The organism is Oribacterium sp. P9 (genome assembly GCF_046365365.1).
GTDB lineage: Bacteria > Bacillota > Clostridia > Lachnospirales > Lachnospiraceae > Oribacterium.
The window spans coordinates 1-115,343 of the sequence record NZ_JBKEIS010000003.1; the positions used below are offsets into that span (position 1 = coordinate 1).

At 55.1% G+C, this 115,343-nt stretch carries 95 protein-coding genes, 1 tRNA gene, 4 pseudogenes, 1 riboswitch and 1 other annotated feature (1 of these 102 running past the window's edge); of the genes and pseudogenes, 69 read left to right on the forward strand and 31 right to left on the reverse strand.

Features of this window, described 5'->3' with window-relative positions; genetic code table 11:
* Both ACK8P7_RS03395 and ACK8P7_RS03400 read right to left on the reverse strand, forming a co-directional pair.
* A partial coding sequence (locus ACK8P7_RS03395) for an IS4 family transposase (RefSeq protein ID WP_410042825.1) occupies nucleotides 1-919 on the reverse strand: 919 nt, incomplete at its 3' end.
* A 306-nt stretch (nucleotides 920-1,225) separates the two neighbouring features.
* Complete coding sequence (locus tag ACK8P7_RS03400; RefSeq protein WP_410042826.1) at nucleotides 1,226-2,557, reverse strand: MATE family efflux transporter; 1,332 nt, start codon at nucleotides 2,555-2,557, stop codon at nucleotides 1,226-1,228.
* Nucleotides 2,558-2,869: 312 nt separating this feature from the next.
* Between ACK8P7_RS03400 and ACK8P7_RS03405 the strand changes: the two genes are divergently transcribed.
* The 6 genes and pseudogenes from ACK8P7_RS03405 to ACK8P7_RS03430 all read left to right on the forward strand — a co-directional run bounded on the left by ACK8P7_RS03405 (nucleotide 2,870) and on the right by ACK8P7_RS03430 (nucleotide 6,383).
* Nucleotides 2,870-3,895 carry an alpha-hydroxy-acid oxidizing protein gene (locus ACK8P7_RS03405; protein WP_410042827.1) on the forward strand — a complete coding sequence of 342 codons (1,026 nt, stop codon included), beginning with the start codon at nucleotides 2,870-2,872 and terminating at the stop codon, nucleotides 3,893-3,895.
* Nucleotides 3,896-3,975: 80 nt separating this feature from the next.
* Nucleotides 3,976-4,437 (forward strand): NUDIX hydrolase, encoded by a 462-nt coding sequence (locus tag ACK8P7_RS03410; protein ID WP_410042828.1) that lies wholly within the window; start codon nucleotides 3,976-3,978, stop codon nucleotides 4,435-4,437.
* A 117-nt stretch (nucleotides 4,438-4,554) separates the two neighbouring features.
* Nucleotides 4,555-4,941 carry a Fur family transcriptional regulator gene (locus tag ACK8P7_RS03415; RefSeq protein ID WP_410042829.1) on the forward strand — a complete coding sequence of 129 codons (387 nt, stop codon included), beginning with the start codon at nucleotides 4,555-4,557 and terminating at the stop codon, nucleotides 4,939-4,941.
* 23 nt (nucleotides 4,942-4,964) lie between these two features.
* Nucleotides 4,965-5,123 (forward strand): rubredoxin, encoded by a 159-nt coding sequence (locus ACK8P7_RS03420; protein WP_410042830.1) that lies wholly within the window; start codon nucleotides 4,965-4,967, stop codon nucleotides 5,121-5,123.
* Between the two features lie 509 nt (nucleotides 5,124-5,632).
* Nucleotides 5,633-5,935, forward strand: a pseudogene (locus ACK8P7_RS03425) (heavy metal translocating P-type ATPase); the annotation flags it as partial.
* A gap of 70 nt (nucleotides 5,936-6,005) precedes the next feature.
* On the forward strand, nucleotides 6,006-6,383 hold the full coding sequence (locus ACK8P7_RS03430; protein ID WP_410042831.1) for a heavy-metal-associated domain-containing protein: 378 nt from the start codon (nucleotides 6,006-6,008) through the stop codon (nucleotides 6,381-6,383).
* Nucleotides 6,384-6,486: 103 nt separating this feature from the next.
* Here the strand turns inward: ACK8P7_RS03430 and ACK8P7_RS03435 are convergent, their stop codons facing one another.
* The 5 genes from ACK8P7_RS03435 to ACK8P7_RS03455 all read right to left on the reverse strand — a co-directional run bounded on the left by ACK8P7_RS03435 (nucleotide 6,487) and on the right by ACK8P7_RS03455 (nucleotide 12,717).
* Entirely contained in the window at nucleotides 6,487-7,782 is a 1,296-nt protein-coding gene (locus ACK8P7_RS03435) for an ATP-binding protein (protein ID WP_410042832.1), read from the reverse strand.
* A 277-nt stretch (nucleotides 7,783-8,059) separates the two neighbouring features.
* A complete protein-coding gene (bsh, locus tag ACK8P7_RS03440; protein WP_410042833.1) occupies nucleotides 8,060-9,046 on the reverse strand; it encodes a choloylglycine hydrolase in 987 nt (328 codons plus the stop codon).
* A 236-nt stretch (nucleotides 9,047-9,282) separates the two neighbouring features.
* Complete coding sequence (locus ACK8P7_RS03445; protein ID WP_410042834.1) at nucleotides 9,283-10,626, reverse strand: GntP family permease; 1,344 nt, start codon at nucleotides 10,624-10,626, stop codon at nucleotides 9,283-9,285.
* A gap of 21 nt (nucleotides 10,627-10,647) precedes the next feature.
* The gene (locus ACK8P7_RS03450; protein WP_410042835.1) at nucleotides 10,648-11,898 is read right to left on the reverse strand and encodes a CdaR family transcriptional regulator; all 1,251 of its coding nucleotides are present in this window, start codon (nucleotides 11,896-11,898) and stop codon (nucleotides 10,648-10,650) included.
* A 15-nt stretch (nucleotides 11,899-11,913) separates the two neighbouring features.
* The gene (locus ACK8P7_RS03455) at nucleotides 11,914-12,717 is read right to left on the reverse strand and encodes an MBL fold metallo-hydrolase (protein ID WP_410042964.1); all 804 of its coding nucleotides are present in this window, start codon (nucleotides 12,715-12,717) and stop codon (nucleotides 11,914-11,916) included.
* Nucleotides 12,718-13,036: 319 nt separating this feature from the next.
* Here ACK8P7_RS03455 and ACK8P7_RS03460 point away from each other — a divergent pair, with 319 nt between their 5' ends.
* Genes ACK8P7_RS03460 through ACK8P7_RS03470 form a run of 3 tightly spaced genes read left to right on the forward strand, consistent with a single transcriptional unit; the run spans nucleotide 13,037 to nucleotide 14,767 of the window.
* The gene (locus tag ACK8P7_RS03460) at nucleotides 13,037-13,459 is read left to right on the forward strand and encodes a MarR family winged helix-turn-helix transcriptional regulator (protein WP_410042836.1); all 423 of its coding nucleotides are present in this window, start codon (nucleotides 13,037-13,039) and stop codon (nucleotides 13,457-13,459) included.
* A 3-nt stretch (nucleotides 13,460-13,462) separates the two neighbouring features.
* Nucleotides 13,463-14,239, forward strand: coding sequence for a sulfite exporter TauE/SafE family protein (locus tag ACK8P7_RS03465; RefSeq protein ID WP_410042837.1), 777 nt, complete (start codon nucleotides 13,463-13,465; stop codon nucleotides 14,237-14,239).
* A gap of 9 nt (nucleotides 14,240-14,248) precedes the next feature.
* Nucleotides 14,249-14,767 carry a CYTH domain-containing protein gene (locus tag ACK8P7_RS03470; protein ID WP_410042838.1) on the forward strand — a complete coding sequence of 173 codons (519 nt, stop codon included), beginning with the start codon at nucleotides 14,249-14,251 and terminating at the stop codon, nucleotides 14,765-14,767.
* A 212-nt stretch (nucleotides 14,768-14,979) separates the two neighbouring features.
* Here the strand turns inward: ACK8P7_RS03470 and ACK8P7_RS03475 are convergent, their stop codons facing one another.
* Nucleotides 14,980-15,657: a DUF1275 family protein gene (locus ACK8P7_RS03475; protein WP_410042839.1), complete on the reverse strand. Its 678-nt coding sequence runs from the start codon at nucleotides 15,655-15,657 to the stop codon at nucleotides 14,980-14,982.
* A 208-nt stretch (nucleotides 15,658-15,865) separates the two neighbouring features.
* On the opposite strand from ACK8P7_RS03475, the gene ACK8P7_RS03480 reads away from it, so the two are divergent.
* Nucleotides 15,866-17,014: a DUF2232 domain-containing protein gene (locus ACK8P7_RS03480; protein WP_410042840.1), complete on the forward strand. Its 1,149-nt coding sequence runs from the start codon at nucleotides 15,866-15,868 to the stop codon at nucleotides 17,012-17,014.
* A 117-nt stretch (nucleotides 17,015-17,131) separates the two neighbouring features.
* Here the strand turns inward: ACK8P7_RS03480 and argC are convergent, their stop codons facing one another.
* The gene (gene argC, locus ACK8P7_RS03485; protein ID WP_410042841.1) at nucleotides 17,132-18,067 is read right to left on the reverse strand and encodes an N-acetyl-gamma-glutamyl-phosphate reductase; all 936 of its coding nucleotides are present in this window, start codon (nucleotides 18,065-18,067) and stop codon (nucleotides 17,132-17,134) included.
* 301 nt (nucleotides 18,068-18,368) lie between these two features.
* Nucleotides 18,369-18,610: a binding site (T-box leader), on the forward strand.
* 199 nt (nucleotides 18,611-18,809) lie between these two features.
* Between argC and ACK8P7_RS03490 the strand changes: the two genes are divergently transcribed.
* The 5 genes from ACK8P7_RS03490 (at nucleotide 18,810) to ACK8P7_RS03510 (ending at nucleotide 24,883) form a co-directional block, all read left to right on the forward strand.
* A complete protein-coding gene (locus ACK8P7_RS03490; protein ID WP_410042842.1) occupies nucleotides 18,810-19,964 on the forward strand; it encodes a TRAP transporter substrate-binding protein in 1,155 nt (384 codons plus the stop codon).
* A 184-nt stretch (nucleotides 19,965-20,148) separates the two neighbouring features.
* Nucleotides 20,149-20,652 carry a TRAP transporter small permease gene (locus tag ACK8P7_RS03495; protein WP_410042843.1) on the forward strand — a complete coding sequence of 168 codons (504 nt, stop codon included), beginning with the start codon at nucleotides 20,149-20,151 and terminating at the stop codon, nucleotides 20,650-20,652.
* On the forward strand, nucleotides 20,652-21,917 hold the full coding sequence (locus ACK8P7_RS03500; RefSeq protein WP_410042844.1) for a TRAP transporter large permease: 1,266 nt from the start codon (nucleotides 20,652-20,654) through the stop codon (nucleotides 21,915-21,917). The genes ACK8P7_RS03495 and ACK8P7_RS03500 overlap by 1 nt, the downstream gene beginning before the upstream one ends.
* Before the next feature lie 151 nt (nucleotides 21,918-22,068).
* Nucleotides 22,069-23,715: a dihydroxy-acid dehydratase gene (ilvD, locus tag ACK8P7_RS03505; protein WP_410042845.1), complete on the forward strand. Its 1,647-nt coding sequence runs from the start codon at nucleotides 22,069-22,071 to the stop codon at nucleotides 23,713-23,715.
* A 280-nt stretch (nucleotides 23,716-23,995) separates the two neighbouring features.
* Nucleotides 23,996-24,883, forward strand: coding sequence for an MATE family efflux transporter (locus tag ACK8P7_RS03510; protein WP_410042846.1), 888 nt, complete (start codon nucleotides 23,996-23,998; stop codon nucleotides 24,881-24,883).
* Here ACK8P7_RS03510 and ACK8P7_RS03515 read toward each other — a convergent pair.
* On the reverse strand, nucleotides 24,875-27,310 hold the full coding sequence (locus ACK8P7_RS03515) for a GH36-type glycosyl hydrolase domain-containing protein (protein ID WP_410042847.1): 2,436 nt from the start codon (nucleotides 27,308-27,310) through the stop codon (nucleotides 24,875-24,877). The genes ACK8P7_RS03510 and ACK8P7_RS03515 overlap by 9 nt on opposite strands.
* 316 nt (nucleotides 27,311-27,626) lie before the next feature.
* Between ACK8P7_RS03515 and ACK8P7_RS03520 the strand changes: the two genes are divergently transcribed.
* The 4 genes and pseudogenes from ACK8P7_RS03520 to ACK8P7_RS03535 all read left to right on the forward strand — a co-directional run bounded on the left by ACK8P7_RS03520 (nucleotide 27,627) and on the right by ACK8P7_RS03535 (nucleotide 32,064).
* Nucleotides 27,627-28,646, forward strand: a complete 1,020-nt coding sequence (locus tag ACK8P7_RS03520; RefSeq protein ID WP_410042848.1) for a LacI family DNA-binding transcriptional regulator — start codon at nucleotides 27,627-27,629, stop codon at nucleotides 28,644-28,646.
* A 177-nt stretch (nucleotides 28,647-28,823) separates the two neighbouring features.
* Nucleotides 28,824-30,221: a carbohydrate ABC transporter substrate-binding protein gene (locus tag ACK8P7_RS03525; protein ID WP_410042849.1), complete on the forward strand. Its 1,398-nt coding sequence runs from the start codon at nucleotides 28,824-28,826 to the stop codon at nucleotides 30,219-30,221.
* 74 nt (nucleotides 30,222-30,295) lie between these two features.
* Nucleotides 30,296-31,194, forward strand: a pseudogene (locus ACK8P7_RS03530) (carbohydrate ABC transporter permease).
* Nucleotides 31,195-31,206: 12 nt separating this feature from the next.
* Nucleotides 31,207-32,064 (forward strand): carbohydrate ABC transporter permease, encoded by an 858-nt coding sequence (locus ACK8P7_RS03535; RefSeq protein WP_410042850.1) that lies wholly within the window; start codon nucleotides 31,207-31,209, stop codon nucleotides 32,062-32,064.
* A gap of 83 nt (nucleotides 32,065-32,147) precedes the next feature.
* Here ACK8P7_RS03535 and ACK8P7_RS03540 read toward each other — a convergent pair whose 3' ends face one another.
* The 4 genes from ACK8P7_RS03540 to ACK8P7_RS03555 all read right to left on the reverse strand — a co-directional run bounded on the left by ACK8P7_RS03540 (nucleotide 32,148) and on the right by ACK8P7_RS03555 (nucleotide 37,362).
* Nucleotides 32,148-33,035, reverse strand: a complete 888-nt coding sequence (locus ACK8P7_RS03540) for a GDSL-type esterase/lipase family protein (protein ID WP_410042851.1) — start codon at nucleotides 33,033-33,035, stop codon at nucleotides 32,148-32,150.
* 166 nt (nucleotides 33,036-33,201) lie between these two features.
* Nucleotides 33,202-34,542 carry a DHHW family protein gene (locus tag ACK8P7_RS03545; RefSeq protein WP_410042852.1) on the reverse strand — a complete coding sequence of 447 codons (1,341 nt, stop codon included), beginning with the start codon at nucleotides 34,540-34,542 and terminating at the stop codon, nucleotides 33,202-33,204.
* A gap of 108 nt (nucleotides 34,543-34,650) precedes the next feature.
* Nucleotides 34,651-36,324, reverse strand: coding sequence for an MBOAT family O-acyltransferase (locus ACK8P7_RS03550; RefSeq protein WP_410042853.1), 1,674 nt, complete (start codon nucleotides 36,322-36,324; stop codon nucleotides 34,651-34,653).
* Between the two features lie 288 nt (nucleotides 36,325-36,612).
* Nucleotides 36,613-37,362, reverse strand: a complete 750-nt coding sequence (locus tag ACK8P7_RS03555) for a DUF4358 domain-containing protein (RefSeq protein ID WP_410042854.1) — start codon at nucleotides 37,360-37,362, stop codon at nucleotides 36,613-36,615.
* Nucleotides 37,363-37,637: 275 nt separating this feature from the next.
* Here ACK8P7_RS03555 and ACK8P7_RS03560 point away from each other — a divergent pair, with 275 nt between their 5' ends.
* Nucleotides 37,638-38,237, forward strand: coding sequence for a flavin reductase family protein (locus tag ACK8P7_RS03560; RefSeq protein WP_410042855.1), 600 nt, complete (start codon nucleotides 37,638-37,640; stop codon nucleotides 38,235-38,237).
* A gap of 167 nt (nucleotides 38,238-38,404) precedes the next feature.
* A tRNA-Gly gene (locus ACK8P7_RS03565) sits at nucleotides 38,405-38,475 on the forward strand.
* A 212-nt stretch (nucleotides 38,476-38,687) separates the two neighbouring features.
* Here ACK8P7_RS03565 and ACK8P7_RS03570 read toward each other — a convergent pair.
* Both ACK8P7_RS03570 and ACK8P7_RS03575 read right to left on the reverse strand, forming a co-directional pair.
* Entirely contained in the window at nucleotides 38,688-40,130 is a 1,443-nt protein-coding gene (locus tag ACK8P7_RS03570) for a polysaccharide deacetylase family protein (RefSeq protein WP_410042856.1), read from the reverse strand.
* A gap of 265 nt (nucleotides 40,131-40,395) precedes the next feature.
* On the reverse strand, nucleotides 40,396-40,578 hold the full coding sequence (locus ACK8P7_RS03575; protein ID WP_410042857.1) for a hypothetical protein: 183 nt from the start codon (nucleotides 40,576-40,578) through the stop codon (nucleotides 40,396-40,398).
* Between the two features lie 143 nt (nucleotides 40,579-40,721).
* Here ACK8P7_RS03575 and ACK8P7_RS03580 point away from each other — a divergent pair, with 143 nt between their 5' ends.
* The 14 genes from ACK8P7_RS03580 to ACK8P7_RS03645 all read left to right on the forward strand — a co-directional run bounded on the left by ACK8P7_RS03580 (nucleotide 40,722) and on the right by ACK8P7_RS03645 (nucleotide 57,802).
* Nucleotides 40,722-41,687 (forward strand): pseudouridine synthase, encoded by a 966-nt coding sequence (locus tag ACK8P7_RS03580; RefSeq protein WP_410042858.1) that lies wholly within the window; start codon nucleotides 40,722-40,724, stop codon nucleotides 41,685-41,687.
* A 191-nt stretch (nucleotides 41,688-41,878) separates the two neighbouring features.
* A complete protein-coding gene (locus tag ACK8P7_RS03585; protein ID WP_410042859.1) occupies nucleotides 41,879-43,048 on the forward strand; it encodes a DUF4317 domain-containing protein in 1,170 nt (389 codons plus the stop codon).
* A gap of 127 nt (nucleotides 43,049-43,175) precedes the next feature.
* Nucleotides 43,176-44,369, forward strand: coding sequence for an Mbeg1-like protein (locus ACK8P7_RS03590; protein ID WP_410042860.1), 1,194 nt, complete (start codon nucleotides 43,176-43,178; stop codon nucleotides 44,367-44,369).
* 4 nt (nucleotides 44,370-44,373) lie between these two features.
* Complete coding sequence (mnmA, locus tag ACK8P7_RS03595) at nucleotides 44,374-45,489, forward strand: tRNA 2-thiouridine(34) synthase MnmA (RefSeq protein ID WP_410042861.1); 1,116 nt, start codon at nucleotides 44,374-44,376, stop codon at nucleotides 45,487-45,489.
* A gap of 190 nt (nucleotides 45,490-45,679) precedes the next feature.
* Nucleotides 45,680-46,588, forward strand: a complete 909-nt coding sequence (rfbA, locus tag ACK8P7_RS03600) for a glucose-1-phosphate thymidylyltransferase RfbA (RefSeq protein ID WP_410042862.1) — start codon at nucleotides 45,680-45,682, stop codon at nucleotides 46,586-46,588.
* Between the two features lie 97 nt (nucleotides 46,589-46,685).
* Nucleotides 46,686-47,717, forward strand: coding sequence for a dTDP-glucose 4,6-dehydratase (gene rfbB / locus ACK8P7_RS03605; protein WP_410042863.1), 1,032 nt, complete (start codon nucleotides 46,686-46,688; stop codon nucleotides 47,715-47,717).
* Nucleotides 47,718-47,870: 153 nt separating this feature from the next.
* On the forward strand, nucleotides 47,871-48,794 hold the full coding sequence (gene rfbD / locus ACK8P7_RS03610; protein WP_410042864.1) for a dTDP-4-dehydrorhamnose reductase: 924 nt from the start codon (nucleotides 47,871-47,873) through the stop codon (nucleotides 48,792-48,794).
* Nucleotides 48,795-48,804: 10 nt separating this feature from the next.
* A complete protein-coding gene (gene glmM, locus ACK8P7_RS03615; RefSeq protein WP_410042865.1) occupies nucleotides 48,805-50,169 on the forward strand; it encodes a phosphoglucosamine mutase in 1,365 nt (454 codons plus the stop codon).
* A gap of 105 nt (nucleotides 50,170-50,274) precedes the next feature.
* The gene (gene leuA / locus ACK8P7_RS03620; protein ID WP_410042866.1) at nucleotides 50,275-52,026 is read left to right on the forward strand and encodes a 2-isopropylmalate synthase; all 1,752 of its coding nucleotides are present in this window, start codon (nucleotides 50,275-50,277) and stop codon (nucleotides 52,024-52,026) included.
* Nucleotides 52,027-52,144: 118 nt separating this feature from the next.
* A complete protein-coding gene (locus ACK8P7_RS03625) occupies nucleotides 52,145-53,119 on the forward strand; it encodes a glycosyltransferase family 8 protein (RefSeq protein WP_410042867.1) in 975 nt (324 codons plus the stop codon).
* A complete protein-coding gene (locus tag ACK8P7_RS03630; RefSeq protein ID WP_410042868.1) occupies nucleotides 53,100-54,083 on the forward strand; it encodes a hypothetical protein in 984 nt (327 codons plus the stop codon). The genes ACK8P7_RS03625 and ACK8P7_RS03630 overlap by 20 nt, the downstream gene beginning before the upstream one ends.
* A 116-nt stretch (nucleotides 54,084-54,199) precedes the next feature.
* Nucleotides 54,200-55,291, forward strand: a complete 1,092-nt coding sequence (locus ACK8P7_RS03635) for a glycosyltransferase family 2 protein (RefSeq protein WP_410042869.1) — start codon at nucleotides 54,200-54,202, stop codon at nucleotides 55,289-55,291.
* Nucleotides 55,273-56,286 (forward strand): glycosyltransferase, encoded by a 1,014-nt coding sequence (locus ACK8P7_RS03640; RefSeq protein WP_410042870.1) that lies wholly within the window; start codon nucleotides 55,273-55,275, stop codon nucleotides 56,284-56,286. Before ACK8P7_RS03635 ends, ACK8P7_RS03640 begins: the two co-directional genes overlap by 19 nt.
* A gap of 61 nt (nucleotides 56,287-56,347) precedes the next feature.
* Complete coding sequence (locus tag ACK8P7_RS03645; protein ID WP_410042871.1) at nucleotides 56,348-57,802, forward strand: lipopolysaccharide biosynthesis protein; 1,455 nt, start codon at nucleotides 56,348-56,350, stop codon at nucleotides 57,800-57,802.
* Here ACK8P7_RS03645 and ACK8P7_RS03650 read toward each other — a convergent pair.
* From ACK8P7_RS03650 to ACK8P7_RS03685, 8 genes are all read right to left on the reverse strand, one after another.
* The gene (locus ACK8P7_RS03650) at nucleotides 57,735-58,784 is read right to left on the reverse strand and encodes a glycosyltransferase family 2 protein (protein ID WP_410042872.1); all 1,050 of its coding nucleotides are present in this window, start codon (nucleotides 58,782-58,784) and stop codon (nucleotides 57,735-57,737) included. The two genes, ACK8P7_RS03645 and ACK8P7_RS03650, sit on opposite strands and share 68 nt — an antisense overlap.
* A 918-nt stretch (nucleotides 58,785-59,702) precedes the next feature.
* The gene (locus tag ACK8P7_RS03655) at nucleotides 59,703-60,767 is read right to left on the reverse strand and encodes an acyltransferase family protein (RefSeq protein WP_410042873.1); all 1,065 of its coding nucleotides are present in this window, start codon (nucleotides 60,765-60,767) and stop codon (nucleotides 59,703-59,705) included.
* The gene (locus tag ACK8P7_RS03660; RefSeq protein WP_410042874.1) at nucleotides 60,764-61,237 is read right to left on the reverse strand and encodes a DUF2304 domain-containing protein; all 474 of its coding nucleotides are present in this window, start codon (nucleotides 61,235-61,237) and stop codon (nucleotides 60,764-60,766) included. The genes ACK8P7_RS03655 and ACK8P7_RS03660 overlap by 4 nt, the downstream gene beginning before the upstream one ends.
* A 50-nt stretch (nucleotides 61,238-61,287) precedes the next feature.
* Nucleotides 61,288-62,376, reverse strand: coding sequence for a glycosyltransferase family 2 protein (locus ACK8P7_RS03665; RefSeq protein WP_410042875.1), 1,089 nt, complete (start codon nucleotides 62,374-62,376; stop codon nucleotides 61,288-61,290).
* A 17-nt stretch (nucleotides 62,377-62,393) separates the two neighbouring features.
* On the reverse strand, nucleotides 62,394-63,668 hold the full coding sequence (locus ACK8P7_RS03670) for a lipopolysaccharide biosynthesis protein (RefSeq protein WP_410042876.1): 1,275 nt from the start codon (nucleotides 63,666-63,668) through the stop codon (nucleotides 62,394-62,396).
* The gene (locus tag ACK8P7_RS03675; protein ID WP_410042877.1) at nucleotides 63,661-64,362 is read right to left on the reverse strand and encodes a glycosyltransferase family 2 protein; all 702 of its coding nucleotides are present in this window, start codon (nucleotides 64,360-64,362) and stop codon (nucleotides 63,661-63,663) included. Before ACK8P7_RS03675 ends, ACK8P7_RS03670 begins: the two co-directional genes overlap by 8 nt.
* A gap of 57 nt (nucleotides 64,363-64,419) precedes the next feature.
* Nucleotides 64,420-65,442, reverse strand: coding sequence for an ATP-grasp domain-containing protein (locus ACK8P7_RS03680; RefSeq protein WP_410042878.1), 1,023 nt, complete (start codon nucleotides 65,440-65,442; stop codon nucleotides 64,420-64,422).
* Between the two features lie 132 nt (nucleotides 65,443-65,574).
* Nucleotides 65,575-66,681 (reverse strand): DegT/DnrJ/EryC1/StrS family aminotransferase, encoded by a 1,107-nt coding sequence (locus ACK8P7_RS03685; protein ID WP_410042879.1) that lies wholly within the window; start codon nucleotides 66,679-66,681, stop codon nucleotides 65,575-65,577.
* A 199-nt stretch (nucleotides 66,682-66,880) separates the two neighbouring features.
* Between ACK8P7_RS03685 and ACK8P7_RS03690 the strand changes: the two genes are divergently transcribed.
* Nucleotides 66,881-68,521 carry a L,D-transpeptidase family protein gene (locus ACK8P7_RS03690; RefSeq protein WP_410042880.1) on the forward strand — a complete coding sequence of 547 codons (1,641 nt, stop codon included), beginning with the start codon at nucleotides 66,881-66,883 and terminating at the stop codon, nucleotides 68,519-68,521.
* Nucleotides 68,522-68,601: 80 nt separating this feature from the next.
* Here the strand turns inward: ACK8P7_RS03690 and ACK8P7_RS03695 are convergent, their stop codons facing one another.
* The gene (locus ACK8P7_RS03695) at nucleotides 68,602-69,534 is read right to left on the reverse strand and encodes an AEC family transporter (RefSeq protein ID WP_410042881.1); all 933 of its coding nucleotides are present in this window, start codon (nucleotides 69,532-69,534) and stop codon (nucleotides 68,602-68,604) included.
* Between the two features lie 129 nt (nucleotides 69,535-69,663).
* Complete coding sequence (locus ACK8P7_RS03700) at nucleotides 69,664-70,830, reverse strand: acyltransferase family protein (protein WP_410042882.1); 1,167 nt, start codon at nucleotides 70,828-70,830, stop codon at nucleotides 69,664-69,666.
* A gap of 383 nt (nucleotides 70,831-71,213) precedes the next feature.
* Between ACK8P7_RS03700 and ACK8P7_RS03705 the strand changes: the two genes are divergently transcribed.
* The 25 genes from ACK8P7_RS03705 to tpiA all read left to right on the forward strand — a co-directional run bounded on the left by ACK8P7_RS03705 (nucleotide 71,214) and on the right by tpiA (nucleotide 102,112).
* Entirely contained in the window at nucleotides 71,214-72,782 is a 1,569-nt protein-coding gene (locus ACK8P7_RS03705) for a DUF2142 domain-containing protein (protein ID WP_410042883.1), read from the forward strand.
* 58 nt (nucleotides 72,783-72,840) lie between these two features.
* Nucleotides 72,841-73,656, forward strand: coding sequence for an ABC transporter permease (locus ACK8P7_RS03710; protein WP_410042884.1), 816 nt, complete (start codon nucleotides 72,841-72,843; stop codon nucleotides 73,654-73,656).
* A gap of 134 nt (nucleotides 73,657-73,790) precedes the next feature.
* Nucleotides 73,791-74,543 carry a lysophospholipid acyltransferase family protein gene (locus ACK8P7_RS03715; RefSeq protein ID WP_410042885.1) on the forward strand — a complete coding sequence of 251 codons (753 nt, stop codon included), beginning with the start codon at nucleotides 73,791-73,793 and terminating at the stop codon, nucleotides 74,541-74,543.
* Between the two features lie 11 nt (nucleotides 74,544-74,554).
* The gene (gene pheA, locus ACK8P7_RS03720) at nucleotides 74,555-75,706 is read left to right on the forward strand and encodes a prephenate dehydratase (RefSeq protein ID WP_410042886.1); all 1,152 of its coding nucleotides are present in this window, start codon (nucleotides 74,555-74,557) and stop codon (nucleotides 75,704-75,706) included.
* Nucleotides 75,707-75,708: 2 nt separating this feature from the next.
* Nucleotides 75,709-76,410, forward strand: a complete 702-nt coding sequence (locus tag ACK8P7_RS03725; RefSeq protein ID WP_410042887.1) for a response regulator transcription factor — start codon at nucleotides 75,709-75,711, stop codon at nucleotides 76,408-76,410.
* Nucleotides 76,411-76,421: 11 nt separating this feature from the next.
* Nucleotides 76,422-77,573 carry a sensor histidine kinase gene (locus ACK8P7_RS03730; RefSeq protein WP_410042888.1) on the forward strand — a complete coding sequence of 384 codons (1,152 nt, stop codon included), beginning with the start codon at nucleotides 76,422-76,424 and terminating at the stop codon, nucleotides 77,571-77,573.
* Nucleotides 77,574-77,599: 26 nt separating this feature from the next.
* Nucleotides 77,600-80,113, forward strand: a complete 2,514-nt coding sequence (locus tag ACK8P7_RS03735; RefSeq protein ID WP_410042889.1) for a hypothetical protein — start codon at nucleotides 77,600-77,602, stop codon at nucleotides 80,111-80,113.
* Nucleotides 80,114-80,167: 54 nt separating this feature from the next.
* On the forward strand, nucleotides 80,168-81,139 hold the full coding sequence (locus tag ACK8P7_RS03740; protein ID WP_410042890.1) for an ABC transporter ATP-binding protein: 972 nt from the start codon (nucleotides 80,168-80,170) through the stop codon (nucleotides 81,137-81,139).
* Nucleotides 81,108-81,824 (forward strand): hypothetical protein, encoded by a 717-nt coding sequence (locus ACK8P7_RS03745; RefSeq protein ID WP_410042891.1) that lies wholly within the window; start codon nucleotides 81,108-81,110, stop codon nucleotides 81,822-81,824. Before ACK8P7_RS03740 ends, ACK8P7_RS03745 begins: the two co-directional genes overlap by 32 nt.
* A gap of 105 nt (nucleotides 81,825-81,929) precedes the next feature.
* Nucleotides 81,930-82,475, forward strand: coding sequence for a VanZ family protein (locus ACK8P7_RS03750; protein WP_410042892.1), 546 nt, complete (start codon nucleotides 81,930-81,932; stop codon nucleotides 82,473-82,475).
* A gap of 36 nt (nucleotides 82,476-82,511) precedes the next feature.
* On the forward strand, nucleotides 82,512-83,141 hold the full coding sequence (udk, locus tag ACK8P7_RS03755; RefSeq protein WP_410042893.1) for a uridine kinase: 630 nt from the start codon (nucleotides 82,512-82,514) through the stop codon (nucleotides 83,139-83,141).
* Nucleotides 83,142-83,226: 85 nt separating this feature from the next.
* Complete coding sequence (thrC, locus tag ACK8P7_RS03760) at nucleotides 83,227-84,708, forward strand: threonine synthase (RefSeq protein ID WP_410042894.1); 1,482 nt, start codon at nucleotides 83,227-83,229, stop codon at nucleotides 84,706-84,708.
* Nucleotides 84,709-84,887: 179 nt separating this feature from the next.
* On the forward strand, nucleotides 84,888-85,751 hold the full coding sequence (gene fba / locus ACK8P7_RS03765) for a class II fructose-1,6-bisphosphate aldolase (protein WP_410042895.1): 864 nt from the start codon (nucleotides 84,888-84,890) through the stop codon (nucleotides 85,749-85,751).
* A gap of 97 nt (nucleotides 85,752-85,848) precedes the next feature.
* Nucleotides 85,849-87,984 carry a glutamine synthetase III gene (locus ACK8P7_RS03770; protein WP_410042896.1) on the forward strand — a complete coding sequence of 712 codons (2,136 nt, stop codon included), beginning with the start codon at nucleotides 85,849-85,851 and terminating at the stop codon, nucleotides 87,982-87,984.
* A 163-nt stretch (nucleotides 87,985-88,147) separates the two neighbouring features.
* On the forward strand, nucleotides 88,148-90,073 hold the full coding sequence (locus tag ACK8P7_RS03775; protein ID WP_410042965.1) for a sugar phosphate nucleotidyltransferase: 1,926 nt from the start codon (nucleotides 88,148-88,150) through the stop codon (nucleotides 90,071-90,073).
* A 69-nt stretch (nucleotides 90,074-90,142) separates the two neighbouring features.
* Entirely contained in the window at nucleotides 90,143-91,327 is a 1,185-nt protein-coding gene (locus tag ACK8P7_RS03780; RefSeq protein ID WP_410042897.1) for an N-acetylmuramoyl-L-alanine amidase family protein, read from the forward strand.
* Between the two features lie 218 nt (nucleotides 91,328-91,545).
* Nucleotides 91,546-93,462, forward strand: a complete 1,917-nt coding sequence (locus tag ACK8P7_RS03785; RefSeq protein WP_410042898.1) for a BMP family ABC transporter substrate-binding protein — start codon at nucleotides 91,546-91,548, stop codon at nucleotides 93,460-93,462.
* Nucleotides 93,459-94,154: a metallophosphoesterase gene (locus tag ACK8P7_RS03790; protein WP_410042899.1), complete on the forward strand. Its 696-nt coding sequence runs from the start codon at nucleotides 93,459-93,461 to the stop codon at nucleotides 94,152-94,154. The genes ACK8P7_RS03785 and ACK8P7_RS03790 overlap by 4 nt, the downstream gene beginning before the upstream one ends.
* 92 nt (nucleotides 94,155-94,246) lie before the next feature.
* A complete protein-coding gene (locus tag ACK8P7_RS03795) occupies nucleotides 94,247-94,924 on the forward strand; it encodes a uracil-DNA glycosylase (protein WP_410042900.1) in 678 nt (225 codons plus the stop codon).
* Nucleotides 94,925-94,945: 21 nt separating this feature from the next.
* Nucleotides 94,946-95,788 (forward strand): undecaprenyl-diphosphate phosphatase, encoded by an 843-nt coding sequence (locus ACK8P7_RS03800; RefSeq protein ID WP_410042901.1) that lies wholly within the window; start codon nucleotides 94,946-94,948, stop codon nucleotides 95,786-95,788.
* A 252-nt stretch (nucleotides 95,789-96,040) separates the two neighbouring features.
* Nucleotides 96,041-96,877 (forward strand): N-acetylmuramoyl-L-alanine amidase, encoded by an 837-nt coding sequence (locus ACK8P7_RS03805; protein ID WP_410042902.1) that lies wholly within the window; start codon nucleotides 96,041-96,043, stop codon nucleotides 96,875-96,877.
* Between the two features lie 164 nt (nucleotides 96,878-97,041).
* Nucleotides 97,042-98,736, forward strand: coding sequence for a Na/Pi cotransporter family protein (locus tag ACK8P7_RS03810; RefSeq protein WP_410042903.1), 1,695 nt, complete (start codon nucleotides 97,042-97,044; stop codon nucleotides 98,734-98,736).
* Between the two features lie 234 nt (nucleotides 98,737-98,970).
* A complete protein-coding gene (gene gap, locus ACK8P7_RS03815; RefSeq protein ID WP_410042904.1) occupies nucleotides 98,971-99,984 on the forward strand; it encodes a type I glyceraldehyde-3-phosphate dehydrogenase in 1,014 nt (337 codons plus the stop codon).
* Between the two features lie 84 nt (nucleotides 99,985-100,068).
* A complete protein-coding gene (locus ACK8P7_RS03820; protein WP_410042905.1) occupies nucleotides 100,069-101,289 on the forward strand; it encodes a phosphoglycerate kinase in 1,221 nt (406 codons plus the stop codon).
* Nucleotides 101,290-101,362: 73 nt separating this feature from the next.
* Entirely contained in the window at nucleotides 101,363-102,112 is a 750-nt protein-coding gene (gene tpiA / locus ACK8P7_RS03825; RefSeq protein ID WP_410042906.1) for a triose-phosphate isomerase, read from the forward strand.
* Nucleotides 102,113-102,199: 87 nt separating this feature from the next.
* On the opposite strand, the gene ACK8P7_RS03830 is transcribed toward tpiA, so the two are convergent.
* Complete coding sequence (locus ACK8P7_RS03830) at nucleotides 102,200-102,895, reverse strand: hypothetical protein (protein ID WP_410042907.1); 696 nt, start codon at nucleotides 102,893-102,895, stop codon at nucleotides 102,200-102,202.
* Between the two features lie 10 nt (nucleotides 102,896-102,905).
* The gene (gene metK, locus ACK8P7_RS03835) at nucleotides 102,906-103,964 is read right to left on the reverse strand and encodes a methionine adenosyltransferase (protein ID WP_410042908.1); all 1,059 of its coding nucleotides are present in this window, start codon (nucleotides 103,962-103,964) and stop codon (nucleotides 102,906-102,908) included.
* A gap of 160 nt (nucleotides 103,965-104,124) precedes the next feature.
* Nucleotides 104,125-104,229, reverse strand: a riboswitch (SAM riboswitch).
* Nucleotides 104,230-104,415: 186 nt separating this feature from the next.
* On the opposite strand from metK, the gene metA reads away from it, so the two are divergent.
* The 4 genes from metA (at nucleotide 104,416) to ACK8P7_RS03855 (ending at nucleotide 109,696) form a co-directional block, all read left to right on the forward strand.
* Entirely contained in the window at nucleotides 104,416-105,420 is a 1,005-nt protein-coding gene (gene metA, locus ACK8P7_RS03840) for a homoserine O-succinyltransferase (protein ID WP_410042909.1), read from the forward strand.
* A gap of 669 nt (nucleotides 105,421-106,089) precedes the next feature.
* The gene (locus ACK8P7_RS03845; protein ID WP_410042910.1) at nucleotides 106,090-108,147 is read left to right on the forward strand and encodes an ATP-binding protein; all 2,058 of its coding nucleotides are present in this window, start codon (nucleotides 106,090-106,092) and stop codon (nucleotides 108,145-108,147) included.
* Nucleotides 108,148-108,256: 109 nt separating this feature from the next.
* A complete protein-coding gene (locus tag ACK8P7_RS03850; RefSeq protein WP_410042911.1) occupies nucleotides 108,257-108,925 on the forward strand; it encodes a 5-formyltetrahydrofolate cyclo-ligase in 669 nt (222 codons plus the stop codon).
* A gap of 12 nt (nucleotides 108,926-108,937) precedes the next feature.
* Nucleotides 108,938-109,696, forward strand: coding sequence for an NAD-dependent protein deacylase (locus ACK8P7_RS03855; protein WP_410042912.1), 759 nt, complete (start codon nucleotides 108,938-108,940; stop codon nucleotides 109,694-109,696).
* On the opposite strand, the pseudogene ACK8P7_RS03860 reads toward ACK8P7_RS03855, so the two are convergent.
* The 3 genes and pseudogenes from ACK8P7_RS03860 to rfbC form a co-directional block, all read right to left on the reverse strand.
* Nucleotides 109,691-110,038: pseudogene (locus ACK8P7_RS03860) on the reverse strand (pseudouridine synthase); the annotation flags it as partial. The gene ACK8P7_RS03855 and the pseudogene ACK8P7_RS03860 sit on opposite strands and share 6 nt — an antisense overlap.
* Before the next feature lie 294 nt (nucleotides 110,039-110,332).
* Nucleotides 110,333-111,058: pseudogene (locus ACK8P7_RS03865) on the reverse strand (pseudouridine synthase); the annotation flags it as partial.
* Nucleotides 111,059-111,175: 117 nt separating this feature from the next.
* On the reverse strand, nucleotides 111,176-111,790 hold the full coding sequence (gene rfbC / locus ACK8P7_RS03870; protein ID WP_410042913.1) for a dTDP-4-dehydrorhamnose 3,5-epimerase: 615 nt from the start codon (nucleotides 111,788-111,790) through the stop codon (nucleotides 111,176-111,178).
* A 305-nt stretch (nucleotides 111,791-112,095) separates the two neighbouring features.
* Between rfbC and ACK8P7_RS03875 the strand changes: the two genes are divergently transcribed.
* From ACK8P7_RS03875 to ACK8P7_RS03890, 4 genes are all read left to right on the forward strand, one after another.
* On the forward strand, nucleotides 112,096-112,509 hold the full coding sequence (locus ACK8P7_RS03875; RefSeq protein ID WP_410042914.1) for a transcriptional repressor: 414 nt from the start codon (nucleotides 112,096-112,098) through the stop codon (nucleotides 112,507-112,509).
* Nucleotides 112,510-112,637: 128 nt separating this feature from the next.
* Nucleotides 112,638-113,186, forward strand: coding sequence for an NADH peroxidase (locus tag ACK8P7_RS03880; RefSeq protein ID WP_410042915.1), 549 nt, complete (start codon nucleotides 112,638-112,640; stop codon nucleotides 113,184-113,186).
* Between the two features lie 179 nt (nucleotides 113,187-113,365).
* The gene (gene gpmI / locus ACK8P7_RS03885) at nucleotides 113,366-114,913 is read left to right on the forward strand and encodes a 2,3-bisphosphoglycerate-independent phosphoglycerate mutase (protein ID WP_410042916.1); all 1,548 of its coding nucleotides are present in this window, start codon (nucleotides 113,366-113,368) and stop codon (nucleotides 114,911-114,913) included.
* 71 nt (nucleotides 114,914-114,984) lie between these two features.
* Nucleotides 114,985-115,343, forward strand: partial view of a DegV family protein gene (locus ACK8P7_RS03890; protein WP_410042917.1) — the 5' portion only. Its footprint extends 532 nt past the window's final position; 359 of the gene's 891 nt are visible here — the first part of the coding sequence; its start codon is at nucleotides 114,985-114,987; its stop codon lies off the right edge, out of view.

The following is a 115,343-nucleotide window of genomic DNA, read 5'->3' on the forward strand; positions in this document are numbered from 1 at the left end:
TTTTGAGCTCTCTGTACTTCACTTCGATCGGCCAGCGATAGAAATAAAGTTCACGGAACATCGACGGCGTAATGCCTGGATCAAAAATGTTTGTAGCGAGATATTCCTGGGTTCCATTCGGAAGGTCGACCTCGACGACTCGTATCTTTACATCTTCTGTTCCAGATTTTGGGTTGCCCGGTAGGATGGACATGGTATCGCCTTTGCAGTTTTTAACTATCTTTGTGTTGGCTTTCAAGCGCATAAGGCAAAGATGATTTCGTTCAGAAAAGAAGCGAAACATACCTTCAGAGTAATAGCCTCGATCAAATATGACGATGCTGTTATCGGCGAAGATATCAAGTGCTTCAAGATTTGCGATGTGTTCCTTCGCTGCCGTACGCTCAGAGGCCAAATACGGGCTGAGAGAAGCGTGAACGATGTAATCGTCCAGAACATCATAGATGATCGATGCCAGCCCCGAAGTGAAACGTCGCTCTGGATTTGGATAGGTCGACATTTCGCCAAAGAATTCGAAATTGGATTTCGAATTAGGTAGTTCGATCTTGGAACCATCAACAGCTAAAAGATGGTAACCGTTCCATGTCCGTCTTTGAGGCTGCTGCTTATAAAACAAATCAACGGAGATGTTAAAGAGTGAAAGGAATAAATCCGGGTGAATGGACTGGCGGGCTTTGGAGAGCGCCTGCTTGGAAACATCAGGAAATTCAAGGTTTTTCAGCTCCGTTCGGATTTTGAAAAGGTTCTGATACATGGACGCTTTCGAGGTGAAGAGCAGGTACATGATTACATGAAAAATCGATAGTTTCCGCTTACGGACGAAGCGATTTTTTTCACGATAAGCATCGAGGTTATCCGGATTTGTGATATAATCACGGATGGATTGAATAATGTTTTTGCAGATGTTGATTCGATTCATAAGACTGACCTCCTTGAAGTGCGGTTAAGGGTTCGCGCCGCTGCGAACATCCCCTTGACTGACAAGGTCGCGAAGCGACCTCACTTTCGGGAGGTTTTGTCAAGTCTTTTGATAAATTTATTTGTAAAAAAATAAGACCCACGCTTTCGCGTGGATCTAAATGTTAAGTTGACGACATTGGGGTCAGACCCCATTAAGATTTTCTTAAGAGTGAAAAAACGCTGATCTGCGTAGTGCAGGTCAGCGTTTTTGGTATGTCGATGCAGAGAAGTGTCTGGCGCGATTTGCACCGTTTATCATGAAGACTTAAGCTGGCCAGTTCTTCCGAAGTGCAGCGTAGGAGATCAGGAAGTTTGCGAGCCAGCCGGCCGGGACGGCGAGCCAGACGAAGGCGATGCCGAAGCGTGGGGCGAAGATGAGCGCGACGGACATACGGATGGCGAGGTTCACCATGTTTGCGATGAGGAACGGCTTCATGATGCCGAGGCCACGGAGCACACCGTCGGTAGCCATCTTGATGCCCATGAAGATGAAGAAGTAGCCGAGCCACTTCATGTAGCCTGCGGAGACTTCATAGGCGAGGGCGGTACCGTCCTTACCGAGGAAGAGGGCGGAAATCTGCGTATGCAGTGTTTCGATGACGACGAAGGCGAGCACGGCGAAGCAGACGTCCAGCAGAAGTGCAGCGCGGTAGCCTTTTCGTATACGATCGGTTTTCTTCGCACCCAGGTTCTGTGAAACGTACGGGGAGACAGCATTGCCGATCGACACAAACATCAGCGAGAACACATTCTCGACGCGCATGGTCGCGGAGTAGCCGGCGAGCGCCTGGGTGCCAAATGGGTTCACGACGGCCTGGACGATCATCATACCGATCGAGACCGTGGACTGCTGGAGGACCGAAGGCACGGCGATTTCCAGCATTGCCCGAAGCGCCTGAAGGTCGAACCAGGCGAAGCGGCCCGGATAGCGGCGCATCCGGCGCAAGAAGATCAGTAGTGAGAAGATGGCAGAGATGCCCTGTGAAATGAGTGTTGCGAGGGCGGCACCGAAGACACCCATGCCGAGGCTCGCCACCATCCAGAGATCCATGAAGATGTTCAGCACGGACGAGAAGATGAGGAGTGCAAGCGGGATGCGTGACTCTCCGATCGAGGTGAACATGTTCGACAGGATGTTGTACATGAAGAGGAACGGGAAACCGAGGAAGTAGACGCGGAGGTAGAGTGTCGCCGTGTCGAGGATGTCAGCGGGGGTCTGGAGCAGGCGCATCATCGGGCGGGAGAGCACGAAGCCGAGGCCGCCGAGGAGGATGCTGAGGACCAGAAAGCTGATGAGTGAGGTTGACACGATCGTTTTCATACGCTCATAGTTGCGTGCGCCGAATGCGCGGCTCACGAGCACGCCGGCGCCGACACCGCCGCCGAGTGCGATACAGATGAAGACGTTCGTCAGTGCGGCACAGGCACCGACCGCCGCCAGCGCGGCGGAGCCGACGTACTGGCCGACGATAATCGAGTCGGCCATGTTGTAGACCTGCTGGAAAAAGCTGCCGAGAATCATCGGCAGCGCGAAGATCGTGAGCGCGCGAAGAGGCGCGTCTGTGATGAGGTATTCGTCTTTTGTAGTCATAGCCATGATAGATCCTTCTGAATGATAAGATAAGACTGCTGCGGAGCGCGGAGATCTCGATGCTCGTAATCCGCGCGTTCAGGCATATAGCGTAGATAGGATAGCACCGGAGCGCGGACCGACGCAAGCCTGCTTTCATCGACCGTCATCTTAAGAATTTCGTAATGGGGTCTGACCCCATTAAATTTTTCTAAACAGAATCTAAACAGAAGTTTATGGGGTCAGACCCCATAAACTTTCGGTATGTAAAAAATGCTTTACTTTTGGCGCGACGGTGTATAATAAGAAACACATGGTGTATAGAAAGTGAGGCATGATATGAATTTTTCAGAGTGTATAGAGCAGGCGAGAACGCGCATCGGGAAGTACTGTAAGGCGTGCCTGGAGTGCAACGGGCGTGCATGCCGGAACCAGATTCCGGGTCCGGGCGCGAAGGGCGTCGGTGACACGGCGATCCGCAACTATGATAAGTGGAAGGAGATTCGTCTCCAGATGGATACGCTGGTAGAGAAGCGTCCGGTCGACACCTCCCTCGAGCTGTTCGGAAAGACCTTCCAGTATCCGTTTTTCGCGGGTCCGGTCGGTGCGGTGAATCTGCACTACGGTGATGCGCTGAACGATATCTCCTACAACGACATCCTGGTGTCTGCGTGTGCGGAGCATGGCATCGCAGCGTTCACCGGTGACGGCACGAATCCGGAGGTGATGGTGGCCGCGACCACAGCCGTAAAGAAGGCCGGTGGTCTCGGCATCCCGACGGTGAAGCCGTGGAACATCGAGACGGTGCGCGAGAAGATGGCGCTTGTAAAGGAGGCCAATGCTTTCGCCGTAGCGATGGATGTCGATGCGGCCGGTCTTCCTTTCCTGAAGAACCTGACCCCGCCGGCCGGCAGTAAGTCGGTGGAGGAGCTTCATGAAATCGTAGAGGCAGCGGGTGTGCCGTTCATCGTGAAGGGCATCATGACCGTGAAGGGTGCGCTGAAGGCACAGGAGGCCGGTGCGGCGGCTATCGTGGTTTCGAACCACGGCGGACGTGTGCTCGACCAGTGTCCGGCGACGGCAGAAGTGCTCGAGGAGATCGTGAAGGCCGTGCGTGCGACCGGCAGCGATATGAAGATCTTCGTCGACGGCGGTATCCGTTCAGGTGCCGACGTATTTAAGGCCCTGGCACTCGGCGCTGACGCCGTCATCATTGCCCGTCCGTTCGTGACGGCGGTGTACGGTGGCGCGGAGGAAGGCGTCGAGGCGTACATCCAGAAGATCGGCAGCGAGCTGAAGGACACCATGGAGATGTGCGGTGTGAGCACGCTTGCGGAGATCACGAGAGACTGCGTGCGGGTGTAAAACTTCATAGATTATGTGGATAGCGAGGGGAGCCGGGTGACTGGCTCCCTGATTTTGAAATAAAAAAGGAGAAGAGCGTGATGAAGATGACGACGCTGTGTTATATCGAAAAAGAGGGGAAGTACCTGATGCTTCACCGGGTGAAGAAGCACCATGACATCAATGCCGGAAAGTGGATCGGTGTCGGGGGACATGTGGAAAACGGTGAGACGCCGGAGGAGTGCCTGCTTCGCGAGGTGAAGGAGGAGACGGGGCTCGTGCTGACGGCGTATCGCCTCCGCGGTCTCGTGACCTTTCTCAGTGACGTCTGCGAGCCGGAGCTTATGTGTGTCTTCACCGCGGATGCCTTTGACGGCGAGATGATCGAGTGCGATGAAGGCGAGCTCGCATGGGTGGAGAAGTCGGACGTTCTTGCGCTCCCGACCTGGGAAGGTGATCGCGTCTTCCTCGAGCGCCTCCTCTCCGGGGATGAGCGCTTCTTCTCCATTAAACTCCGTTATGAAGGTGATAAGCTCGTGGAAAAGAAGATTACGGATTACTGAATTCTATTCGCAGATCCGGTGATTTCCGGAAAAAAGCATTACGGATGTTGACATAATGTAGGTCATGATGTATATTCTTAATAGGAATTAATCCTATTAAGAAATGGCGGAGGCGACATGGAGAGAAGAAACACCGTGCAGAAAGATCTCGTTCGAAATGCGGTTCTGACGATGAAACGTCATGTGACGGCAGAGGAGGTTTACGAATACGTCCGGCAGGAACACCCTGGCATCGGGAAGGGTACGGTGTACAGAAATCTCGGCATCCTCTCAGAGGAGGGAAGTATCCGTCGCATCGAGGTTCCAAATGGGCCGGATCGTTTCGATTTCACATTGCGAAATCACTACCATGGGCGCTGCGTGCGCTGCGGAGAGGTGTTCGATGTAGACATCGACGAAATGCCGGGTCTCATAGAGCGGATCCGCGATCCGCATGGGATGCAGTTCCTGAGTTACGATATCATGTTTAAGGCGATCTGCCCTGCATGTCAGATGCAGGAATGACGAAAAAATCAGGAGGAAAAAAGATGAAGTACGTATGTGATGTATGTGGATGGGAGTATGACGAGGAGCAGGGATACCCGGATGGTGGTATCGCACCTGGCACGAAGTGGGAAGATGTTCCGGAGGATTTCGAGTGCCCGCTGTGCTCGGTTGGTAAGGACCAGTTCTCTGCAGAGGCTTAAAACCCGGCTGTGCTGGAGAAACGGATGCATATCCCGGACTATGTAGAGGGTGAGAGCCTGAAACCAGGCTGTGCTGGAGAAACGCACAAAGAGTTCTCACCGAAATGAATGTGGTATAAAACGAGAGGGACGCCGATTGGCGTCCTTTTTGTAACTCGGTGCATCGGATCGGCCCACTTCTCGATCGTGCTTATGTAATTCGTGGATATGTTTTCGTCCCTGGGTGCTCGTCTGAAACTATGTCAGTCATTCGAAAAAGTGAGTTTTCCGGCGCGTGATTTTTCTTGACATCCGGGTTAGACGGTACTAACATTTGGAGGTTAGCAGAAACTAACATTTATTGATCAATCAGTAGGATAGAATCATGTTAAAGGTAAAGGATCTGAAGAATCTGAAGAAGCTTGGTGTTTTTGCAGGTGGTGTGCTGTTCGGTACCGCTTGCGGTGCTGTCGGCGATCAAGGAAGCGCGGAATTACGGTATCTCCATCAAGGGCGGCAAGTTCATGGAAGCCGTGTCGGAGGCGGATGTCGGTGTCGCCATCGGCTCCGGCGCAGCGATCACGCGTGAAATCGCGGACATCACCATCTCCGCGGACGACCTCATGGAGCTCGTCGTACTTCGGCGTCTGAGCCGCGCACTGATGAACCGTGTACACGGTGACTACCGCTTCATCGTCGGCTTTAATTCCCTGCTGATCGCCCTCGGCATCGGTGGGCTCATCACCCCGTCGACCTCGGCGCTGCTTCATAACAGCTCCACCATGATGGTCGGCATCGACAGCATGACGAACCTGCTGGAAGAGACGAAGTAAAAGCAACTGCAGGCATGGAAGACCCTGAAACTGGACATCATGCCTGCAGTGCACTGAAATAGGAGAGAATATGTCGAATCTGATTGTAATCGTCGTGCTGCTGCTCATCGTGGCCTGGGCCGTGGAGGAATCGGCGAAGCATCTGCATGGCGAGGGCGGCTGCTGTGGCGGTGGCTCCTGCGAGCGCATCGCGAAGCCAGAAAAGAAAAAACTGGACGGCCCTGTGCTGCACAGCTACGACTTCCAGGTCGAAGGTATGCACTGTGAGAACTGTGCTGCGAAGGTGGCCCGTGCCATCAACGCCATCGACGGTGCCGCGGCTGATGTCAGCCTCCGAAAGAAGCACGCCCACGTCGACTGTGACCGTGACATCGCCCCGGCGACCATCATCGCCGCCGTCGCCCGCGAAGGCTATGCGGTGAAGGAAATCAGCGGCGAGATGAAATAAATAAGCGTTCGGGTCCCTTGCCTGAACGGCTACCGAAATAAATCCGAAACAACAGAAACCCACGCACACCAGCATAACGGTGCGCGTGGCTTTTTGTTGAGCATCAGATGCACCAGGCGGCATAGAGTGGGATCGAGTAGAGCTGGTCCTGCCATCCGAAATTGAGCTCGGAGAAGCGGATCGCGTAGTCCGGCTGGTACTTCTCGCGATAATTTCGGAGGCTGGTGGAGCGCTTGTTGCGACCGGATTTGATTTCGATCGGGATGATCTGCTCATTCAGGTCACTTACCAGATCGATTTCCATGCTTTCAGATGGCTTGAAATAGTAGAGCGCACGGTTCTTACTCGCGAACTGCTGCATCACGTAGTTTTCGGTCACGGCTCCCTTATAAATATTGTGCACATCCGGCAGCAGGTCGCGATAGTGCAGGCCGCACATATGCGTCAGCAGGCCGGTGTCGGAGAGATAGACCTTGAAGCTGTCGCTGTTTTCGTAACCACTGAGCGGTGAGAGTGGTACTTCCAGACGATGGACTTTATAAATCATGCCGGAGGCATCCAGCCAGTCGATCGGCGCGAAGTAATCCCGCTTATTTGCTTTCGGTTTCACTTCACTGTATCTGAACTTCGGATTTTCCTTTGCAAGCTGTCGCGGAATCGAGCGATAAACTTCCGTGATTTTTACGCTTTCCGCAGGACTCGTCACGTATTTCGTCATGTCGGCGAGATAAGCGAGGCGCAGGTTTTCGTAAATCAGCGGATCGACCTCAACCGCCAGTTTTTCGCTTTCCAGATAGGATAAAACGGCCTGTGGCATACCGCCGATATAGAGATAGTCCTGGTACAGACGCAGTGCCTTCTCGTGCACGCCTTCCGCCAGAGGCATTCGCCCGAGGTACGCTTCCCGGATACCATCGCGGAGGAGGTCTTCGCCACAGGCGAGCAGGAACTCTTCGAAATCCATCGGGTACATCTTCAGTATGCGGACCTTTCCCACCGGGAAGGAGCCCTCGAAACGTTTTAGCTTCACGCCGAGGAGACTGCCGGCACAGAGGATGCGATAGGGCTTGTCGGATTCACAGAAGTATTTGAGGGATGTAATCGCTCTTTCGCAGGACTGAATTTCATCGAAAAAGATCGGTGTGGTGTCGTCCACGCGCTGTCCGAGAATCTGACTGATCTGCAGAAGAATCGTCTCCGGATCGAGATTTCCTTTAAACACCGATGCGATATCGGCCCGTTCCTCGAGATTGATATAGATATAGTTCGGATACGTTTCTTCGCAGAATTTCCGGATGATCCAGGTCTTTCCGATCTGCCGAGCACCGATCACCAGCAGCGGTGACGGGATGCGCTTCTGCTCCCACTCCATCAGCTGCTCATAAAATTTTCTATACATGCATCGCACCTCGCTTTCCGTAGTGTACATCATTTCGGGATAATTAACGCTCGTTCCAGGATAGCATGGCTATAGGATGATTGTAGCATCGTAAAGGTAGGAAATCCATGGATCAGACAGCATTTCTGTGAAAAAGATGAAACATTTCAACAAAAAAACGCGAAAAAGATGAAATGCTGCAGGAAATTTATACGAAGAAGATGAAATGCTTCAAGAAAAGCGCATCACTCGGGTTGAAACGAGTGATGCGCTGACACGGTTTTCTGATCTGCGAAGTTTAGTTCACCCACTTTACCTCGCCTTCGAGTTCGACCGGGTAGCGGCGAAGTTCGCTTCCGTCGAGGTCTTCGTGGTGCATGTCGACGGCGTGGATCTGGTGATTGTCGTAGGTCGTGTAGTAGTAGATGCCCTTCGTTGCGTTGCAGCAGGAGGTGTAAATCGTGATCTCATACTTGTCTTCAGCGACCTCACAGCAGCCGCGCTGCTGGTCAACGGAGCCGAGGATATGGAAGAACTGGCTCACACTGGAGCGCTCGTCATCGCCAGAAAGGGAGCTCAGCTTCGTGAAGGCAACCTTCACGAAACGAGACTGACTCGACAGATCGCCCGGGATACCCAGGCCGCCCATGCCACGGCTGTAGGCCTGAAGCGGGAGTACACCGGCGAAGCTGGCATCCGGTTGCTTCCGGGAAACACCCGGGTAGTTGTTGAGGGCGAACATCTGGTTCGGGAACGGTGGATTATTCGTCATGACACCGACCGGGTTATCGTATACATGAAGACCATCCGCCATCGACTCGACGACGATGCACTCATCCCGGTCTGCGATGATCCAGTGGAGCTGTGCTGCCGGCAGCTGCTCGCTGAACGGGGTCTTCAGAAGTCGCAGTGTCGCGAGCTTCGTCCGCGCATCGTCGACCGTTGCACACTGCGCGAGGATCCACGGGATAAATTCGAACTGCGCGACCTGATCGGTCTCTGCTGGCACATCCGGGAGAGCATCCTGATAGACCGCATTGCCCACGAAATTAAGGCCCGCCATGCCGAGACCCTTTTCGTTCACGCCATCATAGTAAAGCGGATAGCCGCCAGCCACGAAGGCCATGCCGATGATCGCGTAGTGCGACTTCAGCTCGCCGGCGTGACGGAACCGGAACGGATAGTTTCGCGGCGTGACCGTCACCTCTTCGCCATAGGAAAGCTCATAATCGAGCGTTCTGCCGATGTAAAAATCCTTCGTCTTATAGGTTGCTGCTGTACACATTGTCTCTTTAAACTCCTTTCGTCAATGTTTATAAATATACGTTCGATGAAACGTCGCCTGAGGTCTGCACGTGCTGCACGCGTGCGTCCAGGGTGGATAAACCACTTACGTTCAGGCAGCGGATAATGATAAAGTGATTGTAGACCGCAGCGGCAGGAGAATCCATAGCTTCACAGAAATTTCACAGGGCGCTGGAAATCCAGCGCCCTGCGTGTATATCTATATGATTCTGTGTATCAATGCACGAAGATCAGTGACAGGATGAATACGACGATGATCGTCGTGACACCCATGACTGCCGTCATACCGGTCTGGCACTTATATGCGTCCTTCGTATCCATGTCGGAGAACTGCGATACAACCCAGAAGTAAGAGTCATTGGCATGAGAAACCGTCATAGAGCCGGCACCGATCGCCATGATGACCAGTACCTTTGCGAGAGGAGATGTGAAGCCGAGGGACGGCATCATTGGCGCAATCATCGCTGAGGTCGTGATCATCGCAACGGTGGATGCACCCATCGCAGTCTTCAGAAGTGCCGCGATGATGAACGGAAGGAAAACGCCGACGCCGAGTCCGAGCAGGGATGCACTGAGTGCGTCCGCGATCGGAAGCTTCTGAAGGATGGCACCGAAGGATCCGCCGGCGCCGGTGATGGCCAGAATACCTGCAGAGTTGGTAACGCCCTCGGTGATCCACTTCAGCGCGTTCTCCTTTTCACTCTTCGGAATCAGCGTCATGGAAAGGAACACACCGATGATCAGCGCGATAACCGGATTACCGATGAAGGAGAAGAAGGACTTCACGGCACCGGAGCCGAATGGTGCGCTTGGGAAATCGCTGACGGACTTCAGTGCGATCAGGATGATCGGAAGAAGAATCGGGGAGAAACTGTGCAGTGCACCTGGCAGCTGGCCGTACTTCTCCATCAGCTCATCGACGGTATACTCCGGATTCGCCGGGATGTCGATCTTGCTGGAAACCTTGTTGGCATATACCAGTGCCGAAGCCACGGCCGGAATGGAAACCAGAAGGCCGACGAGAATCGTGAGTCCGAGGTCTGCTTCCAGCGTGCCCGCCATCGCAATCGGTCCCGGTGTCGGCGGTACCAGACAGTGGGTCGCATAAAGACCACCGGACAGGGCCGTCGCCATCACTGCGAGGGAAATGTTACTGCGGTTTGCCAGTGCCTTCGAAATCGGGCTCAGAATAACGAAACCGGAATCACAGAATACCGGGATACCGGTGATGTAACCGGTGATACCCATCGTCAGCACGCTTCGATCCTTGCCGACGATCTTCAGAATCGAATTTGCCATCGTCAGCGCGGCACCGGTTTTCTCCAGGATGGTGCCGATGATGGTACCACAAAGGATGACGATACCGATGCTTGCGAGGATATTACCGAAGCCGCTCTTCACGGTATCGATGACCTCGCCCGCTGGAATACCACATACCAGACCGACTAAAATCGCAATCACCGTCAGCACCAGGAACGGGTGCATGTTGAACTTTGAAATCGCGATGACCATACAAACAACGGCTAAAAATATAACGCCAAAAATGAATAAACCAGACATTTTCATACCTCCTTTTATTTTTTAAAAAATCTGGTTCCAGTACTCCAGCAGCAGACGAACATAGAATTCCCGCACAAACGCCGTATCCTTTTCGATTCCCAGAAGCTGGTATAGCCGCTTCATCCGATACAGCAAGGAATTCTTATGCAGGTGCAGCCGTTCCGAAGCGCTGGTTGCACTTCCATTTTCCTCGTAGTAGCACTCCGCCGTGTGTAGAAGCAGTTCGGCCTGCTTCTCCCCCTCCTGCAGCAGCCGCTCCGCCATCTCCCGGACGGCCCGATCGCCGCCATAACTGATGAAGCGTCCCAGCAGATACCGCATCCTGCACGAATGCTCTTCGAGATTTTGAATCTCCCCTCCTTTCATCTCTTTCATTATCATCACTTCACGCATACCTTCCGGTATTTCGTTCATCGTTTTACATATACCGCTTATGACGGTCCGCCAGCCAGGGTGCGAGCGGATTTCCGCGATCGGCTTCCCGATACGATTCTGACCATTCCGTTCATCCAGCTGCTCCCGTTCGAAGAGCCGACCAATGTCTCCTTCAGGTGGCGTTGCCTCTGAGGCATCACAGTCACTATGTTCATGTGTCAGCCACTCTTCACTGGATTTCTCCGAAGTATCGCTCAGCAGGATTACATAGCTCTGCTTATAAAAGCCAAATACATCGCGCTGTCGGTCCAGAATCCCCTTCCATACCAGCGACTGAACCGCATGGGACAGTGACTCTACATATTCATCCGTGCTTTCCGCAGTCTCCTGATAAATCAGGATGACCCGATACGGAAATGCGAGATGTACATCCAGAAAATCACAGAGCTGCTGTACCTTTTCGCGTTGCGTCTCATCGCCCAGTATGAGCGAGCGAAGCAGCTGCGTGCCGATCTCCGATTCCATTTTCTGCTTTTGCGCCAGCTGGAACTGTGCAAACTGCTGTGATACATACACACAGAGCAGATTTGCTGTATCCCGAACCTCCGCCTCATCGCCGAACATTCCGACGACACCGATCATCTCATCCTCGAGATAAATCGGCATATTGTAGCCCTCGCGTGCACCTGGGTACGCTGCCAGATTCTCTTTTCGAACCAGCACTGGCTTTCCGGTCGCCAGCACCTCTGCGGCGCCCTGATGAAAGGTGCCGATGCGATTCTTTTCCGTCGACGCGATGATAATCGCGTTCGTATCCATGATATTGATCGTGCGATGACCCACCAGCGCCGACGTCGCTTCCACGAAATCCTGGGCCATCGTTGCTATTTCTTTCATGTCACATTCCGAAATTCACAGGAACAGGCAGTCGCCTGCGCCGAGGTAGCAGTGCCGGATATCCGGACGGGCGTCCAGCATCTCCTGGAGCAGTTCGCCGGAACAGTGGTTGAAGCCGATCAGACGGACACCCATGGCCTTCATCTCATCCAGCGTCTTTTCGATGCGCGGCCGGTCTGCCTCTACGAGGTGCGTACCGCCGAAGACCGCATACACCGGTCGGTGAAAGCGCATCTGCACCGACTTTAGAATATTGAGGATGCCCGGGTGGCTGCAGCCCACGATGACGACGAGTCCCTCCGGCCGTGTCAGCACCAGACAGACTTCATCTGAAAAATCATCCTGCTTCCAGCCCTCCTGATCCCGGAGCACGAAGCGTTTCGGAATCGTCTCGAAATCATGCGTCCGCTGGAATCCACTGACGACATAGCAGTCGTCCTCCAGCTTCATCATCTCACGACAGACGCGATGATCGATCCGACGTTCCTCCATCCAGCGCTCATCGAAGCCGCAGCCGAGATACGTCGCCTTCATCCCATCAAACGCATACTTTTCCTCGAAGTAACCGTCCCCCGTAATCAGCGGGCAGCTCAATCCACCCACAAAAAAGTACGGATATCCACCGCCATGGTCGTAGTGCCCATGACTTCCGACGGCGTAATCGATCGATTTGAGATCTACGTTCAGCTTTACTGCATTGTCATACGCAGCCCGACCGGCACCGAAATCGAAGAGAATCTTCGTCGTCCCGGTGTCCAGCAGAAACGACAGCCCATGCTCAGCCGTCAGTGCCTTCTGCTCGCTTCGGTGGTTATCCATGATTGCGGTCAGCTTCACATCCACACCTCCATTTTCAGTTGTCAATTCACGATCTGTTCTGATAGCTTTATTATCGCACTTTCGGAGATGGATTTCATTGTGCTGAAGCACAAATAAATATGCTGATTTTTAGTGAAATCGACGGATATTTGTGCGGGTTTTATTTTCAGTAACAAAATAGTGCACGGAACGGTCACGGCGTGTCCTCGACTTTTGGGCACAAAGTCTGGTTGAAATAGGATGAAGTGCTTTACATTTCTTTTAAATCGTTCTATACTTCGCTTTGTTCAAAAATGAACTAATCAAAAATGGAGGAAACATGTTCGATATTTCTTTTGCAGATAAGATCAGCCGGGCGTATACGCGGAGCTGTAAGGCGCTTTGTCATGAGCTCGACATCCCGCAGACGGCGTTCGATATCCTGATGTTTCTCGCGAATCATCCGGAGTACAAGAGCGCACGGGATATCGTGGAGATCCGCCGGATCAAGGCGAACCTGGTATCGATCAACGTCGATCGCCTGGTTCAGGAGGGACTGCTCGTGCGCTGCGAGGTCGCGCATGACCGCCGGAAGGTAGAGCTCAAGCTCACGGAGAAGGCGGCACCGATCGTCGAGAAAGGTCGCGCAGTGCAGGCGCAGTTTATCGACACACTGCTCCAGGGCATCGATGAACCGACGCTCGCCGCGTTTCGCGCGGCGTTGATGCAGATGGAGAAAAATATCAATCATACGGAGGCTTAAATTATGTCACTTCTTTTTACGATTATCGTTACCTTTTTCGCCGGCATGGGCGCCGGTCTCGGCACCGGTTTCGCGGGGATGAGCGCAGCCGCCGTGATCACACCGATGCTCATCACCTTCCTCGGCATGGATCCGTATAGGGCTGTCGGGATCGCGCTCTCATCGGATGTGCTGGCGAGCGCGGTTTCTGCCTATACCTATGGAAAGAATCAAAACCTCGACATCCGAAACGGCATCATCATGATGATCAGTGTGCTGATTTTTACCGTCGTCGGGAGCTATATTTCGTCGCTCGTACCATCTGCGACCATGGGGAGCTTCTCTGTCTTCATGACCTTCCTGCTCGGCATCAAGTTTATCGTGAAGCCGGTTATGACGACGAAGGAGTCCATGCAGGGCGTGTCCGCAAAGAAGCGGGCGATCCAGTCCATCCTCTGCGGTGTCCTGATCGGATTTATCTGTGGCTTCATCGGTGCCGGTGGTGGTATGATGATGCTGCTGATCCTCACCTCCGTCCTCGGCTATGAGCTGAAGACCGCCGTGGGCACCAGCGTTTTCATCATGACCTTCACGGCGCTGACCGGCGCGGTTTCTCACTTCGCGATCGGTGGCATGCCGGATGTGACCGTCTGGGTGTTGTGCATCGTGTTCACTTTCCTCTGGGCGCGTGTCGCCGCCGTCTTCGCAAATCGGGCATCCGCGAAGACCCTGAATCGGGCGACCGGCTTCATCCTGGTGATCCTCGGCATCGTCGTGATGGGCTTTCAGTTTTTAAGTTGAGGTAGAGATATGGGAATGGAAATCGAGCGTAAGTGGATGGTGCAGGGCTGGCCGGAGGGCTATCCGCTGCGGAAGGAAGAGGAGATGCGACAGGGCTACGTGTCGGTGCGACCGACCGTGCGGATCCGTGAGGAGAAGCTGCGGGTGTCGGGGGAGGGCGCGCCGCTGAAGGACGAGTTCATCCTCTGCTTCAAGTCGAAGGGACGGCTCAGCCGGAAGGAAATCGAGTTTCCGATCGAGGAGGCGCGCTTCCGCGAGCTCGAGGATCTCATCGGTCTGCCGCTGATCCCGAAGCTTCGCCGGACTTACCTGCTGCCGGATGGCCATCAGCTCGAGGTGAATCATGTAGACGAGGGCGCACCGACCGAGTTCTGGTATGCGGAAGTCGAGTTCAGAAGCGAGGACGAGGCACGGGCCTTCGACCCGGCTTCGGTCGGCCTCGGCGCGTATCTGACGGACGACGTCACCGAGCAGCCGGGCCAGTCGATGGGGGCCTACTGGACAGCGACCCGCCTGCAGCAGGCATGAAGTTCTGCGAAATCGAAGTGATAGTGCCGCTTAGGGTCCCCGGCTTAGATTGAACCGGTCTCGGAGTGCTGTGCCTCCGTTGCCGCCCCTCCGGGTCCCCACTACCAGAACGGTTACAAATCAAAATGGCTGTCGCACCATCGGGTGCGGCAGCCATATAGCGTCTATATCAACATGTAACAGATGGAGCCCTCTGCACGAGCACCCCGGGCTTACGCAGCGATCGCCACGTCCTTCGCGGCGGCGCGGTCGTTGATGAGCCAGACACCGGCGACCAGCGTGAGCGGCAGCAGCTCGAGGAGGATGGCGTGCGCACCGAAGCGATCACTCATGAAGACGGAGATGACGACGGCGGCATAGAAGAAAACGAGGGTCGCGGTGTAGAAGAGTCCCTGCCGGAAGCTTTCGTGCTTTCCGGTGAGGATATAGTCGATCCAGCCGAAGAGTGCCTGCTTCGAATTATTCGAGCAGAAGATCGTCGCGCTGTTGAAGCCCTCGGCACCGGTGAAGGTGCCCCACTGGATACCGGTCAGGAAAAAGATCGGATAGAGCGCGAGTGCGCCCTGCGTGGCTTCCGGGATCGCTGCCGAAATCAGGATGCAGGCAAGCTGTGATACGAGGCAGGTGATTTCTGCGATGCGACGGTCCTTCATCTGCAGGATGTGCGTAAGTGCGAGTGAAAACAGAAAGACCAGCAGTGCACCGGCGCGAAACAGCGCGTCCTCGACATTGTCCCCGAGCAGCAGATGCCGGAAGACATTTGCGAGATTCGAGGTGACGGCCTGCCCGAACGAACCGCGGACCAGGATGCCGTACATGCCGGCGTAGCCGCCCATGAAGGCCATGCAAAGATGAATCAACAGGTTTCTTCTTGATTTGATCAGTTTCATTGCGAACTCCTGTGATGGAAAATTTCAAACGTTCCGACTATAACACTCTGCTCTATGAAATTCCACCATAATATTTCCGAAATTTCAGGATAAACACGCAGAGATATGCTATATAATTATAAGATTCGTATCAGTTCAGTCGAGCCAGGGGCCCCTGGCGCTGATCCTTACTGGTACGACATCAGAATTCAGAACCGAGGTAAACATATTGAACCAGAAAACTCAGAAAATTACGTTCGGTGCGATGATCACCGCGCTCTTTACGATCCTGCTCCTGATCGACCGCCAGACCGGCTCCATGTTCCAGGGGGCGCTCATCTTCATCCTGCCGATTCCGATGGTCGCCTACGGCGCGCGTTACGGTCTCTGCTCGAGCTTCGCGGTCTGGATCGCATCCACGCTGATGGCCGTGTTCTTCAGTCTGCCGACGACGCTCATCTACTCGTCCTGCATGGCCTTCATTGGCATGATCCTCGGCAGTCGTATCCACGATAAGAAGGATATGACTCGTACCCTCCTACTCGTGATGCTACTCTCGATCATCGCGGAGCTGGTCAATGTCCTCCTCCTCGCGGTCATCTCGGGCACGACGCTCGATCAGGATGTCCTCGAGATGCAGACGATCATGACGGAGGCCCTTAACTCGGCACAGAAGTTCACCGGTGCCGGAGCGACCGCGCAGAGCGCTGCCCAGATGGATGTCTTCCGGCAGATGCTGACGCCGGATTTTCTGAAGCGTATCCTGATCATTTCCGTCGCCTTCACCGGTGCCGTCCAGGGCTTTATCATCTATGAGCTCAGCCTTCTGATCCTGCGTCGTCTCCACGTGGCGGTACCGCAGCCGAAGCCGATCATCGAGTATTACCCGCCGCGCTGGCTGGGCGTCCTGTCCATCCTCGCCTTCTTCGCTTATAATTACACCTTCGCGAAGCCGCTCGAGAACGCGATCCTCCAGAGCCTGCTCCAGATCATCGGCATCGTCGGCTATATCATCCTGATGTGCTTCGGTGCGATCGCGATCTCGCTTCTGATCCGTCTCTTCCTGACCCGTGCGAAGCTCGTGAACGGCCTTCTCACGGCACTCAGCATTTTCGTGATGCCGCAGATCCTGCTGATCCTCGGCATCTTCTACATCTCCGGCTCGCTCCACGACTACATCGCGCGACGCTTCGGTCTGCAGACCGCCGCTGCCGACGGCCGCACTGTGGATGGGCGTGCCACCCGTGCGGCGGACCGTCAGCATTGGTCCGATGCAGGCGACCACAGCCTGTCTGACCGTGCCCGCCTCGTACCGACGCCGAAGGACGGTGGCGACATCATCGACCTCGGACCAGACGACGCCACGGATGTGAAGTGAGCAATCACGGACAGAAATCTAACAAACAGAGCCGTCACGCGAATGGTGAAATGCTCATGGAGTTTCATCATTCACGCGACGGCTCTGTTTACATGTTGAAATGGACACCGTTCGAGATCACTCGAGGCCCGTTTCCTCTGGCAGTCCGAGCATGATGTTCATGTTCTGCACCGCAGCACCGCTCGCACCCTTTCCGAGGTTGTCGAAAACTGCGGTCACCGTCGTCTGCTCCTCATGTCCACAGACCACGATCTCGAGGCGGTTTGTGCCGGCAAGCTTATTTGCATAGAGCTTGCTGTCATTCTCGCCGAACGGCACGACGGATACGAAGTGCTCATCACGATAGTAGTCTGCGAGCTTCGCACAGATCTCCTCCGCGCTCGGTTGCCCAGGCAGAAGCCGGTTCTGGAGCATAATCGTCGTCGCCATGCCCTTATAATAATCGTCCACGACCGGCATGAACACTGGCGGATACGCGAGTCCCGTCACCGTCTGCATCTCCGGCAGATGCTTATGCTGCAGGTTGAGACCATAGATGCCCGGCGCGTCCAGCAGCTCAGAACGTCCTTCTGCCTCGTACTCCGCGATCATCTTCTTGCCACCCCCGGAGTAGCCGGTCAGGCTGTAGCAGTTCATCGGGTAGTCCTTCGGAAGCACGCCCATCGCCACCAGCGGAGCCGTCGTCGAAATGAAGCCCGTCGCATGGCAGCCCGGATTCGCCACACGCTTACTCGTGCGAATCGCCTCCCGCTGCGCCTTCGACAGCTCCGGATAGCCATAGGTCCAGTCCGGATTCGTCCGGTGTGCCGTCGACGCATCGATCACGCGCACGTTCGGATTATCAATGAAGGAAACCGCTTCTCTGGCACCTTCATCCGGCAGACAGAGAAATACGATATCTGCGCTGTTGAGATACTTCTTCCGCTCATCCGGATCGTGCCGGAGCTCCTCCGGAATCCGCAGCATCTCGAGATCCTCGCGTTGACCGATCCGGTCATAGATCTGAAGTCCCGTCGTGCCACTCTGACCATCGATATAAACTTTCGTCTTCATGATTTCCTCCCTGACCTTCCCGTTCATGCCATGCAGACGGATATTTTCATATATATTAGCAAATCTGCGTAGTACCGAGATATAGTTTTCTTACATACTTGATAAACGATGTGTTATGTAACAGTTCAAGCAGACAGGAGACCCGGAGGAGCGGCAACGGAGTACTGTGCCTCTGTTGCCGCCGCTCCGGGTCTCCTGTCTGAACTGTTACTGTGTTATAACAGCTATGAATTTTTGCACTACGCTTGATTCTTGACACTGCAGTGGAAAAGGCGTAAATTACGAATAAATCAATACAGAGCAAAAAACGTTGACGAGAAAAAGTAGCAGTTGGAGCGAGCCAGAGAGCTGTCGGAGGGTGCGAGACAGTGGAACGAAAGCTGTGAAAATCATCTCTGAGTTGCGCGCTGAACGCACTGGTTAGTAGGTTACGCCGGGCTGGTCTCCGTTAAAGGACTAAGCATTGATAGATGCGACAGAGTGGTCGTTTTATTCGACAATGAGAGTGGTACCGCAGAGGACTTTACAGCCTTTGTCTCTTTGATAAAAAGAGACAAAGGCTTTTTTTGTATCTGCTTGCACCGATCGATTTCAAAAACAAATCGACCATGTATGGGCGGATTCGTGATGAAGTAAATCCGTAAGCATTGGCCCTGTATGGATGGAAGAAGCTTTCAGCCGCTTCGGCGGATGAAATATAAAAACGTTTACATTTGTTGATACAATTTGAGGAGGAGACATTATGAGAAAGAACAGAATGATGGCCATGATGATGGCCGGTGCGATGGCAGCATCCCTGGCAGCCTGCGGATCATCCAGCACACCAGAGGCAACCACGGCAGCAGCCGCAGAGACGACCGCCGCAGCCGCAGACACCACGGCAGCTGCAGAGGAGACCACGGCAGCTGGTGCAGAGACCACAGCAGCCGCAGCCGATGATGATGTAAAGAACGCATCGAACGTTCAGCCGGAGATCCCGGAGGGCGCAACCGTGCTAAAGCTTGGTATGACCACCAACGAGCAGGATTCCTTCATGATCGCAGCGGTAAAGTTCGCACAGGATGTACAGGATAAGACCGACGGCAAGTATGCGATCGAGCTTCACCCGAACGGAGACCTCGGTGGTGAGCGTGATATGCTTGAGTCCATGCAGATGGGCACCCTCGATATGGGTATCGTGACGTCCGGACCGTTCGTAAATTTCTCCTCGGATATGGGTGTACTCGACATGCCGTATCTCTTCGAGAACAAGGAGCAGGCATACGCTGTGCTCGATGGTGAGGTAGGTCGTTCTCTTCTCGATACACTCGAGGGTTCCGGCCTCAAGGGTCTCGCATATGCAGAGAGAGGCTTCCGTGATCTCACAAACAACGTTCGTCCGATCAAGACCGCAGAGGATGTAAAGGGCCTCAAGATCCGTGTGATGGAGAACGAGGTTTACCAGAAGGCCTTCGATGCACTCGGTGTCAACGCAACGCCGATGGCATGGTCCGATGCACTGACCGCTTTACAGCAGGGCACCGTCGATGGTGAGGAGAACCCGATCAACGTTATCAACTCCTATAAGCTCTGGGAGTCCCAGAAGTACGCAACCCTCGATGGTCACAGCTACTCCACTGCGATCGTCACCATGTCCCTCGATAAGTTCAACGAGCTCGACGCCGACATCCAGCAGGTATTCCTCGATGCAGCACAGGATGCCGCAGAGTATGAGAGAGAGTGGGTAGCCGCTCAGGAGGCAGATCAGCTTCAGGCGATGAAGGACAACGGCATGGAGGTCGAGGAGAACCCGGATATCGCTTCCTTCAAGGCAGCTGTACAGCCGGTATATGATGCATATCCTCAGTATGCCGATTATGTAAAGAAGATCAACGACGTCATCGCTACAGTTAAGTGATTTTTCGGATCATTGGAAAGTGAAACGTTCGAAGGTATTGCTACGCAATCACTTCCTATCCGAACGTTCATATTAAGAAGTTTATGTAGAAATAAAGCTGAGACGGAGCCTGCGCGAGCAGGCTCCGTCTCAGAAACAGGGGTCGTACAGATACCTGAAACAGGTAGTGAAAGGGGCAGACAAAGTGGGATTTGTTAAAGCTGTTCATAAGTTGTCAGATGCGATCGATAAGGTGATGGGCTACGTCATCTTCGCGATGCTGCTTCTGATGGTCATCATCACCGGTGCGCAGATCGTGTGCCGTATCTTCTTTAAGTCGTTACAGTGGTCCGAGGAGGCCACCCGTTATTTACTGATCTGGTGCTCGATGCTCGGTGCAGGGTGTGTCTATAAGCACGGCGGACACATCGCCGTCACGGTACTGCAGGATGTGATGCCGGCACCGGTGAAGAGAGTGATGCAGCTTCTCGTGCATGCACTCTGTTTCGCCCTCTGCCTGGTGGTCGTTTACTACGGCTATAAGTATTTCGGAAAGCAGGGAACACAGCTTTCCGCATCCCTCCGCTGGCCGATGCGCTATGTATACTTAGGCATTGACCTCGGTTGCGGCCTTATGGCCGTACATGCGCTGGATGCGTTCCTGCAGCAGCTGTTCCACATGGATGAAGTGAAGGAGGTGGAGTCATAATGGCAGCCGTACTGTTTATTTCGTTCGCAATTTTACTTCTTCTCGGTGTTCCGGTCGGCTTCACCATCGCCATCGCCGCCTTCATCACCCTCGTCGCCGGTGACGTACCTGCCCTCATGATGGTGCAGCGTATCTTCACTGCGCAGGACAGCTTCTCGCTGATCGCGGTTCCGTTCTTCATCCTCGCCGGTGACCTCATGTCGAAGGGCGCCGTGTCGAAGGTGCTCGTCGAGTTCGCAGAGTCCCTCCTCGGCTGGATCCGTGGCGGCCTCACCATCGTTTCCGTCCTCGCCGGCATGTTCTTCGCCGCGATTTCCGGATCTGGTGCAGCGACCACCGCAGCCGTCGGTGCGACTCTCATCCCGGAGCTCGAGAAGCGCGGCTATCATGTCGATAAGTCTGCCGCCCTCATCGCCGCTGCCGGTACGATCGGCGTCGTCATCCCGCCATCCGTTCCGATGGTGCTCTACGCCGTCATCGCAGAGCAGTCGGTCAATACCCTTTTCCGTAACGGCTTCATCCCGGGTATCACGATGGGTGTGATCCTGATCGTCATCGCCCTCGTCGAAGCGCGGAAGCTCAACTACCCGAAGGGCACACCGCTCAGCGTGAAGAACGTCCTGAGAACCTTCCTCCATGCGGTCTGGGGCATCCTCATGCCGCTGATCATCCTCGGTGGCATCTTCTCCGGCTACTTCACCCCGTCCGAGGCAGCCGATGTCGCGGTTATCTACTCCATCCTCATCGGCTTCTTCGTGTACCGTGACCTCACGCCGAAGGGCCTCATGGAGATCATGAAGAACTCTGCGAAGACCTCCTCCGTCATCATGCTGATCATCGGCTTCTCCGGTCCGTTCGGCTGGGTACTGGCGAACTGGAAGATCCCGGAGATGATTTCGAAGGCTGTTCTCTCCGTTTCGAGCAATACCTACATCATCCTCTTCCTGATCGGTCTTATCATCCTGGTCTCTGGTGTCTTCATGGAGACCTCCTCCGCGATCATCCTGCTCACCCCGGTATTCCTTCCGCTCGTGAAGGCGATGGGTGTGAACCTCGTCCACTTCGGTGTGGTATTCGCCGTCGGTCTCGCCATCGGTATGATCACCCCGCCGGTAGCCATCAACCTCTTCGTCGCCTCGGGTATCACGGGACTTCCGATGACGAAGATATCGAAGGCCATCATCCCGTACCTGATCGGCCTCATCGTGGTGTTCTTCGTGATCCTCTATGTACCACTGGCGTTCCCAGGACTGATTCTGGCTTAAGAATTTCGTAAGGGGGTCTGACCCCATTAAATTTTTCTAAACAGAATCTAAACTGAAGTTTATGGGGTCAGACCCCATAAACTCCGGTGGCCGACACATGATATAATAAGTAGAAATACGCAATGTGATTTAAAAATACAGGAGGTACACTATGCGTAGTGATGTAGTAAAGAAGGGTATCGAGCGTACCCCGCACCGTTCACTTCTGAAGGCCGACGGCCTGACCGACGAGCAGATCCGCCGTCCGCTGATCGGCGTCGTCAATTCATTTACCGAGGTCGTTCCGGGTCATGAGCACCTGCAGCAGATCTCCCGTGCGGTCAAGGATGGTATCCTGATGGCCGGCGGCACGCCACTCGAGTTCAACACCATCGCTGTCTGCGACGGTATCGCGATGGGCCACGATGGCATGCACTTCTCACTGTCATCCCGCGAGCTGATCACCGACACCATTGAGTGTATGGCGAGCGGCCACGCTCTCGACGCCCTTGTCTTCATTCCGAACTGCGATAAGATCGTGCCGGGCATGCTCCTCGCAGCCTGCCGTCTGAATCTGCCGTCCGTTTTCGTATCCGGTGGGCCAATGCTGTCTCTTCATCAGCGTGACCTGAACACCGCGTTCGAGGCCGTCGGTGCGTTCAAGGCTGGTCTTATGGACGAGAAGGGCGTCCTCGACATCGAGAATACCTGCTGTCCGACCTGCGGCTCCTGTTCTGGTATGTTCACCGCGAACTCCATGAACTCCCTCTGCGAGGTACTGGGCATGGCACTTCCGGGCAATGGTACCATCCCGGCGGTCTATTCGGAGCGTATCCGTCTCGCAAAGCTGGCCGGCATGCAGGTGATGAAGGTCCTCGAGCAGAACATCCGTCCGCGTGACATCATCACTGCAGATGCGATCGAGAACTGCCTGACCACCGATATGGCCCTCGGCTGCTCCACCAATACCGCACTGCACCTCATGGCCGTAGCGCATGAGGCAGGCGTTCCGTTCGATCTTCATAAGATCAACGAGATCTCCGATCGTACCCCGAACCTCTGCCACCTGGCACCGGCGGGTCACCACCACATGCAGGACCTCATGGATGCCGGCGGAATCTATGCCGTCATCCACGAGCTCGATCAGCATGGCCTGATCCACAGAGACTGTATGACCGTGCTCGGTGAGACGATCGGTGAGGCGACGAAGGACAGCGTCAACCGGAACCCGGAGGTCATCCGTCCGTTCGATAACCCATACCTCAAGGAGGGCGGTCTCGCCGTGCTGTATGGTAACCTGGCACCACATGGCTCCATCGTCAAGCGTTCGGCAGTCGCACCTCAGATGATGGTCAATGAGTGCACCGCGCGCTGCTTCGACTCCGAGGAAGACGCCATCAAGGCGATTTACGGTGGCGAGATCAAGCCGGGTGACTGTGTCGTGATCCGTTATGAGGGTCCGGCCGGCGGACCTGGTATGCGTGAGATGCTCGGACCGACCTCTGCCATCGCCGGTATGAAGCTTGATACGACTGTATCCCTCATCACCGACGGACGTTTCTCCGGCGCATCCCGTGGCGCAGCGATCGGACATGTTTCCCCGGAGGCCCAGGCCGGCGGTACCATCGCATACGTGAAGGATGGCGATAAGATTAAGATCGACATCCCGAACTACTCCATCAACCTCGAGGTTTCCGACGAGGAGCTCGAGGAGCGTAAGAAGACCATGAAGGTACGCGAGCAGCGCAACCTCACCGGCTACCTCAAGAAATACGCGAAGCTCGTCCACTCCGCCGACTCCGGCGCGATCGTCGAGTAAGTTCTAGATACGAAGCATGTATTGAAACATGCTGAACACAGCGTTCGGATCCGCGGGTATATCGAGGACTCGAACCGGACATCTGACAGCGGATGCATTTCCCACGATGCATTTTGCCCCATAGAGCTCTGCCACTTACGGCAGAGCTCATTTTAAAGTTCCGATGAAATCCATCGATATTTCCATATTGACGACCGTAAAGTAACTACTTAAAATGAGGGGCTGTCAACCCTCTTTCAATAGAAGAAGCCAGGTATTTATACAGATAATCAGGTAGTATATGAGTAAAAGTAATGTTCAGAGCATGACGTCGGGCTCCCCGCTTCGTTTGATCCTCGTTTTCATGATTCCGCTTCTGCTCGGGAATCTGTTTCAGCAGTTTTACAACATCGTCGATGCGATGATCGTCGGGCGTCTGCTCGGTGCGGATGCGCTGGCCGCGGTCGGCTCCAGCTCGAGCGTCCAGTTCCTTGTGCTCGGTTTTTGCATGGGCAGCTGCGCAGGCTTCGGTATCCCGGTGTCACAGCGCTTCGGCGCAGAGGATATGCAGGGACTCCGGCGCTACGTGTACCACAGCCTCGTGGTGACGGTCATCATCGCTGCGGTACTGACGACATTGACCGCACTCCTGTGCCCGCTCATCATGCACATCATGCAGACGCCGGAAGACATATACCAGGACGCGTACCGGTACCTGCTGATCATCTTCCTCGGCATCCCGTTCACACTCCTCTATAACCTGCTGTCAAGCCTGCTCCGCGCGGTCGGAAACTCGAAGGCACCCTTCATCTTCCTCGCGATCTCGACCTTTCTGAACGTATTTCTGGATCTGTTCTGCATCGCGGTGCTTCACCTCGGCTGTGCCGGCGTCGCGCTGGCGACGATCACCGCGCAGGCCCTGAGCGGCATCGCCTGCCTCGTCTACATCATCCGCGTGATGCCGGTACTGCATCCGACGCGCGAGGACTGCCACTGGAACAGTACCGTGGCCCGGAACCTCGTCGTCATGGGCCTGCCGATGGGCCTCCAGTATTCGGTCACCGCGATCGGCTCGATGGTCATGCAGTCCGCGAACAACGGCCTCGGCTCCATCTACGTCTCCGGTTTCACCGCCGGCACGAAGGTGAAGCAGCTGATGCTCTGCCCGTCCTCCGGGCTCTTAACCTAAGGTCACCACGACCTCATGCTGCTCGCCGCTGAGCCCCAGCGGGATGACATTGCCGGCGACCGGAGCGCCATCCACCGTCATAGAGGTGACGCCCTTTTCAGCGTGGGCGTGGTTGTCGATCGTGATGTGGTAGTGACTGCCACGGTAGAGCCGATCGACGGTGTAGTGCTCGAGTGTATCCGGGATGCAAGGGTCGATGCGGAGACCGTCCAGGCTCGGTTGGATGCCGAGGATGTACTGGCTCATGCAGGTAAAGGTCCAGGCTGCGGTGCCGGTCAGCCAGCTGTTCTTGCCCTCGCCCGGGGTCGCCGCATCACGTCCGGCCACCATCTGGCAGTAGACATACGGCTCCGTACGGTGGATCTCCGAGATGTCCTCGAGATAGATCGGGCAGGTCTTCTTGAAGACCTCGAAGGCACGGTTTCCATGACCGATCATCGTTTCGGCTGCTGCGATCCATGGATTATTATGACAGAAGATCCCGGCGTTCTCCTTATATCCAGGCGGGTAGGAGGAGATCTCACCGAGCTCCACGTGATACCGTGTATAGGCCGGCTGGTTCAGTACGATACCATACTTGCACTCGAGGCGCTTCTCCACGGACGCGAGTGCCGTCGCGGCCTTGCCATCCTCGACACCGATGCCGGCCATGACACACATGCCCTGTGGCTCGATGAAGATCTGGCCCTCCTCACAGACGTGAGAGCCCACCGGATTCGAGTATGCATCGAAGGCACGGATGAACCACTCACCGTCCCAGCCAGCGGTCTCGACGGCCTCGACCATCGCGGCGACTTCCTGATCGACGGAGGCAGCCTCCTCACAAAGACCGATATGACGGCAGATATCTGCATATTCCTTTCCGTACTTCACGAACATGCCGGCGATGAAGACCGATTCCGCGACCGGACCCTCGGATGGACCGGTGGTCTGGAAGCTCTCACCCGGCTCCTCGGAGAAGCAGTTCAGGTTCAGACAGTCGTTCCAGTCGGCGCGACCGATCAGCGGCAGCTGGTGCGGTCCCTTATGCGTGACGGTGAAATGGAAGCTCCGACGGAGATGCTCCATGAGCGGCTTCGCATCCGTGAAATCCGAATCCCAGGCACAGGCTTCATCGAGAATCGAGAAGTCGCCGGTCTCCGCGAGATAGGCATGTGTGCAGGCAATCAGCCAGAGCGGATCATCGTTGAAACCGCCACCGATGTCAGCATTGCCCTTCTTGGTCAGCGGCTGGTACTGATGATAGCAGGAGCCATCCGGAAGCTGTGTGTTCGCGATGTCGAGGATGCGTTCGCGTGCGCGGGTCGGAATCAGATGGACGAACCCGAGCAGGTCCTGACAGCTGTCACGGAAGCCCATGCCACGGCCCATGCCGCTCTCGAAGTAGGAGGCGGAGCGGGACATGTTGAAGGTCACCATGCACTGATACTGATTCCAGATATTCACGACGCGGTTCAGCTTCTCGTCGCTGCTGTGTACCGTATAGCTGCTGAGGAGACCATCCCAGTAGGCCTTCAGCTCTGCGAGCGCAGCGTCCACCTGCGCGTCCGTCTGATACTTCGCGAGAAGCTTCTCCGCCGGCTTCTTATTGATGATGCCCGGCGCTTCCCACTTCTCGTCGACCGGATTCTCACAGTAGCCGAGCACGAAGATGAAGCTCTCGGATGCGCCCGGTGCGAGCTCAACCTTCAGATGATGCGAGCCGATCGGCTGCCAGCCATGGGCGATGGAGTTGCGACTCTCGCCGACGAGCACTGCCTCCGGATTATGGAAGCCGTTGTAGACACCGATGAAGGCGTCACGGCTTGTGTCGAAGCCGACGACCGGTCTGTTGACGGAAAATACCGCATAGTGATTCCGACGCTCGCGATACTCTGTCTTATGGTAGATCGTGCTGCCGATCACCTCGACCTCGCCCGTCGAGAAGTTCCGCTGGAAGTTCGTCTGATCGTCCTGCGCGTTCCAGAGACAGAACTCGACGAAGCTGAAGAGGTCAATGCTTCTGGCCGTCACACCATCATTTCGCAGGGTGATGCGGTTGATCTCACAGGCGTCGTCCACCGGCACGAAGGCCTCGAGCTTCGCCTCGAGCTGATTCTTCCGGCTTGTGATGACGGTATAGCCGAGACCGTGACGACACTCATACGAATCAAGCGTAGTCTGCGTCGGCTGCCAGCCCGGATTCCAGATGCTGTCGCCATCCTTGATATAGTAGTAGCGGCCACCCTGGTCGAGCGGACAGTTGTTGTAACGGTAGCGGGTGAGACGCAGGAGTTTCGCATCCTTATAGAAGGAGTAGCCTCCTGCCGTGTTCGAGATGAGACTGAAGAAGTCCCGGGACCCGAGGTAGTTGATCCATGGGAGAGGGGTCTTCGGAGTCGTGATGACATATTCTCGCTGTGCGTCATCGAAATGACCGAATTTCATAAAGCCTCCTTCTATATAATTCTTAAAACACAAAAAATAGAGTCTGAAATTAACAAATTTACGAATACGTTTTCGCTACACATAATTATATTTTCCTGGACAAAAGTTGTAAATAGAGCCGGCGAAAAAATCAACGAAATGTATATTTCGTACAAAAACGCATTTAAATATCTGTGAAATACTAGCTGTTTACAAGAAGACGAAATCGATTTAGAATGAAAATACGAAAAGGATTTCGGATGACAAATTCGAGAAGTGAAACGAAAGAAAAGTAATTTCGACCAGGAGCATCCGAAAGGAAAGATGAATCAGTATTATGGTAACGATTAAAGACATTTCGAAAGCGCTGGGGGTTTCGCCGGCGACCGTCAGTAAGGCACTGAATGGATATTCCGATATCAATCCACAGACCGCTGAACGGATCCGGGCCGCAGCGAAGGAAATGCACTATCTTCCTAATATAGCAGCCCGACAGTTAAAAACCAATCGTTCTCATAATATCGGTGTCCTGTTTGTAGATGCAACAAACTCAGGACTCACCCATGAGTACTTCGCAGCGATTCTGAACAGCGCGAAGGAAACCTTCGAAAAGCTCGGCTACGATGTGACCTTCATATCCGACACCATCGCCGGCACGAAGGCCAGCTTCTTGGAGCATGCACGCTACAGAAACTGTGATGGTGTCCTGATCGCCAGTGTGGATTTCACCTCCCCGCAGGTGGTTGAGCTCGTAAAGAGCGAGATCCCGACCGTCACCATCGATTATCCGTTTAATGATAAGAGTGCGGTGATGTCCGACAACCTCGAAGGTCAGTACGAGCTGACGAAGTACGTGCTGGAGATGGGACATCGCAGAATCGGTCTCATCCATGGTGAGATGACCATGGTTACGAAGAAGCGACTGAATGGATTCCGGAGAGCACTGAAGGAGTTCGGTGTCGAGCTGAATCCGATGTACGAGAAGGCCGGAGCCTTCCATGATGTGATGAGGACCGCGGAGGCGGTACGTGAGCTCATGGCACTTCCAGAGCCACCGACCATCCTGATGTGTCCGGATGATTACGCAGCGCTCGGAGCGCTGACCGAGCTTGAGAAGATGGGGCTTCGGATTCCGGAGGACATCAGCATCACCGGCTATGATGGCATCAATCTTTCCCAGGTGATTCGCCCGAAGCTCACGACCTACTTCCAGGACTCCACCGGTATCGGTCATCAGTCCGCACGGAAGCTCGTCGAGGAGATCGAAGAGAAGGACAGCTGTACCGCAGAGCAGATCATGATCAGAGGCAAGTTCCTGCCGGGGCACAGCGTAAAGGATCTTCGGGAAGAAGCATAGGACAGCGCTGAAGAAACGTGAAGACGCGGGATGATCTTCCGCCGGAAGCATTGGACGGATCAGACGAAATACAGGCACGTAAGAATGTACATGAAGTATCGAAGGATACTTTACATAATAAGAATCTTTTTGAGGGAGGACTCAATAATGAAAAAGAATGTGAAACGTTGGCTTAGTATGACGACTGTTGCGACGATGACCGTTGCATCACTGGCAGCCTGTGGATCATCACAGCCTGCAGCGACGACCGCTGCACCGGCAGAGACGAAGGCAGAGACCACCGCAGCAGCGACCGAGGTAACCACCGAGGCGGCGACCGAGGCAGCTTCTGATGAGGGTAAGGTGCTCAATATCCAGTGCTGGAACGAGGAGTTCAAGTCCAGACTGACCGACCACTATCCAGGATATGAGGCCGTCGATGGTACGACCGGTAAGATCGGTGATGTGACCGTGAAGTGGACCATCACACCGTCCACTGATAACGCATATCAGAACAATCTCGATACCGTACTTCCGGAGAATGAGAACGCGTCTGCGGACAGCAAGGTAGACCTCTTCCTTGTCGAGGCCGATTATGCAAAGAAGTATGTAGATTCTGATGTTGAGGTTACCGTTCCGGTCAAGGATCTCGGCCTCACAGAGGATGAGCTTAAGAATCAGTATCAGTACACGAAGGATGTCGTGACCGACGGCGATGGCAATCTCCGTGGTGTTTCATGGCAGGGCTGCCCGGGCGTGCTGATCTACAACCGTCAGGCGGCGAAGGATGTGCTCGGCTCCGATGATCCTGCAGATGTACAGGCTGCAGTGAAGGACTGGGCTACCTTTAACGAGACGGCGAAGAAGATGAAGGATGGCGGCTATACCATCACATCTTCGGTCAATGACTCCTACCGTGTATACTCGAACAATGTCACCACTCCGTGGGTAACGGATGGCAAGATCACCATCGATGACAACATCAAGAACTGGGTAGACGATTCCAAGGCACTCGTTGATGCAGGCGAGACCAAGACCTACGAGCTCTGGTCCGATGACTGGAGCAAGGGCTTCTATCCGGATGGTAAGGTATTCTGCTACTTCGGACCGGCATGGCTCATCAACTTCTCGATGGCTGCAGATACAGATGGATCGATCGCAAACCAGGGCGGCTGGGGTGCTGTTGAAGGACCGCAGGGCTTCTACTGGGGCGGCACATGGATCTGTGCAGCGAAGGGAACCGATAACCCGACACTCGTTGCCGACATTATGAGACAGCTCACCACCAACGAGCAGATCATGACCGACATCGTAAAGAAGGATAGTGATTTCGTAAACAACAAGCCGGCGATGGATGCCGCTGCAAAGGATGATTCCTTCGCATTCAAGGTACTGGGTGGACAGAACCCGCTCGCACTCTTCTGTGCAGGTGCAGATAAGATCGACCTTTCCAACATGACCAACTACGATCAGGGCTGCAACGAGGAGTTCCAGAAGGCGATGAAGAACTACTTCGATGGCAATGCTTCCTACGAGGACGCACTGAACCTCTTCTACACAGCAGTTGAGGAGAAGTATCCGGAGCTTTCACACTAATCGACATAAATGCCCGCCCGGTGGAGAGGCCGGGTGGGCATTTTTACCTTCAAAATTCAGAAAGGCTGCAGATTATGAAGAAAAAACAGAGTAAGGTTGTACAGTACAACCGCTGGGGTTACTATTTTCTGATCCCGTTTATCGTTGTCTATCTTTTGTTCCAGTTCGTGCCACTCGTAACGACGATCTACAACAGCTTCTTCGAGAACTATCGCTCGGGCTTAAAGCAGATCGGGCCGAACTTCATCGGTCTCGGAAACTACCTGAAGATCCTGTCGAACGCAGATCTCTGGAAGTACGCCGGCAACACCATGATCATGTGGATCATCGGTTTCCTGCCGCAGATCATCACCTCGCTCCTCCTCGGTGCCTGGTTTACGGATCCCTCGCTTCGCCTTCGCGGCCAGCGCTTCTTTAAGACTGTGATCTATCTTCCGAATCTGATCATGGCGAGTGCATTCGCGATGCTGTTCTTCACCCTGTTCTCCGATTCCGGACCAGTCAACTCGATTCTGATGCAGCTTGGCATCCTCAGTAAGCCGTTTACCTTCCTGAGTAGTACGACGGCGACGAGATCCCTCGTCGGTGCCATGAACTATATCATGTGGTTCGGTAATACGACCATCCTCCTGATGGCCGGCATGATGGGCATCGATACCGCACTCTTCGAGGCGGCGCGAGCTCGACGCAGATCTTCTTCCGTATCACCCTGCCGCTGCTTCGACCGATTCTCGTGTACGTGCTCATCACCTCCCTCATCGGTGGTATCCAGATGTTCGATGTACCGCAGATCCTGACGAACGGAAGCGGTGACCCGGCACGTAGTACGATGACCATGATCATGTGGCTCAACAAGCATCTGTACAGTAAGAACTTCGGCATGGGCGGTGCCCTTTCCGTTCTTCTCTTCATCATCACCGGTGTGCTGAGTATGATCGTCTATAAGACATCTTCCAGCAGCGAAGTAAACTAAGGAGGCAGCGCTATGACAGAAATGAAGCAAAGCCATGGAATGAACATCCATGCCAGACGATTTATCTCGTATCTCGTACTGATCCTCCTGTCCTTCCTGTGCCTCATCTGGTTCTACATCCTGTTTATCAATGCGACCCGTTCGAACGCAGAGCTGACCCGCGGCTTCACGCCGATCCCGAGCAGCTACCTCTTGACGAACTGGCAGAACCTGCTGAATGGTACCCTTCCGGTGGTATGCGGCATGGGCAACAGCTTCATCGTCGCCGGCTTAAGTGCGGTGCTCTGCACCTACTTCTCGACCATGACCGCCTATGCGATCCACGCATATAACTTCAAGCTCAAGAAGTTCATGTTCACCTTCATCCTGATGATCATGATGATCCCGACGCAGGTCACAGCGCTCGGCTTCATCCAGTTCGTGACGAAGCTGAAGCTGATGGACAGCTTCATCCCGCTGATCGTTCCGTCGATCGCTGCACCGGTCACCTTTTTCTATATGAAGCAGTATATGGACTCGGTACTTCCGATGTCCCTCGTCGAGGCGGCCCGCATCGACGGCGCCGGCGAGTTCCGCATCTTTAACACCATCGTGCTTCCGCTGATGAAGCCGGCCATCGCCGTGCAGGCGATCTTCACCTTCGTCAGCAGCTGGAACAACTACTTCCAGCCGGCCCTGATCCTTCATACCGACACGAAGAAGACCCTGCCGATCCTGATCGCTCAGCTTCGTTCCGCAGACTTCCTGAAGTTCGATATGGGCCAGGTCTATGTCATGATCGCCTTCTCGATCTTCCCGGTCATCATCGTGTACCTCATCCTCTCGAAGTACATCGTTGGTGGTGTTACCACAGGTGGTGTCAAGGGATAAACCCGATTCACACATCTCATTTTTCTTCATAGGTTCTATAGCCTGAACCAAAAAGAACCGGTCCCGCAAGGGACCGGTTCTTTTTAATGATTAAAATTTTTACTTGCAGCGTAGTCGCGGAAGCACTGTGCCCATACGACATACGCGGCGGCGTTCTGATGGATCATCTGATCGGTGCAGAAGTTCGGATTCAGGTTACCCTGGCCATCCGAGAGCGCATCGGCGATGTTCATATAGCCCCAGCCGTTCTGCTGTGCGAGCTTCTGCATCTCGGTGTTCAGCCTGCGGACGGTCGGATTATCGAAGGCCCAGCTCTTCACACCCGGGAAGCTCTTCGTATAGCCCGGATAGATGTAGGTCGTACTGATGATCGTGAAGTCGACCTCCGGATTGACTGCCTGAATCTGGTGGATGAGCTGTACATAGCGGTTTACGATCTTATCGGTACGGTCGCCGAGGTCGTTGAAGCCGAAGAACATATAGATGTGCTTCGCGTTCATGAGCTTGATGGAGTTCCATACATTCAGGAACTGGCCCTTGTAGATCGGATGTGCGATCGTCTTATCCTGCTCCTCTGGGATCAGTGCATTGATCAGATTATAGCGGGAGGCGGTCAGGAACTGAAGCTCAGCCATGAGCGGATTCGTTTTATTGCCCTGTGCGAACAGCTTGAAGCCATCGGCGACGGAATCACCGATGATGACGGAATCCTGATAGAAATCGAGCACGCGCTGATCCTCCTGCAGCGGGAGACCGTTGGCCGTGGTCTGTGCGCTCGCTTCGGCTGCCTGTGTGACCGTCTGTGTCGTGGTCGGTACAGCACTGCTGCCCGTGACGGTACTGGTCGCCGCCGTCGTCGGAACGGTCGGACCTGCCATCGGGCCGACTTCTGCCAGTGCAGAGAAGCCGGTAGAGGATACCATCGCTGCGGTCAGAAGTGCAGCGGCCCTTTTTCTGAAACTCTTTTTCATAAACATGCCCTTTCTTCGATGGCGGCGAAGCCCGCCGCCTTTTCTTTTTAAGCGCAGTGCACTGCGCATTTTGTGTAAAAAATATCTGTGCTTCCATCCCCCGCATATACAGCGGGATGCAGCACAGATACACTATATGCTGAAATGAAGCTGAAAGCAAGCGCCCTTAGAAGATTCCTCCGACGCCGAGATCCGTGTCGATGGTGTTCATGTTGTAAAGCAGCAGCACGTCCGTCACCTCCGGGTGCTCGTTGATGAACGAAGACGGTCCGAAGCGGTAGTAGCGTGTATCGAAGACATAGATCTTTTGATAGTGATGCACGAGGAACGGTACCATGGAGTTCGCGTAGCTGTCCTTGATGAGGACGAGCTGGCGGTCCGAATCCGCGCTCGCGTTCGTGATCTCGACGAGCGGATGCAGATTACTAAGGAACATCGAGTACTTGTCCTTCTGCGCGAGATAGTCGCGGTTGTACAGCGTGTCCGTCACCTCGCCGGTATCCGGATAGCTTACCGTCAGCTGGTTTGCCGGATTTTCGTACAGCGTGATCGCGTCGCCCGGCACCGTGCTGTCATGGAGCTTCGAGAAGATCGTGCCATGGAAGTCCGTCGTTACGCAGGTCTTCTGAAAGTCTGCTTCCGGGATCGGGGAGAGCCCGGCGGCGCTGCAGTAGGCCTGATAGCCGACGTAGGCCCCGTGGGTCGTCCAGTGGTGGTCCGTATGGTAGTAGAGGCCGGTCGCAGCGGAAGTATCGCAGCCGGTATCCCCCGCCTCGGCCACTGGCTGCGCGTCGTCTGCATCACCCGAGGCCTGCGTGCGGTCGGTATCCCCCGCCTCGGCCACTGGCTGCGCGTCGTCTGCATCACCCGAGGCGAGGGTACGGGCGGTCTCTTCCTGCGCCGCCGCGGCCTGCAGTGCACTCCAGGCGTCGACCTTCTGCATGTTCGGCAGCGCTGCGTAGATCTCGTTCATGGTGTCGACCTGCCGAAGCACGCCTCGGTCCGGTGCGCAGTTCGGGAGCTTCGCGTTGTAGGTGCTGATGGCGGTCGGGACGAGCATCACACGGACGTTTTCTTTCGCGCCGGTCGTGATGGCATCCTGCAGCTTCTGGAACTGCGTGATGATCTTTTTCTGCTGCTTCGGCGTCTTGTAGGCTTCGATGTAGTAGCCATCCTTCGCGAGGTAGATGTCGTTGATCTCCTCCCGGCCGGTCAGCATCTCATACTTCGTCTTCAGGGTCATGAAGGGATCCCGGAGCGGGAAGTGGTCGGAGAGATAGGTCTGAATGCCGCTCATGTAGGAGCCGTCCTTCAGGGTGTCAAAGCTGTAGACCGGCCAGCTCGCAAGGGCGCGGTTCTCGTTCTCTGAAAAGGTCTGCTTCGGTGCCACGAGACACCATACGCTGAAGCAGAGGATGAAGGCGGTGATGATACCTACGGTGAGGACCTCGGCCCGGCGCCGCAGACGCCTGATCGGAAAAGTGGCAAGCGATGCGCTGTGATCCATGATTTCCTCCTTTTAATCGATGATAAATGCTCGTCTGTTTTCCAGTCGACAGGACGGCTGGAAAATCGGATCGATGTTTGATGACATAGCAGCGGTGGGTCCGCTCTCTTAGAAACGGAAATACAGGAACGGGTTGTAGCTGTCGTTCACGAGGTACGCGGTCGTGAGCAGGAAAAGTACGAGGTAGCCGAGCGCGGTCAGCACGGTGCTGAGGGTTACGATACGACGTGCCGCTACGATGCTTCCACCTGTGTTTGTATGGTCAATGCATTTGGCGCTACTCGTATGGCTCTTTGCAGTGACATCTCCGTTTGCATTTCCATGGACAATGCTTCCGGCGTCACTTGGATGGTTCTCCGCAAACGCTGTCTCTTCAGCGTGGCACGTAGCGCCGGCGCAGAGGTCGATGCGTTTCTGCAGCTTCGCGCGGAGCCACGGGTAGACCGGGAAGGCGAGGATGCAGCCGACGATGAGGGTCGCGAAATTGTTCTGGAGATACCAGAGAAGTGTGCTGTTCACGAGCGGTACACCGGCCATGCCGAACATGATCCGGATGTACTGTCCGAGCTGCGTCATATCATCGAACACGAAGATGATGAAGCCGAAGATGACGATCAGGATCGCGTAGAGGTGCTGGAGAATGCGTGGAAGCTTCCGAAGGGCGCTTCCCCAGACATCCTTTTCGAACGCGAGGAGGACACCGTAGTAGAGGCCCCAGAGCACGAAGTTCCAGGCGGCACCATGCCAGAGTCCGGTCAGGAACCAGACGACGAACATGTTCCGAAGCTGCTTCCACTTTCCGTGGCGATTGCCGCCGAGCGGGATGTAGACATAATCACGGAACCAGGTGCTGAGCGAGATATGCCAGCGACGCCAGAAATCGGTGACGGAGACAGAGGAGAGCGGATAGTTGAAGTTCTCGAGGTAGTGGAAGCCGAGCATGCGGCCCATACCGATCGCCATGTCACTGTAGGCGCTGAAGTCGAAGTAGAGCTGGAGCGTGAAGCAGAGGCCGCCGAGCCAGGCACCGAGCACCGAGATCGTCGCCCCCGGACCGAGCACGGTCTGCAGAGAGGTGACGATGCCCTGGACCGAAGCATCGGCCGACGCAGCTGCCGGGCCCATCGTGAAGGCACTCGACTTGATGAGCTCCCAGACGGCACCGATGGTGTTCGCGAGGAGGACCTTCTTGAAGAGGCCCTGCAGGAAGCGGAGACCGCCGTCGACGAAGCCGTCGAAGGTGATGGCGCGCGCGTGCAGCTCCTCGTTGACGGTGGAGAAGCGGACGATCGGGCCGGCGATGAGCTGCGGGAACATCGACACGTAGGTGAGGTAGTAGAAGTAATTTTTCTCGACCGCCACCTCACGCTTATAGAGGTCGATGGTGTAGCTCATGGTCTGGAAGGTGAAGAAGCTGATGCCGATCGGGAGACCGAGGTGGAGCGGCGTGATGGTAGTACCGGCGAGGGCATTGACCGTCTCCACCAGGAAATCGGCGTACTTGAAGAAACCGAGACAGCCGAGGTCGATGAGCACCGACAGCAGAAGACAGAGCCGGCGGATGGCCGGACGCTGATCCGCGCGGTCCATTACACGGCCGAGCGTGTAGTCGGACAGGGTCTCGAAAATCATGAGCAGGATATAGACCGGCTCGCCCCAGGCGTAGAAGAGCAGGGAAAATGCGAGCAGGACATAGTTCTTCCAGCGGAACGGTACCAGATAGTAGAGGATCAGGCAGAGCGGCAGGAAGTAAAAAAGAAACGGGATACTGCTGAAAACCATAAAATGTCTCCTGAAAAAAGTGACCGTGCAGGGAGGGGAGCCGGCCTGAATTTCGTCGGCTTTGGAGCACTGCGCGTCCATAGCCGGCATCCGGGGTCACTGAACTGGGTGGTAACTGAAAAAGGCTGCCACAGGGACGCGGCAGCGACATCGGATGGGTCCGATACCGGCGGCCTGCGCTTCTGTGACAGCCCTGTGTGTTATGGGTTCGGCTTCTTCGTGAAGCTTCGGGCAGTGTGGCCCGAGGGTTTATTCGTTTTCGTGTGCTGTCAGGCGAAAAGCTGTGGATCAGCCTACGTTTGCGGAGATCACCTGATCGATCTGGGATGCGTTTCCGGACATGATGAGATAAACGTAGTTGCCGGAGGTCTTTACGAAGCCGGCAGCAGCCACCTGGTAAGCGGTCGGGTTGTAGTCCTGAAGCTCCGCCTCCTTCTGCTGCTTTACGGTCGCGAGCTGGCTCGACAGCGTGCTGACACTGGATGCATCCTTCGCCTTTAAGATCACGACGGTATCGGCCTGAGTGACATCCTCGGCGGCAGCGAAGACATAGCCGTCGAGCTGAGAGGCGTCGATGCCGTAGTAGTTTGAGATATAGCTGTCATCGAAGCTGACCATGCTCGGCAGGTAGCTGGTGAGCTTACTGTAGATATCCGCTGGTGCGGCACCGGTGGAAGCCGCCTTCGTCTCAGCAGCGGTGGTTTCCTCCGCCTTCGCGTCCTGTGCAGCGGCTTCGTTCTTCTCGTCTGCCTTTGTCTCATCCTTTACGGCCTTCTCGTCCTTCGACTCCGCCTCGGCGCTTTCCTTCTCGTCCTTTGACTCCTCCGCTGCAGCAGTGGTTTCTTCCACAGCGGTCGTTGTTTCCTCCGCTACCGCGGTTTCTGCTGCTGTGGTGGTTTCCTCGGTCGCTGTAGTGGTTTCCGCTGCTGCACTGGTGACCGCCGCCGTTGTCACGGCTTCCGCATGGCCTGAGCCACAGGCGTTCAGCACCAGCATGGAAGCAGCCAGCATAGCCACGGTCATAAATCTCTTTTTCATAATCAATCTCCCTTATTACTATACTATAGTGAATGGAACCGCCGCTGATCCGGCATCTCTCCATGGTCTTCCTACAACGCGCTATTATAACTTTTTAAATACGTTTCGACAATGCTTCCCACGGTTTTTGTGTGGCGTTACCCGGATAAACAGTTTACTACAGTGCGTCGCGATATTTAAGATGAAAAGTCACCTTTCGAATAGTATACTGAAAATCAGATGAATCAGCGCAAGTGCGCTGAAAAAGAACATAACAGATGAACAGCAGGAGTTTTATGAGTAAAATCACATTTCAGAAACCAGGTAATTTCATATATCCGGTGCCGGCGGTGATGGTGAGCCTCCGGGATGCGTCCGGGAAGTCGAACATCATCACGATTGCGTGGACCGGCACGATCTGTTCCGACCCGCCGATGGCCTATATCTCCGTGCGAAAAAGCCGGGCGAGCTATCCGATGCTGGTAGAGAGCGGCGAGTTCGTCATCAACCTTCCGAGTGAGGAGCTCGTGCGTGCACTCGATTACTGTGGCGTCCGAAGCCTCGATCAGGTCGATAAGTGGAAAGAAATGAATCTGCATGAAGGTCAGGCGAGTGTCGTCGCTGCGCCGACCATCGAGGAGGCACCGGTCTCCATCGAGTGTAAGGTGACACAGGTGCTCCCACTCGGTACGCATGACATGTTCCTCGCAGAGGTCGTTGCGGTCGATGTCGATGACCGCTACATCGATGAAAAGGGTGCCTTTCATATGGATCAGGTAGGGCTCGTCGCCTACAGTCACGGAGACTACATGTCCCTCGGCGAGAAGCTCGGCAGCTTCGGCTACTCCGTTCGGAAGAAACCGGTGAAGGCGAAAAACAGAAAAGCCAAAAGATAGAACGAACGGAAATAACGCGAACCCGACACAGTGGATGCAGGATGATGAAATATCGACGGTGTCGGGTTCTCTGGCTGAACAGTTACACAAAAGATGATCGAAGGCATGTTGGAGCTGAAAATTGTGATTGAAAAATTCTTATGTCCGGCGTAGAATATATTTATTATGCGGCTGTAGTACATCGGTAGTACGCTGGCTTCCCAAGCCAGATAGGCGGGTCCGACTCCCGTCAGCCGCTTTTTTGTTGCCCGGAAATCGTCCGGCATGCCCTGTGCCATTTTTCGATGTCCGGGAATCACCCGACACATCACCCCTGCTTTCTTTCGATTTCTGAAATCAGGTGGGCGTTACATCTCCTTCATCCCCACGATTCTTATGGTGACAAAGAAGGCGCTTGCGTACCCGGATTATCCAATCTGGGCATGCAAGCGCCTCGTTGATTTCTGGTATTTATGTTTCTGCGACAGGGCTTTCTGCAGCACTGCTCCCATCTACAGGTACCGGGGCTGCTTCCGAGGCGGCGACTGATGCCGCTTCGGTAACCGGTGCCGCTTCGGTCGGCTGCGGGCGGAAGGCGCTGTACTGCTTGCCGTTTCCGCCGGCGACGTTCGCCTGACGGAACTGGATGAGCTCAGACACCGTCACCATCTGGTAGCCCTGCTGATTCAGCCATGGAATCACCGTGTCACAGGCCTGCGAGGTGGCATCATACAGCTCATGCATGAGGATGATGTCTCCATCCTTGATGCTTCCCTGGATGGCATCGATCGTGGACTGTGCGTTTTTCGTCTTCCAGTCGAGCGTATCGATCGACCAGAAAATCATCGGCATCGTAAGGGTACTCTTCACATCCTCGGATGCGATGCCGCCCGGAAGGCGGGCAAGGGTCGGCGTGACGCCGGTCAGCTCCTGGACCTTCTGATTCGTTTTATCAAATTCACTGCGGATATAGTCGACGCCCTTCTTCGACAGCTTCTCATCATGATCCCAGCTGTGGTTTCCGACCTCGTGGCCATCTGCCACCATGCGCTTCACTTCATCCGGATCCTTATCGATGCGTTCACCGACGACGAAGAAGGTACCGCGGCCGTTATTGGCTTCGAGGACATCCATCAGATGGTTTCCGACGGACGACTTCGGACCGTCATCCCAGGTGAGCGCCACCATCGGCTTCGTGATGTCGAGATAGCGGCCGTTCGAGAGAACATGGGTCGGGTCGGCGATGTCGGCACCGGTCGTGGATGCACTTCCTGTTTCGCCATTCGCCAGATTCGTACTGATGCCATCCCCGAGTGCACTCGCATCACTGGCAGCATCACCCGGTGTGTTCGCCGTGACGGCGTCGCTCATCGCGGCACCGGTGCTTTCCGTTACATCGATGCTGCTGTGATCCCGCTGGATGTCGATATCCTGCATGGCGTTGACAGCATTCTGACGACTGGTCTCGATGTAGTTCGCGATGTAGGAAAGTCCCTTAAAGCCCAGGAAGCAGATGAGAATCAGTGTGATCAGCACGAAGGCTCTCGCCTGATATGCCCGCTTCCGTGCCGCCTTCCGGCGACGCGCCAGCGCCCGCTGCCTGCGGTAGTACTCCTTCTCAGCTTCCGTCAGCACACGACGACGGCCACGCGCAGTGCCCATCGAAGCGCTTCGGGTCTGTGCAGAACGTGAAGAGGCTGCGCTGCTCCTGTACTGTGCAGATCGCTGTGGAGTTGCACCGCTCCGGTTCTGTGCAGCATGCAAAGAAGACGTATTTTGCCCGCTTCCCCGATAACCGCCGCCGGCACTGCTTCTGCCAGATGAGCGACGTGCAGCGGAAGCATAGGCATCAGAAGAAGACCGCCGTCCGTTCGAACTGCGACCACTCTGATTTCTGTTCAGATTTCGATTCATCTCCCTCTCCATGCGACAGTACACCTGCTCCCTGCACGAAAATCGTCATTTGATGCATTCATTTTATCACAGAATACCACGTATAAATATTAATAAGTATTAATGAATTCTGTTTTACATCCTTTTACATCTTTTTACAAGTTGCGCCAATATAAAGAGACCAATTTGCGGCTTTAATGGTAATATCAGAATTAGCATTTTGACGTGTTACCGTTCAGCCCGGTTCTTTCCGGGCCATCGAGCTGAACGGTAACGAAATCCTTCATTATGCCTGTCTTATCCTTTTATAGATCTCATACTGTCGCTCATCGATGTACAGCCCCTGACCACGATACTGCTTCCGGGCCAGCTTGACTTTATCGTCCCCCAGCTTCGTTTCGTCGCTCCGAAGCTTTTTGAAATACTCGCGTTCATTTGCAAATATGTAACAACGCTCGATCAGTTTCAACTCAACTTGTCTATAACATATTACTTAAACAAGTTCAATCCTCGGTGGTGATTTACAAACATCACACGGTTTTAGAAAATCGATAAGTGCGAAATCGCTGAGATATGCTACACTATGAAAACAAGTAGAGAAAGAGGAATCCTATGCGATTAGATAAATTTTTAGCGGATATGGGCGTCGGCTCCCGCAGCGATCTGAAAAAGGCCATCCGAAAGTCCCTCGTGACGGTGAACGGCGCGGTGGAGAAGGACCCGGGTGCGCAGGTGTCCGCCGAGGACCGCATCTGCTTCGACGGCGCGGAGATCCGCTATGCCGAGCAGCAGTACTATATGCTTCACAAGCCGGCGGGCGTTCTGTCCGCGAGCGAGGACCGGCGACAGACCACTGTCGTCGACCTGATCCGTGACGCTGCATCGACAGATGCATCCGCGGCTAATGCCTCTGCGTCAGATCATCACGCCGCGACCGCAGCCGAATCCGCCGCGGACGGGCATGCCGATGGCCGCATTGCCCGAAGTACGGAGGACGCGCGCGTCCGGAAGGATCTCTTCCCGGTCGGCCGCCTCGATAAGGACACCGAGGGCCTCCTCATCATCACGAACGACGGCCCCCTCGCGCACCAGCTCCTCGTGCCGAAGCACCACATCGATAAAACCTATTACGCCATCGTGACCGGCACCATCACCGAAGACGACCAGTGCGCCTTCACCCGCGGCATCCGCTATGACGAAAAGCTGACTGCCCTCCCGGCCACCCTCCGCGTCCTCAGCACCGGAAAAACCGTCGCCGCCCTCCGGCGTGAGCTCGGTTTCACCGCAACGAGTGAACGCCTGCTCCGCACCCGCCTCGCTGGCCCGGCCTTCATCGGCGCCGAAGAACCCGCCGACATCACGGACGACACACTCGTAAGCGAAGTCGAAATCACCATCCAGGAAGGCAAGTTCCACCAGATCAAAAAGATGGTGAAGGCCCTCCCCGGTGGAAAAGAAATCCTCTACCTCCGCCGCATCACGATGGGCGCCCTCCGACTCGACCCGGACCTCGCACCAGGAGAGTTTCGGAAACTCCGGCAGGAAGAAATCAAAATACTAAAAGATTCTGTTGAATAGTGGATATTCAGTGAGAATCCGGACAGGAAGGGCGCCTAAATTGCGTATTCAAAGAACAGGTTCCGGCCCAGGGTCCGTGGAGGACATACAGGCTTGCCTGTTATGGCCGCCACGAACCCTGGGTTGGGTTCTGTACTTTGAACTAAGTGAGTGGCGCCCTTCCTGTCCGGATTCGGAGTAAAGGAGAATTTATGGATAAAAAATCAGTCAGTGAGATCAAGACGAAGTGTTTCAATCGTCAGAACTGCCGCATCGATCGTATGCGCGCCTGCTACGTCAACGAGGAGAAGGAGAAGCTTTCGACCTTTCACGACATGTTCCTCCAGCTCGCGGATGAAGAGCAGACGAAGTACTGCGAGATCTTCAAGCGCTCTATGTCCGGCAAGTTCGGACGCAACTTATATAATGTAGAGTTTCCGTACGCCGAGGAGGTCGAGGGCGGCCACCAGGCCTTCCTGTACCAGCTCCAGCAGTCCGAGCTTCGGGACGACGCGCTCGTCGAGCAGTTCTTCGACCGCGTGATCGGTAGCTACACCTTCCCAGGAAAGTACCTTATCCTCTTAAGCCACGGCGTCTACGACATCCCGATGAAGATGAAGGACGGCGCCGAGCTCGACAGTGAGTATGTCTACAGCTTCATTCTCTGCTCCATCTGCCCGGTCGAGCTCCTGCACGACGGCCTCTGCTACGATAAGGCAGAGCAGACCTTCCGGAACCGCACCGACGACTGGGGCGTGAAAAATCCGGAGACGGCCTTCCTCTTCCCGGCCTACAATTTCCGGAACACCGACATCCACAGTGCACTGTACTTCACCCGTCACCCGGAGGAGCGCCACGAGGAGATCGCCATCGACGTCCTCGGCACCGAGCTCAGCCGCACCGAGAAGGATCAGCAGAACGTCTTCCGTGAGATCATCGAGACGACCCTCTCCGGCGACTGCACCTTCGAAACCATCCGAAACATCAACGAAGACCTGAAGGAGATGATCGAGGAGAACAAGAAGGATAAGGAAACCGACGATCAGGTCGCCCTCGATAAGAACGAGATGAAGAAGCTCCTCGCCCGAAACGGCGCAAACGACGAGCAGCTCCATCAGTTCGAGCGCATCTATGATGAGGCGGTCGGCGACGACACGACCCCGCTGCTCGCAGAAAATGTGCAGAGTCAGAAAAACCTGGTGGTGAAGTCTCTCACGATGAAGCTCGATGTGAAGTCGGAGAACGCCGGCCTCGTCGAGACACGTGTGATTGACGGCCGCGAGTACCTCCTCATCCCGATCGCGGACGACATCGAGGTAAACGGCATCAAGATCCGCCAGAACCTCCAGTCGGAGAGCTCCGCAGAAAATACAGAAGCATAACGAGTAACAGTTCAGGCAGGGGGGCCCCTCCGGGGCCCCTGCCTAAACTGTTACCATAACGATCCACCTGCAGCGTGCCGGGCACCCTCGAGGTGCTTCGGCCGCTGCAGACGACCGGAGGTGTAAGATGGCAAATATCAATGAATATCTGGACTGGCGTGGCGATGTGCCCTTCAGCCTCGACCCCTTTAACGATGTGGATAACCTCATCCTGAGTGAGCTGGCCTATACCGATTTCGAGGGGATCGTGCCACCGCCGGGCAGCGGTGAGAGCATCTCGCTCCGCGAAGCGTATGCGGCCTTCTATCAGCGTCATACGCGCGCAGAGATCGAAGCCGAAACGACCTTCTATCACATGGCTCCCTTCGTGATGGATCATCTCATCGCGAGTCGACGCTTTCAGAACCTTCGCCTCGCAAATTATGTGAATGTCATCGACGAGGCGAAGGACGCGCAGTTTTCGGCCATCACCTTCCTGCTCGGGCGGGAGGTGCCGATCGCCCTCGACTGCGGCGCCGGCGACGCCGCGCACGCGCGCATACAGCTCCCGGGAGATGAACGAGAAACGGCCTACGTCGCCTACCGCGGCACCGATGATTCCATCGTCGGCTGGAAGGAGGATATGAACCTCTCGTACCAGCTCCGCACGCCGGGGCAGCAGTCCGCCGTGCATTATCTCGACGCGCTTTTCCGGGGACAATGTCTCCGCCTCATGGTCGGCGGCCACTCGAAGGGCGGCAATTTCGCCGTCTACGCCTCCGCCTTCTGTGCGTCGGAGGTACGCCGGCAGATCTGCCGCATCTATACGAATGACGGCCCGGGCTTCCTCCCGGAAATCACGGAATCAACGGCGTATCAGCAGATTCAGCCGAAGATCGTCTCGACGATTCCAGAGAACTCCCTGATCGGCATCCTGCTGACGAGTGACATCGACCATCATGTGGTGCAGGCCACCGGCATGGGCATCATGCAGCATGATCCCCTCAGCTGGCAGGTCTATGGAAATCATTTCGTGGAAGCAGAGAAACGGACGGCGACCTCCCTTGCGGCTGAACGAGGCATGCGGACCTGGCTCGAGGAACTCAGCATTGACCAGCGGATCCTCTTCATCGAGACCCTGTTTGATGCGTTTCAGTCCGGCGGTGCCCATACCTTCACGGAGCTCTTCGAGGATAAGGCCCGCCTGATCGCCGACATGCTCCGCGTCGCCGCCTCGCTCCCGAAGGAGGAGCAGCAGGAGCTCCGCCGCATGCTCGGCGAGTTTGCCCGCATCGGCGCCCGCGTGCTGATAACCGGTGCGAAAAGTGGATTTAAGAGGTAAATATATGAGTGAAGCAAAGAAAAAGGCCCTGGTGGCGATGAGCGGCGGTGTCGACAGCTCGGTGGCAGCCGCGCTGATGTGCGATGCCGGCTACGACGCCATCGGTGTTACCATGAAGCTGTATGATAATGAAACCGTCGATGTCTGTCGCGAAAATACCTGCTGTACCCTCGAGGATACCGAGGATGCCCGCCAGGTCGCGACGAGCCTCGGCATGCCGTACTATGTCTTTAACTTTACCGAAGACTTCGACCGCCAGGTCATCGAACGCTTCGTGCGGACCTACGAGGAGGGCGGCACCCCGAATCCGTGCATCGATTGTAACCGCTATATGAAGCACGAGAAGCTCTATCACCGCGCCGAGACCCTTGGCTGCGACGTCATCGTCACCGGCCACTACGCCCGCATCGAGCAGGACCCGGCGACCGGACGCTGGCTCCTCAAGAAGGCGAAAAACCTCGCAAAGGATCAGAGCTATGTGCTCTACTTTCTGACCCAGCAGCAGCTCGCGCACACCATGTTTCCGCTCGGGAACTTCGCCTCGAAGGAAGAGGTTCGAGAGGTCGCCGAGAAGTACGGCTTCATCAACGCCCGTAAGCACGACTCCCAGGACATCTGCTTCGTCGTGAACGGTGACTACGGCGACTTCATCGAGCACTATACCGGAAAAAACTTCGCACCCGGAAAGTTCGTCGACACCGAGGGGCATATCCTCGGCGAGCATAAGGGCATCATCCGCTACACCATCGGCCAGCGAAAGGGCCTCGGCCTCGCCCTTCCGGCGCCGATGTACGTCTGCGGAAAGGACATGGAGAAAAACGAAGTCATCCTCACCACCGGCCCGGCCCTCTACAGCAGTGCCCTCATCGCGGACCACTTCAACTGGATCCCATTTGACGAACCGACCGAAGCTGTCCGCGTCACCGTAAAGACCCGCTACAAGGCGAAGGAAGTCCCGGCTACCGCCGAAGTCCTCCGCGACGAGCACGGCTTCAGCATCGGCCGCGTCCTCGTCCGCTTCGACCAGCCGGAACGCGCCGTCGCCACCGGCCAGGCCGTCGTCCTCTACGACGGCGACACCGTCGTCGGCGGAGGCACCATCCGCGAAGCGATCCGCTAACGCGGAGAGCGGCGCAGGCCGAGGGCCCGGGAGGGCCTCAGGTGCTCTCGAAAATGTACATCTTAAGCGGATTTTAAAGAAGTTTAAATTTGTATATGAGATATGATTGTGCTAAAATCCACATAAGTATGTGAAGATACGGGGCTTCTGCGCCCATTTCCGCAGTCCCCGCCCATCTAAAGGAGACATTATGAAGGGAATTATTCTTGCCGGTGGATCCGGTACGAGATTATATCCGCTGACCAAAGTAACCTCCAAGCAGTTACTTCCGATTTATGATAAGCCGATGATCTACTATCCGCTCAGCGTCCTTATGAACGCCGGCATCCGCGACATCCTGCTTATTTCGACACCGAACGACACCCCGCGTTTCGAGGACCTGCTCGGCGACGGCAGCCAGTTCGGCATCAACCTACAGTATAAGGTACAGCCATCCCCGGATGGACTCGCACAGGCCTTTATCCTGGGCGCAGACTTCATCGGTGACGATTCCGTCGCGATGATCCTCGGAGACAACATCTTCTCCGGCCATGGCTTCAAGAAGGCACTCCGCCAGGCCGCAGCGAAGGAATCCGGCGCGACCGTCTTCGGCTACTATGTCGATGATCCGGAGCGTTTCGGTATCGTCGCCTTCGACGAGAACGGAAAGGCCATCTCCATCGAGGAGAAGCCGGAGCACCCGAAGTCCAACTACTGTGTAACGGGTCTCTACTTCTATGATAACCGTGTCGTAGAGTACGCGAAGAACCTGAAGCCATCCGCACGTGGCGAGCTCGAGATCACCGACCTGAACCGCATCTACCTTGAGAATGGCGAGCTGGATGTGACACTGCTCGGACAGGGCTTCACCTGGCTCGACACCGGAACCCACGAGTCCCTCGTCGATGCGACGAACTTCGTCCGCACCATCGAGACCCACGAGCACCGGAAGATCGCCTGCCTCGAGGAGATCGCGTATCTCAACGGCTGGATCGGCCGCGATAAGGTCGAGGAAGCCTACGAGATGTATAAGAAGAACGAGTACGGCAAGTACCTGAAGGACGTGCTCGACGGCAAGTATGTCGATAAGCTCACAGAGCAGAACGAGCTCGGTAAGTAATCATAGCTGAATGAGGCTCTGAAATCAGCGATGATCATAACGGCCGTATCCGGTGCGAAACGCCCGGGCAGCCGTTGATCCAGGAAAGGAATGTACTATGAAATATATCGTAACCGGTGGCGCCGGCTTTATCGGCGGCAACTTCATGCACTTCGCAGTCAACACCTATCCAGAGGATATGTGGATCTGTCTCGATGCCCTGACCTATGCAGGTAACCTCGAGACCCTCGCACCGCTTGAGGGCAAGCCGAACTACAAGTTCGTCAAGGGTGACATCGCTGACCGCGAGTTCATCTTCAAGCTCTTCGAGGAGGAGAAGCCGGATGTCATCATCAACTTCGCTGCGGAGTCTCACGTAGACCGTTCCGTGACGAACCCGGACATCTTCCTTCAGACGAATGTCGGCGGTACCGTAACCCTGCTCGACGCCTGCAAGAAGTACGGCATCCAGCGTTACCATCAGGTTTCCACCGATGAGGTATATGGCGACCTGCCACTGGATCGTCCGGACCTCTTCTTCACCGAGGACAACAAGATCAAGGCATCTTCCCCGTACTCTGCATCGAAGGCAAGTGCAGATCTCTTCGTCATGGCGTACCACAGAACCTTCGGTATCCCGGTGACGATCTCACGCTGCTCGAACAACTACGGTCCGTATCACTTCCCGGAGAAGCTGATCCCGCTTGTCATCTCCAGAGCGCTCAATGATGAGAAGATCCCTGTATATGGCAACGGCGCAAACGTACGTGACTGGCTCTATGTAACCGATCACTGCAAGGCCATCGACCTGATCGTCCGGAAGGGTAAGCCAGGTGAGGTCTACAACATCGGCGGACACAATGAGCGCACGAACCTCGAGGTCGTGAAGACCATCCTGAAGGCGCTCGGCAAGCCGGAGTCGCTCATCGAGTATGTAAAGGACAGACCGGGCCACGATCTCCGCTATGCGATGGACCCGACGAAGATCGAGACCGAGCTCGGCTGGCAGCCGGAGTACACCTTCGATACCGGTATCCCTGTCACGATCGACTGGTATCTCAACAACAAGGAGTGGTGGGAGCACATCGTTTCCGGCGAGTACCAGAGCTACTTCGAGAAGATGTATGTACAGGGTAAGGGTCTTCAGTAAATAGCCGATTCATCCCTCGCATGTATATGTGAGGGATTTGCTTTTTTAAAGGCTGAAACTAAAACACGAAGATGCCATAGCGCCATCATGGCGTGGGATACGGTCTGTCAGGGCAGCCTGCAGGCGGTGGATGGCATACGAAAGAGGTTTTTTATGAACGTATTTGTAACAGGTGTCAATGGTCAGCTCGGTCACGATGTGATGAACGAACTCGCGAAACGCGGCTACGAGGGTGTCGGCACGGACATCCAGCCGGTGTACAGCGGTGTGATGGATGATTCGGCGGTGACCCGTATGCCGTATGTGCAGATGGATATCACGAATCGTGCCCAGGTTTCCTCCATCATTCGCGAGCTTCATCCGGATGTGATCGTGCACTGTGCGGCCTGGACCGCGGTTGACGCCGCAGAGGATGAGGCGAACCGTCCGAAGGTAAAGGCGATCAATGTCGACGGCGTGCAGAACATCGCCGATGCCGCGAAGCTCGTGGATGCGAAGATGATCTATATCTCCACCGACTACGTCTTCGACGGTCAGGGCGAGACCCCGTGGCAGCCGGACTGTAAGGATTATGCGCCGCTCAACTACTATGGTGAGACGAAGCTCGGCGGTGAGCAGGCCGTCGCGCGGACCCTCGAGAAGTATTTCATCGTCCGCATCGCCTGGGTCTTCGGCCTCAACGGAAAGAACTTCATCAAGACCATGCTGAACGTCGGAAAGACCCACGATACCGTACGCGTGGTAAATGATCAGATCGGTACACCGACCTATACACTGGATCTTTCGAGACTGCTTGTGGACATGCTGGAGACCGAGAAATACGGCTACTACCACGCAACCAACGAGGGCGGCTATATCAGCTGGTATGATTTCACGAAGGAAATCTACCGTCAGGCCGGCTATACCACGAAGGTCGTGCCGGTGACCAGTGCCGAGTACGGCGCGAGCGTGGCGGCCCGTCCGTTTAACTCCCGCCTCGATAAGTCGAAGCTTCGTGAGGCCGGATTCACACCGCTCCCGACCTGGCAGGATGCGGTCGGACGGTATCTCGAGGCGCTGAAGAGCAGCGAAGCATAAAGGAGAAAATATGGGAAAATATTTTGGAACCGATGGTTACCGTGGTGAGGCCAATGTCAATCTGACGGCCGACAGTGCCTTCCGTGTAGGCAAGTTCCTCGGATGGTACTATGGACAGCAGAAGAAAAACGGCGAGCACTGCCGTATCGTCATCGGTAAGGATACGAGACGTTCCAGCTATATGTTTGAATATGCGATCGCCGCAGGGATCACGGCGACCGGTGCAGATGCCTACCTTCTGCATGTGACGACGACCCCGTCCGTCGCCTATGTGGCCCGCTCGGAGGACTTCGACTGTGGCGTGATGATCTCCGCCTCTCATAATCCGTACTATGATAATGGCATCAAGGTCATCAACGGAAACGGCGAGAAGCTCGGTGATGATGTCATAAAGAAGATCGAGGATTACCTCGACGGTGTAACCCCGGAGGTGCCGCTCGCGACCCGTGCGGATATCGGACGCACCATCGACTTCGCGGCCGGCCGGAACCGCTACATCGGTTACCTCATCTCGCTGGCTACCCGCAGCTTCAAGGGAAAGAAGGTCGCCCTCGACTGCTCGAACGGCTCCGCTTCCTCGGTTGCGAAGTCCGTCTTCGACGCACTCGGCGCCGATACCCATGTCATCCACAACGAGCCGAACGGAACCAACATCAACGACAAGTGCGGATCGACGCACATCGAGTCGCTTCAGAAGTATGTCGTGGAGCAGGGCTGTGATGTCGGCTTCGCTTATGACGGTGATGCGGACCGCTGCCTCGCCGTCGATGAGGATGGCCGTGTCGTCAACGGCGACCAGATCATGTATGTCTGTGGCTGCTACATGAAGGAGCAGGGACAGCTGCAGGATAACACCATCGTGACCACCGTTATGTCGAACTTCGGACTTTATAAGGCGCTCGATGAGGTCGGCATCCGGTATGAAAAGACGAAGGTCGGCGACCGTTTCGTCTATGAAAACATGTCACAGAACGGCTTCTCCCTCGGTGGAGAGCAGTCCGGACACATCATCTTCCTGCGTCATGCGACGACCGGTGATGGTATCCTGACCTCCATCAAGGTGATGGAGACGATGCTTGCGAAGAAGCAGTCTCTGAAGCAGCTGGCGGCTCCGTTTGTCGTCTTCCCGCAGGTGCTGAAGAACGTGCGCGTCCTCGATAAGGAGAGTGCACAGAACAACCCGGCGGTGCAGAAGGCAGTACAGGAGGTGACCGAGGCCCTCGGAAACGACGGTCGTATCCTTCTTCGTGCATCCGGTACCGAGCCACTCGTACGTGTCATGGTGGAGGCAGACACCGAGGAGAAGTGTGAGCGCTATGTCGATCAGGTTATCACAGTTATGAACAAAGAGGGGCTGGTCCTCACGGTTCAGTAATGATATAATAAGAAATTATACAGATGTACGCACATATAACTGTGCGGCATATGTGATAGAGTAAGACATAATAGAGAAGACTTTCAAGGAAAGGAAGCGGCAGCTATGTTAAATTACAAGCGTTACAGACGTTTTCCGGCGTTCAGATATCCGGAAAGAACCTGGATGGATAAGGAAATCACGGAGGCGCCGATCTGGTGCTCCGTCGATCTACGTGATGGTAACCAGGCGCTGGTGGATCCGATGAGCGTAGAGGAGAAGATCGAATTTTTCCAGATGCTTGTAAAGCTGGGCTTCAAGGAAATCGAGGTGGGCTTCCCTGCAGCGTCCCAGATCGAGTATGACTTCCTGCGTCAGCTGATCGAGCGGAAGATGATCCCGGATGATGTGACCGTACAGGTGCTGGTGCAGTGCCGTGCCGAGCAGCTCGAGCGTACCTTCGACTGCCTCGCCGGTCTCAAACAGGCTATCGTCCACATCTATAACTCTACTTCCGTCCTTCAGAGAGACGTGGTCTTCCATAAGAGTAAGGAAGAAATCATTGACATCGCCCTGACCGGTACCCAGCTCGTAAAGAAGTATGCCGCCGGCTTCCCGGGCCACATCCGCCTCGAGTATTCGCCGGAGTCCTTCACCGGCACCGAGATGGATTATGCGGCGGAGATCTGTAATGCCGTGCTCGACGCCTGGGAGTGCGGTGAGGGCCGCGAGGTCATCATCAACCTGCCGTCCACGGTGGAGATGAATACGCCGAATGTCTATGCCGATCAGATCGAGTATATGTCGAAGCACCTCAAGTACCGTGAGCATGTGATCCTCTCCGTGCATCCACACAACGATCGTGGTGAGGGCGTCGCATCCACGGAGCTTGCGCTGCTCGCCGGCGCGGATCGTGTCGAGGGTACCCTCTTCGGAAACGGAGAGCGTACGGGCAATGTTGACATCCTGACGCTCGCCTATAACATGTTCTCGCAGGGCGTGGATCCGAAGCTTGCGCTCGAGGATGTCAACAGCATCAAGGAAGTTTATGAGCGCTGCACGAAGATGACGATTCCACCGAGACAGCCGTATGCTGGTGCCCTGGTATTTACCGCCTTCTCCGGTTCGCACCAGGATGCCATCAACAAGGGCGTGCAGGCGATGCACGAGCGCCAGAGCACGATCTGGGAGGTTCCGTACCTGCCGATCGATCCGGCCGACATCGGTCGAAAGTACGAGCCGATCGTCCGTATCAACAGCCAGTCCGGCAAGGGCGGTGTCGCCTTCGTCATGGATGCGCAGTTCGGCTACAAGCTGCCGAAGGGCATGCAGCGTGAGTTTGCGGATTACATCCAGGCACTGTCGGAGCAGGAGGGCGAGGTGTCACCACAGGAAATCTACGATATCTTCCAGGCAGAGTACGTCGAGACCAAGGAGCCGATTCACTTCAAGAACATCCGTACCACCGATACCGAGAACGGAGACGATACCTATACCACGATGGCTCATGTGACCTACCTCAATCATGGCAGCATGAAGACCTTCGATGGCGTCGGCAACGGACCGATCGATGCGGTGATCTCGGGTCTCGCCGAGGAGCTGAAGATCAACATCAAGGTTCTCGATTATCAGGAGCATGCGCTCGGTACCGGTTCGAACGTAAAGGCGGTTTCCTACATCCACCTGCTGGATGTGAATACCGGAAAGACCAGCTATGGTGTCGGCTTAAGCTCCAACATCACACGTTCTTCGATCCGTGGTCTCTTCAGTGCGGTGAACCGCATGTTCTTCCCGGAGGAAGCAGAGGCGGCCGGAAAGAAGCGTGTCGAGCAGAAGAAGGCCGGACAGAATCCGCGGGATCTCTTCGGAAATTCATAAATAAACATGCCGGAAGAGGCTGTCGCAGAGCGACAGCCTCTTCTTTATTAGCTGAAATTACGTTATAATAGTGTGAATTATGCAATGATGCGCTGTCTGGCGCAGAAAGGCGACGACTATGAATATCGTGTATGCATCTGACGAGGGCTACTGCCAGCATATGGCAGTGTCCATCGTGTCTCTGATTGAACATAATAAAAGTGAGCAGCTGACCTTTCATATCCTGTCCGACGGGATCTCGATGGAGAAGGAGGATCAGCTTCGTGCTATGGTCCGTGGCTATGGAAAGAAGATCGCATTCTATCCGATCGAGCATCTGATGGAGGAGCTCCGGGGCCAGATCTATGGTCTCGACACGGGGCGCTTCCGCATCACGACGCTCGCGCGTCTTCTGATGGGCTCGATTCTGCCACGGATGGTGACGAAGGTGCTGTACCTCGACTGTGATACCGTGGTGCTGCGTTCGATCGCACCGCTCTATCGCCTGCGCCTCGAGGAGAACATGGCGGCGATGGCGGCGGAGCCGACCATCTATCCGGAGGTGAAGGAGAAGATCGGCCTCACGGAGGAGGATACCTACTTTAATGCCGGTATGCTGCTCATGAATCTGTCCGCATGGCGGCTCGAGGATATGGAGGCGAACTGCTTCGCCTACTATAATCAGATGGGCGGTCAGCTGCCGTTCAATGATCAGGATGTCCTGAATCATGTGCTGAAGGGACGGATCCGGCGTGTCGGCCAGACCTATGACTTCATCACGAATTACTACTACTTCCGCTATGAGACGCTCTGTGCGAAGTCAGCCTCCTTCGCCCGCGGTGAGTCGAAGGAGAGCTTCCATCTTGCGAAGCATCATCCGGTCATCGTGCACTTCGCTTCGGATGAGCGTCCGTGGAACCGTGGAAACCTCAACCACTATACGCGTGCCTACGATAAATACCTGAAGAAGACCCCGTTTGCCGGCGCTGCCCGTGTGAAGGGAAAGGAAGCCTACATGGCCCTCTACCATGCGATGAACATCGCGACCTTCCTGTGCCCGCAGGTACGCCAGTATATCTCAGACAGGTACTATCATGAACAGATTGAAAAATAAAAAGATACTCCTGATCATGCCGTTCTTCTATCACTATGAGGACGCGATCCGGGCGCATCTCGAGCGGGCCGGTGCAGAGGTCTGGCTCGTGGATACGAACATCCATGCCTACGGACTCGGAAAGAAGCTCGTCATGTTCTATACGAAGGCACTCCGCGACCAGCTGGTGTACCGCTACTATGAGCACGCACTCCGGGATGTGCCGGATACCCTCGACGAGGTCATGATCATCAAGGGTACCTGGATGACCGATGAGGTCCTGCATGCGCTGCAGGCGCGCTTCGCGTCGGCGGATTTCCGAATCTACCACTGGGACAGTGTCGCGACCTTCCCGGATCAGCTTCGTATCAACCGCTTCTTCACGAAGATCTATACCTTCGATCCGGTGGACGCTGCGCAGTACGGCTGGATCTACCGGCCGACCTTCTTCGAGGAGGAAATCTGCCATCCGTCGGAGGAGAAGCGCTACGACTTCCTCCTCATCTGTTCGATGCATACGCGTCGGATGGAGGTGCTCCGGAAGCTGAAGGCGCTCGCGGAGAAGCAGCAGAAAACACTCTACAGCTACATCTATGTGCCGCGGCTCCAGTACATCCGGGAGACGCTGCTCCGGAATAATCCGCTCTACGAGGGCGCCCGGGATGCACTGCATTTCCAGCCGCTTCCGCAGGCGGAGACCTATGCGCTCTATCCGCACACCCGCTGCATCGTGGACTATACCTTCCCGCAGCAGAACGGCTTCAGCATGCGGACCTACGACGCCATGGGCTGCCACTGCAAGCTCCTCACGAACAACCCGCATGTGAAGGACGCGGATTTCTATGATCCACAGAACATCTATGTCTATGACCCGGATCACTTCGAGATCCCGGCGGATTTCCTGGACACCCCGTATCGGCCGCTGCCGGCAGAAGTCTATGATCGCTACCGGCTCGACGGCTTCCTGCAGGAGCTGTTCGGCTGAAGTGAGGTGGAGAGACATGCGTATATGACATACGTGGCGGCGAGCGAGGATGCTCCGTTGTAGACATTGGCCACGTACAGCGATGAAACGAGAAACAGAAGGAGAGAAAAGACAGGATGGTCACGGTCCTTTTATGTACATATAACGGTGCGGCGTACGTCCGCGCGCAGCTTCAGTCGATCCTCGATCAGACGGTGCAGGACCTGCATGTGGTGGTGTCGGATGACGGCTCCACGGATGAGACGCCGGCGATCGTCGAGGCGATGGCGGCCGCGTATCCGGGGCGCATCACGATCCTCCGGCAGGATCCGCCGACCGGCAGCGCAGAGCGGCACTTCCTGAAGCTCCTCGTGGAGCGGGCCTACGATGTGCCGGGCAGCACAGAGACCACGACGGTCGATGCAGATCCTGTGCAGCGCGACATAAATGATGCAGCGCCGGCACCGGAGCAGCGATCGGCGGACGGGACACGCGTTCGTGCCGACTATATCATGCTGTCCGACCAGGACGATGTGTGGCTTCCGGAAAAGGTCGAGAAGACGCTCGCACGTATGCAGGCGGACGAAGCGGCCTGCCGTACCGCCGGGGAGGCCAATGCTCCCATCCTGGTGCACTGCGATTCACGTATCGTCGACCGGGAACTCCGGGAGATCGCCCCGAGCTTCGTGGCCTACCAGAAGATGACGCCGTCCCGCTGTCAGCTCCAACAGCTGCTCGTGCAGAACAACGTCGTCGGCGGTGCCCTCATGATGAACCGTGCTCTGGCAGAGCGCATCACGGAGATTCCGGCGCACTGCGTCATGCATGACCAGTGGATCGCGCTCGTCGCGAGTGCCTTCGGACACATCGATTTCGTGCCGGAGTCGCTCTATCTCTACCGACAGCACGGGGATAATGTCCTCGGCGCCGGGAAGGGCTCCCGCATCATGGAGATCCTCGGACGCTTCGGCCTCGGCCGGAAGGACGGAAAAACGAAGGCGGAGATGGATGCACACTCGCAGCGCGTGTACCGGGAGATGTTTCTCCAGGCGGAGAGCTTCCGACGCTGCTTCGATGCGGAGCTCTCGGTGAAGCAGAAGCGGCTGCTCGACGAGTTCACATCGATCCCGAAGCGGCGTCGGCTCGGGAAGATCTGTACGATCCTCCGCTATGGCTTTACCTATAATTTATTTCACAGGACGGTGGGCGAATGTCTCTTTATCCAGTAAATGACATCATGGTCTCGGTGTGTGTCGTGACCTACAACCATGGAAAGTATATCGGTACCTGCTTAGATCACATCCTCCGACAGCGCCGGAAGTTCCGCATCGAGATCCTCATCCATGATGATGCCTCGACGGATGGGGCGCAGGACGTGATCCGGGCCTATCAGAAACGCTATCCGGACATCATCAAGCCGATTCTCCGGGTGGAGAATCAGTACAGCCAGGGCATCACGAACATCTCGGGTGCCTTTAATTTCCCGCGCGCGGTCGGAAAGTATGTCGCGCTGACGGACGGCGATGACTACTGGTGCGACGATTATAAGCTGCAGCGCCAGGTGGACTATATGGAGGCGCATCCGGAATGTGGCTTTACCTTTCACTCGGCGAAGGTGGTCACGGAGGATGGTGCCCTCGTGAACGGTGAGCTCATGCGTCCGTATCACACATCCCGTGTGGTTAAACCGGCGGAGCTTGTGGATAAAGCCACCGGCAGTCCCTTCGCGAGCTTCCTCCTGCGGCGTGAAATCGTCGAAAAACTGCCGGATTACTATGTGGACTGCCCGGTCGGCGACCGTCCGCTCGAGCTGATGGCGGCGGATTACGGGGACAGCTACTACTTCGATGAGCCGATGAGTGTGTACCGCTTCGGCATCCGCGGCTCCTGGACGGAAAACCAGATGAACGGGGACTATGTGGAGAAGCAGCGGAAATATGCTGCCGATATGTGGAAAATGTATCACCGCTTCGATGCGGAAACCGGTGGACGCTTCCACGAAGCCTGTGAACACGCGGGTCGGCGTGTGGAATTCCTAACCGCCGTCAACACACGAAACTTCGACGTGATCTATCGACCGGAAAATGCGGACTTCCTGCAGGAGCTGAGCCGACATGACCGCTTCTTCATCGACTTCGAGCATCGCTTCCCGAAACTGTATCATGGACTCCGCCGTCTGAAGAGCGGGGCTCCGAAGCAGATTGAAGAAAAGGGAAGCGTATAAACATAGAAAGGGCTGCCCGTCCCGCACAGTACTGCGCGGAATGGGCAGCATTCGGTATTTTATGACAGAGAATTCACTGAAATCAAAGGTGGTGCAGGGGCTCTTCTGGAAGGTGCTCGAGCAGGGCGGCTCCCAGGGCATCCAGTTCATCGTCGCCCTCGTGCTCGCGCGTCTCATGACGCCGGAGGAGTACGGTACGATCAGCCTGATCACCATCTTCATCACCATCGCGAACACCCTCGTGCAGTCCGGCTTCGCGACCGCCCTCGTGCAGGGAAAGGAGGTCGAGGACGAGGATTACTCCTCCGTCTTCTGGATCTCGATGCTGCTGTCGGTCGTGTTGTACATCGCCCTCTTCCTCGGTGCACCGTGGATCGCCGCCTACTTCCGTACACCGGTCCTCGAGGCCCTCGTCCGGGTGATGGGCGTCGTGCTCTTCCCGGGGGCCGTGGTCTCGATTCAGACCGCCTTCGTCTCCCGGAACCTGCGCTTCCGTCAGCTCTTCCAGTCGACGATGGTCGCCGTCGTGATCTCCGGCGTCGTCTCGATCGCACTTGCGATGCGGAGCTTCGGTGTCTGGGCGATGGCAGCGCAGCAGATCGTCTACTACTTCGCACTGATGCTGGTGCTGTTTGTGACGATCCGCTGGTATCCGCGCATCCTGATCCGGACAGAACGTCTCCGGAAGCTCTTCACCTTCGGCTGGAAGATCCTCGTATCCGGTCTTCTCGATACCCTCTGGCAGAACATCTACGGCCTCATCATCGGCCGGAAATATACGAGCGCTGATCTCGGGGCATATAACCGCGGGGAGCAGTTCCCGAAGATCATCTCGACGAACCTCGCGACCGCCATCCAGTCCGTGCTCCTGCCGGCCTACAGTAAGAAGCAGGACGACCCGGACACGCTGCAGCGCATGGCACGCCGTTCGATCCGACTCAGCGCCTTCGTGCTTTTTCCGATGATGGCAGGCCTCGCGGCGGTAGCGGAGCCGCTGGTGACCCTGCTTCTCACGGAGAAGTGGCTGGTGTCTGCCCCGTACCTCGTACTGCTCGCGGTGAGCTATGCGACCTATCCGATCCACATCATCAACCTGCAGGTCATGAACGCGATGGGACGCTCGGATCTCTTCCTGAAGCTCGAGATCATAAAAAAAGCACTCGGGATCGTGATCCTGGTGCTTAGTTTACCGCTCGGCATCTGGCCGATGCTTCTGTTTAAGGTGGTGGATGAGTATCTCTGCACCTTCATCAACGCCTGGCCGAATCGTGCGCTGATCGGCTACGGACCGCTCCGTCAGTGGGCCGATGTCCTGCCGAGTGCATGGATCTCCGCCGTGATGAGCGTCGTGGTCTACCTCCTGCATCGACTGCCGCTCGGGATGCTCCCGATGCTGCTTGTTCAGATGCTGGTCGGCGTGATCGTCTATCTGCTGCTGTCGCTCCTCTTTAACCGCGAGCCCCTGCAGTATATTTACGGCCTAGCTGCAGGACGTACGCCAGCGTCTGATAGATAAGAGAACACTCGATCGAGAGGTATCGCAGAAGCGGTACCTCTTTTAATTTGGCCTTTTCAAGCTGCTTTCGGGTGCGGATCCCCTCGAGGAGCCCTGCGGCATACTCCTTTCCGAAGCCTTTTCGGAGGAAAAAGAGCTGCTTCACGAGGAAACCGAGGAGAAGCGGGAGGGCGTTCACGAGGAGCATGAGCGGCGGCATGTTCTTATAGAGAAGATACACGGAGTTCCGTGCGCTGAGGCGTACCTTGAACGCGTTATACTTCGAGCCGCTCGTGCCGGAGCCGACATGCTCCACCACGGCCGTAGGGCAGTAGAGGATGCGGTAGCCATAGAGCTGTGCGCGGTAGGAGACATCGATATCCTCGAGGTAGGCGAAGTGATGCTCGTCGAAGAGACCGACCGTACGGAAGAGTGCGGTGCGGTACATCGCCGCACCGGCGCAGGCCGAGAATACGACGGCTTCCCGGTTCCAGACCGGCTTCTCGGCACACTCGCCGAGGCCATGCTGGAACTGCCAGCCGAGGAGGGTATAGGCATCGCCGGCGTCATCGATCTCGTGCGGATCATGCATCTTCACCATCTTACTGGAGAGGGCGAAGACACGACCCTTCGGATCCTGATCCATGCGCTTCTCGAGGGCCTCGATGAAGTCTGGGCGGACCTTCGTATCGTTGTTGAGCAGCAGCGTGAACTCGTAGTGCTCCTCGAGCGCCTGTCGGATGCCCTGGTTGACCGCACCGGAGAAACCGAGGTTCGCGTCGTTCAGAAGCAGCTTCCGTCGTGCAGGATCCTCCGCCTGCCACGTGCGGAGCCAGCTGATATCCTCTCCGCCGGAAGCATTGTCGATCACCAGGGTCGTAAAATCCCTCACCGTCTGGCGGGACAGCACCTCCATGCAGTCCGGCAGGAAGCGAAGACCGTTGTAGTTCGGAATCACGACCAGGGTACGGCTCGTGTTATGTGTGGTTTCAGATGTCGGCATAGACAGATACCTCGATTCAGATGATGGACAGGATCAGAAAACGGCAGTTACAGTTCAGGTCTCCCCCCCACTACCTGAACTGTTACAAGCGTCATGAAAACAGATGTGGACAACACACCGGAGGGTGTGACGTTTTCATGACGCTCCTGCTAAAAGTCATATCATTATAGCATAGAAGAAACACGAATACAGGGATTCTTTTGCCATTACGGATATTTGCCGCCCCCCCTTGCTTCTCTCCAGAAGTTTGAGGCTGGTCCTCATTCGCCCCATACTGCTATGTTACATCTCTATCCAATATGTTTTGATTTTGAAATTACTGGATATGTTTTTTGGCTGCAATAATCGAAATCGATTGTAAAGTATCCACTCTTAGGCGATTTCAAAAATACTGGATACGAAAAGCCTTATTTCATAAGTGGAATCCGGGCTCGAGTATCCAGTATTTAAAAAAAGAAGTTATATTGGATATCTGCTTAAAGAAATGCTTCTATGAAGCTCAAAATATATATCCATTATTTGAAAAACCGAGGGAAAATGGATAGTACGCTTATATGCGTATGTCTGATTTCGCGGAAAAGTATCCAATAAGTGCCTTATTTCAAAATTATGGATATTTTAGCTCTGTGCACAAAAATGATAAACGATGTTGAAAATATCCACGATTTCAAAATCAACCAGTTATTGGATAGTACCATCAATCTTTGTCTAATTTACCTGGCTGGACTGTTACTCTGCGCCGGGGCAATTTGACTAAAAAGCCACGCTGGTGTTGACAGACGGATGAAATTCCAGAAATCAGCATTGCCCATGTTGCCAGATGACCTGGTTATAGTAAATAACGACAGGCTGCCCCACGATCGGTTTTCACCGTTCGTGGGGCAGCCTGCGTTTTGAATCCAGATCAACTGAAATTTCTTATCGGGTATTTTTCCAGCGTGCGCCGATGCGGTCGAGGATCCATCCGGCGAGGACGGAGACGGCGAGGGGCACTAGGGTGTAGAGCATCCAGTAGTGCTCGGACAGTGGTGACGGGTAGCCGCTCAGGTCCATCGCCGGGTTTCGGAAGTACAGCTTTCGGAGAAACATGTCGAGCATCTTGAAGACGAAGATGTGAAAGGCCATGACGTCGAAGCTGTGGCGACCGATGTAGGCGAGGGCTTCGCCGATTTTTGGTGGCAGCTTCTCGATCAGCAGCGTCAGCATCAGGGTGAAGACGGTGCCGATGGCGGTGCCGACGAAGAACCAAGCCCCGTGCACACTGCGGGCAGAGAGGTCGAACCAGATGCCGCTTTTCACGAAGAGCTTCAGTGCGATGAAGCTCACGACGAGCAGTCCGAGGGCGAGCGGTCCGCGGATCTTCGTCGCGAAGTCACTGGCATACTTCCGGAGGAAGTAGCCCTCGGCGAAGAGCGGCAGTACGAAGAACGAGAGCTCGAAGCCATAGAACAGGCGGATGCCCTGCCCGATGAAGTAGTAGCCGATGCCCATGCCGAGAAGTGCACAGAGCACGATGATTCCATCCTTCATGCGTCCAATGCACCGCGCCAGCCACACCACGCCGCCGAAGAGCGCCGCGCCGAGGATCCATACCGGCACGAACCACATCGGTCCGGCGAGAAGCTCGGGGGACTGGAAGATCATCCCGTGAAAAAGGGAGGTCAGCATCTCGGGAAGTGCGTAGTGCACATCCGTCCCCGGAGCCATCAGGCCGTGCTTCACCATGTAGTTATGCGTGAGCGCGAGGAAAATGCTGTAGACCGTATAGCGTGGCCAGGCACCCTCGATGCGCTTCTGCAGGAAGGTGAAGGGCTGGTCACCGTACTTCATCTCGTTATACAGGAAGCCGGTCACGAAGAAGAACAGCTCGAGATGGAAAAGGTACACGAAGGCACCGCCATGTCCGGTATGACCGAAGACGATCATGATGATGGCGAGGCCCTTGAAGATATCCCAGTAGAGGCTTCGTCCGGTGGTCTTCATGCGTTTTTCTCCTCCATACACGTTTCTGCATGTCTGCTCGACGAGGATGCTGTATCCTGAGCTCGCGTTGCGCGATCACATCCGCACCCCTCTGCCGACGCTTCCGTCCGTTCATCCCGCGCATCCTTGTCGCGGAGGGCGAGCTCCTGCACGAGCTTCCGAATCTTATCCTCCAAGGTGCTGATCCGCATGCTCATCGAGAACATCCGCATCAGCAGGATGAAGATCATGAAGAGGAAGAGGAAGTTTGCCGTGGAGTAGATGCCAAGCAGACGTGCCAGGGTATCCGGCACGACCGGGAACAGGGCGAAGACGACAAACATCATCGCGAGGAGGATCCAGAAAATGGAGTCCTCGATCGTAAGCTTCGCCTTCTGTATTCGTTTGAGAACCGTCGCGAGTGTGCCGATCGAGACTACGACCAGTACCACGCGGAAGAGGGGGGTCATCATCGCGTTTCTTCCTTTCATACTATGCCGAACGCCGACGCACGAAGGCACGGTCACGGCAGGTTTTCACTTTATCTGTTCTTTCGGTCGCCGCTGTGATCGCCGTTTTCCTCGATGCATCTGCCTGCATACGCCCAGTAGCGCGGGTTCATCGTGCAGCGGAGCACCATCCGGCGAGACAGCTTCCGGTAGTTGCGGCCCATGCGGAAGCCGAGGTACTTGCAGCCTGATTTCCAGACGAGGTTCGGTACGGTGAAGAGGCGGCCATGACGGAGGAGGTCCTTTGCATTGCCGAGCACCAGCTTCACGCCCTCGCCTTCCGAGCGAAGCCCCGCGAAGATCTCCGGGTGATCCGCCTGCGACACGCCGAGGTCGAAGTTCCGGTGGAACTGCTGGCAGCCGCTGTAGTGATGCGCATGGTAAACCTCCGCCGAGGCCTCGTATGCACTCGCGTAGCCCGCCTGCAGCAGCTTCCCGCAGTAGATCATATCCTCGTTAAAAATCGTATGATCGATGAAGCCGCCGAGCCGGTCGAAGATGTCGCGGCGGTACATGCAGCAGACGTTTGACTCGAAGTAGGTCTTGATACCCAGCCGCGCGATGTCCTGCTGCGTCTTCACGAAGGACTGCGCCGGGTAGTTGAACTGCCGCGCATACTGCTCGTCATAGGAGCTCTCCTGCGTCGCGAGCTGCCGGCCATAGACCGCACCGATCGGGCCGCGGGCTGCCTTTCCGTGTCCAATGTCTCCATCGGCATACCCGTCCGCAGTGTCTGTTTCTCCCAAAAGCGCCGTGTCATCCGCAGATGCAGGCACCGGTGCCGCGTCCTTATACGGGTCCGTCTCGAAGACACGCACCAGCCTCTCGACGAGGGTGGTATCCTTCGGTACTGCGTCCTCGGTCATCATGAGAAAAAGCTCTGCATCCGACTTCGACACGCCGAGGTTCCGGCTCGCGCCGTGATCGAACTGATCCTTCCGGATATGCGTCACCGAGATGCGTGCATCCTCCGGAATCAGCGCCGGATCGAGGAGTGATTTTTCGGTATTGATGATGATGATGTTCTGTATCGGGTAGCTCTGCCGGAGAAGCAGCTCCAGCAGCTTCCGAAGCTTCTGATCCGGCTTATAGCTCGGGATGATGACATCCACACTGTACATGTCGTTTCCTCATTTCATTAAATATTTTTCATCCTCCGAAGTGTGACGGAGACGAAGAGGCTGAACAGCACCAGCAGCCCGCCCATCAGCAGTACATAGCTGATGGCACCGCCGAGCATGCCCCGGGCCGCCACCATGCGGTCGGCGCTCACGAAGGCGAGTACCGTCGTGAGGAGATAGCACAGGAAGATCCGGCGCTGCTCGCGCACCGTCACGAGAATATAGTACATCACATTGGCCATCGCATAAAGCGCGCCGCCGAGAATGATCAGCAGGAAGGACGAGAAGGCCGGCACGAGACGACCGGTCGCACTCGCTCCGAGGATGAGCTCGAAGATGCCGAGGCCCCAGCGGCCGAGAAGCAGTGTCGCCGCGAGGATGCCGAGGCTGAGAAACATGACCGCCCGCACCATGACCCGGACGGAGGCGCAGAAGCCCTCCGTATCCCGCGCCGTAAACTGATCTGCCAGACGTGTAAGCATTGGCCGGATCAGAAAGTTCGCCAGCAGATAGATGAAGGAGGTGGGCATAAACAGGATGTTAAAAAAGCCGGAATCTGCGTTCGACATCTGACGATCGATCGCGTACTTCGACGCGGAGAAGATGTAGAAGTCGAGGAATACGCCGAAAAACAGGAGGCTCGTGCTGCGGAGAAGTGTTCCGGCATGCGTCCAGGAGAACTGTGTATCGAGCTGTCCATTCGGGCAGGCACGCAGCACGCGGATCGCGAAGGCCCAGGTGCCGAAGAGCTGCATGAGATCGGCGAGCAGGACGCTCGTAAGCAGACTGCCACTCAGGAGGAGGCTGCCGAGCAGGGTCACGACCGAGAGGCTCGTACGGAAGGCGAGCGACTGGCCGCTGCGGTACAGCAGGTTCTGGCGCTGCAGCTCCGACTCATAGACATCTGCATAGCCGTCGATGATCTTATACAGGGCGAGCAGCAGGAGGATGAGCGCCTTATGCAGGCTGTACTGTCCTGTGCCGAGCTGGACGCCGAGAAAGAGGAGACTTCCGAGGACCGCGAGCAGTGAGGTCAGGCGGCGGGTGCCGAGGTAATCACCGAAACTGTATTCCGGTGTCCGGTCCGTGATATGAAACGGGCGAATGCCGAAGTAGGCGACGATAAACATCTGCTGCCCCAGGGTGGAGAAGCCGAAACCAAAAATACCGCCCTCGTCGTCCCCGGCGATCCGGATGACGGCAAAGGCGAGCACGATGGAGGCCAGCGCGTAGAGAAGACTGCCGACGGCGTTCCACAGAAAATCCTTTTTCTGATTGTTTTCGTTATTCATAGCTTTCTCTTTTTCGTGCGCCCTGCACCAGCAGGATCGACACCAGCATGCGCGCCATGTAGCGGGCTGCGGTGAGCGGACGCAGGTAGGATTCACCAGACAGACGAGCGTTGATTTGGATCGGTGCCTCCGTGATGCGCGCACCATTTTTCATGAGATAGGAAATCGTATCCGGCTCCGGGCCGTAGTTCATACGGTAGGCAAAGCAGGAGATCATCCGGCGGCTGTACATCCGGAGTCCGCAGGTCGGGTCCGTCACATGGACACCGGTCGTGAGCCGGATCGCGCCGGTGATCAGGCGGGAACCGATCTCCCGCATGCTGCCGCCCTTCTTCTGGTCGAGAAAACGGGAGCCGAGGACGATATCGTAGTCCCCCTCCTGCATCTTCTCGTAGAGTGCGCGGATGTCCTCGGCACGGTGCTGACCATCGCCGTCAAACTGTACCGCATAGCGGTAGCCACGACGTGCCGCGTACTGCATTCCGGTCTGAAAGCAGCCCGCGAGGCCGAGGTTCGTCGGCAGTGCGACATAGTTATAGTGCTTCTCCTCGCAGAGTGCGATCGTACCATCGGTCGAGCCATCCGATACGATCAGATAATCCATCGGAAAGTCCTGCGTCTCGATGTTCTCGATGACCCGCGGGAGGTTCCCGGCTTCGTTGTACGCCGGGATGATAAGTAGTACATCATTCATACGTTAAACACTTCTGCCATCACTGGCAAGCCACGCCCTGACTGTGGGCGATGGAGATCACATCCTGAATTCCTGATATTTTCTGGTCATGAAGCCCGTCACCGGTTTCTCTTCTCCACTGATTTCACCACCGTCGAAAATCGCGAGATGCATGTGCACCGCCGGTACCTCCGCGAGCTCCGTGAAAGCGACACCACCCGCGAAACGCGGGTTACACTCGATGAAATAGTAGATGCCGGAGCCCTCGCCCCGGATGAACTCGAAGTTCACACAGCCGAGAATCTCCGCCCGCGCTGCGATCGCGCGGCAGGTTGCCTCCAGTACCGGATCCTCAAACACGCGTACCGAAAGACCTGCGCCGTTCGGTGTACGCAGCAGCTCCTCACGCGGAACGGCGGTACAGTGACCGGCGGCATCACGAATCACATCCACGGTGATGACATGTCCTTTAATCATCGGTTGCACGAGATAGTGCTCGAGGCTGGTATCCTCAAGCTTCGTCGGGTCCATAATACTCGAAAACGCGAAGCCGAGCTGATCCTCCTGGTAGATGCGGTAGAGCCCACTGGAGCTGCGGCCATCGACCGGCTTCAGGATGATCGGATAGCTGACCGTCTCGAAATCGATCTCCGAGGCACGCTCGGTCGGAATCGTCCGAACCGCTGTCCGAATCTCCTCCGGGCTCTCGTCGAGCACCCCGTCCACGAGCGTCTTCATCTCGAATTTATCACGCAGGATACGGATGCTCTTCTCCGGCGACATACAGATCCGGCAGTCCCCGGTCTCGATCTCCGCACGATGCCGATTCAGTGCATCGACCTCCACATCGATGAGCGGCAGGATACGGCTGACCTGCTCCCGGGTGCAGATGTCCCGGATAAAGTCGATGTACTTCTCCTCCTCACTCGCATACGGTGCCTGATAAAAGGCGTCCACCATGAGGGAGGCCGCCACCCAGTCTGCTTCATATATATCCGTGCCGATGATGCGCCAGCCCTCCTGACGCAGTGTCCGGATCACCGTATCGGCACTGAAGGAGCCGATCGCCGTGACCAGGGCGGTACGCTGTGTTGTATTCATACGATCACCTTTCTCACCGCGAGGCTCCCCCGCGGTATCTATCTACAGAGCCCTGCGTGCCGTGGTTCCGATCATGTATCGCAGGTCAATGTCGGAGATCCGGCCACATCATCATGCAGCGGCAGTGGCTCTCTATCCGAGGATGATGCTGCAGATCCGGTCCACATCCTCGAGTGCGAGATCCGGATACATCGGCAGGGTCAGGATCTCCTGGCTCACCAGCAGTGCATGTGGTGTATCCTTCACATCATAGTGATCCTGGTAACAACTGTAGGCATTGATGCAAGGATAGAAGTACTTCCGGGCACGGATATTTTCCGCCTTCAGACGGTCGAAAATCTCGTCCCGCGTGTACGTATAGTCATGGAAGCGTACCGGCATATAGGCATAGTTCGATTTTACGTTCGACGGAATCTCCGGGAAAGTGATGCCCGGAACATCCGCGAGATGCGCGCGGTAGCGCTCGAACACGAGCTTCCGCTTCGCGATGTACTCGTCCACATGACGCAGATTGCAGAGGCCCATCGCCGCCGCAAACTCGTTCATCTTTCCGTTGCCGCCGACCGACGCGACCTCCTCCTGCCCGAGGATACCGAAGTTTTTCAGCTTGTAGAGCTTCTCCATCAGCGCTGGATCCGGTTTTCCGGTCGTGACGGCGCCACCCTCGATGGAATTAAAGACCTTCGTCGCATGGAAGGAAAACATCGAGGCATCACCGAAGGTGCCGACCCCCTGTCCGTCCAGCTCCTCGCCGAAGGTATGGGCGGCATCATAGATGACCTTCAGATGATGGCGGTCCGCAATCTTCTGAATCCGGTGAACATCGCAGATGTTTCCATAGACATGCACCGGCACGATCGCGCTGGTGCGCTCGGTGATCAGGGACTCAAGCTGATCGACATCGATCGTATAGTCCCGCATGTTGATATCACAGAAGACCGGCGTGAGGCCGTTCCGCACGATTGCATGGGTCGTGGAGGCGAAGGAAAACGGTGTCGTGATGACCTCGCCATGGAGGTCCATCGCCTGCAGCAGAAACTCCAGCGCACTGTGTCCGTTCACGAAGAGCTGCACGGATCCGACCTTCAGATAGTCCTGAAGCTTCGCCCGAAGCGTCTCGTGGTACTCGCCCATATTGGTAAGCCACGCTGTGTCCCAGATATGCTGCAGCAGCTCCTCGTACTCGGAAAGCGGCGGCAGACTGGCGCGCGTGACGTTGATGATTTTTGAATCACTCATGATTTTTTCTCCTGCCGCTTCTGCGGCTTCGCCGATGTAAAAATTACGAATTTCCTACGAAATTTCGACATTCTGACGAACTCGTTACGATTCTATAATATTGCATTTAAAATGTAAACCCGGGGTGGAAAGCGCTCGGCTTTTGTGTTATCTTTTAGGCAGAAAATTTAACCATTTTAAATCTTGGAGGATTTAATGTATGAGTATGAAGCGTACACTTGCGATCGTGGCCGCTGTCGCTATGATGATGGCACAGCCGCTGACCACCCTCGCTGCCACACCGGGCGATAACCTGACCCCGCAGTTCGAGATCCATGACGCGGGCACCACGGCCACGGTGGATTTCTCAAATCAGACCAGCGGCACGACGACCGCTCCGGCCGCTACACAGGCACCGGTAAGCACCGTCGTTCCTGCTGGTACCACCGCACCGGGCACGGTGCTGCCGGATGCTGCACAGACCACAACCGATGCGGCTGCTGCAACCACCGGTATGACCGCCAGCACCGGAAATAAGATCCTGCCGAAGATCAATCCGGTCGTGGAGACGATCCGTCCATACATGACGGTCGACAGCACGGGTGACATGCAGGCGGATCCGGTACTCAACCTGATCCCGCTCGCCACCTATTTCATCAAGGATGCGAACGGCAACCGTATCGACTGGGCAACCACCGTACAGAACGAGTCCTTCGCCTATGCACCGAACGGCTTCACCAGCTTCTCTCTGGAGCACGCCGGCATCGCCCGCTGGTACTACAGAACCTATAACGCTACTGCCGGCTGGGGTCCATGGGCCACATCGAAGGAAAACACACCGAACCAGGGTGTCGTATCTGCGATGCAGCTCCGTGTAAAGGGTAACTCTCATAAGTATGGCACCCTGTACTACAGAGCCGTCCTGAACGACGGTACCGTCACCGACTGGGCACGTGAGGGCCAGGCCGTCGGTGTTGTCGGTGATTCGAACCGCTACATCTGCGCGATCAAGCTCGCGTACTGGCGCAAGGACGTTCAGTTCCCATATGAGACCACCAAGCCGCTGGACAATGCAAACAACGAGGGTGTCATCATCACCTCGGAGGGCGCACGCTACATCACCGGTGATGGCCGTGCCTATACCGGCTGGGGCTTCGATGAGGATTCGAACCAGTACTACTTCGTCGATGGTGTCGCGGTCACCGGCTGGCATGCCGTCGATGGCTACAACATCTACTTCGATGAGAAGGGTGTCGCACTGAAGGATCTCTCCGGCGTCATGGGTGCACAGTCCAGCTACGCGATCCGCATCAACAAGGCGACCAGAACCGCCTATGTCATGACGAAGGATGAAAGCGGCAACTTCACCATCCCGTATAAGACCCTGATGGTCACCGTCGGTACGGATACACCGCTCGGCTCCTTCAAGATCTACGCGAAGTACAGATGGCACTTCATGCATAAGGGCTGCTACTGCCAGTTCCTGAGCCGCTTTAACGGACCGTACCTGCTCCACTCGCTGCTCTACAGCTCACCGGATCACAACACGCTCGACGCCATCAACTATAACTACATGGACGACGCGGTTTCCGGTGGATGCATCCGTCTGAAGGCCGTCGACTGTGCATGGATCTACAACAACTGTGGAAACGGCACACCAGTCATCATCTACAACGATATGTGGGATAAGGGCCCGATCGAGAAGGATGCCATCGAGCAGCCGATCCCGAGAGAGCAGACCTACGATCCGACCGATCCGGTTGTAACCGCACAGCAGGATGCTGCTGCACGCGCCGCGGAAGAGCAGGCCGTGAAGGAAGCAGAATCCGCTGCCGCAGCCGGTCAGGGCGAACCACAGTAAACCAGATTTCCGATTCAATAGTATAAATAACGCAGTCTGCCCCACGAACGGTGTTCACCGATCGTGGGGCAGACTCTTTTTTACTTTAGTGTTTCATATAAGAAGACCATGCACGGCATGGTGAAGATCGAGAGCAGGGTCGTGAGGACGTAGAGCGAGCTTGCGTAGGCGGCGTCGCGGTCATACAGCTGGGCCATTGAGGTGATGGTGGCACAGGCCGGCGTGATGGATGGCAGGAAGACGGTGAGCAGGATGGCGTCGGCATGTGGTATCTGCGCGAGATCGAGAAACGGCTTCATAAGAAGCAGTGCGAGGAGCGGATAAACCATGAGGCGCAGCACGACGGTCACATAGTTGTGCCGTGTCAGTACGATGCGCTTCAGTGGCGTTTCGGCGATCGCCATGCCGGCGAGGATCATGCCGGTCGGACCGATCATGTTGTTCATCATCACGAGGACATACTGGACACTGCCCGGCAACTCGATGTGCAGAAGGAAGAGGATGACACCGACGAGGATCGAGAGGATGTTTACGTTCAGCAGCACCTTTTTCCAGTCGATTTTCTTTTCCTCACAGAGCAGGAACTTGCCATGGCTCCAGAGGAGGATGAGCTGGATCGCCACGAAGGCACTGCAGTAGATGACGTACTCCTGTCCGAGAAGCACCTGCACCAGCGGGATGACGAGGATGCCGGCGTTCGGATAGATGCAGCTCGCCTGCTCGATGGCGTTCAGGTGCAGCAGCTTCCGCAGTGGGATCGTGATGACGAGAAACAGGATATGAACTGCAACCGCGGCCACGCAGGCCAGCGCGAGTCCCTTCTGCACCTCCGGCGTCGCCTCCACCTGGAAGGCGTTGATGATGACACAGGGCATGATGAGATAGACGAGCACGACCGACAGCGCTTTACTGTCGGAGGCCTTTAAAAGACCGAGCTTCACGATGGCGTAGCCCATCAGCATGATGGCAAACAGCTTCAGAATCTGAAGCGCAAGTAATAGACTGATCTGCATGATATGTTCCTTTCGTGCATCGATGAGGATGCACATGATGTAGTGGCTTATCCGATGCCGATGTATGGACGTGCAGCTGAGTGCAGACCATGAATCCTGATTTTCGGCATCATCTGATGTACCGTTCTATCACATTGCGAGGCGCGCGGTGATTTTTTTTACGATTTTATCCTGAAGCTTCCCTATGCTCTGCTCATAGAGCCAGGATGTGAGGAAGAGGGCCGCGAAGCTCACCACCGTGAGAATCACGAATACCTTCGAGTAGGAGATGCGATTCACGAGACGGAGGTAGAGATGGAGTGACAGACTCGCGATGAGCGGGAAGTGTACGAGGTATACCGCGAAGTTCATCGGTGCGACACGCTTCAGTGGGGCCCACTCAAGTGCACGCTGGAGCGGCGGGCAGTTCATGACGCCGACGATGAGACTGAAGCTGAATAGCATGACCCAGTAGGCGTTCCAGATAAACACCGGGGCGATCGACGGACAGTGCGCACGGAAAAACGGATACAGTACGCGCTGCAGGCCACCGGCATCCAGGGCGATCGGGAGCAGCACGAGCAGCAGGAAGAAGAAGCGGAGCAGCGGGTGTCCGTCTTTTTCGTGCTGTGTAAGCCACGCCTTCAGTGCATCATCCAGCTTTCGGAGGATGAGCCCCATCAGCACGAGATGTACATGGAAGAAGTTTGGCTCCGGCAGATGGAAAAAGCTGTATACGAAGACCGCAAGGCAGGTGAACTGAAAGAGGCGGAGCGGCAGCTTTCTTTCTACCGCATTGTATACATAAATGATGCAGGTGCCGAGCAGAATGTACTTCATCATCCAGAGCGGACCGTTCAGATCCCCGTCCAGGGTGAAGGTGGCGCGGAGCAGCTCCGGGATCGTCGGTGCATGCGTGTAGTAGGTCGCGAGCCAGGCGTTGTGCAGCAGCGCACTTGCCTCCGCCGTCGGATAGCCCACGGTATAGTACAGGATAAACGCGACGAGATTGATGAAGAAAAACGGCACCACGAAGCGAAGATAGCGCGCCAGCAGCTGCGGCAGCAGATGCTGCGCCCTCGTCCGCTTGAACGACGCGAGATAACCGGACAGGATACAGAAACCATACAGCGCGAGGCTCGAATCCAGCAGCACCGACAGCGGGTACGTAAACAGCCGCTCGAGCTCCGGCCGAAGCGCCGGCCGCGGATCACACAACGTCCAGAACACCCCCGCCAGATGCGCCCAGAAAATCATCAGACAGAAAATATATTTTAAAGAGTCAAGATAGTATAAACGCTTCGATGAAGTTCCCATAATCATTTCCTTTATTTATAGTGATCATCATTAATGTAGTAAAAATTGCCTGAATGCGCAATATATAGTAGAATAAGCTCATTTAATACGGAAGTTGTGCTCAGAAAATCGGCGCAGGGAGGGCACTGAATTGCGCATTCAAAGAACAGGTTCTGCCGAAGTGTCCGTGACTGACATACAGGCTTGCCTGCTATGGCAGTCACGGACACTTCGACGGGTTCTGTACTTTGAATTAAGGTTTATCACGGGGGTGTCGCCCGTAGGGCGTGGGGCCCCCGTGATGCCCTAGTGGCGAACGTATTCAGGGTTTTGCCGTACGCAAAACTTCGCTGACAGTGCCCTCCCTGCGCCGATTTTCGTCAGGATAAATAAGAAGGACTTATATGTTACATCTTTTTCAGAGTTTCATCGGCACCGGCGATCAGTTCCTGATCGGCCGTTTCGTCTGCCTGATGATCGCGCTATGCGTGATCATCGCGACCTGCCTCTGCCTGTTTAAAAAATCCAGATGGAAGCTTCACCAGATCTACTTCATCGCGGTGTTCTCAATGGGGCTTGTTTTCATGTGCACACTTCCGCCGCTTTCCGCACCGGACGAGATCCTGCACTTCACCGGAGCCTATGCGCTGTCTAACCAGATGATGGGGCAGTCGGTCCGGGATGAAGACGGCCACGTCCGCATCCGCGAGGAGGACGAGTACCTCGTCAACTGGCCGGGCGACGATGACCCATGTAAAGCTACGGTGCTCGGGCAGACACTTGACCGCTCGGTGTATGAAGCGATGCATGAGAAGGGCCTTTTCCACGCGACGGAGACCGGGACCAGTATCACGTTGCAGCAGCCGGTGAAGACGACCCCATGTGCGTACCTCCTGCCGGCCCTCGGCATCACCCTCGCCCGCCTTCTGAAGCTCAGCGCCGTCGGCCTCGTGCTGCTCGGCCGCTTCATGAACCTCCTCCTGTTTGCGACCCTCGGCGCGATGACCGTCCGCCGTACGCCGATCGGAAAAGAGCTCTTCTTCGCGATCTCGCTCTTTCCGATGACCCTTGAGCTCGCTGGTAGCTACAGCTACGACAGCTATATCATCGCGCTCAGCTTTTATCTGACCGCCGTGATCCTCGATCTCGCGCTCGCGAAGCCATCGACCGGTATCACGCGGAAAAACGTGATCGAGCTTTCCGCACTCGCGCTGCTGCTGTCCCCGTGCAAGATGATCTACGCGACGCTCTTCCTTCTCTGCCTCCTGATCCCGGTTCAGAAGTGGGGCGCGAGGCCGTGGCCGAAGTGGATCCTGTCCGTACTCCTCATCGGTGCGCTGATCGTCGGCTCCATCCTTTTCGTGAATTTCCGGGAGGTCCTCCGTTATGTCAATGCTTCCGGCGTGACACAGGCACCGGAATTTACCTCTTCCGGCGACGTGAACACAGTGAAGCTACATGACCTCGCCGAGCTCATCCATGACCGGACGCTCGTGTTCCGCATCATACGGAATACACTTCAGATCCTGGGTGGACAGTTCCTCGGTACGACCGTCGGCATGTGGCTCGGCGCCTTCGACCGGGGACTGGCGACGCCAGTGCCGATGCTTGTGCTCTTCTGGACAGGTACACTGCTGCTGGCCATCACCGGACGCCGGGAGGAACCGACACTGTCCATCCCACGGAGAGTGTGGATGGTTCTCGTATTTCTGCTCCTCGGCTTCATCCTGATGGTCAGCATGCTGCTCGCCTATACACCGGCGGATACCTTCTATATCCTGGGCGTTCAGGGACGCTATTTCCTGCCGTTCCTTCCGGTTCTGCTGCTGGCATTTCGTACACCACGGCTCCACCGCCTGCGGGTGATTGGCCGCGTCGGCATCGGGCTCGACGCACTGCTTCTCAGCGTGATGCTGCTGATGGATGCACTCGTGCTCCTCGGCTGTTTCCTCACCGTTGTGCAGCGGGCCTGAAAGGTGGTATAATAAAGCGTTCACATAAACACAGGAAGATGGAAAGAATAAACTATACATGAAAGCATTTATCGAATTATTACAGCACATGGCCGAGAAGCGTCGGATGATCCTGGACCTTGCAAAGTCCGATTTTCGTAAGCGCTTCGTCGGCTCCTACTTCGGCATCATCTGGATGTTTCTCCAGCCGCTCGCGACGGTGACCATCTATGCGTTCATCTTCGGACCCTATGGTTTCAAGTCCGCGCCGCCGGTGCCGAACACGAGCTACGTGATCTGGCTGATTCCGGGCCTCGTGCCCTGGTTCTTCTTCAGTGAGAGCCTGAACACCTTGACCGGCATCCTGCAGGAGTACAGCTACCTCGTGAAGAAGGTCGTCTTCCCGGTGGAGCTCCTTCCGATCATCAAGCTCGCGTCCTGCTTTTTCGTTCACCTCTGTTTCATCGTGATCATGCTGGTCGCCTTCCTCGTGTCCGGCAAAACCCCGATGCTCAGCTGGCTCCAGATCATCTACTACAGCTTCGCTGCTTCCGTGCTGGTGCTGGGTCTCGGCTATCTCACGAGTGCGGTCAATGTCTTCTTTAAGGACATGCAGCAGATCGTCGGAATCTGCCTCCAGTTCGGTATCTGGATGTGCCCGATCATGTACGATGAAACCCTCTTTACGAGCCGTGCACCATGGGTCGGAACCCTGCTGAAGCTGAATCCGCTCTACTATATCGTGGCGGGGTACCGTGATTCCATGCTGACGGGAGCCGGGTTCTGGATGCGCCCGACCCTCGGCATTTACTTCTGGGTGGTGACGCTCGTGATTTTCTTCGTCGGCCTCTCGTTTTTCCGTAAGCTCCGTCCGCATTTTTCGGATGTATTGTAAGCGCACAGGCGGATGAAACGTTCGAAACTATGTGACCAGGCACCCTGAAACCGGGTGTTTACAGATACACAGCTGCGTATGCATGCTTTCTGCCGGAACGTGCAGAAGTATGGAAGCGCACATAAGGAGTCGATATGCTGTATACGATCGCAGTTTTAGCAAATGTACTGTTTTTTTTGACCTTCGGAAGTCTTTACTACCGTAGAAAGATCGAGGCGATCCAGGACCCGAAGAAGCGCGCGGAGTATACCCTGCCGCTCGTGCAGGGCATCTTCCGGAAGATTCTGAAAACAGCCCATGTGACGGTGGAGGTTGAGGGAATGGAAAACCTCACGTCGATCCCGAAGGACGAGGGTGTCCTGTTCGTCGGAAATCACCGCTCGTATTTCGATGTCATCATCGCCTATACCCTGGTGGACCGCCCGACCGGCTTCATCGCGAAGGCAGAGATCGAGAAGATCCGGCCGTTGAAGCGCTGGATGGACGAGCTCGGCTGTCTGTTTATGGATCGAAATAATCTGAAGCAGTCCCTGAAGGTCATCATCACGGCCATCAAGCAGGTGCGGGAGGGGCAGTCCATCTGGATCTACCCGGAGGGCACCCGTTCAGAAGGTGCGACAGAGCTCGACATGGAGACCTTTAAGGAGGGCTCCTTCAAGGTGGCAGAGAAGACCGGATGTAAGATCGTGCCGGTATCGATGATCGGAACACGCGATATTCTGGAGGCGCAGTTCCCGGCGATCAGACCGAAGCATATCAAGGTGCGCATCGGTGCTCCGATCGAGGTGAAAAACCTCGGTGCAGAGGAGCAGAAGCACATCGGCGCCTGTGTTCAGGCGAGGGTGAAGGCGGATATCCAGACACTGCTGGCAGAAGAGAAAGACTAAAGGGTCATTACATGGAAGAAAAAAACGCACTTTTAAAGATTCGTGACCAGCTCGATGTACTGGATTACCAGATTACAGAGCTTTATAAGCAGCGGATGGACCTCTGCGAAAAGGTGGCAGAGTATAAGATCGAAACCGGCAAAGCGGTATTTGATCCAGTACGGGAGGCGCAGAAGCTGGATACCGTACAGTCCTATTTCGATACGGATTTCGATCGGAAGGCGATCCGGGAGCTCTATCAGCAGATGATGACGATTTCGAGACGCCGGCAGTTCGGTATTCTGTCTGCACATGGCAAGAGCTTCCATGCGGATTTCGAGAAGCTCGATGCGATTCCGAAGAGTGGAAAGCGCGTCGTTTATCAGGGCGTCGAGGGTGCGTATGCCCATCTTGCGGCACGACAGTGCTTCGGCACGGAGACAGCACTCCGCCATGTGAAAACATGGAAGGATGCCATGGACGAGGTCGTGGAGGAACAGGCGGACTACGCAGTGCTTCCGATCGAGAATTCCAGTCATGGGGCAGTTTCAGATATTTTCGATCTTCTGGTGCGCTATCCGTCGCTCGCGATCGTCGAGGAGGTCGATCTGCATGTGGCGCATGCGCTGATGAGCGTGGCGGGCGCCAGCGTGGACGGACTGAAGCGGATCTACTCACATCCACAGGCACTCGGTCAGTGCGCGGCCTTTCTGGAGGCACATCCGGAGATCGAGGCGGTGCCGGTGCTGAACACCGCAGTCGCTGCAGCGTACGTCCGGGATCATCAGGATCCGTGCAGCGCAGCACTCGCCTCCGAGCTCTCTGCGGAGCTGTATGGACTGACGATTCTGCAGCATGGAGTCAATCAGGAAAAGAGCAACACGACCCGCTTTATCGTGCTCGGCCGTGAGCGCGTCTATACAGCGGATGCAGAGAAGATCAGTATCTGCTTCGAAACAGCACATAAGCCGGGTACGCTCTATAATGCACTGGGTAATTTTATATTCAATGATGTCAATATGCTGATGATCCAGTCCCGGCCGATTCAGGAGAAGCCGTTCGAGTATCGCTTCTTCGTCGATCTCGAGGGAAACCTGTCCATGCCGAATGTCATCAATGCACTCGCCGGACTCGAGGATCAGATCACATCCCTTCGTATCCTGGGGAATTACGGAAAGGAGTAACTATGTCACAGATTAGTGTGCTCGTCGTTGACGATGAAAAGGAAATCGCAGAGCTGGTGGAGATCTATCTCGTCAGTGACGGATATAAGGTATTTAAGGCCTACAATGCAGAAGAGGGCCTGAAGATCCTCGATGAGCAGGAGATCCATCTCGTGCTGCTCGACATCATGATGCCGGGCATGAACGGTCTCGAGATGTGCCGGAAGATCCGGACGAAGTCCAACATCCCGATCATCATGCTGTCGGCGAAGTCCACGGACCTCGATAAGATCGTCGGCCTCACCGGCGGTGCGGACGATTATGTGACGAAGCCGTTTAATCCGCTGGAGCTGACGGCACGCGTGAAGTCACAGCTTCGCCGATATACGCAGCTGAACCCGAACGCAGCGGATCAGTTCGCCAGCAGTGAGATCACGATCCGTGACCTCACCATCAACAAGGATAATCATCGTGTACTGGTGGACGGCGAGGAAATCAAGCTGACGCCGATCGAGTTCGAGATTCTGTTCCTGCTGGCATCCCATCCGGGCAAGGTGTTCTCCACCGATGAGATCTTCGAAAAGGTATGGGATGAAAAGGTTTATGAGGCCAACAACACGGTGATGGTGCACATCCGCCGTTTGCGTGGAAAGCTGCGGGAGGAGAGCCGCGAGAACAAGATCATCTCGACCGTCTGGGGCATCGGTTATAAGATCGAGAAGTAAGCATCACGACCTTGGAAAAAGATAAGAACGAGCAGAAAAATCATACCCATGGGCATGGCTATATGATGCAGCTGATGGCACATATCGGCATCGCGTCGGTGATTACGATCATCCTCCTCGTGTTTCTCATCACGAATCTTACAGCCATCACCAGCTTTCTTTATCAGACAGGAAACGATTCTCAGGCCCTGCAGCGCTTCGCGCTCGGCTCGACCATCAGTGTCCTGCTTTTTGTGCTGCTCGGAATTCTCCTGTTTTCCCTGATTTTCCTGCTTTTGCAACGAAAGATGGCGCGGGATGTCGAGACGATCGCCCGTGCAGTGAAGCAGATTTCCGAGGGGGATCTCAGTACCCGCCTGGAGCTGGAGGGGGAGGGGGAACTCACGGATATCGCCGAAAATCTGAATCGTATGGAGGAGGATATCCAGGAGCTCATCGATAAGGAGCGGACATCGGAGCAGTCGAAGACGGATCTAATTACCAATGTCGCACATGATCTCAGGACACCGCTGACTTCTATCCTCGGATATCTCGAGCTGCTTCGGAAGAATCAGAAGCTCTCACCGGAGATGCAGCAGAAGTATCTGGACATCGCCTACAACAAGTCGGTACGCCTTCAGAAGCTGATCGAGGAGCTGTTCGGCTTCACGAAGCTATCCTATGGAAAAATCAATATGAACGTGGCGAAGGTGGACATCGTCGAGCTGCTGGCACAGCTTCTCGAGGAGAGCTACCCGAATTTTCAGAAAAACGGCCTCAGCTATGATTTCGTATCGAATCGGAAGTCGCAGATCATCGAAGCCGATGGTGATCTGCTGGCACGACTTTTCGACAATCTGATCGGCAATGCCATCAAGTACGGTAAGGAAGGAAAGCGTGTCCGGGTCAATCTCCGGGCGGATCGAGAGATCGTGACGATCAAAATCGTGAATTACGGTTATGTGATTCCGGCAAATGAGCTGCCGCTGATTTTCGACCGCTTTTATCGGACGGATCACAGCCGGACGAACGCGTCCGGTCCCGGTGGAACGGGCCTCGGTCTGGCCATCGTCAAGAACATCACCGATATGCATCATGGTACGGTGTCGGTTTCTTCAGATCTTTCGGGAACGGTCTTCACGGTCCGACTGAAGATTCATTTTGATGGGGAGAGAACATTTTGAGTTCCGGATATAAGCGAAGTATGTCGATGCAGCGAATTTCATATCGTCTATCTGGCTTCCGCAGTACCGGCCGGGGGCTGTGGTTCATACTGACCCTGCTCTGCCTGCTGCTTCTGTTTTCAGTGCGTAGCTATGCGGATACCGTCGATCTCTCGGTGACCTATGGCTATCAGAACACAGCGAAAGCCGGCCGACGTCTGCCGCTCAGCATCGGCATCGAAAACCATCAGGAGAGTACCTTCTCCGGCTATATCCATGTCTATATGGTTGAGTCGGAGGACAGTGTCTATGAGTACCGCTATCAGAAAATCGTCGAGGGCGGTTCCTCGGATACGCTGAATGTAACCGTGTCACTCAGCTCCGGTATCAGCCAGCTGCTGGTGACGGCGGAGGACAGAGAGGGGCATACGCTGGGCTCACGGCGGATCGGCCTCGATGTCGCAGGCTCCGATGCAGAACTTATCATCGGGATCATCTCCGATCATCCAGAGGCGCTCAGTTATCTGGATAATGTGGGGATCAATAACGGTATTCTCAGGACCCGGAGTGTGATTCTGCCGGTCGATGATCTGCCAGATTCAGAAAACGAGCTCGATCAGCTGGACGTTCTTCTGATTTCGAACTTTTCGATGAAGAGGATACGTAAGAACGAGGCAGAGGTCATCGCACAGTGGGTACGGGATGGCGGTATCCTGCTGCTGGGAACAGGAGCGCGTGGGGAGGATGCCCTGAGCCCATACTACGCAGGGTATCTACGAAATGCACTTCAGCCGACGGAGATGAGTCTCGAAATGGGGAACGCGTATCACGAGAACGGAGATCTGGAATTCCTCTCACTGACGGCCTCCCCGGTTCAGATCAAGGGTGGACAGGAGGTCGTGCTTTCGGATGGTGTGCCGATCGTTTCGGAGATCTCGGAGGGTGCGGGTATCGTCGCCATCAGCGGGTATGATTTCTGTGACCTTACGCGTTTCGCCACGGATCAGAGTGGATACATCGACCAGCTCTTTTCTGCTGTTCTCGGGAAAACGCGTCTCGAAAATCTCTCGATCACGGCTTCGGAGCGGAGTCTCGCCCGCTACTGGAATGTACAGGAGCTTATGAACCTGAGTGATCTCCGAAAGGTGCCGAAGCCACTGCTCTATGCCGTCATTCTCGCTGCCTATGTTCTTCTGATCGGTCCAGGACTTTACTTTTTCATGCGTGAACGGGAGGTCCTTCGGATGTACCGTCCGGGCGTCCTGCTGGTGACGGCGCTGACGATCATTCTCGTGTATGTCATGGGACTCGGCACACGTTTCATGGGGCCGTTCCTGACCTGTGTCCGTCTGAAAAACATCTCGGCGGAGAGCGTCGATGAGACGGATTATCTGAATCTGCGCTCACCCTACTACCGAAGCTATGAGCTTCCGGTGAAGACCGAGTATGATGTGTATCCGATCTTGAAGGGCGCGGACTTTACAGGCGATATCCAGGGACTGCTGTCTATGGAGGAGAATGTAAGTCATACGAGCATCGATAACGGTCGTGAGAAAAAGACGATCACGATTCAGAACGCGGCACCGTTTGCGGCCCGTTACTTCGAGCTTCACAACAACATGCCGAACGCCGATGGAAGCTTCCAGTCGGATATCGTCTTTGCGGACGGCAGTGTACGTGGCACGCTCACAAATGGTACGGCCTATGACCTCGGCGATGCGGCACTGCTGATCTATGGAAAGGTGATCCGGATCGGACGTCTGGATGCCGGTGCCAGCATTGACCTCGGAAGCTGTGAGACCATCAATGTGCCGGTGGGTGACAGCCGGAAAATCGCCGCCAGTGTCACCAGCGGAGGCTGGCAGAGCTTCCTTCGCTACTATCTGATGAACAGCCTGAACGGCTATTTCAGTGATGCGCGCATCGTCGGCTGCGTCCGGGAGGAGAATCCAGAGAAGCAGCCACTGGATTTCACAGAGCAGACGGATATCGACAGCTATGGCTTCACGATGGTGGTTTCCTCTCTGCCGTTCAGTACCCGCGTGGGGGATGTCTACAGCTACAGTGCACTCTCGACGGATCCGCAGATCCAGTCGGGTGATTATGATGCGACGGAGAACACGGTCGCGAGTGCATGGCCGGCGACGCTTGAGTACCATCTCGGCGAGGGCAGTGACATCACGACTCTCACGATCGAGAGTCTTTCGGCGGAAGATGCGGGGGAGGCGAAGTCCATCGGCAGCGTGCGTCCGTTCCGTGGCAGCATGAGCTTCTATAATTATACGACCGGCGGCTTCGATATCATCGATATCGGAAACGGTGTGCTGACGCGGGCACAGCTTAACAGCTATCTCGATGAGGACAACATACTCATCGTGCGCTATACCTCGAGTGAGGAGAACACGGGGATCGATGAGCGACGGTATCTCCCGATGCTGACCGTGACGGCACGGAATACAGAAGAAAAGCCGGTGGAGATGATCGATGCGGCTGAACTTGAGGCATCCGAGTATGTCGGGGAAGGCAGTGTGTCGGAGGAAACAGAGCCCGGCATCGGATGAGATCGGAAAGAATCTGTATGGGGGGTCAGCCACGGATGAGAAAGGAGCGTATCCATGATTTCTTTTGAAAATGTCAAAAAGAGCTACGGCCATGTGACAGCGCTCGATGGGCTCACGATGCATGTGGAGGATGGCGCACTGTATGCACTCGTCGGACCGAATGGTGCCGGGAAAACCACGGCACTTCGTATGCTGCTCGGACTCGTATATCCGGACAGCGGCCAGGTACGGATCGATGATATGGAGGCAGGCGCGGATGTGCGTCGCCTGAAGCGCCGCATCGGATATGTGCCGGATCGCATCGGTGCCTACCCGAACCTTCGTGTATCAGAGTATATGGACTTTTTTGCGGACTGCTATGATCTGTCCGGTGTGAAGACGAAGCGACAGATTCAGATGCTGCTCGATCTCGTCGGGTTACGTGATCGGCAGGGGCAGTATATGGATTCGCTGAGCCGGGGAATGCAGCAGAAGCTGAGCCTGGCCCGTGCGTTGATCCATGACCCGAAGATTCTCGTTATGGATGAGCCGACGGCCGATCTGGATCCGGCGACGCGCTTCGAGTTCCGGCAGATCCTCGCAAGCCTCGCGGATTCCGAAAAGACCATCCTGATCAGTTCACGTACACTGACGGAGATTTCGGATCTGTGTACGGATATCGGCATCCTCGACCGCGGTCGTCTGGTCATGGAAGGAAAAATCCATGAGGTGCTGGATCGGGTGGATGCGTCGAATCCGATCATCATCAGCATCGCAGGAAATCTGAGCTCGGCGATGCAGACACTGAAGCATGATCGTCTGGTGAAATCGATCAGTATCCGGGATAAGAATCTGCTGATTACGTATGCGGGCTCACAGAAGGAGGAATCGGCACTGCTTCGTCGACTGATCGAGGCGGGTGTGCCGGTACGCGGCTTCCATCGGGAGAAGGGCGACCTGGAATCTCTTTTCCTGCAGCTGACCGGTGCACGTGAAGAAAGGAGGGTGACATACTATGAAGCGGAATCCGATTTTCCGGAGGGATGAGCTCATCAATGCACGTAGTCTGACGCTTCCGCTGCTTGTGACACTCCTGAACGGGGGACTGAGCATCCTGATTCTGATCAATCTGTTTTATATCGTCTCGACGGCGGAGCTGACGGGGGAGATCGCGTATCAGAGCTTCCTGCGTATCTACTATATCGCAGCACTGCTGGAGCTTCTGCTCGTGCTTCTGCTCGCGCCGGCACTGGCCGCGTCCTCCGTTGCCAGTGAGCGGGACCAGCGTTCACTGGGGCTTCTGCTGACGACTCAGCTGACACCGGCGGATATCATCATCGGCAAGCTGATGAGTGTGATGAGTACACTGATGCTGCTCGTTGCGACGGCACTTCCGATCTTCGCAACCGTATACATCTATGGCGGTATTACCTTCTTCGATATCCTGATGTACCTGCTTACGGCCTTCGTATGCGCGCTGCTGTCCACGAGCATCGGCATACTCGTCAGTGTCAGTATCTATATCACGACGGCGGCCACGCTGGTGTCGTATGCCGGCATGGCGCTCTGCATCCTGACCGCGCTGCTGTTCGTTCAGTTCCGTGGACGCTTCGGCATCGGTGGGGTACAGGCGTATGTCATCGCCCTCCTGTTTTTTATGCTTCTGTCGCTTCTGGCACTCGGCTTCAGTATGCGACAGCTGAAGCCGCATCCGGTACGCCGGAAAGCGTAGACGAAAGAGCGGCAAGGACAGAAGATGTCCTATGCTTCGACCGCAGGGATAGATTTCGGCTCATAGCATGCAGGATCGACAGCGACAGGAGACAGAACGAACAGAATGAAAGAAGTGGTGGATATCACGGAAAACAGAATACAGGCTGCAGCTCCGAGACGACGGAAAGCGGCACGCGTCTGCTTCCTGCTGAGCCTCTTATGGATGGTGTTTATTTTTATGATGTCGCAGCAGAACGCAGATGTGTCGACGGAAACAAGCCTTCGGGCCGGTACGCTCGTGGCAGAGCTCGTGGTGCCGGGCTATCGTGACTGGCCGGCAGGAGAGCAGCGGGCACTTGCGATGCAGATCGACTATCCGGTGCGGAAGCTCGCCCATGCCAGCGAGTATACGGTGCTCGGCATACTGTACAGTCTGAGTGCACTGTCGGTAGCGGTGGTACCGAAGCGGAGAAGGCTGCTCTGTACGGCCTTTCCGCTCGGTGTTCTCTATGCAGCGAGTGATGAGTTTCATCAGCTGTTTGTGCCGGGACGTGCCGGGCGGGTGAGCGATGTGCTCATTGACAGCAGCGGGGTGCTGCTCGGAATCGCGATTGTTTCTCTTTTTATGCACATAAAGCAATTCTTGAAAACGAAGTCTGTTTATGCTTAAATGTTATCTATTGAACAGAGATGGGAGAGGTGAAAGATGAACTGTATCATGATCGGTATCGCCGGTGGTTCAGGCTCCGGCAAGTCTACCTTTACGAATCGTCTTAAGAAGGAATTTGGTGATCAGGTTACCGTGATTTATCACGATAATTACTATAAGTCGAACGATGGCATCCCGTTTGAGGTACGTCAGAAGGTGAACTACGATCATCCGGATGCCTTCGAAACGGATCTTCTCATCGCACATCTGAAGGCACTTCGGCGCGGCGAGTGCGTACAGTGTCCGGTGTATAACTATGCCGAGCATAATCGTTCGCAGGAGACGACCGAGCTTCGACCGAGCAGAATCATCATCGTCGAGGGCATCCTCGTCCTCGAAAATCCGGAGCTTCGTTCCCTTTTCGATATTAAAATCTATGTGGAAGCCGATGCAGATGAGCGTATCATCCGTCGCATCATCCGTGATGTGAAGGAGCGTGGCCGTCATGTCGAGGATATCTCCGAGCAGTATCTGACGACCGTGAAGCCGATGCACTATCTGTATGTCGAGCCGACGAAAGCACTCGCGGACATCGTCATCAACAGTGGTATGAACGATGTCGCCTTCGATCTCATGCGTACGAAGATTCAGAAGATTCTCGATACACCGGAGAACGGAGCCGATTAACCGCCCCCTCACGGTCGAGGTCGGCCGATGAAGGATAGAAGCAGTCAGTTAAACATACATGTATATAAAAATGGGAGGTAGCCGCATGCTTTACAACAGTACCCGAGGGGGAGAGAATGGCCTCCGCGCATCGGAGGCGATTCTGAAGGGGCTCGCGTCGGATGGTGGTCTTTTCATGCCGGAGAAACTGCCGGTACTTACGAAGTCACTTTCGGAATTAAGCACGCTTTCATATCAGGATCTTGCGTATGAGATTATGAAGGAGTTTTTCACGGATTTTACCGAGGAGGAGCTCCGTCACTGTATCTGTGCGGCCTACGATGAGAAGTTCGAGGATCCGAAGATCGCACCGCTGGTAAAGAAGGGCGGCGCATGGTACCTCGAGCTGTTCCACGGAAAAACCATCGCATTTAAGGATATGGCCCTCTCCATCCTCCCACACCTGATGGTGACCAGTGCACGGAAGAATCAGGTGACGGATCGTATCGTGATCCTGACCGCGACCTCCGGTGATACCGGAAAGGCGGCGATGGCCGGCTTCGCGGATGTACCGGGTACGGAAATCATCGTATTCTATCCGTATGGAGGTGTTTCCCGTTTCCAGGAGCTGCAGATGCGGACTGAACCGGGGAAGAACACCCACGCAGCAGCGATCCGCGGCAACTTCGATGATGCCCAGACCGGTGTGAAGCAGATCTTCCATGATCCGGCATTTGCACAGAAGCTGAAGGCACAGGGCGTCGTTCTGAGCTCGGCAAACTCCATCAACATCGGCCGTCTGGTGCCGCAGGTGGTCTACTATGTCTATGCATATGGTCAGATGCTTCAGGCTGGTGATGTCGCAGAGGGTGAGAAGATCGATGTCTGCGTCCCAACCGGTAACTTCGGTAATATCCTGGCAGCGTATCTCGCGAAGCACATGGGGGTGCCGATCGAGAAGCTGATCTGCGCATCCAACGAAAATAAGGTATTGACGGACTTCTTCGGTACCGGCGAGTATAATCGGAACCGTCCGTTTATTCTGACCTCCAGCCCGTCGATGGATATCCTGATCTCCTCGAATCTGGAGCGCCTTATCTATCTCAGCACCGGCTGCAACAGCGCGAAGACCGCACAGCTTATGGAGGACCTTCGTACGAAGGGCGTGTATGAAGTAAGTGAGGATATGCGTCAGTTCATGGCGGACTTCGTCGGTGGCTTCGCAGAGGAGCCGGAGGTCTTTAAGACCATCCGTGATCTGAAGGAAGAGGCCGGATATGTACTGGATCCGCATACAGCAGTTGCATCTGCCGTCTATAAGCAGTATGCTGAAAAGACGGGCGATACCCGTAAGACCGTGGTCGCATCGACCGCAAGCCCGTATAAGTTTGCACCGAATGTGATGAAGGCCCTTGGGTATGATGTGGAGCATCAGGATGTGTTCGAGGTCATCGACCAGCTGTCGGAGATTTCCGGCGTGCCGGAGCCACGTGCGATTCGTGAGGTACGAAACGCAGCGATCCGTCACAGCGAGGTCTGCGAGATTTCCGAGATGAAAAAGATGGTCGAGGACTTCCTCTTCGTCTGAGATTTTTCAGAGAGCGCATCGTGCCTGTGAGAGAGCGACAGGGATGTGTTTAGTGAAAATGTGTATAGGAAACATGGAAAACGAAGTAGAGCTTGTCTATGTTTCTATAGAAATACAATGCAGGCTGTGTTAATATATTCACATAGTTTCTAAATGCTGTTTTATTAGGAGGAAATACAATGTTAGTTAACGCTAAGGGAATGCTTGATAAGGCACTGGCTGGTCACTATGCTGTACCACACTTCAACATCAACGATCTGGAGTGGGCGAAGTCTGTACTGCTCGCATGCGAGGAGGTGCAGTCTCCGGTAATCCTCGGTGTATCCGAGGGTGCAGGCAAGTACATGACCGGCTTTAAGACCGTTGCTGCGATGGTAAAGGCGATGGTTGAGGAGCTCGGCATCACCGTTCCGGTGGCACTTCACCTTGACCACGGCACATACGATGGAGCGAAGGCTTGCATCGAGGCCGGCTTTACGTCAGTTATGTTCGATGGCTCACACTATGACATCGACGAGAACGTGGAGAAGACCAAGGAGCTCGTAAAGCTCGCACACGAGCATGGCTGCAGCCTGGAGGCTGAGGTCGGCGGTATCGGTGGTGTAGAGGATGGTGTTACCTCTGCCGGTGAGAAGGCAGATCCTGCAGAGTGCAAGCGCATCGCAGATCTCGGTGTAGACTTCCTTGCAGCTGGTATCGGTAACATCCACGGTGTATATCCGGCAGACTGGCAGGGTCTCGACTTCGATGTACTCGCAGCCATCAAGGAGCAGATCGGTGATCTTCCGATGGTTCTGCATGGTGGTTCCGGTATCCCGGATGAGATGATCCAGAAGGCCATTTCTCTCGGTGTTTCAAAGATCAACGTAAATACCGAGCTTCAGATCGTATTTGCCAAGGCGACCAGAGCGTACATCGAGGCTGGTAAGGATCTTCAGGGTAAGGGCTACGATCCTCGTAAGCTTCTGAAGCCGGGTGCAGAGGCCATCATCGAGGAGTGCAAGGCACGTATCGCTGTATTCGGTTCCGCACACAAGGCTTAATCTAACGGTTACTTTTAGAACCTGTCCCAGATCCTGGGACGGGTTCTTTTCACGCACTATGTCCTGCCTTTCATAGGGGAGTAGAAGGAGACAATAAATGAGTGAAGTTATAAATGTTACGGAAATTTTCGGTGAGGATGTCTTTAACGACAAGGTGATGCAGGAGCGTCTTCCGAAGGCAGTCTATAAGAAGCTGAAGAAGACCATCACAGAGGGCTACGAGCTCGATCCGACCATCGCGGATGCGGTTGCGCAGGCGATGAAGGAGTGGGCACTCGAGAACGGTGCGACCCATTACACGCACTGGTTCCAGCCGCTGACCGGGATCACCGCAGAGAAGCATGATTCCTTTATCTCGGCCGCCGATGCCGACGGTAAGGTCATCATGGAGTTCTCCGGCAAGGAGCTGGTCCGCAGTGAGGCCGATGCTTCTTCATTTCCGTCCGGTGGACTTCGTGCGACCTTTGAGGCGAGAGGCTACACCATCTGGGACTGCACCAGCCCGGCCTTCCTTCGTCGCGAGGGAGAGCATGGCGAAATCGTAACACTTTGCATCCCGACCTCCTTCTGTTCCTTCGGTGGTGAGGCGCTGGATACGAAGACCCCGCTGCTTCGCTCCATGCAGGCGATCAATGAGCAGGCACTGCGTATTCTCCGTCTGTTCGGTAACACGACATCGAAGTCGGTGAAGCCATCCGTCGGTGCAGAGCAGGAGTATTTCCTGATCGACCGGAACAAGTATCTGAAGCGGAAGGACCTCATCTATACGGGGCGTACCCTCTTCGGCGTGATGCCGGCGAAGGGCCAGGAGCTCGATGACCACTACTTCGGTTCCATCCGTCATCGCATCGCTGCCTTCATGCGCGATGTGGATGTGCAGCTCTGGAAGCTCGGCGTCACCGCGAAGACGGAGCACAACGAGGTCGCACCGGCACAGCATGAGCTGGCACCGGTCTATGATGAGGCGAACCTTGCGGTCGACCATAACCAGCTGGTGATGGAGGTCATGAAGAAGACCGCACCACGCCATGGTCTCGAGTGCCTGCTTCATGAGAAGCCGTTCTCCGGTGTCAATGGCTCCGGTAAGCACAACAACTGGTCGCTCGTAACGGATGATGGCATCAATCTGATGTATCCTGGCGAGACACCACATGAGAATATTCAGTTCCTGCTCGTGCTGTCCTGCGTACTGGCTGCGGTCGATAAGCATGCGGATCTTCTCCGTCTCAGTGCGGCGGATGTCGGAAACGAGCATCGTCTCGGTGCGGATGAGGCGCCACCAGCGATCGTTTCTGCGTTCATCGGCACCCAGCTCGAGGATGTCGTGGAGCAGCTGATCGGTACCGGCTATGCGACCGAGTCGAAGCAGGGCAAGATCCTTCCGACCGGTGTCAACACCATGCCGGATCTCTATGCGGATGTCACCGATCGTAACCGTACGTCACCGTTTGCTTTTACCGGTAACAAGTTCGAGTTCCGTATGGTGGGTTCGGCCGAGTCCATCGCAAGTGCGAACATCATCCTCGATGCCATCGTCGCAGAGCAGTTTAAGGAAGCCGCCGACGTACTGGAGAAGGCAGAGAACTTCAGCGATGCGTGTCATGATTACATCAAGAAGCTCCTGACCGAGCACCAGCGGATCATCTTTAACGGAAACGGCTACTCCGAGGAGTGGGTAGAGGAGGCAGAGCGCAGAGGTCTTCCGAATCTTCCGTCCATGGTGGATGCGATTCCGGCCCTGACCACCGAGAAGGCGATCAAGCTCTTTAAGGAGTTCGGTATCTATACAGAGGCCGAGCTGGTGAGCCGTGAGGAGGTCGAGTACGAGCAGTACTCGAAGGTCATCAATATCGAGGCACGTGCGATGATCAACATCTCCGGCAAGCAGATCATCCCGGCGGTCATCCACTACACCACGCGTCTCGCGGATTCGATCCGCAAGGTGAGCGAGGCATGCCCGGAGGCGGATGTATCGGTTCAGAAGGGACTTCTGCTGCATGCGTCGAAGCTGCTTTCGGATATGGAGCAGGCGCGAACGAAGCTGCTGCAGGATGTCGAGCTGTATGGTCCGGAGAAGGATGCCGAGAAGAAGGCACGTTTATACCACGATACGATCGTGCCGGATATGCGGGCACTGCGTACACCGGTCGATGAGCTGGAGCAGATCGTGGATAAGGATCTGTGGCCGTATCCGAGCTATGGTGATATGATTTTCGAGGTTTCCGAGCCTTAATATGCGAACGCTAGTACCGGCGGGGCGCCTCCACGAAGCTGAAAGCTTTGTGGAGGCGCCCCGCCGTCTATAGAATATTGAAATCACATAAAAAATATGATAGCATGTTCGAAAACAAGAAAAATATGAGGTAAATGAACAAAAGGTGAAAGGCGGGAACACGATGCTGGAGCGGGAGACGACGATTATTCTGAGGACTTTATATGAGCGTGCAGAGAGTACGCAGCGGGACCTGGCGGGAGCGCTGGGAGTGTCGCTGGGGAAGACAAATCAGCTCCTGCAGGAGACGGTGAATCAGGGGCTTCTCCGAAAGCTGAGCCATGATGAGGGGCGTGGCCGGAATGTGCTGTATGAACTGACGGAGGCAGGGCAGCAGCACCTGGAGGCCCATCGGGTGGACGCGGCGCTCGTACTGGCGTCGGGCTTCGGCTCCCGTTTCGTGCCGCTCACGTATGAGACACCGAAGGGCCTGCTCGAGGTTTTCGGGGAGCGGATGATCGAGCGTCAGATCCGACAGCTTCATGAGGTGGGGATCACGGATATCACGATCATGGTCGGGTACCTGAAGGAGAAGTTCGAGTACCTCATCGATAAGTACCAGGTGAAGCTGATCTACAATCCGGAATATGCGACGAAGAACACACTGGCGACGATGCACCATGCGGCGTCGGTGCTCCGGGGGCACAACTGCTATATTCTGTCCTCCGATAACTGGATGCGGGAGAATATGTACCATCGCTATGAGGCGGATGCCTGGTATGCGGCGAGCTTCATGAAGGGGGAGACCCGGGAATGGGCGATCGAGACCGCACGAAACGGTGCGATCCGGGATGTGCGGGTCGGTGGCTGTGATCAGTGGTGCATGTATGGGCCGGTGTACTTTACGAAGGAGTTTTCGGAACAGTTTCTGCCGTTCATCGAGAGCTACTACCGGATGCCCGGCACGGAGCAGTTCTACTGGGAGGATGTACTGATTCGGAATCTGAAGCTGCTGCCGCCGATCTATATCAATAAGCAGCCGGAGGGGGAGATCTATGAGTTCGAAAATCTCGAGGAGCTTCGGCAGTTCGATGAGAAGTATGTCAATCATTCCGGCTCCGAAGCGATGCAGCTCGTGTCCCGGGTCTTCGGCATCCCGGAGTCCTGTATCGTGCACATCCGCTGCCTGAAGGCCGGGATGACGAACAAGTCCTGGTACTTTTCGGTGCTGGATACACCGGAGGCACCGGCGGAGTACCGTGGAAAGGACTACATCTGTCGTATCCCGGGACCGGGCACAGAAAAGCTGATCGATCGTTTCCACGAGGGCGAGGTGTACCAGGCAGTGACGCAGCTCGGCATCACCGAGGAGCTCGTGTACTTCAATCCGGAGAACGGCTATAAGATCTCCCGCTACTATCATGGGGCGCGCAATGCAGACTACGGGAATCCGGTGGAGCTTCGGCAGTGCATGGCACTTCTGAAGCGTCTGCATAATTCCGGCATCGTGCTGAAGCATGATTTCGATCTTCATGAGGAGATGCTGCGTTATGAGACGTACATCCGTGAGGCGGGTGCGGTGATCCCGTTTGAGGATTATCCGGAGGTGCGTCTCCATGCGGAGGAGGTCTTCCGCTTCGTAGCGGCGCAGCAGCGTCCGAAGACGATCGCCCACATCGATTCCGTAAAGGATAATTTTATCTTCACGGACGAGGGGCTCAAGATGATCGACTGGGAGTACTGTGGCATGGCAGATCCGCTGACGGATCTTGCGATGGCGGCGATCTACTCCTACATGAGCTTCGAGGAGACGAAGCAGCTGATCGAGCTCTATCGTACGGCACTGATCGGCGAAGCACCGTCCCTGTCGGAAACGACGACGGGAGCGTCCGGTGACGATGTGGCGGACGGAGGCATTGCCCTCCAGGGACTCGACGACGAGGAAGCCTATGCGCTGGTCGTCGCCTATATGGGGCTCGGCGGGCTTTTATGGGCTCTCTGGTGTGTATACAAGATGGCGCTCGGGGAGAGCTTCGGCGATTACACGCTCCGAATGTACCGATACTTTAAGGATTCGTATAAATTCTTACGAAATTCGGGGAAAATTTAAGCGAAGCTTATGGAACAGACGCGCAAAAGCGTGATAGAATCTAGCTATGAACAATCGGAGGGCGACACTATGAATATGAAGGCGAAAATGCGTGTCCTGGGACTCACCCTGGCGATCGGATGTGCGGCGTTTGCGACACCGAGCTTTGCAGGCTGGGGCCAGAAGGATGGCAAGTACTACTACGTGGACGATTCCACGAATAAGTATATCTACAGCAAGTGGATCCATACCTCTTCCGGCTACTACTATATCGGCAGTGACGGATATATGGTGACGGGCTGGAAGAAGATCAACGGGAACTGGCACTACTTCCGCTCGAACGGTCTCATGGTGACCGGCTGGCGCCAGATCGATAACAAGTGGTACTACATGAAGACGGATGGTGTGATGCAGACGGGCTGGCTGAAGCTGACCGAGAACGGGACGACCCGCTGGTACTATCTGAAGGGCGATGGCTCGATGGCGACCGGCTGGCGTCAGATCAGCGATAAGTGGTACTATTTCCAGCCGGGTGACGGCACCCTGCTGATGGATACCTGGGCGAAGATCGATAACAGCTGGTATCGTTTCGAGTCGAACGGCGTGATGCAGACGGGCTGGTACGCACAGGAGGGAAGCTACTACTACCTGAACGCGAAGGGCGTGATGCAGACCGGATGGAAGACCGATACCTCGGGACACAAGTACTATCTGGATACTTCAAGCGGAAAGATGGCCCAGGGCTGGAAGCAGATCGAGGGCGAGTGGTACTACTTCGGCGAGAATGGCAAGATGATTGAAGGCTGGCTCGAGTCGAAGGGTGCGTACTACTACTTAAACAACGGTAAGATGATTGCAGGAAAGACCGTGACCATCGGCGGCACAGACTACAGCTTCGATGCGAACGGCGCCTGCACCTCGGCGATCGGCGGTGTTTCTGTAACCCACGCAGGTGGCAGCACCAGCAGTACCGGCAGCACCACCACGAGCACCTCTGGCGGCAACGCTGTGACCGCAGCGACACCAGGCGGCAGTAGCTCGACGGTGACGACACCGGGCAGCACCGGAAGCTCGAACATCACGACGAGTGAGCCGGGGACGAGCACGACGGCCGGTCCGGGCGGCGTATCACAGTATGAAACGACGCAGGCGGCGGGACCGGGCTCTGTGAGCGGAAGCAGCAATGTGACGACGTCCTCACCGGTGAGCACGACGACCAGTTCCTCCGGCGCGATCGAGGAACTGAAGGTCGGCAGCCTGACGGGACCGATGTAAAAATCAAAATAACAAATCGGAAAAGTACATAATCGAAGCAGACATAAACACTCAGCCAGAACCCTTCGGGGCTCTGGCTGAACTGCTGTCAGACGGTGGCAAACGGTATAATTTGCTTCGCGATGATGCCGCAGGCTGTAGCATTGTCCGCTGAGATAGAGTATTATAGCTTTGTTTTTAAGACGCAGTCATCAGATGAAGCAGAGAGGGGGATCGCGATGATCGAAGATTATACGAAGGCCTGGCACATGGGGGAGAGTCAGTACCGCCGGGATATCACATTCGGACGCTATCCATATCTTACGGCGCTCGATGATATCGTGAAGCCGGAAAGCATACTTGCAGAGAATCATATCGGACTGGTCGAGATTCCGATCGCCGACATCGCCGGCACGAAGACGCATGGCCGGCAGGAGGCCTTCGCCAGCAATTTCATGCCGCTGCTGCCGCCGAAGACCGAGTTTTCGATGAAGTGGTCGGCACTCTATGATTCTGCTGTTCAGGAGGGCATCCGGGACGCGATCCTCGTGTATGAGTACATGGGGCGCTTCTATGTGCAGGAGGGCAACAAGCGCGTATCGGTTTCGCGCTTTACCGGCATGGTATCCATCCTCGCGGACGTCATCCGACTGCTACCACAGCATACCGATGACAAGACGAACCGCATCTACTTCGAGTTCGTCGATTTCTTTAAGGTGAGCGGCATCTATGGTATCTGCTTTTCGGAAGAGGGGTCCTATCAGAAGCTCTGTCAGGTCCTCGGACTGTCCATGGAGAAGCCATGGACGTCGGAGGTGCGCAATGATGTAAAGGCAGATTTCTTCCGCTTTGCGGAGCGCTTTCTTCGAAAGGGCGGCGGACATCTCGATATCACCCGTGGTGATGCCTTCCTCATCTATCTTCGCATCTATGGCGCGAAGAGCCTCGAGCATATCTCGACGCAGGAAATCGATGCGAACCTCGATAAGATCTGGCATGAATTCCTGAAGGAGCCGGAGGATATCCGGCTCGTGGAAACCCCGGATGTCCTCCAGAAGGACAGTTCCTTCTTTAAGCGCCTGACGCAGCAGAGCGCGGACCGGAAGCTGACGGTGGCCTTTATCTATGAGAAGAATCCGGAGACCTCCAGCTGGGCGTACCAGCATGAGCTCGGACGGAACTACATCGCCGGACGCTTCGGCACGCAGCTTGAGACCCTGACTTGGGCGGACTGCGATACGCCGGCACGCGTGAGTGCCGCGATCGATGAGGCAGCGGCTGCCGGCGCACAGGTGATTTTTACGACGACGGGCATGATGGTGGAGGCTTCGGTACAGGCGAAGGTCCGCTTCCCGAAGATCCATATCCTGAACTGCTCAGTAAACAGCAGCTATAATTCGATCCGGACCTACTATGGCCGTATGTATGAGGCGAAGTTCCTGATGGGCGCGCTCGCGGCCTCGGTGACGGACGGTGACGAGATCGGCTACGCGGAGCTCTGCCCGCTGTATGGCACGCTTTCCAACGTCAATGCCTTCGCCATCGGTGCACAGATGATCAATCCATATGCCCGGATCCATCTCGAGTGGTCGGCACTCCGGGATCATGACTGGAAGAAGTCGCTGCTCAGTCAGGGCATCCGGACGATCTCCGGACCGGAACTGACACCGGCGAAGAAGCTGTCGCGAGAGTTCGGCGTCTATCGGATAGCAGAGGACGGTGCGGTATCCAACATTGCCACGCCGATCTTCGACTGGGGACGCTTCTATGAGATCATCCTCCGCTCGATTCTGGAAGGCTCCTGGGACAACAGCCGACTTACGAAGTCACATGAGGCACTGAATTTCTGGTTCGGTATGGAATCCGGGGTCATCGATGTGATTCTTTCCGGGCAGCTCCACTATGCCTCCCGGAAGATGCTGACGGCGCTTCGCGAGGGTGTTCTATCCGGACGAATCCATCCGTTTGACGGAGAAATCCACAGTCAGGAGGGCCTCATAAAGGACGCGCAGGCACCACGGCTCTCCAGCGAAGAGATCGTGAATATGCATTGGCTCAATGATAACATCATCGGTGAGATTCCGAAGCTCGAGGCCTTTAATCAGCGGGCACAGGAGCTGATCCGTATCAGCGGATTTCTGAAAGGTTCATTATGAAGGTATTACTGATTGCAGACGAAGAGGATAAGAAGCTCTATGATTATTACGATCCGGCCGAGCTCAGGGATGTCGACCTCATCGTGTCTGCCGGCGATTTGAATCCGCATTACCTCGAATTTCTGGTGACGGCTGGACATGCACCGCTGCTTTATGTGCATGGAAATCATGACAACTGTTATGATACGATGCCGCCGCTCGGCTGTGACTGCGTGGACGATCGCATCTATGATTTTCGCGGACTTCGCATCCTGGGCCTCGGCGGCTCGATGCGGTATAAAGAAGGAAACTATATGTATACGGAGCGTGAGATGGAGAAGCGGATCGACCGGCTTCGCTCGGCCATCGCACTGCGAAACGGCTTCGATATCGTGGTAACACATGCGCCGGCGCAGGGCTACGGTGATATGGATGACCTGCCGCATCAGGGCTTCCGCTGCTTAAACGAGCTGCTCGAACGCTACCATCCGAAATACATGATTCATGGTCATGTACATCCGTGCTACGGCGGTGATTTTCAGCGCGTACGGACGCATCCGAGCGGGACGACGATCATCAACTGCTACGGGAAGTATGTGCTGGATCTGAAGAGCGGCGATGATTATCCGGAGGAAGGAAAGACGGGATCCCTCCTGTATGATCTTTATAAGAATGTTTCCAGGTCCCGGAGTCACAATGTTTATCACGGATAAATATATGCTGCGCGCGTCGTACCGACCACGGATCGGTATGTGCGTTGACCCGTCGGCGAAAGAATGCACGAAAGTGTGCACAGGAGAAAGAAATGATGATTACGAATGACTGGCTGAAGCCGCTGGAGGCGGAATTCAGCAAGCCGTACTATGAACAGCTGTACCATACCGTCGATCAGGAATATAAAACGCAGACGATCTATCCGGCGGCAGAGAATATTTTCAATGCTTTTTCCTTCACTCCGCTGGAAAAGGTGAAGGTGGTGATCCTCGGACAGGATCCGTACCACGAGCCGGGACAGGCCCATGGGCTCTGCTTTTCGGTGAAGCCGGAGGTGGCCATCCCGCCATCCCTCGTGAACATCTATAAGGAGCTGCATGACGACCTCGGCTGCACGATTCCAGATAACGGGTATCTGAAAAAGTGGGCGGATCAGGGTGTGCTGATGCTGAACACCGTGCTGACCGTGCGGGCACATCAGGCGAACAGCCATCACGGCATCGGCTGGGAGGCGTTCACTGATGCGGCGATCCGGGTACTGGATCAGATCGACCGCCCGATGGTGTTTATCCTCTGGGGCCGTCCGGCTCAGATGAAGGAGGCGATGCTGCGGAATCCGAAGCATCTGATTCTGAAGTCGCCGCACCCGAGTCCGCTGAGTGCCTATCGTGGCTTCTTCGGCTCACGTCCGTTCTCGAAAACAAATCAGTACCTGGAGGCACACGGCCTCACGCCGATCGACTGGCAGATCGAAAATCGACAGGCATAAGCAATATGTGGAGGAAATAGAATGAGTTTTGTTGAAACCTTAAAAATTATCGTATTCGGACTCGTGGAGGGCTTCACCGAGTGGCTTCCGATCTCCAGTACAGGACACATGATTCTCGTCAATGAGCTGATCCGGCTGAACCAGCCGGATGAGTACTATAAGGTCTTCGAGGTCGTGATCCAGCTGGGCGCGATCCTCGCGGTCATCACCACCTTCTTCCGTCAGCTCTGGCCGTTTGCACGTCGTCGCTCGAATGGACGCGTCGGCCTCGTGCCATCCCGCGTCGATCTCTGGATCAAGATCATCGTCGCCTGCATCCCGGCGGCCGTCATCGGGATCCTCTTCGATGACCTCCTGGATAAGTATCTCTATAACGGCTTCGTCGTGGCGTTGATGCTGATCCTGTATGGTGTGTTCTTCATTCTGATCGAGAAGCGGAACGAAACGGTCGATTTTCACATCAATCGTCTGCAGGATCTGGATATGCGCACCGCGATCTATATCGGTCTCTTCCAGTGCCTCGCACTGATTCCGGGTACCTCCCGTTCTGGCGCGACGATCCTCGGCGCGATGCTGATCGGCGTCGCACGTACACCGGCTGCAGAGTTTTCCTTCTTCCTGTCGGTACCGGTCATGTTCGGTGCGAGCTTCCTGAAGATCATCAAGTTCGGCTTCGCCTTCACCGGCCCGCAGCTCTTCTATCTGATCCTCGGTATGGTCATCGCCTATATCGTGAGCGTATACTGCATAAACTTCCTGATGCGCTACATCCGGAAGAACAGCTTCGCCATCTTCGGATACTATCGTATCGGCCTCGGCATCATCGTCCTGATCTGGTTCGCGATTTCGGCACTGCTTCACTGATATGGACGGATCTGCGCGATAAACGTAAGAAATATGTAAGAGCTATGTTCGTGTTTCGTTGTTGCATGCCTCTTTTTTTTCGCGTAGACTTCTAGTGTAGAAAGAAAACGAGCATAGAGATGTCCGGCAGCGATGGATACAGTCGCCCATCCGCAGGGTGGGTGCGGCTGAGGGGCGTGCTGGGCAGGGCATCGTATAGATGATCCGCGCCCTGTGCCATGATGTATACGATGGAGTGAAAGAGAGAAGAACATGAAGAAATTAAGCGTTTTGATCACGGCAGCTGTTCTTTCCGTATGTATGTGCATGAGCTCGCTCGCAAGCACAGAAATCGGACTGAATCTGGACTGGAAGTATGCCGGTAATTCGAAGATCAACACCGGAAAGGCCGTCCTCTATACCACAGATGTCGCCGAGAGTGCACGAAAGGGCATTACCGTGGCGGTCAATGCAGGCCACGGTACGAAGGGCGGCGGATCGGTACGGACCCTGTGTCATCCGGATGGATCGAAAAAGGTAACCGGCGGTTCGACGGCCGCCGGCAGCACGACTGCGACGGCCGTTTCCGGCGGCATGACCTTCGCCGATGGTACGGCGGAGCCGGTGGCGACCCTGATGGTCGCCGAGAGTCTGAAGCAGAAGCTGCTGGCGGATGGCTACGATGTGCTCATGATTCGTGATGATAAGGATGTACAGCTCGATAATATCGCACGTACGGTCATCGCAAACAATAAGGCGGACTGCCATATCGCGATCCACTTCGATTCCACGAAGTCAAACAAGGGCGTCTTTTTCATGAGCACACCGGATGCACTGAAGTCGATGGAGCCGGTGGCGAGCTACTGGCAGAAGCATGAGAAGCTTGGTGAGAGCCTCATCGCAGGACTCAAGGCATCGGGTATGAAGGTGTTCTCGAGTGGCAGCATGGACATGGATCTGACCCAGACCGCCTACTCGACGGTACCGTCAGTGGATATCGAGGTCGGGGATAAGGCCAGTGACCACAGCCAGGCGGCCTGCGACAAGATCGCAGCCGGACTGCTGGATGGCATCAACATTTATTATGGTTTTACAGCTGCACAGGGCTGAGCACTGTGCGGGCAGAGGTGGAGGATGTCCCTCCGCCTCTTTTTTGTATCTGCGAAGGAACTTTACGAACGGTTTACACGAAATTTGCGGTCTGTTATAATCCGACTTGGCAGGGGTTGCTGCCTGGCGTTCGATTTTACATCGACATTTATCTAGAGGTGATTATGACAGTAGATCATGTGGCGAGTCTGTTCCGTCTTCTGGGCGGACTAGGTATGTTCCTGTATGGTATGTCGGTCATGAGTGACGGCATGCAGAAGGCGGCAGGTAACCGGATCTCGGGATTCCTGGACATCGTGACGAAGAACCGCTTTATGGCGGTGGTGCTCGGTGCGGCGATCACGGCACTGGTGCAGTCGTCATCTGCGACGACGGTCATGGTCGTTGGCTTCGTAAATGCCGGCATCATGAATCTTTCACAGGCGGTCGGCATCATCATGGGTGCGAATATCGGTACGACGATCACGGCCTGGATGGTATCGCTGACACAGATTTCGAGCGATATGCTGACGGTGCTGAAGCCGGATTTCTTTGCACCGGTACTGATCGCCATCGGTGCGTTCCGTATCCTGTTTGGCAAGAAGGGCAGTGATGACCTGATCGGTAATTTCTGTATCGGTGTCGGCTTCATCTTCATCGGCCTCGAGTTCATGTCGGGTGCGGTATCCCCATATGCGGATTCACCGATCTTTTCCGATGCGTTCCGTGCGATCGGCGGAAATCCGATCCTGGGCATCCTGGTCGGTGCCGTCGTGACCGGTATCATCCAGTCCTCCGCTGCTTCGGTTTCTATCCTGCAGACCCTGGCGCTTGCAGGAGCGGTTCCGAGAGCCTCCGGCTTCTATATCACCCTCGGACAGAACATCGGTACCTGCGTGACGGCGGTGATTTCCGCGACGGGTACCAGCCGCACAGCGAAGCGGGCTGCCTGCATTCACCTGCTGTTTAACGTGGCGGGTGCTGTGATGTTCGGAGTACTGATTTTTGCAGCCTCCTTCGCAGTGCCGCAGTTCTTCAACGGCATGCTTACGCCGGTGGAGATTTCGATCTTCCATACGATTTTTAATGTGTGCTGTACACTCGCGCTTTATCCGTTCGGTGATCTTCTCGTGAAGCTTTCCGGCGCATTCGTTCCGGAGAAAACCGTCGCCGAAGGCGCACAGACCGCAGAGGATAAGGTGAACATCGAAGAGCAGCGTCTCCGCCGCCATCTCGATGAGCGTATCCTGGAGTCCCCGGCGATCGCCCTGGCGGCGACCCAAAGCGAGGTCGTCAACCTCGGCCGTGTCGTCGCGGTCAATATCAACGACGCCTGTGGTGCACTGGAGAGCGGAGACGAGAAGCTGATTCAGGATGTGCATGATCGGGAGAAGCTGATCGACCATATGACGGGACTTCTCACGAATTATCTCATCAAGATCGACCAGCTGTCCCTCAGCGAGCGTCAGAAGTTTGAGGTAACCCGGATGCTGAATACACTGACGGATATGGAGCGTGTCGGTGATCATGCAGAGAACATCGTCGAAAAGGCGAAATATATCTTCGACAACGGCGTGCACTTCACAGAAAAGGGTATCCAGGATCTTCAGAAGATCGGACAGCAGGCGCAGGCAAGCTTCAGCCTGTCTATCAATGCACTCGAAGATAACAGCATCGATGAAGTCATCGATACGAAGCGCTCCGAGGATATCGTGGACAGGATGGAGCGTGAGATGCGTGAGCATCACATGCAGCGTCTCAGCGAGGGCAAGTGCAGTACCTCCGCAGGTGTGGCCTTCCTCGATGTCATCGGTGACCTCGAGCGTATTTCGGACCACGCCGACAACATCGCGGGCTACGTAAAATCCATGCTGCAGTAATTTTATATTCAGTCAGTGAGCCCGGAGGGCGAGTGACAGAAGCACAGTCTTTGTGTATGGCTTCTGCCGCTCGCCCTCCGGGCTCACGTGTCGAATTGTAAATTCGCTGTGAAATTTTTCACAAAATCACTGTTTTGTACTTGCAAAAAGACATTTGATAGCATACAATAACAGATGCTAATGGAAATGTTTATGTAACCATTTATTTCATTAAAATATCAGGAGGATATTATTATGGCAGTAAGAGTTGCGATTAATGGTTTCGGCCGTATCGGTCGTCTCGCATTCAGACAGATGTTCCAGGCTGAGGGTTATGATGTTGTAGCAATCAACGATCTGACCAGCCCGGAGATGCTTGCATACCTTCTTAAGTATGATACAACCCACGGCAGATACAACGGTACTGTAGAGGCTACTGATCACTCTATCATCGTAAATGGTAAGGAGATCGAGATCTACAAGGAGAAGGATGCTGCAAACCTTCCTTGGAAGGATCTTGACATCGACGTAGTTCTCGAGTGCACAGGTTTCTACTGCTCTAAGGAGAAGTCCATGGCACACATCAACGCTGGTGCTAAGCACGTTGTGATCTCTGCACCTGCTGGTAAGGATCTGAAGACCATCGTTTACAACGTAAACCACAAGACTCTTACAGCTGATGATCAGATCATCTCCGCTGCATCCTGCACCACCAACTGCCTCGCTCCGATGGCAAAGGCTCTTAACGACCTCGCTCCGATCGAGTCCGGCTTCATGACCACTGTACACGCTTACACTGGTGACCAGATGATCCTCGATGGACCGCAGAGAAAGGGCAACCTTCGTCGTTCCAGAGCAGGTGCTCAGAACATCACTCCTGCATCCTCCGGTGCTGCAAAGGCAATCGGCCTTGTTCTTCCAGAGCTTGATGGCAAGCTGAACGGCGCTGCTCAGCGTGTTCCTGTAGCTACAGGTTCCACTACCATCCTTGATGCAGTTGTTGCTAAGGAAGTAACCGCTGATGAGGTTAACGCTCAGATGAAGGCTGAGGAGACTGAGTCCTTCGAGTACAACACTGACGAGATCGTATCTTCCGATATCATCAACTCCATGGCTGGTTCCATCTTCGATGCTACTCAGACCAAGGTTCTCCCGATGGGCAACGGCAAGACTCTTGTACAGGTTGTTTCATGGTATGACAACGAGAACTCCTACACATCTCAGATGGTTAGAACAATCAAGTACTTCGGTTCTCTGATTGCTGACTAATTCCTCTCAGAATATATAGGGATATGACTTTAAAGAGGTCCGGCCTTCATGGGCCTGGCCTCTTTTTATAAAAGGAGATTTATTATGGCAGGTTTAAACAAGTTAACAGTGGATGATATCGATGTAAAGGGCAAGCGCGTCCTTTGCAGATGCGACTTCAACGTTCCTCTGAAGAATGGTGTGATCACCGACGAGAACAGACTCGTCGCTGCACTTCCGACCATCAAGAAGCTGATCGCGGACGGTGGCAAGGTGATTCTCTGCTCCCACCTCGGTAAGGTGAAGACAGAGGAGGATAAGCCTTCCAAGACCCTCGCTCCGGTTGCAAAGAGACTTTCCGAGCTTCTCGGCCAGGAAGTAAAGTTTGCAGCAGATCCTGAGGTTGTCGGCGCAAACGCAAGAGCAGCCGTTGCAGAGATGAAGGACGGTGATGTGATTCTTCTCGAGAATACTCGTTACAGAGCAGAGGAGACCAAGAATGGTGATGCATTCTCACAGGATCTGGCTTCTCTCGCAGATGTATTCGTAAATGATGCATTTGGTACTGCACATAGAGCACACTGCTCCAATGTTGGTGTTACCAAGTACATCAATGGCCCGCATGTGGTCGGCTACCTGATGCAGAAGGAGATCCAGTTCCTCGGCCAGGCGGTTGAGAATCCGGTACGTCCTTTCGTAGCGATCCTCGGCGGTGCGAAGGTTGCAGATAAGCTGAATGTTATCTCGAACCTCCTTGAGAAGTGCGATACCCTCATCATCGGTGGTGGTATGGCATTCACCTTCACAAAGGCACAGGGCTACGAGATCGGTTCTTCTCTCTGTGATGAGACGAAGCTTGACTACTGCAAGGAGATGATTGCAAAGGCAGAGCAGCTTGGTAAGAAGCTTCTTCTTCCGGTAGATGCCGTCATCACCGATCACTTCCCAGATCCGATCGATGGACCGATCGACACAGAGGTTGTAGACATTGACAAGATTCCGGCTGGCAAGATGGGCATGGATATCGGACCGAAGACTGCTGAGCTCTATGCAGAGGCTGTAAAGTCCGCAAAGACCGTTGTATGGAACGGACCGATGGGTGTATTCGAGAACCCGACCCTTGCGGCTGGTACGAAGGCCGTTGCGAAGGCACTCGCAGATACCGATGCGACAACCATCATCGGTGGCGGTGATTCTGCAGCTGCGGTTAACCAGCTCGGCTATGGCGATAAGATGAGCCATATCTCTACGGGTGGTGGCGCTTCCCTTGAGTTCCTTGAGGGTAAGGAGCTTCCGGGTGTTGCTGCAGCAGACGATAAGAACTAATTGAACTGTGGCCGGAGGCCTTCCGTGGGAGTGCCTCCGGCTTTTTTTCATCATCTTAGAAAGAGGTATCTATATGAGAAAGAAGATTATTGCCGGTAACTGGAAGATGAACATGGTTCCTTCTGAGGCGTTGAAGCTCGTCGAGACATTAAAGCCACTTGTGCAGAATGAGGACGTGGACGTTGTGTACTGTGTACCAGCTATCGACCTCGTACCAGTGGTCAATGCTGTAAAGGGCAGCAATGTACATGTAGGCGCAGAGAACCTGTATTTCGAGGATAAGGGTGCATACACCGGTGAGATTTCTGCAGACATGCTCGTCGATGCGGGCGTAGAGTACGTGATCATGGGCCATTCCGAGAGAAGAGGCTACTTCCATGAGACCGACGAGGACATCAATAAGAAGCTTCTGAAGGCACTTGAGAAGGGTCTGAAGCCGATCGTATGCTGTGGTGAGTCCCTCGAGCAGAGAGAGCAGGGCATCACTGAGGACTGGATCCGTATGCAGATCAAGATCGCATTCCAGGGCGTAAGCGCTGATCAGGCGAAGGGTGTCGTTATCGCGTACGAGCCGATCTGGGCGATCGGAACCGGTAAGACGGCGACCTCCGCACAGGCTGAAGAGGTATGTAAGGCGATCCGTGAGACCATCGGTGAGATCTATGACACTGATACCTCAGAGGCGATCCGCATCCAGTATGGTGGATCCATGAATGCCGGCAACTGCAAGGAGCTCCTCGCACAGCCGGATATCGATGGCGGACTCATCGGCGGTGCTTCTCTGAAGCCGGACTTCGGCACCATCGTAAACTACAATAAGTAATCCCTACAAAAAACGGAACCGCTGAAGGTTCCGTTTTTTTATGGGGTCATTTTTATGGGGTCAGACCCCCTTACGAAATTCTTAAGATTAGTGGTGCTGGCAGCTGGCAGAGTAGATGATGCGGTGGCAGGCGGCGTCGAGGCTCAGGTGCAGGAGGAGACCCTCCGGGGTCTGGAGATCGATGAGCGTGATGTTCTCGCCTTCCGTGCGGGTGCCGGATGTAAGCATCGGCAGAGCATCGATGCGGGCAGCTTCACGCTGAAAGCTGGCTTCGTCGAGCGTCTCGCCGAGGCTTATGTGCAGGCTGTTCTCGAGGATACTCGTGTACTTATAGTACTGGTAGGAGACATCACCGGCGGTCGGCAGGATGGTCTCCGGGAAGAGCTGCTGCAGGTCGGCCAGCATATTTTCGTCGATGCCCTGATCGATCTGCATATACTGCTTCGGCTTCGTACTGCCGGAGCAGTAGGGCGGGATCAGGCAGAGGATGAGGGCAGCGAGGACACCGGCAAGGAGTGCCGGCCACGCGAGCTGTGTGAAGAGCCGGGTCCAGAAGGTGTTTTCCATCGACCGTGCCGAGAGCCCGAAGATGCCGACGAGCAGTGGGAGTGCCAGCACGAGATACAGGAGGTTCAGGACCGCTGCCTTCGCGACGGCCAGCTTCGGGAACTGCATATGCCAGAAGAGGATGGAAACGAAAAGTACGATCAGCTCCAGGGCGATGCCGAGGAGCAGATCGTACTGAAGACCATCATGCCAGAGTGTCTTTTCTTTTGACTTCATCTGGGACAAGTTACTTCTCCCATGGAAGCTCGGACTTGCCGAAGTGACCGTAGCTGGATACCAGGTTGTAATCTACGTGGCGGAGATCCAGCGCACGGGTGATGCCCTTCGGAGTCAGGTCATAGTTGTGCTTGATTTCCTCCCAGATGGTATTACGATCCTGCTTTTCGGTACCGAAGCAGTCGACATATACGGAAACCGGCTCTGCGACGCCGATCGCGTAGGCCAGCTGTACCTCGCAGCGATCCGCCTTGCCGGCGTTTACGATGTCGCGGGCGATCTTACGTGCCATATAGGCAGCGGAACGATCGACCTTACTCGGATCCTTACCGGAGAAGGCTCCGCCGCCGTGATGTGCGGCTCCACCATAGGTGTCGGCGATGATCTTACGACCGGTCAGACCGGAATCGGCGAAGGAGGAACCGAGAACGAAGCGGCCAGTCGGATTCACCAGCACACGGAAGTCGGTGTTGAGGCCCATCTCCTCTGCGGTTTCCTTCATGATGCCGGAAACGATCTCACGTACCTCGTCGAGAGAGGTCTCCTCGGCATGCTGGGTGGAGATCAGGAAGGTGTCGATGCGGTGAGTATCATAATCGAAGGATACCTGTGCCTTCGCATCCGGACGAAACTTCCGGAAGCCGTCCTTCAGGTTGTAGGCACGCAGCTTGAGCAGCGCCTTCGTGGAAAGAACGTATGGAATCGGCAGCATCTCCGCGGTCTCGTTCGTCGCATAGCCGAACATCATACCCTGGTCGCCGGCACCGTCGTTATCAACACCCATCGCGATGTCCGGGGACTGTCTGGAAATCAGGTAACGGATGTTGTACTTCTCGACATCGGTGAGACCGATGTTGCGGAGTACATCGCGGATCAGCTTGTCGTAATCCGGCTCATAGTTGGAAGTGATCTCACCCATCACGGTGATTTCGTAATCCTTGATGATGGTCTCGGCTGCGATACGGCTGAGCTCATCGTGCTGCAGAATGTCGGTTACGATGGCATCGGAAATCTGATCACAGATCTTATCCGGATGCCCGTTGGATACCTGCTCTGATGAAAATAACATGTGTAAATCCTTTCTGGCGTAAGCCAAATGGTGTTTCGAAGTGTCTTTTGCGGATCAGTCGCTGTGAAGCACGGTGCCGGAATGTTCGATGAACGAGTCTCCCGGCAGGGGACTGATGTATAAAAAAGCCTGCCGAACAATCGACAGGCTGAAAATCCGCATCTTATTGCTCGAAACAAAACGTTCGCTCAGGTTAGCACCTTCCGTTTCCGGGGTTGCTGCGGCTTCATCGCTCCTATGTAGCTCCACCGTCTCTGAATAAGTTATGAAATTGCGCACCGATTTCTCAAGTGCGGATAGTACTATAGCATGAGTTTTGGTTGTGTGCAATAGGATTTCGAGATATAATTTGGTTCAGTTTCATTTATTTGCATGAAAATGCATTTTCCTGTACATTTTCATTCATAAATCGCCTATACTGGTCTGATCATAAACATAAACGAGGTACCCTATGCCGATTAAAGTACAGAATGATTTACCTGCGAAGCATATCCTGGAGAACGAGAACATCTTTGTGATGGATGAGAAGCGAGCGCAGTCTCAGGAGATCCGACCGCTTAGGATCGCGATTCTGAACCTGATGCCGCTGAAGGAGGACACGGAGCTCGATATCCTCCGCGTGCTGTCGAACTTCCCGATTCAGACAGAGATCACCTTTATGACCGTGGCGACCCACGAGTCGAAGCATACCGACGCCTCTCATCTCAATAAGTTCTATGTGACCCTGGACCAGGTGGAGCAGGAGTACTTCGATGGTCTGATCATCACCGGCGCACCGGTCGAGAAGCTTCCGTTCGAGGAGGTGGAGTACTGGCCGGAGCTTACGGAAATCATGAAGTGGTCCGAGACCCATGTCTTCTCGACCTTTCACATCTGCTGGGGGGCGCAGGCCGGACTCTACTATCATTATGGCATCGAGAAGCGTCTGCTCCCGGAAAAGCTTTCCGGGATCTATCGTCAGAAGGTGCTCCACCGGAAGAAGATGATCATGCGCGGTATGGATGATTATTTCAATGTGCCAATCTCCCGCTATACGGGCATCGATGAGGAGGCGGTACGGAAGAATCCAGAGCTTTACGTCGTCGCGGAAGCGGTGAAGCCGGAAGAGGGCGGCAGCTATATGATCCTCGCCTGCTCGAGCCGTCAGATCTTCATCACCGGCCACTCCGAGTATGATAAGTACGACCTCGATAAGGAGTATAAACGCGATGTGAAGAAGGGCCTCGATCCGAAGCTCCCGGTCGGCTACTATGAGGATGATGATCCGTCAAAGGAACCCATCCTCAGCTGGCGTTCGACCTCGAACTGCACCTACACGAACTGGCTGAACTTCGTGTACCAGGAGACCCCGTATGATCTTCATGAGCTGTCACCGGTACAGGCAGACAGCTATCTGAAGGGCGACCATGTAGAAGAGCGTGATACGATCATGATGGCCGGCAAGAAGCAGAGCTGAAGAGATGTGTCGAAGAAAGCGTGCACGTATATGACGTGCGTCTGGCCGCGCCTGGACAGTGTCGTGGGGTAGAATACATACAGAACATGAAAAGAGGAATCCGTTTCGGATTCCTCTTTATATTATAAGCATTTAAGCTTAGGTTTTATGTTCCATATTCGATTTAAAAACTTAATAGTACAACGGAGTATCTCCTCTAGGTACTAAGCCTATATGGTTAAAATAGCTTTGTGCTATCTTTTCTGGATATCTGTTCTATTTTGTTTTTATAAAGATGATAATATCGCGCGGGCCTGGTGAAAGATCCTTTATCTGGAGAAACACTCCGATGCTGAATAACATGACCGCTTATGCGCTGTTATCGATGGATTTTATCTTTCGTGAAGCCCGGAGATATTATCAACGAACTGTGCTGGAATCATCGTTTTCATACCTCCTTCCTTTTTTATCGTTTCGGTGATTTGTCGAATCACCACTTTGTTAACGTCTGAATCTTCCTTTCTCGTCAGAAGATTTTCTGTTAACGAATCTTTTTTTATCTTGTGCCTATATAGTACCACTCGGAAAAACTTTTAGCAATACTTTTGTCAGAGGAAAATATTTTTATTTTTGCATCTGCAGTCCATGCGCCTTATAATGAACATAGACAGCAGAAATGGAGTGCATACTATGGTGAAACGTAACCCGGTGGAGAAGAAAATACAGAGAAAGTGCTACGTGGTCGGGTTGATCGCCTTCGTGAGTGCACTTTTTCTGGCTTATTTTTTATTGGGAAATATCAGGAAAAATGAACAGGCTGCAGCGACGTATACCGCACAGAATACAGTTCGCAGAATCCAGTCTCAGCTGGATGAGTATGTGACCTGCTCGAATGTGCTGGAAAATGTCATTCTGGCCGGATATGAGCTGAACGAGGAGGGATTCTCTACGCTGGCGAGTATGCTTCCGAATGAAGATGGTGTGGTGAAGGCCTTCGAGCTGGCACCGAAGGGGGTCGTCGCGGAGATTTATCCGATGGAGGAAAACGCAGAAGCGATCGGGCTCGATCTGCTGACGGCGCATGAACGGGCGGTCGATGCGAAGCTGGCGAAAGAAAGTATGGAATATACCATCGCGGGCCCGTTTGAGCTCAGACAGGGTGGCATCGGTGCGCTTCTGTTTAATCCGGTATATCAGATGAATACTGCGGAGCAGCGGGAGTTCTGGGGCTTCATCGTCCTGGTCATCGACTGGGATAAGTTTGTGGCGAAGATGGGACTCGACCGTCTGAGTGAAGCCGACTACTGCTATCGGATCTGGAAAGAGGACAGTGTGACCGGCGAGCCGAATGTGCTGGTGCAGTGCCCGCATTCATTTCCGAAGGATCGACTGACGGTAGACTGCACGCTTCCGAATGACAGCTGGTACTTCGATATCATCCCATCGGATGGCTGGATTCCGATATCCTACTGGATTTCTGACGTCGTGATCTGCTATGTTTTATCGCTTCTGATCGCTGCGCTGTTCTATCTGTTCTTTATGAAACGCTATCACGAACAGCAGTATGCCGAGAAGCTGCAGCTGTCGGCTGCAGAGGCGCAGGAGGCGAGTGAAGCGAAGACACGCTTCCTCTTCAATATGAGCCATGATATCCGGACGCCGATGAACGCCATCATGGGCTTCACGGAGCTGCTGAATCGAAATCTCGATGATCAGGAAAAGGCGAGAGGCTATCTTCGGAAGATTCAGAACGCAAGCAGCCTGCTGTTGACCATCATCAATCAGGTGCTGGAGATGGCCAGAATCGAAAGCGGTACTGTGACGCTGAAGCTCGAAGCGGCGGATCTCAATGCACTGTTCCACTCCGTCAATACGGTGTTTGAAGCCGACATCCAGAAAAAGAATATCCAGTACTCCGAGGACGCCCATGTGCCGCATAAGTTTGCGTACTGTGACAAGACGAAGCTGGCGGAGATCTATCTCAATATCGTGAGCAATGCCATCAAGTACACCCCGGATGGACACGCCATCCGCGTGGAGATTCATGAGCTTCCGTCCGAGGATAAGAAGAAGGCATGTTATCGCTTCACCTGTGAGGACAGCGGCATCGGCATGAGTGTGGACTATCTGCCTCACATCTTCGATGAATTTTCCAGAGAGCATACCACGACGGAGAATAAGGTCGTCGGCACCGGTCTCGGACTTCCGATCGTCAAATCCCTCATCGAACAGATGGGTGGCACGATCCAGGTGGAGAGTACCCAGGGTGTCGGCACGAAGTTCACCGTTGACCTCACGCTGACGCTCGCTTCCCGGGAGGAAGTATACTCGTCGCCGGAGACATCGGCGGAAGCGGAGCACGCGAAGCTCAGAGGACGCCGTATTCTGCTCGCGGAGGACAATGAGCTGAACGCCGAGATCGCGATCGAGCTGCTCGGGGAGGAAGGACTTCTCATCGAGCGTGCGGCGGATGGAGAGGAGTGCTGCACGATGCTGGCACAGGCACCAGAGGGCTACTATGATCTCATACTCATGGATATTCAGATGCCGGGAATGAACGGCTATGAGGCGGCGGCAAAGATCCGCGGTATGGCGGATGTGAAAAAGGCAGGCATTCCGATCATCGCGATGACCGCAAACGCCTTCGCGGAGGATCGCCAGGTGGCGCTCGATGCCGGGATGAACGCGCATGTCGCGAAGCCGATCGACATGGCCGTGCTGCTGCCGACACTGCTGCGCTGGCTCTGACGCAGGCCAATGTTTACATCAGGAAGCGGCACCGAGGTGGAAACGCCGGCGGAGCGATCCTGTGTGCGCACCATACGGAATCGATGCTTCCGAAAGAGGAGCTCGGGATATGAATGGAGAGAATATGACGAAGGATGAGGCGCGGGCACTGATCCGTGAAAAAAAGAAAGCACTGACAGAGGAGTACCGTGCGCAGGCGAGTGCGGAGATCGCGACACGTTTTCTCTGCTATCCGATTTTTCAGCAGGTGGATTCGATTTTCTGCTACGTGAATACGGAGGACGAGCCGTCGACGCGGGAGATCATCGAGACGGCCTGGCAGATGGGAAAGCTCGTAACGGTGCCACGTTGCGTCCCTGGGCCGGAACATCGTATGGAGGCGGTGCAGATCATGAGCTGGGACGATCTCGTGCCGGGGGCGTATGGACTGCTGGAGCCGAAGGCGGGGCTGCCAGTGGTGGATGCGTATAAGATCGCGCTGGCGGTGGTGCCATGCATCGCGGCGGATCGCTATGGCCGGCGGCTGGGCCATGGGGCGGGCTACTATGACCGCTTCCTGCAGGGACAGACGATGTATATGTACTGTCTCTGCTATGGGGCGCAGATGCTGCCGGAGGTGCCGGTGGATGCGCAGGACGTCACGATGAACCGTGTCTTTTCCGAGGATAAGGTCTATAATCCGCGACTGGCCAGCGACGATCTCCGGGAGGAGCTCGCGGAGGAGCTGCCGGCGGGTGGGATCCGTGCGTTCCTGAAGGGGCTGTTTCATCGAAAATAAGGAGTGTGCATCATGATCGACGAAGAAAAGATCGAGAAATTGAAGGCGTGGATGGACGATGCCGGGAGCGTCGTGTTCTTCGGTGGCGCGGGGGTGTCGACAGAGAGCGGAGTGCCGGATTTCCGAAGTAAGGATGGACTCTACAATCAGCATGATGTCCGCTTCGATCAGTATCCGCCGGAGTATCTCCTGAGTCACAGCTGTCTCGTAAATGAGCCGCAGGTGTACTTCGAGTTTCACCGGCAGAAGATGGATACACGGGCGGTGCAGCCGAATGCGGCTCATAAGTATCTCGCGGCGCTCGAAAAGACAGGAAAGCTGAGCGCCATCGTGACGCAGAACATCGATGGACTGCATCAGAAGGCGGGCAGTCAGGTGGTGTATGAAATTCACGGCAGTGCACTTCGAAACTACTGCATGCGCTGCGGGAAGACCTATCCTTCGGACTACATTTTCGAATCGAAGGAGCCGATTCCGCACTGCAGCTGCGGCGGTGTGATCCGTCCGGACATCACCCTCTACGAGGAGAGCCTCCCGGAGACTGCGGTACGAGGCGCGATTCAGGCCATCGCTGCGGCGGATATGCTGATCATCGGTGGCACCTCACTGACGGTATATCCGGCGGCTTCCTATATCCAGTACTTCCGCGGGAAGTATCTCGTGATCATCAATCGGGATGCACTTTCCGTGCGGATGCGTGCCGATACCCTGCTCATCCAGGATAAAATCGGTGAGGTGTTCACGCGACTGGCGGAGCTGCAGGGGCTATAGCAGTCGTAGCATATCCTCCGGGAGCGGTGCGGTCAGTTCGAGGAGCTTCCCGCTGATCGGGTGCCGGAAGCGGAGACGCCAGGAGTGGAGTGGCTGACGGGTGATGAAACGCTCATCCGGATGGTAGAGAAAATCGCCCGGGAGCGGGTGCCCGAGGTACTTCATATGCACACGAATCTGATGGGTACGTCCGGTTTCGAGCTTCAGGCGCAGGAGACTCAGGTCTTTTTCTTCATTATAAGAAAGCAGCAGGCCGTGCGTGACGGCGTAGTCCCCCTGCACGTAGTCGATGCAGCGTTCGATGACGGAATCTTCCTTCCGACCGATTGCTGCGTCGACGGTGAAGTGTAGGCCGAGGACAGGATTCGTCGGATCGAACAGTGCCGGGATGTTCGCAAGGGAGTCCGGAAAGCGGCCATCCAGATTCTGCAGACGGGCGCGCGCATAGACTGGATCTGCGGAACGGTTCAGATAAAGTCCACTCGGAAGCGGGGTGCCGCTTAGTGTGCGGATGCCATCCTGAGGACTTTCTTTAACAGAGCGTGTTTCACACTGGTCGGCGTGCGTGCAGCGGGACACAGTGGATGCCTGTAAAGCAGCCCCTGTATCCGCGCATCGGAAGAGGTCCCGCACATCTCCGGAGGCGATGGCGAGGTACTCGCGCTGGATCGCATGCGCGCGAATCATATCGCCGAGGCGGGCTGCTGCGTGCATGTTCTTCGCGGCGATCAGCAGACCGCTCGTGTCGCGGTCAAGGCGATTCACGATACGGTTCACATAATGCTCGTAGCCGAGGACGTGGTGTGTGTACCAGCAGAGTGCGTTTCCGAGCGTGTGCTCATAGTGCCCCATCGAAGGATGGATCGGAAGCCCGGCCGGTTTATCGACGACCAGGATATCCTCGTCCTCATAGACGATCGACAGCGGGATCTCGGTCTCGACGACATGCGGACTGTCCTCGGTCTCGAGGATGTTGCAGCGAAGCCGATCGCCGGTAGCGAGGACTTCCTTCAGGTAGCTCCGGTGCCCGTTCAGGACGAGCCCGTCGATACCGTCCACCTTCGTTTCCGCTGTGTGGCCAATGCTGACTGGGGAAGCACAGGTGGTCCGGCTGTTCGCATTGGCCGCCGAAACATCGACGAAAGTGTGGATCGTCGCGGTGCTGGCACAGATGCTCTGGTCGTCTGCATTGGCCGCCGGTAGATCGGTGGTGATGTGCTCTGCTGCGCTGAGCGCACGGGTGTTCCGGAGGTGGTAGAGTGTCGTCCGGGAGTAGCCCTCGGAACGAAGAAAAGCCTCCACGGTGTGGCCGTGGAAGCTTTCTGGGATGATATAGTCGATCTGTCGCAGGTTTTCTGCCATAATCTCACTTTCATAGAGGACTGCGGGATGCAGCCAGATACAGTTGCTTTTCTGCCGAAGCGGAAGTGATCCGTGCACGGCAGAAGGTGCTCTGCATGGAAAAGAAGCAAAATCGGATTACTTTTCGCTGCTGAAGTGGAAGGTGTCCTTGAGGCCGAGCCACTTCTGATCCTTATCGGAGAGATTGAGCGGGGTGCCATCCTCGAGGGTGTAGCCTTCGGCACTTGCGGAACCAGGGTAGGTGCCCCGGAGCTGCGGCCACTGGATGTTGATCTCCGGATCGTTCCATGCGAGACCGGACTCATCGCCCGGATGCCAGAAATCGGTGACCTTATAGCAGAACTCAGCGACATCGGAGAGTACCAGGAAACCGTGCGCGAAGCCCTCGGAGATGTAGAACTGCTTCTTGTTCTCCTCGGTGAGCTCGACGCCGTAGTACTGGCCATAGGTCGGGCTGCCTTCACGGAGGTCGACGGCGACGTCGTATACAGAACCCTTGATGACGCGGACGAGCTTGCCCTGCGGGTACTGCTTCTGGAAGTGCAGACCACGAAGAACGCCCTTCGTGGACATGGACTGATTATCCTGAACGAAGACCATGTCGAGGCCGGCCTCGTGCATATCCTTCTGATTATAGGTTTCCATAAAATAGCCACGTGCGTCGCCATGAACGCTCGGCTCGATGACATAAAGGCCTTCAATCGGTGCCTTGGTAACTTTGATCTGTCCCATGATATATCTCCTTACATCTTTATAAGCATGAATCGGTTGTCTGACCGAAGTCGTACCTATTATAAGGCGACGCGACAGAAAAAGCCACAGTGGATTTTCTGACATAACGGTTCAGGCAGTGGGACCCGGAGGGGTGATAACGAAGGCACAGTACTCCGAGACCGGTGAACTCTAAGCCGGGGACCCTATCCTACAGAAAAATAAAAATAATTATTAATTTCACTTGACGAATGCGTGTAAAAGGAGTAATATACGGATAAATCAATAATGGTTATTGATTTTGAGTTCACTGTTTAGGAGCAACGATGAATTATTCAAGACAGCGCGAGGAAGTCCTTGATCAGCTTAGCGGGCATAAGGATCATCCGACAGCGGATGTGATTTTTGCAGAGCTTCGTGACAGGGATCCGAACATCAGCCTGGCGACCGTCTACCGTAATCTGAAGCTTCTCGCGAAGAACGGTACGATTCAGAAGCTGAGCTTCGTATCTGGTGCGGATCACTTCGATCCGAATGCAGAAAAGCATGTGCACTTCGTATGTGACCGCTGTGGCGGCGTCTTCGATGTGCCGATGCCGGAAGCGGATACACTGGATGAAGAGGCAGCACAGCATGTGCCGGGGATCGTCACCGGCCATGATCTGGTATTTCATGGGATCTGTGAGCGGTGCTGTGAAGCAGGCGAAGCGGAGGGATCTGCAGGCGATGCTCTCGGATGATTCAGCGCGAAGAGATGGGGACATGAAGGAAGTGACCGGTGTCCGCGCTCATCGGCAGCGAATGGAGTAAGAACGGATAAACGAAAAATTATGTAGCAGAAGCTGCTCATTTAAAAGGAGAATGAATTATGAAGGTAAAGACTTGGGTATGTTCCGTATGTGGTTATGTTTACAAGGGAGAGGTTCCACCAGAGGAGTGTCCGGTATGCCATGCGCCGGCGGAGAAGTTCGTTGAGCAGGAAGAGGAGATGACCTGGGCGGCAGAGCATGTGATCGGTGTTGCAAGTGATGTTCGCGAGGATATCAAGGAAGACCTGCGCGCAAACTTCCAGGGTGAGTGCACCGAGGTTGGTATGTATCTTGCGATGTCCAGAGCAGCTTACCGTGAGGGTTACCCGGAGATCGGTGAGTACTATAAGACCGCTGCATTTGAAGAGGCTGAGCACGCAGCGAAGTTTGCGGAGCTTCTTGGCGAGGTCGTTTCCCCATCCACGAAGGAGAACCTCACCGTACGTGTCGCTGCAGAGAACGGCGCAACGGCTGGTAAGGTAGACCTTGCGAAGCGTGCGAAGGAGCTGAACCTCGATGCGATCCATGATACCGTTCATGAGATGGCACGTGACGAGGCAAGACATGGTAAGGCCTTTGCCGGTCTTCTCAAGAGATACTTCGGCTAATATAGTAATAAAAACCATGTGAAATGGCGTTGTATATTTTTTAACAAAGGGAGGGCAGAGTCGTTGACGATGCCCTCCTTTTGGTATAAACTACAAGCGATTATGGCTTAAAAGCTTCATTTTAAGCGCTACTGAAACCCCGTGTTTATGTTGAAGGATAGAAATAGAAGGTGGCATTTATGACAGAGAAGAAACCAGTTTTACTGATGATTCTTGATGGATATGGTATCAACCCGAATCCAGAGGGAAATGCAATTGCGATGGCGGATACACCGGTGATGGATCGGCTTGAGAAAGAGTATCCGTTCGTAGAGGGTCAGGCTTCCGGACTGTATGTAGGTCTTCCAGATGGTCAGATGGGTAACTCCGAGGTAGGCCACATGAATATGGGTGCCGGTCGGATCGTTTATCAGGACCTCACGAGAATCACGAAGTCCATCCAGGATGGCGATTTCTTTACGAATCCGGAGCTCGTGGCAGCGGTTGAAAACTGCAAGAAGAATGGCTCCGCACTGAACCTGATGGGTCTCGTTTCAAACGGCGGTGTACATTCTCACCTCGAGCATATCTTCGGTCTTCTCGAGCTTGCGAAGCGTCATGGCTTAACGAAGGTATATCTCTATGCCTTCCTCGATGGTCGTGATACACCACCAGATTCCGGTAAGGCGTTCCTCGAGGAGGTCGAGGCGAAGATGGCAGAGCTCGGTGTCGGTGAGATCGCGATGATCTCCGGCCGTTACTATGCGATGGACCGTGATAAGAACTACGATCGTGTCGAGAAGGCATACGATGCGATGACGAAGGGGATCGGTCACCACTTCGCGTCCGTATCCGAGGCGATGCAGAGCTCCTATGATGAGAAGGTATACGATGAGTTCGTGGTTCCGTGCGTGATCGAGAAGGAGGGCGCTCCGAGACATATGATTCAGGATGGTGATTCCTGCATCTTCTTCAACTTCCGTCCGGACCGTGCACGTGAGATGACCCACTGCTTCTGTGATGATGAGTTCAGCTTCTTCGAGAGAGGAAAGCGTCTCGATACTACGTTTGTATGCTTCACCGATTATGATGCGACCATCCCGAACAAGCAGATCGCGTTCCCGAAGCAGAGCATCACGAAGACCCTCGGTGAGTATGTTGCATCGCTTGGTTTAAAGCAGCTTCGTATCGCAGAGACCGAGAAGTATGCACACGTTACCTTCTTCTTTAACGGTGGCGTCGAGGAGCCGAATGCCGGTGAGGATCGTATCCTCGTTCCGTCTCCGAAGGACGTTCCGACCTACGATCTGAAGCCGCAGATGTCCTGCCCTGAGGTGTGCGAGAAGCTGGTGGAGGCGATCAAGTCCGGGAAGTATGACATGATCATCGCAAACTTCGCCAACCCGGATATGGTCGGTCATACCGGTGTGATTCCAGCGGCTGTAAAGGCCATCGAGGTGGTGGATCATGCCGTCGGAGAGGTTGTAGATGCCATCAAGGAGGTCGGCGGTCAGATGATGATCGTCGCCGATCATGGTAATGCCGATATGATGATCAACTATGAGACCGGCGAGCCATGGACCGCACATACCACGAATCCGGTTCCGTTCATTCTGATCAATTCGAATCCGAACTGGAAGCTTCGTGAGGGTGGCGCACTCTGCGATATCGCACCGACACTGCTCCAGATGATGGAGATCCCGCAGCCGGAGGAGATGAGCGGCAAGTCTCTCATCGTTGAAAAGTAAGCGCTGCTGAGCTGCCGTGCCGTCCGGCTTCGGCCTCACGGCACTGTACAGAGAGTTTGAGGTAAATATATATGAACGTTGGCGTTTCAACTGATTCCGGTAGTGGTATCACACCACAGGAGAGTGCAGAGCTCGGCATCCGTGTCGTCCCGATGCCTTTCCGGATCGATGATCAGGAATATTACGAAAACATCAACCTTACAAGAGAAGAGTTCTTCGAAAAGCTGAAGAATGATCATGACATCGCGACATCGCAGCCGAGCATGGAGGATGTGATGAAGGTCTGGGACGAGCTCCTCGAGACCTGTGACCAGATCGTGCATGTGCCGCTGAGCTCGGGACTGTCCGGTTCGACACAGACAGCGATGATGCTGGCGCAGGATGAGAAGTACGAGGGACGTGTATTCGTGCCGGACGATCGTGGTGTATC

Bases quoted from the DNA above. Each gene is read 5' to 3' on its own strand.
- ACK8P7_RS03400 (WP_410042826.1), bottom strand. From the start codon at position 2,557: ATGGCTATGACTACAAAAGACGAATACCTCATCACAGACGCGCCTCTT.
- ACK8P7_RS03405 (WP_410042827.1), top strand. From the start codon at position 2,870: ATGAATTTTTCAGAGTGTATAGAGCAGGCGAGAACGCGCATCGGGAAG.
- ACK8P7_RS03410 (WP_410042828.1), top strand. From the start codon at position 3,976: ATGAAGATGACGACGCTGTGTTATATCGAAAAAGAGGGGAAGTACCTG.
- ACK8P7_RS03415 (WP_410042829.1), top strand. From the start codon at position 4,555: ATGGAGAGAAGAAACACCGTGCAGAAAGATCTCGTTCGAAATGCGGTT.
- ACK8P7_RS03420 (WP_410042830.1), top strand. From the start codon at position 4,965: ATGAAGTACGTATGTGATGTATGTGGATGGGAGTATGACGAGGAGCAG.
- ACK8P7_RS03430 (WP_410042831.1), top strand. From the start codon at position 6,006: ATGTCGAATCTGATTGTAATCGTCGTGCTGCTGCTCATCGTGGCCTGG.
- ACK8P7_RS03435 (WP_410042832.1), bottom strand. From the start codon at position 7,782: ATGTATAGAAAATTTTATGAGCAGCTGATGGAGTGGGAGCAGAAGCGC.
- bsh (WP_410042833.1), bottom strand. From the start codon at position 9,046: ATGTGTACAGCAGCAACCTATAAGACGAAGGATTTTTACATCGGCAGA.
- ACK8P7_RS03445 (WP_410042834.1), bottom strand. From the start codon at position 10,626: ATGTCTGGTTTATTCATTTTTGGCGTTATATTTTTAGCCGTTGTTTGT.
- ACK8P7_RS03450 (WP_410042835.1), bottom strand. From the start codon at position 11,898: ATGAAAGAAATAGCAACGATGGCCCAGGATTTCGTGGAAGCGACGTCG.
- ACK8P7_RS03455 (WP_410042964.1), bottom strand. From the start codon at position 12,717: ATGGATAACCACCGAAGCGAGCAGAAGGCACTGACGGCTGAGCATGGG.
- ACK8P7_RS03460 (WP_410042836.1), top strand. From the start codon at position 13,037: ATGTTCGATATTTCTTTTGCAGATAAGATCAGCCGGGCGTATACGCGG.
- ACK8P7_RS03465 (WP_410042837.1), top strand. From the start codon at position 13,463: ATGTCACTTCTTTTTACGATTATCGTTACCTTTTTCGCCGGCATGGGC.
- ACK8P7_RS03470 (WP_410042838.1), top strand. From the start codon at position 14,249: ATGGGAATGGAAATCGAGCGTAAGTGGATGGTGCAGGGCTGGCCGGAG.
- ACK8P7_RS03475 (WP_410042839.1), bottom strand. From the start codon at position 15,657: ATGAAACTGATCAAATCAAGAAGAAACCTGTTGATTCATCTTTGCATG.
- argC (WP_410042841.1), bottom strand. From the start codon at position 18,067: ATGAAGACGAAAGTTTATATCGATGGTCAGAGTGGCACGACGGGACTT.
- ACK8P7_RS03490 (WP_410042842.1), top strand. From the start codon at position 18,810: ATGAGAAAGAACAGAATGATGGCCATGATGATGGCCGGTGCGATGGCA.
- ACK8P7_RS03500 (WP_410042844.1), top strand. From the start codon at position 20,652: ATGGCAGCCGTACTGTTTATTTCGTTCGCAATTTTACTTCTTCTCGGT.
- ilvD (WP_410042845.1), top strand. From the start codon at position 22,069: ATGCGTAGTGATGTAGTAAAGAAGGGTATCGAGCGTACCCCGCACCGT.
- ACK8P7_RS03510 (WP_410042846.1), top strand. From the start codon at position 23,996: ATGAGTAAAAGTAATGTTCAGAGCATGACGTCGGGCTCCCCGCTTCGT.
- ACK8P7_RS03515 (WP_410042847.1), bottom strand. From the start codon at position 27,310: ATGAAATTCGGTCATTTCGATGACGCACAGCGAGAATATGTCATCACG.
- ACK8P7_RS03520 (WP_410042848.1), top strand. From the start codon at position 27,627: ATGGTAACGATTAAAGACATTTCGAAAGCGCTGGGGGTTTCGCCGGCG.
- ACK8P7_RS03525 (WP_410042849.1), top strand. From the start codon at position 28,824: ATGACGACTGTTGCGACGATGACCGTTGCATCACTGGCAGCCTGTGGA.
- ACK8P7_RS03535 (WP_410042850.1), top strand. From the start codon at position 31,207: ATGACAGAAATGAAGCAAAGCCATGGAATGAACATCCATGCCAGACGA.
- ACK8P7_RS03540 (WP_410042851.1), bottom strand. From the start codon at position 33,035: ATGAAAAAGAGTTTCAGAAAAAGGGCCGCTGCACTTCTGACCGCAGCG.
- ACK8P7_RS03545 (WP_410042852.1), bottom strand. From the start codon at position 34,542: ATGGATCACAGCGCATCGCTTGCCACTTTTCCGATCAGGCGTCTGCGG.
- ACK8P7_RS03550 (WP_410042853.1), bottom strand. From the start codon at position 36,324: ATGGTTTTCAGCAGTATCCCGTTTCTTTTTTACTTCCTGCCGCTCTGC.
- ACK8P7_RS03555 (WP_410042854.1), bottom strand. From the start codon at position 37,362: ATGAAAAAGAGATTTATGACCGTGGCTATGCTGGCTGCTTCCATGCTG.
- ACK8P7_RS03560 (WP_410042855.1), top strand. From the start codon at position 37,638: ATGAGTAAAATCACATTTCAGAAACCAGGTAATTTCATATATCCGGTG.
- ACK8P7_RS03570 (WP_410042856.1), bottom strand. From the start codon at position 40,130: ATGAATCGAAATCTGAACAGAAATCAGAGTGGTCGCAGTTCGAACGGA.
- ACK8P7_RS03580 (WP_410042858.1), top strand. From the start codon at position 40,722: ATGCGATTAGATAAATTTTTAGCGGATATGGGCGTCGGCTCCCGCAGC.
- ACK8P7_RS03585 (WP_410042859.1), top strand. From the start codon at position 41,879: ATGGATAAAAAATCAGTCAGTGAGATCAAGACGAAGTGTTTCAATCGT.
- ACK8P7_RS03590 (WP_410042860.1), top strand. From the start codon at position 43,176: ATGGCAAATATCAATGAATATCTGGACTGGCGTGGCGATGTGCCCTTC.
- mnmA (WP_410042861.1), top strand. From the start codon at position 44,374: ATGAGTGAAGCAAAGAAAAAGGCCCTGGTGGCGATGAGCGGCGGTGTC.
- rfbA (WP_410042862.1), top strand. From the start codon at position 45,680: ATGAAGGGAATTATTCTTGCCGGTGGATCCGGTACGAGATTATATCCG.
- rfbB (WP_410042863.1), top strand. From the start codon at position 46,686: ATGAAATATATCGTAACCGGTGGCGCCGGCTTTATCGGCGGCAACTTC.
- rfbD (WP_410042864.1), top strand. From the start codon at position 47,871: ATGAACGTATTTGTAACAGGTGTCAATGGTCAGCTCGGTCACGATGTG.
- glmM (WP_410042865.1), top strand. From the start codon at position 48,805: ATGGGAAAATATTTTGGAACCGATGGTTACCGTGGTGAGGCCAATGTC.
- leuA (WP_410042866.1), top strand. From the start codon at position 50,275: ATGTTAAATTACAAGCGTTACAGACGTTTTCCGGCGTTCAGATATCCG.
- ACK8P7_RS03625 (WP_410042867.1), top strand. From the start codon at position 52,145: ATGAATATCGTGTATGCATCTGACGAGGGCTACTGCCAGCATATGGCA.
- ACK8P7_RS03630 (WP_410042868.1), top strand. From the start codon at position 53,100: ATGAACAGATTGAAAAATAAAAAGATACTCCTGATCATGCCGTTCTTC.
- ACK8P7_RS03635 (WP_410042869.1), top strand. From the start codon at position 54,200: ATGGTCACGGTCCTTTTATGTACATATAACGGTGCGGCGTACGTCCGC.
- ACK8P7_RS03640 (WP_410042870.1), top strand. From the start codon at position 55,273: ATGTCTCTTTATCCAGTAAATGACATCATGGTCTCGGTGTGTGTCGTG.
- ACK8P7_RS03645 (WP_410042871.1), top strand. From the start codon at position 56,348: ATGACAGAGAATTCACTGAAATCAAAGGTGGTGCAGGGGCTCTTCTGG.
- ACK8P7_RS03650 (WP_410042872.1), bottom strand. From the start codon at position 58,784: ATGCCGACATCTGAAACCACACATAACACGAGCCGTACCCTGGTCGTG.
- ACK8P7_RS03655 (WP_410042873.1), bottom strand. From the start codon at position 60,767: ATGAAGACCACCGGACGAAGCCTCTACTGGGATATCTTCAAGGGCCTC.
- ACK8P7_RS03660 (WP_410042874.1), bottom strand. From the start codon at position 61,237: ATGAAAGGAAGAAACGCGATGATGACCCCCCTCTTCCGCGTGGTACTG.
- ACK8P7_RS03665 (WP_410042875.1), bottom strand. From the start codon at position 62,376: ATGTACAGTGTGGATGTCATCATCCCGAGCTATAAGCCGGATCAGAAG.
- ACK8P7_RS03670 (WP_410042876.1), bottom strand. From the start codon at position 63,668: ATGAATAACGAAAACAATCAGAAAAAGGATTTTCTGTGGAACGCCGTC.
- ACK8P7_RS03675 (WP_410042877.1), bottom strand. From the start codon at position 64,362: ATGAATGATGTACTACTTATCATCCCGGCGTACAACGAAGCCGGGAAC.
- ACK8P7_RS03680 (WP_410042878.1), bottom strand. From the start codon at position 65,442: ATGAATACAACACAGCGTACCGCCCTGGTCACGGCGATCGGCTCCTTC.
- ACK8P7_RS03685 (WP_410042879.1), bottom strand. From the start codon at position 66,681: ATGAGTGATTCAAAAATCATCAACGTCACGCGCGCCAGTCTGCCGCCG.
- ACK8P7_RS03690 (WP_410042880.1), top strand. From the start codon at position 66,881: ATGAGTATGAAGCGTACACTTGCGATCGTGGCCGCTGTCGCTATGATG.
- ACK8P7_RS03695 (WP_410042881.1), bottom strand. From the start codon at position 69,534: ATGCAGATCAGTCTATTACTTGCGCTTCAGATTCTGAAGCTGTTTGCC.
- ACK8P7_RS03700 (WP_410042882.1), bottom strand. From the start codon at position 70,830: ATGGGAACTTCATCGAAGCGTTTATACTATCTTGACTCTTTAAAATAT.
- ACK8P7_RS03705 (WP_410042883.1), top strand. From the start codon at position 71,214: ATGTTACATCTTTTTCAGAGTTTCATCGGCACCGGCGATCAGTTCCTG.
- ACK8P7_RS03710 (WP_410042884.1), top strand. From the start codon at position 72,841: ATGAAAGCATTTATCGAATTATTACAGCACATGGCCGAGAAGCGTCGG.
- ACK8P7_RS03715 (WP_410042885.1), top strand. From the start codon at position 73,791: ATGCTGTATACGATCGCAGTTTTAGCAAATGTACTGTTTTTTTTGACC.
- pheA (WP_410042886.1), top strand. From the start codon at position 74,555: ATGGAAGAAAAAAACGCACTTTTAAAGATTCGTGACCAGCTCGATGTA.
- ACK8P7_RS03725 (WP_410042887.1), top strand. From the start codon at position 75,709: ATGTCACAGATTAGTGTGCTCGTCGTTGACGATGAAAAGGAAATCGCA.
- ACK8P7_RS03735 (WP_410042889.1), top strand. From the start codon at position 77,600: ATGCAGCGAATTTCATATCGTCTATCTGGCTTCCGCAGTACCGGCCGG.
- ACK8P7_RS03740 (WP_410042890.1), top strand. From the start codon at position 80,168: ATGATTTCTTTTGAAAATGTCAAAAAGAGCTACGGCCATGTGACAGCG.
- ACK8P7_RS03745 (WP_410042891.1), top strand. From the start codon at position 81,108: ATGAAGCGGAATCCGATTTTCCGGAGGGATGAGCTCATCAATGCACGT.
- ACK8P7_RS03750 (WP_410042892.1), top strand. From the start codon at position 81,930: ATGAAAGAAGTGGTGGATATCACGGAAAACAGAATACAGGCTGCAGCT.
- udk (WP_410042893.1), top strand. From the start codon at position 82,512: ATGAACTGTATCATGATCGGTATCGCCGGTGGTTCAGGCTCCGGCAAG.
- thrC (WP_410042894.1), top strand. From the start codon at position 83,227: ATGCTTTACAACAGTACCCGAGGGGGAGAGAATGGCCTCCGCGCATCG.
- fba (WP_410042895.1), top strand. From the start codon at position 84,888: ATGTTAGTTAACGCTAAGGGAATGCTTGATAAGGCACTGGCTGGTCAC.
- ACK8P7_RS03770 (WP_410042896.1), top strand. From the start codon at position 85,849: ATGAGTGAAGTTATAAATGTTACGGAAATTTTCGGTGAGGATGTCTTT.
- ACK8P7_RS03775 (WP_410042965.1), top strand. From the start codon at position 88,148: ATGCTGGAGCGGGAGACGACGATTATTCTGAGGACTTTATATGAGCGT.
- ACK8P7_RS03780 (WP_410042897.1), top strand. From the start codon at position 90,143: ATGAATATGAAGGCGAAAATGCGTGTCCTGGGACTCACCCTGGCGATC.
- ACK8P7_RS03785 (WP_410042898.1), top strand. From the start codon at position 91,546: ATGATCGAAGATTATACGAAGGCCTGGCACATGGGGGAGAGTCAGTAC.
- ACK8P7_RS03790 (WP_410042899.1), top strand. From the start codon at position 93,459: ATGAAGGTATTACTGATTGCAGACGAAGAGGATAAGAAGCTCTATGAT.
- ACK8P7_RS03795 (WP_410042900.1), top strand. From the start codon at position 94,247: ATGATGATTACGAATGACTGGCTGAAGCCGCTGGAGGCGGAATTCAGC.
- ACK8P7_RS03800 (WP_410042901.1), top strand. From the start codon at position 94,946: ATGAGTTTTGTTGAAACCTTAAAAATTATCGTATTCGGACTCGTGGAG.
- ACK8P7_RS03805 (WP_410042902.1), top strand. From the start codon at position 96,041: ATGAAGAAATTAAGCGTTTTGATCACGGCAGCTGTTCTTTCCGTATGT.
- ACK8P7_RS03810 (WP_410042903.1), top strand. From the start codon at position 97,042: ATGACAGTAGATCATGTGGCGAGTCTGTTCCGTCTTCTGGGCGGACTA.
- gap (WP_410042904.1), top strand. From the start codon at position 98,971: ATGGCAGTAAGAGTTGCGATTAATGGTTTCGGCCGTATCGGTCGTCTC.
- ACK8P7_RS03820 (WP_410042905.1), top strand. From the start codon at position 100,069: ATGGCAGGTTTAAACAAGTTAACAGTGGATGATATCGATGTAAAGGGC.
- tpiA (WP_410042906.1), top strand. From the start codon at position 101,363: ATGAGAAAGAAGATTATTGCCGGTAACTGGAAGATGAACATGGTTCCT.
- ACK8P7_RS03830 (WP_410042907.1), bottom strand. From the start codon at position 102,895: ATGAAGTCAAAAGAAAAGACACTCTGGCATGATGGTCTTCAGTACGAT.
- metK (WP_410042908.1), bottom strand. From the start codon at position 103,964: ATGTTATTTTCATCAGAGCAGGTATCCAACGGGCATCCGGATAAGATC.
- metA (WP_410042909.1), top strand. From the start codon at position 104,416: ATGCCGATTAAAGTACAGAATGATTTACCTGCGAAGCATATCCTGGAG.
- ACK8P7_RS03845 (WP_410042910.1), top strand. From the start codon at position 106,090: ATGGTGAAACGTAACCCGGTGGAGAAGAAAATACAGAGAAAGTGCTAC.
- ACK8P7_RS03850 (WP_410042911.1), top strand. From the start codon at position 108,257: ATGAATGGAGAGAATATGACGAAGGATGAGGCGCGGGCACTGATCCGT.
- ACK8P7_RS03855 (WP_410042912.1), top strand. From the start codon at position 108,938: ATGATCGACGAAGAAAAGATCGAGAAATTGAAGGCGTGGATGGACGAT.
- rfbC (WP_410042913.1), bottom strand. From the start codon at position 111,790: ATGGGACAGATCAAAGTTACCAAGGCACCGATTGAAGGCCTTTATGTC.
- ACK8P7_RS03875 (WP_410042914.1), top strand. From the start codon at position 112,096: ATGAATTATTCAAGACAGCGCGAGGAAGTCCTTGATCAGCTTAGCGGG.
- ACK8P7_RS03880 (WP_410042915.1), top strand. From the start codon at position 112,638: ATGAAGGTAAAGACTTGGGTATGTTCCGTATGTGGTTATGTTTACAAG.
- gpmI (WP_410042916.1), top strand. From the start codon at position 113,366: ATGACAGAGAAGAAACCAGTTTTACTGATGATTCTTGATGGATATGGT.